This window comes from Campylobacter sp. US53 (genome assembly GCF_004378995.1).
Classification (GTDB): domain Bacteria; phylum Campylobacterota; class Campylobacteria; order Campylobacterales; family Campylobacteraceae; genus Campylobacter_D; species Campylobacter_D jejuni.
This window is the reverse complement of sequence record NZ_RYYH01000004.1, coordinates 56,524-146,127: the sequence shown is the minus strand read 5'-3', so window position 1 is coordinate 146,127 and position 89,604 is coordinate 56,524. Positions and strand designations below refer to the sequence as shown.

Here is an 89,604-nt window from a genome sequence, read left to right as displayed (position 1 = left end):
TAACCAATTAAACTTAAAAGGGGATTAAATAAAGGATTAAATAGTATAAATATTTGTGTAAGTATTTATATAAGTATAATGGGGGCTATATTTTAGAGCACTCGTAATTTTTATTTTTTATATTAACAAATTGACTTTTAAGTGTTTTAAAATCTGGAATATAAGCATAACCGCTAAGCGTATCTATAACGATACAAAGAGCATCCTTTTTTGATAACAAACGTATAATGCAATCTGAATTATTCTTTGCTAAAGTTTTTTCATATGCATAATTGGCATTTTTTAACGGAGAATACACTCTGCCCATTTCATCAAATACTAATCTAGTAAATCCTGAACAAGATCCTTTGAATTCAACCTTTTCTATTCCGAATCTTTTTGTAAGATTAAATCTTTGTGTAGTTTTTTCATCATCTTTACCAATAACTCCACTTTGACCTGAATTCATTAATTTGTTATGATTGATTACATCAACAGCAATTTCTCTATCTATATTAATTTCAGTTTTACCTAAATTAGCATTTCCATCGCCATTTTTATCCAAGAAAATAGTATATGTTTGATCATAACCTGTGGCAGCTGATTTTATAAAATAAATCTGCCATTTACTTTTAAACCACTCTCTTTTTGCGATAGCCAACTCATCAACTCTTATGCCTTCTTGCATCATGGCTAAACTTTGGGTATATTGGATATCATTAAGAATTTGTATTGCACCTTCTAGTAGATTGTCTTTTTTTAAGTAAAGACTGCCTAAATTAAAAACTATACCTAAAATGAGAATTATAAACACAAATTCCAACAAACTGAAAGCTTTAATCATAGTTTAAAATCTGATATACTTTTTCATATTTTCCAAGTTTTACTTTAACAATTTTTTTGTCCATATCATGCTTATCGGCTTGTTTTAAAGCTTTTAAATAAAACTTATTGCTATTTTTTATTCCATAAAATCGTAATCTTTTTTGCAAACTTGGGGCTGTTGCAAGCTCTAAAACATCTTGTTTTTTTAATTCTAGCGCCAATTCTTTAGCAAAATGATAATTATTGGCAAAATGACGATTTGGATTGTTTATAAAATAATACAATAATTGATTAGCGACGATTAAAAAGTAACAAAATATCAAAAAAATTATAGAACATTCTATAAAGATTTTATACCTTAATCGAAAAACTGGCAATCTCACTCTATAACTTTGCATTAAAGTTTTTATAAGCAAAGGAGTGCAAATAACACAAAAAGGCAAAAAATCATCTAAAAAAAGTTTTTGTCTTAAAGAAAGCAACAAACAAAATACAAATGTTACGCTCATTAAAAACCATAATAAATTTTTATATTTTTGAAAAGTCAAACGATAAATAGTATAAAAAAAATACACAAAAACCAAAGGAGAAAAACATGCAGCAAAAATTCCTAAGGTATCTAAAAAATAACCTCTTGGACGACCACCTGTATCAAAACCATAAAAACTGATACTCGCTCCAAACAAAACAAGAGATAAGGTAAATAAAATAGCATTTCTTTTATAAATCCCAAAAAAGAAAAAAGTTAAAAATAAAATATTAAAAGATTTATCAACAAATAATACTATAATCAATAATATATAAAAAAGCCATTTTTTTTCATATTCGTAAGCACATAATATAGCAAGGGTTAAAAAAATCACCAAAGATGCGGCATTAACCAGCAAAGCACTTGCAACAGTACCCGGCAATAAAACAAATAACAATAAAGAAAAAAAAGCATCAATTTTAGTTTTAGTATATTTTAAAGCTAGCAAATACAAAAGCAAGCAACTTAAAAAATGAAAAAATAAAAAAGGAAGCCTTAAACCAAAATCATTTTGCCCAAAAATAAAAGTTCCAAAATGAGATATATAATAAAGCAAACTATGGAAAAAAATAAGTGATTTACCCTGCTCACCAAAATAAATATCAGCTTCATCAGTACTAATACTCAGTGTTGAAATTCCATAAAGCAAAGCCAACAAATCAAGACTAAGTAAAATGGTGATAAGTTTATAATTTTTGATTTTTTCCATAACGAAAATTTTACAAAATTAAACTTAAAATATCAATGCAAATCATATAAATATCAAATATCTTAAAAATTAACATCAAATTGATTTTAGTTTTTATAAGTATAATTTTAAACAAAAAAAGGCAAAAATGCAAACTATTAATCAAATTTTTCAAACACAAATCGATATTAAAAAATCTATTTTCTTATCTTTTCTTTGCCCTTTTAAAGATTTTAAATTTTTAATAGAAACGCTAAAAAAAGAGCATCCAAAAGCTGTTCATTTTGTCTATGCTTATCGTGTTTTAAATGATTTTAATCAAATTGTAGAAGATAAAAGCGATGATGGAGAGCCTAAAGGAACTTCTGGAATGCCAACTTTAAATGTTCTAAGGGGCTATGATCTTATCAATGCGGCTTTAATCACTGTAAGATATTTTGGCGGTATAAAACTTGGTACAGGGGGACTTGTAAGAGCTTATAGCGATGCAGCAAATGCCGTGATTAATAACTCTTCTTTACTTTTATTCGAATTGAAAAAAAATATATCCATTGCTATTGATTTAAAAAATTTAAATCGTTTTGAACATTTTTTAAAAACTTATTCTTTTAATTTCACAAAAGATTTTAAGGATTGCAAAGCTATATTACATATCAAATTAAATGAAAAAGAGGAGCAAGAATTTGAAATTTTTTGTAAAAATTTTGCACCTTTTGAAATAGAGAAATTATAAATTCTTGCAAGTAAATACAAAAGCTCCAAAATGGAGCTTTTGATTAAATTGCGTTCAATAAATCATTTAACAAAGTATTATTCTTACTTTGTTCATTTGCACCTTGTTGCACAAGATCATTGTGAACGCTAGCACTTTGAGCTCTCATAGACAACTCGCCTTCATTTTGTCTAAAACGATAAGCGTAAACATTTGACATTTGAGCATAATTACTTAAATTTGAATTTGAGTTTTGCACATTGCTTTGAAAACTATTGCTAGAATTTAAAGCATCTCCGCTTGACTTCTCATCCGCCTTATTTAATATATCCATAAAATCAGAATTTCCAAATGAAGAATAATCTTCAACCTGTTTATCCACCTGTTTATACTGACCACTAATAGCATCGTATTCATACGAGCTGATCGTTCTATAATTTACCTGCATAGTTTTCTCCTTTCAAAATATGCAAAAACTATACAAGCAAAAAGTGTTCCTTTTTTATGCAAAAATTAATGTTTTTCAATCATGATGAGTAGGCAAATGCTCCACATCAAGCTCATTATTAGCTATAAATTCTTCCTTGGCTTTTTTACAGTTTTCATCACGCATTTTGCGGTATTCATTGCGAATCGTGATTTCTTTATCGCTTAGAGGTCTATCTTCTAAAAAACTAATATGAAAATAAGTATCATCGCTCTTTGAATAAGTTTTATAAAAATCTATATAATCAAAATAATCCTTGCCATTATCAAACTCTACGACCTCTTCTATATAAATCGTAGGTCCAAAACCCTTGTGATTTTGCGTATAGTGCCCAAAACCTGCGCTGTATTGAATTCTAAATTTAGCCATCATTTTCTCCTAAAAATTCTTGATAAGTTCCACGAAAATCCGTAAGCTTACCATTTTCTAAATGCCAAATTCTATTAGCAAAAGCAGAAACTAACTCCCTATCGTGGCTGATACAAAGCACTACACCTTTGAAATTATACAAAGCTTCACCTAGTGCAATAATACTTTCAAGATCTAAATGGTTATCAGGCTCATCTAAAAGCAAGAAATTTGGACGCTCTAGCATTAAACGAGAAAGCATTAAACGATGTTTTTCACCCCCACTTAAACTTGCTGCCATTTTTTCTTGATCGCTGCCACTAAAAAGCATTCTACCTAAACACTTACGGATTTCATCTAGATCTTTAAATTTTTCACTCATCAACCATTCATAAAGTTTCAAATTTTCACAAATTAAATTACTTGTATCTTGAGGAAAATATCCAAGCTCTATAGTTGCCCCAAGATGCATAGATCCACTATCTGGATTTATAGCATGGGCGATGATTTTTGCCAAAGTACTTTTGCCCATACCATTTGCCCCGATCAAAGCGATTTTATCATTTTTTTCTATTTTTAGCTCCAAATTTGAAAACAATTGTTTATCATAAGCCTTGCCTATACCTTTAAATTCTAAAACTTCATTACCTATTTCACGATTGGTTCTAAAAACTATGCTAGGATCTCTACGACTTGAAATTTTAATCTCTTCAAGCTCTAGTTTTTCAAGTGCTTTAGCACGGCTTGTGGCTTGTTTTGCCTTAGAAGCATTTGCACTAAAACGGCGAATGAAATTTTCTAATTCTTCTCTTTCTTTTAAGGTTTTATCACGTTTAAGCTCAGCTTGTTTTGCCAAAAGCGTTGAAGCCATATACCAATCATCGTAATTTCCCGCAAAATCACGAATTTGTTTAAAATCCACATCTAAAATTCTTGTGCAAATTTTATTTAAAAAATGCCTATCATGAGAGACGACAACCAAAGTTCCTTCATGTCTTAAAAGTTCATTTTCAAGCCAAGAAATCGCCTCTAAATCAAGGTTATTTGTAGGCTCATCTAAAAAAAGCACATCAGCGCCCAAAAATAAAACTTGAGCTAGTAAGACTTTAAATTTATCCGCACTTTGTAAGGTGCTCATCAAAGCATCAAAATCTTTAATCTTTAAAGAACTTAAAATTTTTTCACAACGCGTTTCACAATCATAATTTGGATCTTCTTCGGCCGTTATTATCTCAAGCTCACCTAAACGCTCATTGATCTCATCTGTAAATTCCTCGCTCATATAAAGCTTTTCTTTTTCTTTTAAGGCCTCATATAAACGCTTATTTGCACACATCACTGCATCTTTGATGGTGTAGTTTTCAAAGGCAAATTGATCCTGTCCTAAAACTGCGATTTTTAAACCTTCATCAAATACTATTTCACCACTACTTGACTCAATTTCTCCTGAAAGAATTTTTAAAAAAGTCGATTTTCCCGCACCATTAGCACCGATAAGTCCGTATCTTTGTCCTCGAACAAGCTTTAAATTCACATTTTCAAATAAAAGCTGATTTGCAAAACGCATAGTAAGATTTTTTACTTCAACCATGATTTTCCTTAAATTTTTTACTTATAAAAATTTTTAAGAAATTGTAGCGAAAAAGGCTTGAATTTTTAATTTTAAAATTAAATTTTTTGATAGTTAAAAATAAATTCTATAATTTTATTATAATTTTGTTTTTTAATTTTTTTATAGACTAAAAATAAATCTACTCCCCACCAAATAATGCCTAATAATAGAAAAATTCCAAACAACCCGAAAAAAATTTCAGAAATATCCAAGTTAGAATCATTTTCATAGCTAATTCCTAGTATCAAAAATAACACACAAGGAAATAAAGATAATATTATACGCAATATTCCTAATGCATAGTCTTTTATCATAAATCTAACGATTGCCAACCAACCTAAACTTAAAAAACCACATATCATACTCATAATTAAAGGTTTTATAGGATCTTGAAGTCTTAAAAATACCAAATTTGATAAAGCTTCTTTTTTATTTTGTAATTGTTCAAACTTAAGCTTTAAATTGAAAAAATCTTCTTGATTTATTTTATCTTGTATATTTAAAAGAAAAACATTATAGTCCATATCCAGTCTCCTCAAAATTAACTTTTTAAGGCATTTTTGCCTTAAAAAGTTATCTGGTAATTTCTACATATACCATACCATCATCAGTATATCTAGCAAAATACTCGATCCAAGCATCCCATTTGTAAGGGGAGAATCAATACTTCCATTTGCTTTTACTTGAGCTTTACAATACTGTGTTTTACTTTCCTTATCGGTTAAATCGCTCATAAAACCGCTATAAGTAAATTTCAACTTTTTACGATCAACCTCAGAAAATCTACCAAAATTGTGTTCTAAAATAATCTCAGTTAAAACATTTTGTACATCTTGATCACTACATTTTGGAATACCGCTACTACAAGCACTCAAAAATACTGCCAAAATTCCAACAAACATAAATTTCGCATTAAAACATTTCATTAATTTCCTCCTTTTTTGTTCACCTAAATAATATTTTAGTTTCTCTTCATCTGTACCAAGTCCACCATTTTACTTGTAATCTCTAAAAAAACCTGTGCAATATTTGAAGCAACAGACAAAATATTTAAAAGCAATTTTCTTTATTGCTTAAGAATTCTAAACCTCACTTGCCACAAAAACAAAATCTACTAAAAACTTGATAAAAATATTTTGCAAACTTATTTTTGATTGTTTTTCATAAAACTCGAAATTATTATATAATATTTGCAATCTTTTCAAAATTTTGTTTTCTTAATTTTTTACCCACTAAAAACATATCTACAATCCACCAAATCCAATTAACAAGCCACAACAAACCATATATTATCCCTAAAGCACTATATGTAATCATTAAAATACCGCAAAACATAGCTACAATTGTAATTCCCAAGCGTATAAGCCCTAAAACCCAATCTCCTATCATAAAACGACCCACTCCAAAAGCACCAAATAAAAAAGTCCCTACCCAAAATACTAGAGCGGGACTTTTTAGCTTTATCATTGGAAGCTGTGCTACTACTTCTTTTTGTTTATCCTCATTTAAGCGATCAAATTTCTCTTTTAGCATCATGCATCTTTTGGCAATTTATCGCCAATACTGAAAAGAACCGAATTGAAATCCATAACTACTCCTTGAAAATTAAAAAATATCTCGAATTATTCCATACTATAACTTAATTAATATTGAAATATTAAATATATTTTATATAAAAGATTGAATATTTCAAGTGTTTTTAATAAAGAAATTTTAATGTAAAATTTTTTAAAGGCTAAATTTTTAAGGTAAAAAATGACAAAAAAGAGCAAGCGTGATATGGCATATGAACTAGACATTGATGTTAGCACTTTATATAATTGGAGAAAATATAAACCCAATTTATATCGTATTGTTATGCTTGGCTTTAAATTTGATGAACTTTTAGAAAATAGTAAAAAAACTCATGAAGAATTACTTCATATAGAACAAACTATACAAGATGAGATTGCTAAATTTAAATAAAGTCCACTTTTAAGCTTTTTTCTATACAATTATCACTTTTATTAAAATCAAGGATTTGAAATGTTTTTATTAGATTTTTTAATATCATTGAGTTTTATTTTTGAAATTTCAGCACTTGTATTATCCTTTTACTTTAAAAATTCAAGAATTTTCTTTTTAACTTTAGTGCTATTAGGAGCTAAGTTGCCTTATTTTTATACAAGTTTTTTTCAAGCTAATTTATTTGTGGCTTTGTTTTTACCTATGATTTTTACTCTATTTTGCCTTGGAAAACACCATGCTTTAATTTTAAGTAAAAAAAATATCGCTTCAATTACAACCCTTATTTTTATAGGCGTTTTAAGCATCATTTTACCTAGAAATACTACTTTTAATAGCGCTGGTTTAGAATTTCATTTTATTGCATTAGATTTTTTTAAGCCTGTGAGTGAATTAGGATTTTTATTTTTTTTAGTCGGCTTAATACTCATTTTTATCAAAACTTTTAAAACTAAAGAATATTATCTTATTATCGCATTTTTTGCTGCATATTTTCAGTTTTTATTCCAAGAAGGAGCAGGAATAAGGTATTTTGAATTTGCAAGTTTAGTTTTTTGTTTTTATCTTTTAAATCACGCTTATAAATTGGCTTTTTTTGACATCTTAACAAAACTACCTAATGAAAAAAGCCTTACACGCTTTACAAAGGGAAAAAACAACTATATCATTGCCTTGCTTCATTTTAATGAACTAAAAGATACTAAAGAAAGCTATGCCAAACTCATCTTAAAACAAATTGCAAAAATTTTAAAACGCTTTAGAGCAAAAATTTTCATCGTAGACAATGATTTTATTTTAATTTTTAATGATAAAAATCAAGCTTTAAATCATCTTGCTTTTTTAGAATCCACCTTGAAAAACACGGAATTTAATTTAGAAAATGAAAATTTTAAACCAGATTTTAAATTAATTTGGCAAGAAAGTGAAGAAAATTTGGATAAAAATTTACAAAGTCTAAGAGCAAGACTCTTAGACTAAAAAATTATTTTTCGTTTGCTTCAACTTCGATATTTAAATTAATATCATCACTTAAAGTAATAGTTGAAGTACTTGTCGCAAATTTAAAATCAGAGCGTTTGATTTTTCCATTTAAAGAAAAGCCTATTTTTTCTTTTCCATCTTTGCCTTTAGCTACACCGCCGATTTCAGTATCCAAAACAATATCTTTAGAAACCCCAGCCATAGTTAAAGTTCCTGTCATCTTACCTTTTTCATTATCGATTTTTTCATATTTTTTCATTGTAAAAGTCATATCAGGATATTTTTTTGCTTTGAAAAAATCATCTTGTTGTAAGTGATTATCTCTTGTTTGATTTTCTGTATTTACAGATGCGATTTTTATAGTTGCATCAAGCTTTTTAAATTCAGCACTCACAGGATCAAAATCAATCACCGCAGAATAATCTTTGAAATTTCCTTTTACATTGCTAATTTGCAAATGTTTGATTTTAAAACCTACATCTGTATGTGCTTTATCTAAAGTATATTCTTTAGCAAACAAACCTGTGCTTAACAAAGACACCGCAACCAATGAACTTAATAAAACTTTTTTCATTTTTTTCCTTTTTTATAGTAATTTTCAATATAAAAATTTTATTAGATAAAACATAACAAATCATTAATAAAAATTAAAAAATTTTACTATTTAAAAATTTTACAAATTCTTCAAATTTAGGCAAATCAAGCTTTATTGCTTCTCTTTGCTGTTTTCCCCACATACACTCAGGAAAAAACGCATCTTCTTTAAATCTTGCCATAACATGAAAATGCACCCTTGGCACATAATTTGCAAAAGAGGCGATATTGATTTTTTCAGGTTTGTAAAATTCTATCATAGCCTTTTCACAAAGTAAAATTTTTTCAAAAAGTTCCTTTTGCAACTCTAAAGGACAATCGCTAAATTCTTTATAAATTTCTTTAGTAAAAATTTTAAGCCAAGGCACTTGAGCCTCCTCTTTCTCTATATAAATCAAATCATTTTCATAAATCATTACATTCCTTTGAAATTGTATTTATGATTATTTTACAAAATTTATCAAATTTTTAAGTCAAAATGCGTTAAAATTCCTAAAATTTAAAAAACAAAAAGGAGGATAAATGCAAATTAGTTCAAGTTATAACTCTTATGATTACTACTCTAGCAAACCTTCTTTTGATAAAACAAATCAATCCGATTCCACTCAAAAAGATGAAAAAAATCTTAGTGAAAATAAAGATGATAAAGAAAAAAATGGCGAACAAACCCAAATGGTTAATGGCGTAGAGCTAAGCCAAAAAGAAGTAGCTCAAGTTCGCGAACTTCAAAGTATCGATAGAAATGTAAAAGCTCATGAAGCTGCACATCAAGCAGCGGGCGGCGGCTTAGCAGGTGCTGCAAGTTTTACTTATACAAGAGGCCCTGATAATCAAATGTATGCTACAGCGGGCGAAGTTCCTATCAGCATGCAAAAAGGAAACACACCAGAAGAAACTATAGCCAATGCAAGACAAATCGCAGCAGCAGCTATGGCTCCTGCTGATCCTAGCCCGCAAGACTATAAAGTTGCAGCAAATGCTTCAAAAATGGAATTTGAAGCAAGAGCTGAAGCAATAAAACTTAAAGCCGAAGAAGCCAAAGAAAAAGAAGAAGAAAATAAAGAAAAAGATGACAAAAATTCAGAAAATAGCTTAGAAAAAACAGATAAAGATTCAAAAAACAACGATAAAAATTCAAATTTTGATAAAGATTTTAAAAATTTCATAGCCAAAACTTATCAACAAAACTCGCAAAATAACGACATTAAATTCAATATCGCATCTTAAAATTCTTAATTTAAATAAAAAAAATTATGCCAATCTTCCTTATAAATAAAGCTTTGTTTTAAAACTAAACGGACATGTCTAAAAATTTATCTTTTTTATTATCTGCTTTATCTGTATTTGTAGAATTACTTTGCTCTTCTTTTTTGACTTCTACTTTTTTTGTACCTTCTTGCTGTTCCATAAGCTTTAAAGTATCATATATTTGATGAACTTCCTTAGGCATACATTTATGGAAACGATGACTTGAATTTGCAATGTAAAATATTTAACATTTTTTATCCTTTTTATAATTTAAATTTTTGCATTTTCAATACTTTCATCTCTAATTTTAGTAAGTGTCTGCAGGGGATTATTTCCAAAATATCTATTAAAAGAACTTAAAGTAATCATCTTGCATACCACCCTCCAAGAGCAGACTACATTTGCCTTTTTGTATAATTGTAGTTTGAATAAGAATTTACACCATTAATCATTTTTGCCTTCCTTGATATTATATACTATATCGGAAGAAAATTAAAAATTTATAATCTTGAGAGTTTTCAAAAACTCTCAAGTTATTATCAAGCTAAGCTTTTTCCACTTTTATGATATTTTAAAATACCTTCAGCACAGCGATAAGCCAAAGCTCCCACAGTATCAGTTGGATTATATCCACTATTATGTTGGAAATTTCCTGCTCCTACAACAAAAAGATTATCCGCATCCCAGTGTTGTAAATAAGTATTAACCACACTAGTTTCTCTATCTGCGCCCATGGTTGTTCCACCTGTGTTATGAGTAGATTGATAAGGCACAACGCTATAATCCTTAAGATAAGCACCTTTTTTGATTGATTTTACTCCTTGCATTCTTTTTGCTACCTCAGCTGTTTTATCTGTGATAAATTTATGCAAAGCTCTATCTTGATCGGTGAAATTATAAGTTAAGCGTAAAAGTGGCATACCAAAAGCATCTTTATAAGTTGGATCAAGACTTAAATAATTATTCTTATGAGGCAAAGAAGCACCTTGTCCTCCTACTGTAATAGCTCTTGTGAAATTATAGTTTAATGCTTTCTTAAATTCGGCACCCCAAGTTGGAGCTCCTGCTGGAAGTGGGGCTGATTGTATAGGGCGAGTTCCAAGCTGAACGCTATAAATCATAGCTCCATGAAGGAATTTTTCCTTAGAATGATCAAAATTATCTCCGTTAAAATCATCACTCGTAGTTCCTAAAGCACCTGAACCCATGAAGGTGTTAAATTGCTCATCAAAGAAAGCTGTTGTACCCATGTTCATTTGATAACAATAATTTCTACCTAAAGTTCCTTTACCTGTTTTTGGATCGTATTGCTCACCTATGTTGCTTACCATTAAAAGCTTAGCATTGTTAAACATATAACTAGTAAGTACAACTATATCAGCAGGCTGGATATACTCTTTCATCGTTCTAGTATCGACAAATTTTATCCCCGTTACTTTTCCGTCTTTTTTAAGAATTTGCGTTACATTGCTATAAGTGCGTATGGTGTATTTACCTGTGCTCATAGCCTTTGGAATTACTGTGTTTAAAGGACTTGCTTTTGCACCATACTCACAACCAAAACGCTCACAATACGCACAGTATTGACAAGGAGCTAAATCTTGACCATCAGGGTTTGTATAGCCACCTTTAGAATTTGAGGCTGGCAAACGATAAGTGTGTAAATTTGAACTTTTTGCTGCACTTTCAAATCGTTTAAGCATTTTAGTATTTTCAAGAGGTTCTTGTGGATAAGGACTAGATCTAAAAGCCCCCATTTTTTCTGCTAAAGGATTTGGCTCACCTGATACCCCACAGGTTTTTTCAAATTTATCATAATAAGGCTCCATATCCTTATAAGTCACACCCCAATCTTGCAAGGTATAATCATTGCCTAATTTATTACCATATCTTTGTTTGCTTAGGGTTTGAATTTCAAAGTCATAAGGCATAAACCTAAAAGTCCAACCATTCCAATGCACCCCTGCACCACCAACATTATTACCTAATAAAAACGAACCCATTTTACGATAAGGCAAGGCTAAACTACTAGGGTCATGACGAAAAGTCACAGTGTCTTTTGAGCAATCTTGCATCAAACCATAATTAATCCCGTATCTCCACTCATCATGGATAAAATTAAAATTTTCAGTACTTTGCATATGTCCGCGTTCTAAACTAAGCACATTCAAACCTGCTTTGGTAAGCTCTGCAGCCACTATACCTCCAGTCCATCCTGCTCCAACTGTTACTACATCTACTTTTTTTAATACTTCAGACATTTTAACTCTCCATATCTGCTAAACCCATAGGTTCAATGTTAAAAAATTCATCACTTGCAATTTTATCCACATAGCTCATTTGTGCGCCTGGATATTGCATCATTCTCCAACCGTTTTTATTATCATTTCCGCCATAAATTGGATCAGCTAAAACTCCAGCTACTGTCATATCTCTTAAAAGTGTGAAAAAATAAGAAGATTTAAAACCTGTAGTTTGAATTTTTCCTTTTTCAAAATCGCTTAAAATTTTATCCTGATCTCCACCTTTAAGCAAAGAAAAAGATTTTTTATAACGCTTTTTAGCATTTTCTTCAAGAGCATACACGCCTTCTAAAAAAATATCTTTGCGTTGCATAGGGGTTTGATAACCTTGTTCAGCTTTACCCTCCATGAAAGGCCCCTGCATATATTCTCTATCATTATAACCATAAGCACTAGCTAACTGATTATCGATAAAATAAGGCACACCTAAACCTATAGCTCCTTCTCCTTGTTCATCTTTAGGATAAATTCTTTCACAGGCTGCACTTAAGGTATCAAATTCAGTTTGAGTTTGAAAAAACATTCTACCTCTAATTTTACTTGAATTTCCTTGTGAAGCTTGATGCGAATGCGTAAGTTCTGTTGCCTTTAAAACAGCACCGCCACCTATAGTACTAGCTGCTACTACAGAACCACCTAAAAGCCCTAGTTTAAAAAAGCTTCTGCGATCAATAATATTGTCTTGCATTACTTCTCCTTGATAATAACTTAAACAAGACTATATTATTCCTATTGATATAAATTTAACTTTAAAAAGCGATAAATTTTGTGTTATTCTTAATTTTATTTAAGAATATCTTTGAAAGTAATAAAAATAGAACTTTTAATAAAGCTCTATATCTTTAGAATTAAGTTCTTTATAAGCTGCGCAAGCTTCTTGATGTTTTTGATCACAAGCCATACCAAAATATCTTTTTGCCTTTATTAGATCTTGTTTTTCTAGTTGATTATAGCGTCCTAGCAAATAACAAGCCTCACCAAAACCTAAAGTGCAAGATTTAGAATAAAAAGCAAGAGCAGATTTTACACTTGCTTTAACAAGTTCTCCTTTATCATATAAAGATCCTAACTGATAACAAGCTCTTGCATTTTTTAAGTCACAAGATCTTTTATAAAAACTTGAGGCCATTTGTCCATCTTTTTCTTTTTCATAAAATAAAGCTATGTTATTACAACTTAACGATTCTCCTAAAGTGCAAGCTTTATTAAAAGCCAAAAGAGTTTCATTTTTATAACCTTGATTTTGCAAAAGCAAAGCCATATTAGAACACGCATTTGCTAAACCCAATTTACAAGCTTTATCATAAAATTTATAAGCTTGATTTAAATCCTTACTCACACCCTTAGCACTTTCATGCATAAAAGCTAAAGAAAAACAAGCTTTAGAAATATCTTTTTCACAAAGATTCTTAAAAATTTCATAAGCTTTATCAAATTTATTTGCCTCGTAAAGTTTTAAACCCTCTTCTAATTCACTTAATGCAAATAATGAATTAAAAAATAAAAATAAAGCTAAAAATATTCTCATTAATCTTCCTTTATATTTTCTCTAACATTTAAAATCTGTGCTCTTCTTTTTTGAAGTTCTGCTTTTTTAAGATCTAAAAATTTATTTTTTTCTTGGATTAAATTTTGACTTTGTTCTAAGAAATTTTTTGCAATTTTTGTCAAAATAGGCTTATTAATAAGCAAAGTTTCAAACTCATAAACATTTAATTCATTTAAAACTCTTTCATAAATTTCGCTTTTTTTAGGATAAAAAAGTACGAATTCAGAACTATCAAGCTCATAAAGAACACGACTTTCATTGATTTTACGACTAAAAAATGCAAGGCTTAGTTTCGTAGCATTTTCATAATTTGTAAAAGCCTTAAGATTTAATTTTTCAAAAAATAAATCAAGCTCTAAAATGCTTTTAAATAAAAGTTCTTTAAAATCTTTCAAAAAGTACTCATCGCTTGCATTACAAAAAGCTCTTAATTCGCTAAAATTTTTATCACTTTGGAAAATGTGATCTTTTTGTATGTTTGAAAATTCTGCTTTAAACAGCAAAATTTCTCTTTCAAGTATGTTTATAAAGTCTTTTAATTTCATCTTGATTTCTTCAAAAGATTTATAAAGTTCATTTTTGATTTTTTTAAACTCTTTACTCATCACATCACTATTATAAAACATCGCCAAAAAAGCATCGTCACTTGAAATATAAGGCGCTTTATAATCATATCTTGTATATAAATCTTTCTTTAAAAATCCTTTGTTTTCTTTGTAAAAATAAGCATCTTTTTCCTTAACACTTGCAAAAATTTCACTAGAAATTCTTTCGCTAATGCTTTTAAGCTGTTCTAAAATCTGATGATTTAAAATTTCAATCTCTTTTAAAAAATTTTCATACGCTAAAAGTAAATGCTTTTCATAATTTTGAAATTGATTTAATAAACGATCAAAAATACCTACAAAAAGTTGATTTTCATCTTCTAAAATTTCGCATAAATTTAAAATTTTTCTTTTAACAAATTTTTCTTTTAAAGCTGTTGTATCTAGCTGAGTTAAAAAATCAAGCAAAGATTGAAAATTAGATTTTTCATAGCTTTGCTCATCTTTAGCTTCTTTGCAAGAAATGGCAATAAGCTCATCAAAATATTTTAAAAATACACTTTTTGCATAATTTAAAACATTATCTAGTTCTTCTGTGCTTAATTTATCTTTTTGATTTAATACACAAATGCTATTTTCTCCTAAAAGTTCCAAATTTGCTTTTATGGCATCTTCTTCACTTTTTTTACCTGCATTATCAATCAAACTTAACCAAATCGCCCCATGAATATTTTTAAGCTCATCAAGAGTTGTTAAAGTATCATTTTCATTTGCATTTAAACCTGGAGTATCTACAAGAGTAATTTTTTCAAGTAAAGGAATAGGTGCAAAAATATGCAAACTTTTTGCTTGTTTTACTTCATTTCTTTGATCCGTATAAAAGGCTAATTTTTCTATATTTGTGATAATATCACTTCCATCTTCAAATTCTACTCTTAAAAAATATTCTTTTGCATAGCGTAAAAAAGTAGGTTTAAAAGTAACAGGAACAACACCCGTAGGCAAACAATCACACCCTAAGATCAAATTTAGCAAACTTGATTTACCACTTGAAAACTGCCCTATAATAGCGATATTAACATTCTTATCCAAAGAAAACACAAGTTCTTTTAATTCATTTTCTAAAGCATAACTTGCGTGCATAAAAGGCTCATTAAGTTCCTTACAAAGCTCTTGAATACACCCTTTAAAACTATCATCAAAACTCACACTATAAGTATTTTCATAGGCTTTTATAAAATCATTTAAAAGATTAATCTGCATTTAAAAGCCCCATTTCAAGTTGTTTTAATTTTTCAATTTTTTCTAAATTTTCTTCAAAAGAATTTAAAATATTAGCATCTTGATTTTTCAGACTCTGTAAAACTTTTTCAAGACTTTCTAATTTTGATTTTTGATTTTTTTCATAATGTTTTAATTTATCATTTAAAAACTCAAAAAATGCTCCATTGATATTTAAAGAGTTTAAAATTTCGCTCATTTTAAATTCTTTAAAAGTATCAAAAATAACCGTATCTAAATTCGTTTCAAGCTCATATAAATCTGATTTTAGATTGCTTAATTTTTCAATTTTCAATCTTAAAAGTGCAAATTTTTCGCTTTGAAAAATACTATCTATATTTTTTGAAATTCCATCTTTAAAACCTTCAAAACCATTGTCAAAATCATCTTTTAAAAAATTATATTTTAAAGATAAATTTGTTTTAAGCTCCTCGATTTTTTTAATATTTTCAAATTTAATTTCTCTTAAAATATCATTAATCCCATCTTTTGTGGTAATATCAACTATATTTAAAATACGAGAAAGATTAAGCTTTTGTGCATTATTTTTCAAATATTTAAACTCATCTATCAAGCGTTCTTTTAATTTTTTAGCCAAAAGTAAAACAAGATTATCTATGCCACTATCTATATTTTTAAGTTTTGCAATGGAATTTGAAATTTCATCTTGTGCTTCTTTTAATAAGGTGTTTTGCTTTTGAAGTTCAAGTAAAAGCTTTTGATTTTCTTCACTTACACCTTGTTTATTCTCCTTAATAAGACGATTTTGCATTTCATAGTCGCTTAGAATATTTTTAAGCTCTAAATGCAATTCTTTTTTGTAAGCTCTTAAGGCAATCTTACTTTTTTCTCCTGCATAAAGCTCGTTAAAAAGATAGTTTTCAACTTCTTGCATACCACTTTTTTGCAAGCTTTCATTAGATGCTAAACCTTTATAAAAATCACTTGCCATTTTAGCGCTCACACATAAAAAATCAATCTTTTCCACTAAATTTTCATCTAAATCCACAAGTCTTGATTTTAAGCTTTCCTTGGTGTAAACAATGACTTCTTCTAAATCCTTTTTGCTTAACAAATCCGCTTTAGTTAAAACAATTAAAAACTTACTCAGCCTTGAGTTTAAAAGACAATGCACCAAAAAGTCTGCATCTTTTTGAGTTAAGCTTTGAGAAGCATTCATTAAATGAATTAAAAAATCACTTTCTTTAAGATACTCATTTGTAACAATTTCTCTTTGAACTACAACATCATCAAGTCCTGGAGTATCAACTATGGAAATATTATTTTTTAAAAAATCTAAATGACTTTTAATTTCTATTTTTTTAATTAAAGCTGAAATTTTATTTTTAGCTGAACTGAAATTTTTAAGCTCACAAAGTGCGATATTTTGTATTAAAGGTTTATCTTTGATAAAATCCTCTATATTTACACCCTTATCCAGCTTGTCGATAAATTCTTTTAAATCTGCATTAAAGTGCGAACTTTCAAGTATATTTTGCCATTCTTTTTTATCCCAAAAATATATCTTTGCTTCTTCACTCTTGCCATAGCTTAATACTGTTAAATTAGCTGTTTCAGGTATGTTTGAAACCCCCAAAAAATCTTCTTTTAAAAGAGCATTTAAAAGACTTGATTTTCCTGCATTCATCACGCCAGTGATGGCTATATTAAACTCTAAATTTTGAAATTTTTCCAAAGTTTTTTGAAGTCTTGATTTTAAATTTTCATCAAAACTTAGCTTTTGAAGCTCTAAATTAATGGTGTTTAATTCTTTAAAATCATTTTGAAATAAAGCTTTTTGATCTATACTTTGAACTTTTTCTTGTGAAATAAAATCAAGCATTTCGGTATTTTTTGAAATTTTTTCTAAAATTTTTAGAGCCTTAAGCAAATCTTGCTTTGGAATAAAACCTGATTTAAAAAGATTTAAAATACAAATTTGAGCATTTTGTATACTAAAAATATCCACTCTTAAATCAATTTTTTTGCAAAGCTCTTGAAATTCTTTTAAGAGAAAATATCTTTCATAATTGTCTTTATTGACACTTAAAATAATCGCACACTCGGCTGTATCAAGTTTGCTTTTATCTTGAAATTTAGCATCAAAATTTAAAAATTGGAGTTCATTTTGCCAAATTTTTTGGAATAATTCTTTCATAATCTTCCCCTTAAAAAGGGGAAAGATTTATTTATTTCTTTGAGCGACAAGTTGTCTTCTCATATAAGCAATTTTACTTTGCAAAGGTAATTCTTTAGGGCAATTATCTTCACAAGCAAGCAACGACATACAACCAAAAACACCATCATCATCGCCTACTAATTCATAAAAATCTTCCACACTTCTATGGTCATGCGGATCTTGTAAATATCTAGCTGTTCTTAAAAGCCCTGTAGCAGCTATGAAATTTGGGCGCATAAGTTTAGTTGCACAAGAAGCTACACAAATTCCACACTCTATACAACGATCAAGTTCAAAAGTTTCATCCGCAACTTCTGGCTCAATACGTTCTTCAAGTTTAGAAATATCAGTTTCTTTTTCATTATGCACCCAGCTTTCAACACGTTTACACATGTCTTCAAACCACTCGCCTGTATTCACGCTTAAATCTTTAATGTGTCTAAATGCAGGCATAGGCATAAGCTCTATCACTCCATCAGGATAATCTTTAGTCAAAGTTTTACAAGCAAGTTTTGGCACTCCATTAATCATCATTGCACAAGATCCGCAAATCCCTGCACGACAAACAAAGTCAAAACTCAGATCCGCATCCATTTTTTCACGGATTAAAGTCAAACATACAAAAACCGTCATAAAAGGAGTTTCTTCAAGCTCATAAGTCACAAAATGTGGTTTAGAAATTTTGCTTAAAGGATTATATTTAAATGCCTTTATTGTCAATTTTCTACTCATAATCAACTCCTATTCTTTGGTTTGGTGTTTTATATTTAGCTTGTAATTCATAAGGCATTAAAGCGTTTTGAATTTCATAACGACCTTTGCCTTCAGCTTCCATTTTTTCACGTATTGCATCCACTTCAGCTTGGCGTTTTTCACTTAAAGGATTTTCTATAATATTTCCTTTAGCTCCATATCCACGGAATGCTGGTGGAATTTCCATTTTCATAATATCAAGCTCTTCATATTCTATGCGTGGCAAGGTTTCGCCTTCTACCCAAAAAGTATTGGTTCTTTTCATCCAATTTAAATCATCTCTTTTTGGATAATCTTCTCTATAATGCGCCCCACGACTTTCTGTTCTTAAAAGCGCTCCATAAGCTACGCAAAGTGCTATTTTTAACATTCTTGGCACTCTATACGCTTCTTCAAGCTCTGGATTTGCACAATCAAGTTCTTTACAATGTACTTTAACATCTTGAGAATCTTTATAAAGTTTTTCAAGTTCATCTACTGCTTCTTTCAAACCTTCACCTGTTCTAAAGATGGCCACCTTATCCCACATGATTTCTTTCATTCTGTTTTTGATTTCAAAAACATTATATTGACCTTCTTTATCTACTAAAGATTTTAAATATTGATACTCTTTAGTTAAGAAGTCTTTTACTACATTTGTATCAATTACTTCACCATTATTTTTACAATAATCTGCAAAATAATCTCCCACTATCATACCTGCTACAACAGTTTCAGCACATGAATTTCCACCCAAACGATTAAAGCCGTGCATATCCCAACAAGCTGCTTCCCCACAAGCAAAAAGTCCTTCTAGCCATTGACTTTCACCTGTTGGTTTAGTTCTAATTCCACCCATAGAATAATGCTGCATCGGAAGAACTGGAGCCCAACCTTTTGGACCTTCATCTGCTGGATCAATACCATTAAAAGTTTTACAAATATCTTGTACATCGCGGAGATTTTTTTCCACATGAGCTCTTCCAAGTATAGAAATATCAAGCCATAAATGATCCCCATAAGGGCTTTTTACACCTTTGCCTTTACGAATATGTTCCATCATTCTACGACTTACCACATCACGGCTTGCAAGTTCTTTTTTCTCTGGTTCATAATCAGGCATAAAACGATATCCATCCACATCGCGTAAAATTCCACCATCACCACGACAGCCCTCAGTAAGCAAAATACCGCTTGGCACAATAGGAGTTGGATGAAATTGCACTGCTTCCATATTTGAAAGTCTGCAAAGCCCTGTTTCAAGAGCGATGGCTGCACCTGTTCCTTCACAAATTACCGCATTTGTAGTTTGTTTATAAATTCTACCATAGCCCCCTGTTGCTATCATGGTTCCTCTTGCAATATAAGCAATGAGTTGTCCATTAGTTAAATCTCTAGCGATCACACCTAAGCATTTTTTACCATCATGGATAATTCTTACTGCTTCCATTCTATCAATAATTTTTACTTGATGTTTAATAGCTTCATTTGCTACACCATAAAGCATACAATGCCCTGTTGCATCTGCGATATAGCAAGTTCTCCATTTTTTAGTTCCACCAAAATCTCTAGCATTAATAAGCCCGTGCGCTTCTTCTTTTTCTTCAATCACAGTTTTTTGTGCATTGATTACAACAGTTCTTGGACCTTTAGTAACTCTAGTCCAAGGCACACCCCAAGCCGCAAGCTCACGCACTGCTTTTGGCGCAGTTTGAGCAAACATTCTTGCTACTTCTTGATCACAGCCCCAATCACTTCCTTTTACTGTATCTGCAAAGTGAAGATCTTCATTATCACCCTCACCTTTTGCCCCATTTGCTAAACTTGCCTGCATACCTCCTTGCACCGCTGCAGAGTGAGAACGCTTCACTGGACAAATACTTAAAAGTGTTACACTTTGGCCACTCTTTGCTACTTCAATAGCCGCTCTAAGACCTGCTAATCCTCCGCCTATTACTAAAGCATCACTATATTGTATATTCATAATTTGCTCCATTGTAGTTTTTTATCATCGCAGTAGTTTGGGTTTGATTTTGGTAGTTTTTATAACCTATTTTTATAAATGCTGCAAGACTTAACACACCTAAAACTAGGAAGAAAATACTGATTATCCATTTAGCAGTTTTAAGCTTTTTGCGACTTTCTTTTACATTTTTTCCTTCAAACCAACCCCATTTAACACAAAGTCTATAAAGCCCTATACTTCCATGAAGTTCAACACAGACTAAAAGAACAGCATAAAAAAGCCACATAAAATGACTTACAACCCTATCTCCTGACATATCACCACTAATTTTATCTGCATTGGTTACAATAAAAATAAGATGAGCAGAACCTAAGAAAAACATAATAAAACCTGTAAAAGCTTGAACCCACCATAACGAAGTATCGCTGTGATTCATTTTTTTACTGTGTGTTCTTAGTATTTGATACTGACGGTAATTAATAGGAAATTTTCTCATTGCAAGTAAAGCATGAACGAAAAAAACCACTAAAACACAGGCGGCTAAAAATGAAGTAAGATAACTCATAACAGGATTATCGTAAACAAATTTTAATTCTAAAAAATGTACCACAGAATTAAAAAAATCCTCACTGACTAAAATTGTAGAAACAAAAAGCATATGCACCCACATAAAAAGACCTAAAAAAAGCCCTGAGGCACTTTGGATAAAGTCTAATTTCGCAGGCATTTTACTTTTTTTGCCCTCAATGCTCTTACCCAAATAACCTTCGATAAGCTCACGCATCTTTACTCCTTTGTAAAAAGAAATTAAAAAAAATCCATTTCATTATATTACAAAAGTCTTTAAGATAGATTAAATATTTACTTTTTTAAACTTTATACAAATATAAACTAACAAAGCTGTTATAAACATTATAAAACTTAAAATTTGTCCCATACTCATACCCCATAAAACAAAACCTATACCAAAATCAGGCTCGCGATAAAATTCACATATAAATCTTGCCAATGAATAAGCACCAGCATACACAAGAATCAATTCCCCTTGAAAACTTTGCTTAAATCTTGCGAAATAAACTATAATAAAAACAACAATACCTTCTAAAAATGCTTCATAAAGTTGCGATGGATGGCGCAATACTCCATCAACATAAATTCCCCAAGGCACATTTGTAATGCGACCAAAAAGCTCTTGATTTAAAAAATTTCCTATACGACCAAAAACATAAGCCAATGGAACACTTAAAGCAACCAAATCAAGAAAAATCCAAGGATTTGTTTTATATTTTTTACAAAACAATAAAGTAGCTATCAAAAATCCTATAATTGCTCCATGATAACTCATACCTCGAATACCTACAAATTCACCATTAATATAAGGATTAAAAATTTGCCAAGGATGAGTAATATAATACATAGTATTTGCATCATAAATCAAAATATATCCAAGCCTTGCACCTAAAATAACCCCTATTTCAACCCATATAAAATAACTATCCAAATGTTTTTCATTAATGTCTAGTTGAAATTTTCTTACAAAAAATTTAGCCAAAAGCAAAGCCAAAAGCAAAGCTATAACATACATAATGCCATACCAATGCACCTTTAAACCAAAGATGCTAAAAGCTATAACATTAAAATTTGAATAAATATGCTGCCAAAATTCCATATATCTTTCCTAATTTTCTTTTATAAAAATATAACAAAAAAACTTTAACTTGCTATAATTAACACAAACACATTAAATAAAGGTAAAAAATGAAAAAATATATTTTACTTGCTAGTAGTATGTTAATTTTAGCAGCTTGTGGGGGTACAAGTAGTAATTTTGTCAATGTTTCTATGCCAAATTTTAAACCCCAAGTTCCAACAAAGGTTGAACCTATTGATTCTGGAGTAAGCATTGCTCTTGAGCCTATTAATATAGAACAAAATAACAATTATTCTGATTATTTTGAAAATTCAGTGCTTAAAATTCGCATAGAAAAAGAAATTGATCTTTTAAAACAAAATTTAGAAGAGCAGATCAAAACCATCGCTCAACTAAAAGGCTATAAAATAGTTACTACTAATCCAGACTACACTCTTAAAAGTTCAATCAGTATTTATACAGAAGAAAAAAATGCACAAAAAACAAGCAATTTTATGAGTGGAGATTATGTAAAATCCAATTTAGGTATAAATTTTAAAAGTAAAATAGATTTTATAGATGCACACAATCCACAAAATTCAACCAATCTTTCAAGCAGCACCAAACTGGATTCTTTAGTTGCGCTTAACTATCCTATTAAAAATGATGATGGGGTTAATATGTTTAAAACTACTATCTCCACTGTACCAACTCAACTCAATAAAGGTTTAGAGCAACCTGCTTTTGAAATTGATAAAAGTTTTTTAGCTTTTTATAAAAATACATTAAATACACTTTATAACAATCTACCAAAAGCAACAGACATAGGCAAAACTATACCTAATACAAACAGTGGTTTTAATAGTTTTGATGGCGATGCTACCTTTGAAGAAAGCTTACCTCAAGCAAATTCTAATCAAAATAATACAATTGAAAACACGCCTACACAAAATATTCCTACAAATCCATCTTCAACAAATCAAAATAATCAAAGTAAAAATCAAGATGGGGTAGAAATATTTGAATAATAAAACTTGTGAGAAAATTAAACTTTCTCACACAAAAAATAAGTTTTTCTTATGCAAAAAAATAACTATCATTCTACTTTAAAATCAATGCCTGTTGCATTGCATTTTTTATCATCTCTCTTTTATCTCGTATTTCAAAAAAAAGTTCAAAAGCAAAAACTCCTTGCCATAAAAGCATATCAAGTCCATCTTTAATTTTTAAATGATACTCTTTACACAATCTATAAAAAGGTGTTTCTCTGCCATAAATTACCTCAAAAGCAAATTTAGCTTTAAGTAAAATTCTATCTAAAAGCTCTCTATCACAAGGTAAATTTTCATCTTTTAATCCAGCAGAAGTTGAATTTACAACCAAATCAAAGTCAAAATCTTGCAAGTTTTTATAAAGATAAGTTGGATAAGCTAAAAAATCTTTAAATCTTTCTTTACTACGATTAGCTATATACACTTCTACGCCTTTTTGTTTTAATGCATAAGCAAGCGCCAAAGCTGTACCTCCAGCACCCAAAATCAAAGCTTTTTTTATATTATCAAAATCCTTAATAGCTTCTAAAAAACCTAAAGCATCAGTATTATAAGCGTAAATTTTATTTTCTTTTAAGCATAAAGTATTTGCAGAGCCAATATTTCTAGCAAAATCATCCTTCACATCAGCAATATCTAAAGCTTTTTCCTTAAAAGGCAAAGTAATATTAGCTCCACTAAGTCCTAATTTAAAAAAATCTTCTCTTAAACAGTTAGCATTTCTTAAATGATAGCGTGTATAAATGCTATCAAGCCCTAAGGCTTTAATAGCATTATTATGCATTCTAGGCGATTTAGAGTGAGAAATAGGATCGCCTATAACTGCTAAAAATTTCATTTTAAAGTAAAAGAAAAAGCATCTTTTGCAATATCCTTACGGATTTTAGCAAGTTCTGCTGCAATATCTGCCTTTTCAAATGGTCCTATTAAAACCTTGGTAATTTCTTTACCTCCAACTGTAGTTTTATAAAGTTTATAATCATAACCTTTTTGTTTTACAGAAGCAAGTTCTTTTGATTTTTGATCCAAATTACTTACTGAGAAAATTTGCACATAAATACCCGATGCTAAACCACTTGGATGTACAGGTTTAGCATCAACATTTTTAAATAAATCATTTGCATTTTGTTCTTTTTTAGGGGTTTGTTTTGCACTTTCTTTTTCTTTTTTGACAGCTGTTTGTTTTTTTGCTTCTTCTTTAGGTTTTGCAGTTTGTTTTACTTCTTGTTTGGGAGCACTTGCTTGCGGAGTAGTATTTTCTGAAGCAGTTGCTGTTGGTTCTGCTGGAACTTCTTGATCAGGCATAGCAAAATTTGCAGTATCATTGTTATTTGAACTAGAGGTTGTTGTATTTTGTTCATCTTGAAATTGTTTTCTTAATGCCTCAAATTGATCTTCTGCTGAAGTATTATCTGTAATTGGCATACTTTCAAAAGAAGTATCATTGTTATTGTCTTGAGTTGCTATAGGTTCACTTGGCAATACACTTTGATTTTGCGTATTTTCATCACCACTACCATTAATAAGCTTCATAACTATCATAATAGCTAAAAACAAAATAACTAAAGCAATAACTCGTAAAAGAATTTTTTTTACTTTTTCACTTTTATTACTTTTTTCTAAAATAATATCATCAAATTCATTTTTTTGATTTTCCATAATTTGTCCTTTCTTACATATGCTTAGACCAAGAACTTCCTCGTTCTTTTTGATAAACCTCATAAGGCAATATTAAAATATTAAATTCCCTAGGTACATCCATGCTAGGAAACGCCTTCCATTCTACTGGCATTTTACTTGCAAACATCATTGAAAGTTTAGACGCTAAAGAATAACCTTCGTTTAACGCCGTGTGTCCTTTATGAATATAAAGATGTAAATGTCCTGGAGTTTTAGTCTTATAGGCTGTGAAATTTATAAAACCTTCCTCTCTTAAAATAAGTTGTGCACGGTGATAAAATCTTTCAGCATTAAAACCATTATAATCAAAGACAATATTTTCTACTTTATTATCTTTTGTTATTAAATCATGAGCGACAACAATTTTTTTAGCAGCGTGTTCTCTCATGACATTTAAATTTAAAGGAGCATCAACTCTTTCAAATTTATCAAAAAATAAGCGACCTCTATGTGTAATTTTATTTACAATTTTATCGCGTCTTATATAATAATGATCGCCAATTATTTTAATTAGCGACATATCCATTGGTGAAATCAAAACATAGCCCTTTCATAAATAATAAAACTACTTGCAAGTTTTTTTAATTCTTGTTTAATATTCTCTTGTAATTTTTCATTATTAATATCATCTAAAATATCTGCAATATAATTTGACACAATTTCCATTTCTTTTTCTTTAAAACCTCTGGCAGTAAGGGCTGGAGTTCCAAGTCTTAATCCACTTGTGATAAAAGGACTTCTAATCTCTCCTGGAACGGTATTTTTATTTGCAGTAATACCTGCATTTCCAAGAGCTAAATCCGCATCTTTTCCACTAAATTCACGATCTAAAAAACTCATTAAAACAAGGTGATTATCCGTTCCATCGCTAACAAGTTTAAATTTTCTATCCATTAAAACATTAGCTAAAACTTGAGCATTGGTTCTTACTTGTTTTGCATAAACTTTCCACTCATCGCTAAGATTAAATTTAAATCCTACTGCTTTTGCAGCAATTACATGCATCAAAGGACCACCTTGAATACCTGGAAAAATGGCAGAATTAATTTTTTTAGCAAGCTCTTCATCATTTGTCATAATAATACCACCTCTTGGGCCACGCAAAGTTTTATGCGTAGTTGAGCTTACTACATGAGCGTGTGGAAAAGGACTTGGATGTTCGCCTGCTACAACAAGACCTGCAATATGTGCTATATCAGCAAAAAGATAGGCGCCTACTTCATCAGCGATTTCTCTAAATTTAGCAAAATCAATCACTCTTGCATAAGCACTAGCTCCACAAACTATTAATTTTGGCTTTTCTTTTTTAGCAATTTCTCTTACTTTTTCATAATCAATTCTTCCATCAAGTTCTACGCCGTAAAAACAACTTTCGTACATTTTACCTGAAGAACTTACTTTTGCACCATGAGTTAAATGTCCACCATGACTTAAATCCATTCCTAAAATTTTATCACCTGGATTAATCAAAGCCGCATAAACACCTTGATTAGCTTGAGAACCTGAATTAGGCTGAACATTAGCAAATTTACAATTAAAAAGTTTTTTACATCTTTCAATAGCTAGAGTTTCAATCTCATCAACAAATTCACAACCACCATAATATCTTTTACCCGGATAACCCTCTGCGTATTTGTTTGTCAAAATACTTCCCATAACTTCCATTACTTCAGGCAAAGTGAAATTTTCACTCGCTATCATTTCAAGACCTTCACATTGACGCTCCAACTCTTTGTTTGTCAAATCAAAAATTTCTTTATCAAACATTTCTAAACTCATTCTTTCTCCTTTAGTTCTGATTTTAATGGACGCATTGCAGGAAACAATATCACATCTCGAATAGATTTTTTATTTGTCAAAAGCATAACAAGTCTATCTATGCCTATACCCTGCCCTGCCGTTGGAGGCATTCCATAACCCAAAGCTTTTACAAAATCTTCATCCATTTCACAAGCCTCTTCATCGCCTGCATTTTTAGCTTCAATTTGTTTTAAAAATCTCTCATATTGATCAAGAGGATCATTAAGCTCATTAAAACCATTTGCCAATTCTCTTCCACAAATAAACAACTCAAATCTCTCAGCAATCTGAGAATCCTCATCGCTACGTCTTGATAAAGGACTTATGGAAATAGGAAAATCAATCACAAAAGTAGGATTGATCAATTTTTCTTCCGCATAATTATCAAAAAGTTCAGCTTGTAAATGTCCAAGTTCAAGCTTTTCATTCGCTTCAAAACCATCAGCTTTTAATTTAGTAAGAATTTTTTCTTTATCTTCGATTAAATCCCTATCTAAACCACCATATTTACAAAGTGCATCTTTATAGGTTATTCTTTCAAAAGGTTTAGAAAAATCTATCATTTTTCCATCAAATTCTATTGTTTTTCCCAAATTAAGTTTATCTAAAAGCAAAGCAAAAAGTTCTTCAGTTAAATCCATTAAATCTTTATAATTATGATAAGCCCAATAAAATTCTATAGTTGTAAATTCGGGATTATGAGTTAAATCCATACCTTCGTTTCTAAAACAACGATTGATTTCAAAAACTGCCTCAAAACCACCCACTACAAGTCTTTTAAGATAAAGTTCTGGAGCAATTCTTAAAAATCTTTCTACGCCTAAAGAATTGTGAAAAGTTACAAAAGGCTTAGCGTTTGCTCCACCTGCAATCGGATGCATCATAGGAGTTTCTACTTCTAAAAAGCCTTTATTTTCAAAAAAATGACGAATCAAACTCACCACTTTAGAACGCACTAAAAAATCTTTTCTAACTTCTGCATTCATTATCATATCAACATAACGTTTACGATATCTTTGTTCAATATCTGTTAATCCATGATATTTTTCAGGTAAAGGAACAATAGCTTTTGTAGCGAGTTTTACTTCACTTGCATGTAAACTAAACTCACCTGTTTTAGTTACAAAAGGAAAACCTTTAACCAAAACAATATCACCTACTTCTAAATTCTTTTTCAAAATCGCATAAAGTTCTTCACCTACGCTATCTTTACTAAAATAAATTTGTAAATTTGTATCCCCATCTTCAATGTTTGCAAAAATCGATTTCCCAGCTATACGCAAAAGTTTCAAACGTCCTGCAACAACAGCATTGACACTTTCATCTCTTTTTTCAACTTGCTCTAAAATATAAGAAAATTTATCCTTAAAAGTCTTTAAAGACATTTCTTTTTCTAAAAAATGAGGATAAGGATTGATCCCTAAATTTTTTAATTCCTTAGCTTTTTCTATTCTTTGCTGCTCTAAAATATTATCAAACATTTATATTTTTACCTTTGCTTTTTGATTATTACAATCACCACAAACACCATAAAGCTGCATCAAATGCCCTGTAAGTTTAAAACCATGTTCTTTTGCAATCAAGGCTTGCTGTCTTTCTATAATAGGATTTTCAAATTCTATAATTTTTCCGCAATTTTTACATATCATATGATCATGGTGAGGTTTATTGGCAAGCTCGTATTTTTTACCTGCTGAACCAAAAGAAATGGAAGTTACCATTTCTGCTTCTTCAAGCAAATTTAAAGTACGATAAACAGTTGCAATTCCTACATTTAAATCAGGTTCAGCTTGTTTGATTTCCATATATAAACTTTCGGGTGTGTAATGAGTATCACTGTGATAAAGAGTTTTTAAAAGCACTTCTCTTTGCTTAGTATATTTAAGTCCGCCTTGTCTTAATATTTTTTTAAATCTCTCAAGTAAAACATCATATTCCACATTTTCTATCAGCATATCACTCCCCTTTTTGAGTATTGTTTAAATCACTTACAATATCTTGCAACTTTTCACTAGCATGATCTAGACTATTTTCTGTTAAAGGTTGATTCATAATAAAAGATCCAGTTTCTTTAAGTAAATTTAAAGTATAGCTATTTTTAGCAAAATTATCTAATTTATCATTTAAAAAATCGATTCTTGCTACACAAAAAACCAAAATTGCAAAAATTAAAAAGATTTTTGCTCCGCCAAATATAAAGCCACCAATACGATCTAAAAAACCTAGGCCACTTAATTTGATCAACTTAGAAAGAAAATTACCCACCAATAAACAAACTATCCAAAAAATAATTAATATGGCCAAAAATCCAGCAAATCCAGCTAAGCTTTGATTTTCTATCTTATAAAAAGTACTTTGTATAAATTCAGCTGCTTGAGTTGCATATTTTGAAGCAATAAAAACACCACCAATAATACCCAAAAGCCCAAAAATTTCTTTTATCAAACCATTGATAATACCCTTAAGCCCTAAAAGCAAGGTAAATCCTAAAATAAAAGCATCAAACCAATAAAAATTCATTTCAATCACTCTCTGATTTTTTTGTTTTAAATTTATTCTACAAATAAGCACTAAATGCTAAGTTAATCATTCTATGATTTTAGGAACAACAAAAAAATATTCTTGTTTTTTTGGAGCACAATCCAAAACCTCATCAATAACATTGCTATTTCTTATCTCATCAATCCTCAAAGGAGCTCCACCTTTTATAGTACTCACAGTAATCTCTTGGGAATCTAGATCAAGTTCGTTTAATTTTTCAACAAAATTCACAATTTCACTTAACTGTGCAATGGTTTCATTTCTGTTTTTTGTTATTTGTAAAGCACTTAATTTTTCAAGCTTGCTTAATAATTTCTCATCTATTTGCATTTCTTAAACCTTAATAAAAAAGTTAAAATTTTGAAAATTATATCATAAAAAGCTTTAAATTGTTTAGGATATTTTGCAATTTATATGATACAATACCATAATTTTTCTATACAAAAATAAAAATATTTTTTCAAGGATAAATTTTGGGACTAAAAGATAATTTAAAAGCTGTTAAAAATGAACTTAACACAGAAGAACAATTTATAGAAAATTTTATCAAAGGAGAGAGATTTATACGCAAGTATAAATTTTATATATCTGCTGTTGTGATAATTTTAGTTGCTTGGTTTGCTGGAAATTTTATAATCTCAAAAATAAACGATTATAAAACAAAAGAAGCAAATGAAATTTATGCCAATCTAATACAAGATCCTAGCAATAAAAATCTTTTAGAACAACTTAAAAATAAAAATACCAATCTTTACGCTATCTTTTTACTAAAAGAAAATATTAATGATTTTAATAATACAGCTCTCCAAAATGAACTAAAACAAATTTATAGTAATACTCAAACAAACACTTTACTTAAAAATATTATCGCATTATCTTTAGGAGATAAATCGATATTTTTAAAAAATTATGATAAATTATTAGAAGCTTACAAACTTTTAGAGCAAAATAAAATCGAAGAAGCTAATGTTTTACTTTCTCAGATAAAAGAAAATTCAAGTTTAAATCAAATAGCTAAAAATCTCAAACATTATCAAGGCATTACACAATGAAAAAAATATTTTTAACACTATTTTGTTTAATATTTCTATGTGCTTGTGGCACCAAAAGACAATATTTTGAACCAAAACAAACCGATGGAGATTTAAGTCATAATGGCAATTTAAAAAGTAAAATCGTTGATTGGAATCTAGTTTCTGCAAAACTTAACAATAATACAGCTATCTTAAAAAATAATATCTCCATAGACAAGTTTAAACTTCCTAAAAATTATATGCTTCTAGCTTATCAAGATGGGGAATATTTTACTGCAGATAATAATGGAAATTTAAAAATTTTTGACAATTCTTATAATGAAATTTATAATTTTCAATTTGACGCTAGTGTTGTAGGAGTAGCTTCTAATGGAGATGATTTAGCCCTTGTACTTGCAAGCAATACTATAGTTCTTGCAAATCGTTCTTTGGGTATTAAATTCAGTCAAACCCTAACCTCAGCTCCAGCCCAAGACAGTCGTACCGCTAATCCTATATTTTTAGACAATATCATCGTTTATCCAACACTAGATGGTAAAATTTTAATTCTTTCAAGAAACAATCTTCAAATCATTAAAGATGTGGTTATTTCAGCAGAAAATTTTTTCAACAATGTAATCCATCTAAGTGTAATCGGAGATAAACTTATAGCAGCAACAGCTAAAAAAATCATTGTTGTAAGCCCTGCTAGAACTCTTTATCTTGACGCTGACATAAAAGATGTTGCACTTAGCGATGATGGTATTTTTATACTAGAAAAAGATGGCACTATTATTAAAACTGATTATAACTTAAGAAAAATTGCGGAAAAAAAATTTGAATTTGCTATTTTTGTAAAAAGCAATATATACAATAATTATTTATATATTTTTGAAAAAACAGGCTATCTTATCAAAATGAATCTAAATTTAGATAATGCACAAGTATTTAAACTTTCAGAAGCTGTTGATAAAATTTCTTTCATGGGAAATGGTAAATTTTACTACGGAGATAAAATTTTAGATTTGCTATGATAAAAATTTTAGAACAAACAATAAAGGCTTTAAAATTAAATTTAAAGCCCTATGACTTAAGTATGTTGACTAGAAAAAAAAGTTATATTTGTGCTAAAGATCAAAATAACATTCTTTTTATGTATACAGGAAAAACAAAATTTTTAATGAAAGATGCCTTATTTTTAGAAAATCTAGCACAGCAAATTAACATAAATAACAAATATTTTTTTAGCATGGCTTCTCTTTGCTCTAAAGCAAAAAATCATCTAGAAATGAAAGGATTTAATATCTATGCTACTCTGTGATATTGGGAATTCAAATGCTAATTTCCTAGATGATAACAAATATTTTACTCTTAGTATAGATCAGTTTTTAGAATTTAAAAATGAACAAAAAATTTTTTATATCAATGTCAATGAACATCTCAAAGAACATTTAAAAAATCAAAAAAATTTTATCAATCTTGAACCTTATTTTTTATTTGATACTATTTATCAAGGATTAGGAATCGATCGCATAGCAGCTTGTTATACTATTGAAGATGGAGTTGTTGTAGATGCAGGTAGTGCTATTACAATTGATATTATTTCTAATTCTATACATCTTGGTGGTTTTATCTTGCCAGGTATTGCAAATTATAAAAAAATTTATAGCCATATTTCACCACGATTAAAAAGTGAATTTAACACTCAAGTTAGTCTTGATGCATTCCCACAAAAAACCATGGATGCTTTAAGTTATGGTGTTTTTAAAGGAATTTACCTACTGATAAAAGATGCCACTCAAAATAAAAAGCTTTATTTCACTGGTGGAGATGGGCAATTTTTAGCAAATTATTTCGATCACGCAATTTATGATAAACTTTTAATCTTTCGAGGAATGAAAAAGATTATAAAAGAAAATCCCAATTTACTTTATTAAAAATGTTACAAAAATTCTCATTGATATCAAACCTTAATGAAATTTAACTTTTTGTAAAACAAATTCAATTAAACTTCTATTTAGAAAAAAGTTTATTAAAATAAAAAAAGGAAAAACAATGAGCCAACAAGAATTTGATGTGCTTGTCATCGGAGCTGGAATTTCAGGAGCAGCATTATTTTACGAGCTTGCAAGATATACAAATATTAAAAATATTGCTTTGATAGAAAAATATAATACAGCTGCAACATTAAATTCTAAGGGAACGAGTAATTCTCAAACCATTCATTGTGGAGATATTGAAACCAATTATACTTTAGAAAAAGCGCGAAAAGTAAAAAGAACAGCTGATATGATAGTTAAATATGGACTCATGCAAAATGCGCAAAATAATTTCATGTTTTCTCATCAAAAAATGGCTCTAGCTGTTGGAGATATAGAATGTGATTATATGAAAAAACGCTATGAAGAATTTAAAGAACTTTATCCTTATATAAAATTTTTCGATAAAGCAAAAATCAAACAAATTGAACCCAAGGTTGTTTTAGGAGAAGATTGCAATCAAGATAGACCTGAAAATATCTGCGCCATGGGTGTTGAAAGCGGCGAGGTTTTTACAACTGTAGATTTTGGGAAAATGAGTATAAATCTAATAGAACAAGCCCAAAAACAAAATAAAAATACTTTCGTTGCCTTTAATCAAGAAATTATTCACATAGAAAAAAAGGATGATATTTTTATATTAAAAACCTCAAATCATCAAGAATACCATGCCAAAAGCGTAGTTGTCAATGCTGGAGCGCACTCTTTATATTTAGCACATAAAATGAACTTAGGTATGGATAAGTCTTGTTGGCCTGTTGCAGGAAGTTTTTATTTAACCAAACAAAAACTTTTAAATGGTAAGGTTTATATGGTGCAAAATCCTAAACTTCCATTTGCAGCTCTTCATGGAGATCCTGATTTGCTTGCTGATATGAACACCCGCTTTGGACCTACCGCACTTGTTATTCCAAAACTAGAACGTTATCATGGTCTAAAATCAGTTCCAGAATTTTTTGAAGCACTAAAACTTGATAAAACTGTTTTAAAAGTAACTTTTAATATGTTTAAAGATGCAACAATTAGAAATTACATCTTTTATAATTATCTTTTTGAACTACCTTTTGTTGATAAAAGCTTATTTGTTAAAGATGCCAAAAAAATAGTCCCAAGTCTTAAAGCAAGCGATATTTATTATGCGAAAGGTTTTGGAGGCGTAAGACCGCAAGTTATTGATAAAACTAAAGGAGAATTAATGCTAGGTGAAGCAAGCATCACAGAAACCCCTGGTATTATTTTCAATATGACTCCAAGTCCTGGAGCAACAAGTTGTCTAGGAAATGCTGAAAGAGATGCAAAGCTTGTATGTAATTACCTAGGAATGGAATTTAACGAAGATAAATTTTCTTCAGAATTATTGTAATCATTTTGTTTCTATTTTTAGCTACAATAATTTCAAAAGGAGTTTACCATGCTTAAAAAAACAAAAATTGTAGCCACAGTAGGTCCAGCAAGTGAAAAGGAAGAAATTCTACGCCAAATGATTATCAATGGTGTAAATGTTTTCCGTTTAAACTTTTCTCATGGAACACATGAGTATCATAAAAAAAACTTAGATACCATAAGAAGAGTAGCTAAAGAATTGCATACTCGTATTGGAATTTTACAAGACATTAGTGGTCCTAAAATTCGTACAGGTGAACTTAAAGAACCATTTGAATTAAAAAAGGGTGATAGACTTGATTTTTATCGTGAAACAATTTTAGGGGAGAAGATTGCTCAAAATCATTATAAAATCAGTATCAATCAAAAATCCATTTTAGATATGTTAAAAATTGATGAATATATTTATCTGTATGATGGATCAATTCGTGCTAAAGTACTAAATATAGATAATCAAAAAATTGAAACCATTATAGAAAATGATGGTTTTTTAAACTCAAATAAAGGTATTAATTTTCCGAATACTAAAATCAATATTGATGTTATTACACAAAAAGATAAAAATGATTTACTTTGGGGTATAAAAAATGAAGTAGATTTTTTAGCAATATCTTTCGTACAAAATGCGCACGATATTGATGAAGTTCGTGAAATTTTAACACAAAATAACGCAAAAATATCTATTTTTGCAAAAATTGAAAAATTTGATGCAGTAGAAAATATTGATGAGATTATTAAATCTAGCGATGGTATAATGGTTGCAAGAGGAGACTTAGGTATTGAGGTACCTTATTATAAAGTTCCTAATATCCAAAAAGAAATTATACAAAAAGCAAACAATGCCTCTAAGCCTGTTATTACTGCGACTCAGATGCTTTTTTCATTAGCCAAAAGCAAAACCGCCACAAGAGCTGAAATTTCAGATGTTGCAAATGCTGTTTTAGATGGAACAGATGCAGTAATGCTAAGTGAAGAAAGCGCCGTTGGTATAGATCCTGCAAACGCTGTTGATATAATGTGCCAAACTATAATAGAAACAGAAAAACGCTATCCATATAACAAATTTAATGATTTTAATGATTTAGACAATACAGATAAAATCATGCGTTCTTCAGCTCATCTTGCAACAGATCTTAACTCTGATGCTATTTTTTCTTTAACAAGTAGCGGAAAATCTGCTATTAAGATTGCAAGATATCGCCCAAATATAGAAATCATAGCAGTAGGGCATTCTGAAAAAACCTTAAACTCTTTAAGTATAGTTTGGGGAGTTAATCCTGCAATCTTGGTTAACAAAAGTAATGAACTTACAGAATTATTAAAAGACTCTGTAAGATCAAGTGTTGAAAAAGGTTTTATGGATGAAGACAAATGCTATCTTCTAACTGCAGGCTTTCCAACAGGAGTAGAAGGTACTAGCAATCTTATCCGCATTCTCAATAAAGAGCAAATTGCTTATTATCTACAATAAAACATTAAATTCCTTTGAAAATAAGGAATTTAATGTCCTTATAAATTTTTTAAGTCAAAAGTCGATATAAATTAAAGCCTCACACAAAGGAGCAAATATGCAAGTGAATACTTTTTCAAATATCGCTAGCATGGCACAAACACAAGTTAGCAATAAGAAGGCAGATGATGCTAAGGAAAACACAAAAGACAAAAATGTTCAAAGTGCTAATTCTAGCAAGGATGTAGATAAAAATACCCTTGAAAAATTAAATGCACTTGGTGGAAAGGGCATTACACAAATTTACCTAGTTCAGTTTCAACAGCAAACAATGAATGCTGTAATAGGTTCGAGCAATGCCCAAACTGGACTAGATAGTCTTTTAAATGGTGCCAATTTAAATACTGCGAAATCTATACTTACAAATATTGATTTTGCATCCTTAGGCTACAGTGGCAAAAATCCACTTGATATGAATACAGATGAACTTCAACAACTTGTAAGTGAAGATGGTTTTTTTGGAGTGGAAAATACAGCCAATCGCATCGCGGATTTTGTTATTAAAGGCGGTGGCGACGATGTTGAAAAATTGAAAAAAGGTCTTGAAGGTATGAAAAAAGGATTTGAGCAAGCAGAAAAAATGTGGGGTAGAGAACTTCCTCAAATCAGTCAAAATACAATAGATGCGGCACTTAAAAAAGTTAGCGATCGCATTGATGAACTAGGCGGAAAAACTCTAGATCTTCAAGCTTAACTAAAAATGCTTAGAAATTTCTAAGCATTTTTAGTTGTTATTAATATCAAAAGTAAAAAATTCACTCTTAAAATTATTAGGTAAAGTTTTATACTGAGATATCGCAGCCTCATAGTTCTTTACTTCTTGATACAACATACCAAGAGCTGCTTTACTCTCTTTGTTATTTTTATCTGTAAGTTTAGAAAGCTGCAAAAGCGCTATAGCTGAATTTGGATTATTTGCACCTACGGCTGCTACGGCTGCTAAAAATAAAGTTTTAGTATCTTTAGCTCCATAATCATCAATCAAAGAATTATAAAGCGCATAAGCCTCCTCGTATTGCTGTGCAAAAATATCCAAATAAGCTAAAGTTTGTAAAATACCCTCATCTTTTGCTCCTGAAACATTAATCAATTCTTTAAATTTCTGTCTTTCTAAATTTAAAAGCCCTGCAATATGCATTAAATTAACATAAAATTCCCTAGCTATATTTGGCCCACCAAAAACACTACGATAATCAAGTTTTAAATTTTTAAAATGAATTTGAGCATTTTGAGCATATTCTTTAATATTTAAATTTGAATTTAAAGAATTAAAATACAAAATATTTGCCAAAATATCTTCAGGCAACTCTGAACGCAATTTAGCAATTTTCACATCTACTTGATTATTAAGGTTATTATTTTTAGCAACAATAGCTTCAAAAATCAAACTCAAAGGCGTATCTTTTTTTGCTTCATCTAAATAAGGAAGCATAGAAATATAATTATTATTAACTAAAAATAACATACTTTTTTGCATATTAGCTTTAAAATTAGAATCAGCAGCTATATTATCAAGAATTTCATTGTAAAGTTTAGTTGTATCAATATCAATTAATTTTGCACAAAACATAGCAAAAGCACCTGCTAAGTAATTTTTAGGATTAAGATGATATGAACTTGAAAAATGCTTATAAGCAAGTTCATAATTTTGCATTTGGGCATAAGTTAAAGCCAAATTATAATGTAAAATACTATGTTCTGGATAATCCTTGATAAGTTTTTGAAATTCTTGGTTAGCAAGGCGTAACTTCTGATTTAATGCATAGTTAATAATATTGGCAATTTTTACATTGGTAGATGAAAGAGCCTTGCTTGTATTAAGATAAACTCCCGCATCAGCACTATCATCAACAAAATCTGTAACATTAGCTTTTTTAATATATAAAGCAGCCTGCTTACTATCAAAAACTTGATAAGGCGCAAAATAAAAAAGCAAATCGAATTGATCTTTTTGTTTTTTTAACAAATCTTTTGAAAAAGAATTTTGAGCAACTGCTATATTAAAAAGATCCTTATTTAAACGAACTTGAATTTTATAAGCATCTAAAATCTTATATCTATCTTTATCATTATCATAAGAATTTTGCAAGCGCGCTAACATATCTTGATAATTTCCTGTTTTAATATCAACCAATGTTAAAGCCGCCAAACTTTGATTAAAATCTCTTTCAATTTTCATCGCTGTACTTAAAGCGACTTTAGCTTTAGCATATTCTCCTATTCTAGCGTATAAAAGACCTAAAGATAAACTAGATTCAAAATTGCCTTGAGAATTTAATTGCTGTATAGCCTTGGAATCAAAGTCCATTTTTGCATAAATTTTAGCAGACAAATACTTTGCAACATCAGAATACGGCTCCACATCTGTTCTTTGTAACATTTGTAAAGCCTCAGGGTAATATCCTTTGTAATAATTAATCAAGCTTAAATAATAATCATATAATTTTGATTTTCCTTCTTTTGGAAGATACACTTGAGCTAAATCAATATAATATCTAAATTTTTCCTTATCATTAAGCTTTAAAGCACAAACAGCAGCATTGATAGCAGCTACACTTTGATTTTCTCCATTGGCTATAGCTTTCTTGAAGCTTTCAAAAGCTTCTTGGAATTTATTCTCATTCATTTGAGAAACGCCTAAATTATAATTAGATAAAGATTCGTTATATACGGCAACTTGCTCATAAACTTTTAAAGCCTGTTCAACCTCACCCTTTAAATATAAAGCATTTGCTTTTTGGATCATACCATCAATTCTTTGCATATCATTGTATTTATATGATTCATCAGGCATAACAACAGGTTGTTCTAAAGGCTTAGAAGCTATAATATCTGGTTTAATTTTTCCTTCACTAAAAGTTAAATAAAAAAGTGTAAAAACTAAAATACAAATAATCCCCAAAGATAAACCCACAAGAGACATAAACTTACGATCTTTATACCAAGGCGTAGGCTCTTGACTTTCAACTTCTTCAAAAGTTAATACATCTTCAGGCGCACTTTCTCTTGTAAATTTAAAACCACTATCACTATTTTCTTGAGGTAATTCTTCTGGCAATGATGCAAATTCTTCATCTTCTGGAGCTTGCCCCTCTTGCCCTTTAAATCCCTCTAAACTCTCATCAAGTCTTGGTTGATTTAAGCCATCTTCGGGTTTTTCTAGTATTATATCTTCTTGTTCAGCCATCTATACTCTTTAAAAATATTTTTTCAAAGCATCAGGAATATGAATTTTTCCTTCTTTGTCTTGATAATTTTCCATAATCGCTACCAAGGTTCTTCCTACTGCCAAAGATGAGCCATTAAGAGTGTGAACAAGTTCATTTTTTCCTTGTTCATTTTTATAGCGAATTTTAGCACGTCTTGCTTGAAAATCACGACAATTTGAAACCGAGCTGATCTCACGATATTTATTTTGTCCTGGAAGCCACACTTCAAGATCCACAGTTTTTGCTGCACTAAAACCCAAATCTCCAGTGCAAAGCATCAAATGTCTATGCGCTAAACCTAAAGAACTCAGCAAATCACTTGCACACTCAAGCATTTCATTAAACACGCTATCACTTTGCTCAGGTTTAGTAATACTTACAAGCTCTACTTTTTCAAACTGGTGTTGTCTTATAATACCTCTTGTATCACGCCCTGCACTGCCTGCTTCTTTTCTAAAACAAGCACTATAACAAGTCATTTTTATCGGTAAAGTTTCACTCGCTAAAATTTCTCCACTATAAAGATTGGTTACTGGAATTTCAGAAGTTGAGATCAAATACAAATCCTCATCATCTACCTTATACATATCTTCTTTAAATTTTGGCAACTGACCTGTCCCAAACATAGTAGCACCATTTACCAAAAAAGGCACATTAACAAATTCAAATCCACGACTTCTATTAAAATCTATCATATAATTTACCAAAGCGCGGCTTAATAAAGCTCCTTCGTTTTTAAGCACACAAAAACGACTTTGTGAAATTTTTACCCCACGCACAAAATCAAGCCAATTTAAACTCTCACCTAATTCAAAATGTTCTTTTGGAGTAAAATCAAAGCTAGGTGGATTTAAAACTTTTTTAAGCTCCACATTTTCATTTTCGTCTTCACCCACAGGCACACATTCATCAGGGATATTTGGGATGGCATGAGCGATTTCTTCAAGCTCATTTTCTAAAGCATTTACTTTAGCGCTTTGCTCATTAATTTTACTTTTATTTTCGCTTAATTTTGCTTTTAAACTTTCTTTATCTTCGGTTGTAGCAAGTTCTTTGCTGAATTTATTTTGAAAAGCTTGAAATTCTTCTAAAGCTGTTTTTTCTTTTTTTAAACTTGCAAAAAGTTCAGCAAGTTTTTTTAAGATATTTTCATCAACTTTTTTATTTTTTAACTTTTTAGCCACTTCATCAAAATTATTTTGCAAATTTTTTAAATCTAGCATTTTCTACTCCTTAAAGTCCGATTTTTTCATAAATTTTTTGCATTTTTTCTTGGGCGATTTTTCTTGCTTTTGTCGCACCAAAATCCAAAATTTCTTTCAAATGCGAAGGCTTTTCTAAAAGCTCATTATATTTTTCTCTTGCTTCTTTAAAATAAGCATTTACAAGCTCGTTTAAATACATTTTAAAATGTCCATAACCCTCACCACCTTTTTCATAGCGTATTTGTAATTCTTTTTGCCCTGATTCATCTAAAAAAAGCTTTGCGATTTTAAAAATATTGCAGTTTTCATGATCTTTTGGATCTTCTAAAGCGGTGCTATCTGTAACTATGGAAGAAATTTGTTTTTTTAAGGTTTTTTCACTGCTAAAAATATCTATAGTATTTTGATAAGATTTACTCATTTTTACCCCATCGGTGCCTACAACTACAGCTACTTCTTCATTAACTTTAGCATCTGGAAGGGTAAAAATTTCACCCCATTCATTATTAACTTTTAAAGCAATATCACGTGCGATTTCAACATGTTGGATTTGATCTTTTCCCACAGGAACAATTTGTGTATCAAAAAGTAAAATATCAGCTGCCATTAAAACAGGATAAGAAAAAAGCCCATGTGAAGCACTAAGCCCCTTAGCAACTTTATCCTTGTAACTATGCGCACGCTCTAATAAACCCATAGGAGTAAATTGCGATAAAATCCAATAAAGCTCCATAACTTCCTTAACATCACTTTGCAACCAAAAAACGCTCTTTTGCGGATCTATACCAAGGCTTAAAAAAGCCGCAGCAGCTTTTAAGGAATTTTGTTTAAGTTTTTCTCCATCTTGAGAAGAAGTCATGGCATGATAATTAGCAATAAACATAAACATTTGGCTTTTTTCTTGTGCATCTACCATTTGCTTAATCGCACCAAAATAATTACCTATATGCAAATCGCCACTTGGCTGAAGGCCTGTTAATACTCTCATTTTATCACCTTTTTAATCTCGCTTAAAAGCTTGTCTATATTTTTATTTTCTATATTTAAAACAAAATTTGCCTTTTGTTCATACTTGCTTAAACGCTCATTATATAATTTTTTTGCTTTAATTTCATCATAAAACAAAGGTCTTTTAGAAATTTCATTTTCATCTAAACGCTTTTTTAAATATTCAAAATCTGCTTTTAAATAAATACAAAAACCTACTTTTTCTAAATTTGAAACATTAACAAAACCCCCGCCTGTAGCAATACAAGTTTTCTCACAAGAACTAAAAAAATCAGCCATTTTTTGCTCTTGTTCTCTAAAAAAAATCTCGCCTTTTTGTGCGAAAATTTCACTGATTTTTTGATTAAATTTTTGTTCTATTAAAAAATCACTATCTAAAAAAACAAGATCTAAATCCTTAGCCAAAGCTCTTGCTAAAGTACTTTTTCCAGAACCCATAAATCCTATAAAAACGATATTTTTAGCTTTCATCATTTTCTTTACTGCCCTTTTTACGCGAAGCAATCACTAAAGGCACACCTTCAAAATTAAATTCTTTTCTGATTTGATTTTGCAAATAACGCTTGTAACTAAAATGCAAAGCCTTAGGACGATTCATGATAAGCGCAATTTTTGGCGGTGCTAAGTCATATTGTACTGCATAATAAATTTTAACCAATTTCCCATAATCATGCGGCAAAGGATGTGCTCTTGTGGCATTTTCTATCAACGTATTAAGCTTAGAAGTTTGGATTTTTTGAGTGAAATTTTCAAAAATTTGCAAAATTTTATCGAGTAAAACATGCACCCTTTTTCCACTTAAAGCTGATACACTAATCACGGGTGCGTAAGCTAGAAATTTAAAACGATCAAGACGCAATTCTTTTACAGTCTTATCAAAATCCATCTCACTTTTATCCCATTTATTTAAAACAATAATCACACCCAAATAATGCTTAGCCACAAGCCCAGCAATGCGTTCATCAAGCTCGTTAAAGCCCTCATGCGCATCTAAAACCAAAAGTGCTATTTGAGAATGAGATAAAATTTTTTCCGTGCGATTTAGGGCAAAGCGTTCGAGTCCTTGAATTTTACCCCTTTTTCTAATACCTGCAGTATCAACAAATTCTATCACTTTATCTTTATGAACTACACTTTCATTAACAGGATCTATAGTAGTTCCTGCGATAGAACTTACAACACTACGTTCTTGTTTAACCAAAGCATTTAAAAGACTTGATTTTCCAACATTTACACGCCCTACAATACCCACTCTGATATGATTTTGATCGACTTCTTTAAATTGAAATTCTTTTCCTTCTTCATAATGCTCTAAAAAATCTTCTAAATTTTCTTCTTCATCGGGGATTAAAAACTCTTCATGTAAAAATTTTTCAAGCCATTCATAAAGTTCATCTAAGCCTACATTATGGGTTACTGAAAGATTAAAGATTTCCTTTACGCCAAAATTTGCAAACTCCCAAGCCCTTTCTTCATCTTTTTTATTATCTACTTTATTAATCACTAAGGCTATAGGTTTTCCAAGTTTTTTTAAAGAATAAAAAAACTGTCTATCCTCATCATCAGGCGCTAATTTTCCATCAACTAGATAAAGTATGATATCGCTTTCTTTGGCTACTTTTAAAGTGTTTTTTTTCACATTTTTAAAAAGTTCATCACTTTCATCAAGCCCTCCACTATCAATAAGCATGGCTTTTTTTGAATGAATATGAATTTGCGTTTTATTTGTATCTCTAGTTGTACCTGAAATATCACTTGTAATAGCTATTCTTTGTCTTGCCATTCTATTAAAAAGACTTGATTTACCAACATTTGGCTTGCCTATAAGTATGATGCTTTGCATTTTTTTCCTAGAAAATTATATTTTTAAAATTATATAAAATTTGGCTTAATATTAAGCAAAAAAAGACTAGAATTAACCCAGATTTTAGTCAAGGAAAAAAAATGCTAAAAGTAATCAAGCATAATTTAGGAATTTATTTCATGATTTTAGCATGTTTGGATTTTGCACTTATGGGAGCTTGTGCAAAAATTCTTAGCAAGGAAATGAGTTCTATAGAAATTATGTTTTTTAGAAATATCATAGGAATTTTTTTCATAGTCTATCTTTTAAAGCAATCTAAGGCACATAAAGAAGGGGGACATTTTTGGCTCTTGATATTTCGTGGAGTAGTAGGCACGCTTTCACTATATATGTTTTTCTATAATGTTTCAAATATTACACTAGGTGGAGCTTTTGCTTTTCAAAAAACTGCTCCTATTTTTATTACTTTAATAGCTTTTGTTGTTTTTAAAGAAAATATTGGCATCAAAGGCTGGATAGGAATTTTAATAGCATTTGGTGGAGTGCTTTTAATCGCTCAGCCTTGGGCTCATAATTTAAATCATTCAGGCTTTGATTTAAAAAATTCAGTTATAGGTATCACGAGTGGATTTTTAGCTGCTTTAGCTCTTACAAGTGTAAGAGAACTTAGAAAATCTTACACTACAGAACAAATTGCCTTTTCTTTTATCCTTTTAGGAACCTTAATGCCTTTAATTTCTATGATCAGTGCTGAATTTTTTGAACCACAGCATCTTGATTCTTTACATTTAGATTTCATTCTAGCACCTTTTGTGATGCCAAGTCTTACAGCTTGGCTTATCGTTGCCATTATGGGAACTTTAGGCACCATTTATCAAATTCATGTCACTAAAGCTTATGGTATCGCTAAACAAGCAGGAGTAGTTGCTGGAGTTAGTTATCTTGATGTAGTATTTAGTATGATAGTTGGGATAATTTTAGGAGATAATTTACCAAGCACTATGGTTTTTTTAGGTATAATAGGCATTATTTTTGGTGGATTAATTTTAGTTAAGAACAAAGGAAAAAAATGAAAAAAATGATACTCATTGCTGGTCCTTGCGTGATAGAAAGCAAAGATTTGATTTTTAAAGTTGCTGAACAGTTAAAAAACTTTAATGAAAATCCAAATATAGAATTTTATTTCAAATCAAGTTTTGATAAGGCCAATCGCACAAGTATTAATTCTTTTCGAGGTCCTGGTCTTGAAGAAGGATTAAAAATTTTACAAAGCGTAAAAGATGAATTTGGTATGAAAATCTTAACCGATATACACGAAAGCAATCAAGCAAACCCTGTAAGTGAAGTAGCTGATGTCTTGCAAATTCCTGCTTTTTTATGTCGTCAAACCGATTTACTTGTAGCCGCAGCAAAAACTAAGGCAAAAGTTAATATCAAAAAAGGACAATTTTTAAACCCAAGCGATATCAAATACAGCGTTAAAAAAGTTCTACAAACCCGTGGCATAGAAGATGAAGGCTATGAAGCTGCTCAAAAAAATGGTGTTTTTGTAGCTGAAAGAGGATCTAGCTTTGGCTATGGAAATCTAGTAGTAGATATGCGTTCTTTAGTTATTATGCGTGAATTTGCTCCAGTTATTTTTGATGCTACCCATAGTGTACAAATGCCAGGGGCTGCAGGTGGAAGTAGCGGAGGGAAAAGCGAATTTGTAGAACCTTTAGCAAGAGCGGCAGCAGCCGTAGGCATAGATGGCTTTTTCTTTGAAACACATATTAATCCTTGCGAGGCTTTATGCGATGGACCTAATATGCTTAATCTTACACGCCTTAAAAATTGCGTTAATACATTACTAGAAATACAAAATATCATAAAGGAAAACAAATGAACATTATTGAAGGAAAATTATATTTAGACTCAAATACAAAAATTGCTATCATTAATGCAAGATTTAATCATATCATCACAGATCGCCTTGTAGAAGGAGCAAAAGATGCTTTTTTAAGACACGGAGGCAAAGAGGAAAATCTAAGCCTTATACTTGTTCCTGGTGCTTTTGAACTTCCGTATGCGTTAAAAAAAGCTATAGAAAGCAAAAAATTTGATGCAATTTGTTGCGTAGGCGCAGTAATTCGTGGCTCAACTCCGCATTTTGACTATGTTTCAGCAGAAACCACCAAAGGCATAGCCAATGTGAGTTTAAATCATAATATCCCTGTAAGCTTTGGTGTTTTAACTACAGATACAATAGAACAAGCCATAGAAAGAGCTGGAAGCAAAGCAGGCAATAAAGGCTTTGAAGCTATGACAACTGTAATCGAGATGTTAAATTTAAGCAAGGAGCTTTAATGGCAACGCGTCATCAAGTTCGCCAAAGCGTCATCTCCTTGCTTTATGCTTTTGAATTAAATTCTCAAAACAACGTTTTTGTAGATGAAATTTTAGATGAAAAAAAAATACGCAATGAACAAAAAAATTTTACTTTAAATTTATATCATGGAATTTTAGACAATTTAAACAATATTGATGAAACCTTAAATTCATTTCTAAATGATAATCAAATTACAGCTTTAGGACATGTAGAAAGAGCTATACTAAGACTTGGAGCTTATGAGTTACTTTTTACCGATACTCCTAGCGCCATTGTTATCAATGAAGCTATAGAACTTGCCAAAGAACTTGCTAATGATAATTCTCCAAAATTTATAAATGGAGTTTTAGATGCCTTGATAAAGGCTAAAAAATGAAGCTTTGTGTCGCACTTGATCTTTCTACAAAAGAAGAATGCTTGCAACTTGCTAAAGAATTAAAAAATTTAGACATATGGTTAAAAGTAGGTTTAAGAGCATATTTAAGAGATGGTTTTAAATTCATAGAAGAACTTAAAAAAGTTGATGATTTTAAAATATTTCTTGATCTTAAAATTCATGATATTCCCAACACTATGGCAGATGCTTGCGAAGAAATATCAAAACTTGGTGTTGATATGATCAATATCCACGCAAGTGCTGGAAAAATAGCTATGCAAGAAGTTATGACACGGCTTAGCAAATTTTCAAAAAGACCTTTAGTTTTAGCAGTTTCTGCTCTTACGAGTTTTGATGAAGAAAATTTCTTTAGTATTTATAGACAAAAAATCGAAGAAGCTGTAATTAATTTTTCAAAAATATCCTATGAAAATGGACTTGATGGTATGGTATGCTCTGTTTTTGAAAGTAAAATCATCAAAGAACACACTCAAAGAAATTTCCTAACTCTCACTCCAGGAATTCGTCCATTTGGAGAGAAAAATGATGATCAAAAACGCGTCGCTAATTTAACAATGGCTAGAGAAAATTTAAGCGATTTTATAGTAGTTGGACGCCCTATTTATAAAGATAATAACCCTAGAAAAATTTGCGAAAAAATTCTACAAGAAATTTAATAATCATTATCCTTGTTATGTTTTAATAATAAAAATTTTTAACAAGGAAAAATTATGATTATAACCCCTGAGAATTTATATAAAAAAAGAAGAGATTTTTTAAAACTTGGAGCAGGTGCTTTAATAAGTTCAAGCGTGCTTGCTTCTAAATTATCTGCTTTAAATTTCACAAGCGATACTAATCCAAACAAACTTGAAATCAGCGATGAAGAACTTGCTACAAATTATGTCAATTTTTATGAATTTTCAACAGATAAAAAAAAGGCTGTATCATTGGCACAAAATTTCAATACTCAAAATTGGAAAATCGATATCAGTGGAGAAATAGAAAAACCTTTAACTTTAAGCATGGAAGATATTTTAAAATTCCCACTAGAAGAAAGAATTTATCGTTTTCGCTGTGTTGAAACTTGGTCTATGGTGGTACCTTGGGTAGGCTTTGAATTGCGTCGTTTGATTGAAATGGCAAAACCTACAAGCGAGGCAAAATTTGTTAAATTCACCACTCTTTTAGATAAGAGCCAATTTCCCGATCAAGACGCTTTATTTCCAACTATAGACTATCCTTATGTAGAAGGACTTCGCATGGATGAAGCTATGCATCCTCTTACCTTGCTTGCAGTAGGAATGTATAAAAAAGCCTTAAAGCCTCAAAATGGTGCTCCAATACGCCTTGTTGTTCCTTGGAAATATGGCTTTAAAAGTATTAAATCTATAGTTAAAATAGAATTTACCAAAGAACAGCCTAAATCCACTTGGGAAAGTTACGCTCCAAGTGAATATGGTTTTTATGCTAATGTCAATCCTAATGTTTCTCATCCTAGATGGTCTCAAGCTAACGAAAGGGCTTTAGGAGACTTCTTTACCAAGCCTACTTTAATGTTTAATGGTTATGAAAAAGAAGTGGCAAGTTTATATAAAAACATGGACTTAAAAGTGAATTTTTAATGCAGACAAAATACTTTAAATTTCTTGCTTATTTTAGCTTTATCATAAGTTTAATCTATGGCTTTTATCATATCATAAAAGCCTTTGATTTTGTAAAAGAAGCCTACATTTACACTGGAATATTTGCTTTAATCTTTTTAAATTTAAGTCTTTTATTTTCTTTACTTAAATTTAAAAAAACAAAAAATTATCCTAAAATTTTAGGTATTTTTGCAGCTTTTTGGGCGATTTTGCACTTTTTAAATTATTTTATTTTTGATAGAAATGCTCAAATTTCAAGGCTTTTCGATGATATTTCACATCGTTTATTAGAAGCAAGTGGATTTATCGCATTTTTAATCATATTTTTAATGCTTTTAAGTTCTTTTAAAATCTTTAAAAAACTTAGTAAAATCAGAAAACTAGGATATTTATGCTTAGTTTTGGCAAGTTATCATTATTTTTTAACCCCAAAAGTTCCTATGTTTTGGGAATGGAGTGCTTTAATTGTAGCTTTGTTTTATTTTATAGTTCGCTATACAAAAACATTAAAAAAGTTAAAATCCAACAATCTTACTTTTATCAAAACTTGAATTTAATTCTTTTTGTATGCTTTCTATAAAATCTTGCATTTTAAAAACCCCATCTTGTGATACAGCTACTTTCAAAGCTGTATTCTTTACTATCATTAAAATTTGTGCTCCACTTAATTCATAATTTGATAAAATATTTATATCAAAATCTTTTTCAAATAATGCTTTTTTAGGTAGAAATTTTTCCCAAATTTTAAGCCTATCTTTAAAATCAGGTTTTTTAAATTCTATCTTATAATCAAATCTTCTTGAAAATGCACTATCTAAGCTTTCTAAAAAATTTGTCGTAGCGATAATTACACCACTAAAACGCTCAATTTGCTCTAAGAATATATTTTGCATTTGATTATGCATTTTATCACTACCACTACTTCCATCTACACGCGTACTTAAAAACTGATCGGCTTCATTGAGAAGTAAAATAGGACTTTGTTTACAAGTTTGCACAATATTTTTATAAGTATCAAAAATTTTTCTTACATTTTGCTCACTCTCTCCAACCCATTTGCTCAAAATTTTAGAACAGTCAAAACTAAGAACAGATTTTTTCATTGATTTAGCCATAGCTAAAGCTGACATAGTTTTTCCAGTACCAGCAGGACCATAAAAAATAATTTTAGCTTCTATATTTTTATTACTCTTTATACCCCAAGAATGAAGTCTTTCTAGGACTTTTTTATCTTGTTGTTTTAAAATATTTTCTAAAAGCTCTTTTGTATTTTCAGGCATAATAATATCATTGATGTCAGTGCTTGGTTCTATAAGCTCGAAAATATCTTGATCTTTTAAAACACTTTCAATTTTGATTTTTTTACTTTGTTTTGGTTCAAAATTTATAATTCTTTGTAAAATTTCATCAATAATAAAAAAACTTTTAGAAATATCTCCAAAAGCATTTAAATATTCATCGTACTCGATTAAGTTTAAAAGAGGAGCATTTTCTTGTAATAGTTTTTTATTTTTGTGTCTTTCTAAATCATTTTCACTGATTAAAGAAAGTAAAGAATTCATTTCTCTAGAAATCGAACTTTCATTACTTAAGGCGTATTCTTCTTTTAAAAGTGCTAGAAAAATAATTTGTTCTTTATGTTCAAGATTGTATTCTTTAAAAATATCAGCCAATACATTATAAAATTTACTTTTTTTTAGTCTTTCTTTGATATGTTTTTCATAAAGTTTAATTTGATTTTTTATTTCACTATTATAAGCACTTTTTTGTATAAAACTTAATCTTTCGTATAATTGAATACGCACAAATTCATCTTTTAAATATTCTAAATAATCTGCATAAGCCTCTTGTTTCTCAAAGTTTAAACGAGGTTTTGCTTCTAAAAATTCTAAAAAATATTCACTTAAACTAAGCTCACTTTGCAATAAGGCAAGAGTTAATGTTTGAGTTTTATTATTTTCCAAACTTTTAAAAAAACTCGAATTTTGATTTACAAAACCTCTTTCGATAAGTTTTTTTAAATCCTCCAAAGCATCAAGATAAAGATACTTATCATTTCCAAAAATTGTCGATAATAAAGTAAAGGCATTGATAGAAGAAATAGAAACGACATAATTTCTACAAAGCTCTCTAAGAATCAAAGCTTCATTTTTAGCACACTTAAGCTCTTTATAAATTTGAGTATCTTCTATATTTTTCAAACTTAAAAAATTTTTTAATTTTTCCATTATTTTTTAAATTCCTTAAGCTCATCTTCATTAAATTCTACGCAAATATTTTCATCTAAAAAATGACCTTCAAAAGGTAGATAACAAATTTTTAGTTTTCCATTATTAAGTAAAAAATTATTATTAAATTGTAAATTTTGCAGATCTTCAAAACACTCATCACATGTATTTTTAAGCTTCTCATGTAAAAGATTTTGAAATTTTTGATTTTCAGTATTATACAAATCATTTAGTTTTACAAATGCGTGAGCATTAATATCATAAACAAAATTATTTAACTCTAAAATAGCACGACTCATACCATCTTCATAAAAATAATACCATTCTTCAAAACTAATTTTTCCATCTTGTAAAAAAATAGGTTTTTGGCAAATTTGCTCAAAGCTAAATACACCCTTATGAACAGGATGAAATTCTTTAAAATCATCATTAAAACCTATAAAATCAAGACTACGCTTTATACGAATGCCATCTTGCGTTTCGACAAGTTCTAAAGTAGTTGTTCCTAAATTTTCTCCTTGAAAATTTTTATTATCATATGTAAGCATTTTAGAAGAATTGATTTTATATTTTTTACGCTCATCCTGCCAAAAATCATTTGTCTTAACGAGCGGAATCTCTAAATTTCCATTTATATCATCAACAATTAAAAAACTAGAACTTGTTTGATTTTTATCCCTGTCAAAAAGTGGGGTCATAGGTGCATTATCATAAACTATGGCAAAAATTTCTTTATCCTGCAAATGATAAAAATACAATTCACCTTTATAAATTTGTGCTAAAGCTAGATTTACAAAGCAAAATACCAGTAAAAAAAATTTCAAACTCTATCCTTCAATTTTGAATATGCGTTAAGATAATTTTAGTATGTGAAATTTTATCAAAAAAACTTACTTTATTATCACAAACTTGATAAAAAATTTCATAATTTTTTGCTTTTAAATTTTGTTCAAAACCACAATCAGTTTTTTCTAAATTTTTACCCTGCCATAAAGCATTTGCCTTTAAAATATCACTTAAAATATCATCATAATATACATTTTTAAAAAATTTTTGATTAAACACTTTTTTATCATAACACACTGCATTGATACAAATTTTATCTTTGATTTTGAGTTCAAAAAAAGCTTGCCCTAGTTTATAAACTTCTAAATTTAAAGCATTATTTTCTTTTTTTAAAAAAGCTGCGTCATTGATTTTTATCATAGGAGAAGCAATCAAAACCATCAAGCTTTGACTCGAAAAATTTTGATTTTTCACACTACAAGCACAAAGAAAAAAAATAAAACACAGAGCTAAACAATGCTTCAAATTTGACCTTATTTAAGATTTTTAAAACTGATATTTAACTCTAAATCAAGCTCTTTTACAAGCTTCATCACAGCTTGTAAATCATCAATTTGTTTTGCTACAACACGAATTTCTTCACCACGAATCGAAGAATTAACTTTAAGTTTGCTATCTTTGATAGCTTTATTGATTTTTTTGGCATTTTCACTATCAATAGCATCGTTTGCTTTCAAATTTAAACGAAACATTGCTCCACTTTCACGAGAAAGCTCTTTAATAGCATTAGGATTAATTCCTCTTTTGATAAGTTTAGAAATCACTATATCTTTTAAAACATCAAGCTTTCCTTCACTAGAAGAACTGAGTTTAAAAATACTCTCTTTTTCGCTTAAATCAATCTCACACTTAATTCCTTTTAAGTCATAACGACTATCAAGTTCTTTTTTAGCTTGTTCAAAAGCATTTTTTAACTCTTGTTTATCTAAAGCTGCTGAAATATCAAAACTATGTTCACTTGCCATTTTCTATCCATTCTTTTAAATTATTATAAACTATATCCATTAAAGCATTTAAAGCCTCCTTGCTCGCCCACGCAACATGAGGAGTGATAATAAGATTTTCTTTATTTTTAATGCTTAAAAGTGGATGATTTTTCATCATAGGTTCAATTTCTAAAACATCAAGCCCTACACGAATATTTTTTTCATCTATGATTTTAGCTAAATCATTTTCATTGACAATCCCGCCTCTTCCTACATTAATCAAAATCGCATTATCTTTTAAATGCTTTAATTCTTCAAAGGCGAGTAAATTTTTGGTTTTTTCATTTAAAGGTGCGTGGATACTTATAATATCGCAAGTTTTTAATAAATCTTTTAATTCCAAATGTACAAAATCTGCGTTTTTATTAGCTCCACTCGTAGAATAATAATAAATTTCGGCTCCAAAAGCCTTTGAAATTTTTGCCACTTCTTTACCTATGGTTCCTAAACCTATAATACCATGTTTTTTACCACTTAAGGTGTTTAAAATTCTACTATAATCTGTAAAAATAGGACTTTCACACCATTTACCCTCTTTGCTCCATTTGTCATAATAAGGTATTTGATTTAAAAAAGCAAACATAAACGCAAAAGTATGTTGCACCACACTCATAGTAGAATACCCAGCAGCATTTTTTACAATAATACCTTTTTCTTTAGCATACTCAATATCGATATTATTAACCCCTGTTGCAGTTTCTAAAATGAGTTTTAAATTTTTACAAGCATCAATCACATCTTTATCAATTACAACCTTGTTTGTCATGGCGACATTAGCATCTTTTAAACGCTCTATGGTTTGCTCTTTATTTGTTATAGTATAAATTTGCAAAGAACCAAATTTTTCAAAAACACTTAAACCATAATCCCCTAAAGTTGCCGCATCTAAACAAACAATTTTCATTTCTAATCCTTTATAATATGTCCTACAAATTTAGAATAATTATCAAGCACAAGTCCTCCTTTTCTAAATCCTAAGCCACACCCTTCATAAGCAAAGAAAACACCTGCTTGATAGTATTCGTTTTCACATGAATTAAACTCTACATATTCTTGATAAATAACCTTATTATTCCCATAAGGACCTACATTCTCATGCAAAGTTTTTCCATCTTTAATTATACTGATATTTGCGCCTTCTCTACCAAAAACAGGTTTTTTAACATAGTCTTTACCTTCCAAAGGAGTATCTTTTGTTTCTAAAAGTAATGGATGATTTGGATAAAGTTCCCATAGAATTTTTAAAATTCCCTTAGATTGAAATAAAAGTGTATAAGCAGGATTTAAAATAATTGCTCTTTGATTACGCATAATTTGAGTTAAAAGCATGGCAAGTTCACCCTCTTCTATGGCTATATCTTCCCAAGGAATAAGCTTAAACCAATACTCATAATTTTCACCCTCTTTAAAAACACCCTCTTCACTAAATTCCACCTCATCTACAAAGGAAAAATTAGTTTGAAAACCTGCTTCATTGGCTATATGAGAAAGTAATTTTGTAGTGATTTCTTCTTCTTTACTTCCTGCAACACTTGAAAAAAGAATTTTCCATCCTTGATAATGCTCTTCAAACCCTTCAACACTTTCATCAAGGGTAATAAGTCTTTTAAAATTATCCATCAAACTTTCATAAATGCTGTTAAATTGTGCGCTTTCATCCATTCCATTTTGTTTTAAAAGCGCCCATTGTAAAATCGCACTTTCAAAAAGAGCAGTAGGGGTATCAGCATTAAATTCTATAAGTTTTATAGGCTTGCCATCAAGTCCACCCGCTAAATCAAAACGCCCATATAAATGCCAATGCACTTCATTTTCCCAACTCATCTTAATCGCATCAATAAGATTAAAAGGAATTCCAAGCTCATCAAAACGATCATTATCAATCACTTCTTGCGCTGCAGCAATAAACATATCATAAAGTTCATTTACTGCTTCATAATAAGCATTAGCTTCGCTTTCTTTAACACAAACTAACTTATTGCTAATATAATCACTTCCATCTTCATCTGTATGCCAAGAAAAACCTATATTTTCTAAATAATCTTTTTGAAGTTTATCTACTTGTAGTAATTGCATTATTTATCCTTAAGAGCCAAAAGAGGAACTAGAACTTGCAGCTTTAGAGCCTCCACCAAAAAAACCTGATTTTTTAGCACTTGAAGTAGAACTTGTTGTGCCTGCTTTATTAAAACTATTGACACTCCTTTGATAAGCACTTTGATTTGAAAAAGCACCGCGTTGTTGATTAGCAAAATTTTGATTATTGAAAAGTTTTGAACCTATCCAACTTCCCAAAATAGCACCTGCAGCACTTGCGAGTAAAGTTTCTCCTAAACTCAATCCCCCACTACTGATTTGCCCATTATCTTTAGTTAAATTTGAAGTTCCATTGTCAATTTTAGCTGCTTCTTCTTTAATCAAAGCATCCATTTCTTCTTTGGATAAAATTCTTTCTGTACCATTAAGATCTTTTAAAACTACCCTTGTTTCATCACTTGGATATTGATCTTTGATTTTATACTGCCCTGGAGCTGTTTCTTCGATAATTACAAAAGCTCCTTGAGCATTAGCTGCTTGATTTAAAGTATCTGCATTGTCATTATTACTTCCACAACCTGCTAAAGCACCTCCAGCAACAGCTGCTAAACCACCTATCATGCCAATTTGAATGATTTTTTTGATTTTTTTCATAGAGTTTATCCTAAAAACAGAAAATTTAAATTTAGAAATTTTAACAAAAAATAATAAATACTTTTTAATTTAATACCAAATGAAGTTCGTAGATATAAAAAAAGCCCTTTCGGGCTTTTGGGTTAGAGTCTTGACTCGTAGCGTCTAAGCATATAAAGTCTTTTAAGCATTTTTTTGCGTGCTGAAATTTTTTGTTTTTTGCGAATTTCAGTCATAGGCTCGAAAAATCTTCTTGCTCTTACTTCAGTTACAACTAGATTTCTATCTACTTGTTTTTTGAATTTACGATACGCTTCATCAAAAGACTCGTTAGGATGCACCTTGATTCCTGGCACAGTCCTCACCACCTTTCTGTGTAAATTTTTGTTGTGAAATATAATTATAAAACACTTCTTATTAATTCTAACTTAGAAAGCATTTAAAAATTGTTTTAGTTTTTATCGGTTATAATCCTTAATTACAAAGTGCTAAAAAATTATAATTAAGGTCTAAAAATGCAAGGACACATTACAAACTATACAAAAAAACGATATTTTGTATATTTAATTGCAAGTATTATCATATTTGCCCTACCTTTCATAAGAATTAATGAGAATCATTTTTTTCTTTTAAGTTTTGATCATTCTAAATTAAACCTATTTTTTATTTCTTTTTCAACACAAGAATTTTATCTCATGCCTTTTGTTCTTATATTTCTTTTTTTATTTATTTTTTTTATTACAACTTTAGGTGGAAGAATTTGGTGTGCTTGGAGTTGTCCACAAACGATTTTTAGAGTTATATATAGAGATATCATACAAACTAAATTTCTTAAAATTCGCAAAAATATCAATAACAAACAAAAAGAATATGGAGGGCAATATTTTAAAAAATTTCTTGGAGTAATAATTTTTTATTTTATATCTTTAGTTGCTGTTAGTAATTTACTTTGGTACTTTATTCCTCCTGAAGATTTTTTCAATTATATTCAAAATCCTGGCGAGCATCTACTTTTACTTGGAATTTTATTTTGTGCTAGCTTACTTTTTACTTTGGATATTACCTACTTACAAGAAAAATTTTGTGTTTATGTCTGTCCTTATGCAAGAATACAATCTGTAATGTTCGATCATGATACAATGCAAGTGATCTACGATGAAAAACGCGGGGGCTTGATCTATGATGGACACACCAAACTTCATAAAAAACCGCCTGAAGGAGAATGCATAGGTTGTGAAGCCTGTGTTAGCATCTGTCCAACTCATATTGACATACGCAAAGGAATGCAACTTGAATGTATTAATTGTCTTGAATGTGCCGATGCTTGCTCTAAGGTACAAAGCAAATTTAATCGTCCAAGTTTGATCAATTGGACAAGTGCAAAAGCTATTGAAACGCGTTCTAAGGTTCATTATTTAAGATTTAGAACGATAGCATATTTTATAGTTCTTTTAATTGCTTTATTGGCTTTAATCATCATGGGAAGCAAAAAAGAAAGCATGCTTTTAAACATCAATCGTAGTAGCGAATTATATAATATTTCAAATATTAAAGGTGAATTAGTCATTTCAAATGCTTATACCTTTTTGTTTCAAAATACAGATTCTAAACCTCATGAATATTATTTTACAGCAAATTTAGAAGGAATAAATGATGGAATTGAAATCATAAGACCAAACAAACCTTTTAAATTAAAAGCAGGAGAACAAATCAAAAAAATAGTTGTTATCAGGGCTACAAAAAATTTAGCAAATAATGATAAAAAAGATGTAATCTTTCCTTTACATATAAAAGCTTACGCAAAGGATAATGAAAAAATTTCGGTTTTTAGAAAAAGTATATTTGTATACCCTAAAAGCACTCTTATAAAGGATAAAAATGAACTCAAATAGAACACCGTCACAAAAAGTTTTAGCCAGACAAGAAAAAATCAAAGCAGTGGCCTTAGAGCTTTTTTTAACAAAAGGATACCAAGAAACAAGTTTGAGTGATATTATTAAATTATCCGGAGGATCTTATTCTAATATTTATGATGGTTTTAAAAGTAAAGAAGGGCTATTCTTTGAAATTTTAGATGACATATGTAAAAAACACTTTCATCTTATTTATTCCAAAACACAAGAAATTGAAAATGGCACTTTAAAAGAAATTTTAACTTCTTTTGGTTTAGCTTTTATAGAAATTTTCAATCAACCAGAAGCTGTAGCTTTTGGTAAAATTATCTATTCTCAAGTTTATGACAAAGATAGACATCTTGCCAATTGGATAGAAAATAATCAACAAAATTTTTCCTATAACATACTTATGGATTTTTTCAAGCAACAAAATAATTCTTATATGAAAAAAAATGCAGAAAAACTTGCTGTTCTTTTTTGTACTATGTTAAAAGAACCTTATCATCATCTTAATGTTTTAATTAATGCTCCTTTGAAAAATAAAAAAGAACAAAAAGAACATGTTGAATTTGTTGTAAACGTTTTTCTAAATGGGATCAATGGCTCCAAAGCTTAAAAATAATTTTATTAACCAAAATTAAGATATAATTAGCCAAAAATTTTTGTAATAAATATTACAATTTTTAATTTAATTTTTCAAGGCAAAACCATGAAATTATTTCAAAAAAATACTATTTTAGCTTTAGGTGTTGTGCTTTTACTCACTGCTTGTAGCAAAGAAGAAGCACCAAAAATACAAATGCCGCCTCAACCTGTAACAACCATGAGTGCTAAATCTGAAGATTTACCACTTAGTTTTACTTACCCTGCTAAACTTGTCAGCGATTATGATGTCATTATAAAACCTCAAGTTAGTGGCGTAATAGTAAATAAACTTTTTAAAGCTGGGGATAAGGTAAAAAAAGGACAAACATTATTTATTATAGAGCAAGATAAATTTAAAGCTAGTGTTGATTCGGCTTACGGACAAGCTTTAATGGCTAGAGCAACTTTTGAAAATGCAAGCAAGGATTTTAATCGTTCTAAAGCTCTTTTTAGTAAAAATGCAATCTCTCAAAAGGAATACGACTCTTCTCTTGCTACATTTAACAATTCAAAAGCTAGTCTAGCAAGTGCTAGAGCACAACTTGCAAATGCAAGAATTGATCTAGATCATACCGAAATAAAAGCTCCTTTTGATGGTACTGTAGGAGATGCTTTAGTTAATATAGGAGATTATGTAAGTGCCTCAACAACTGAACTAGTTAGAGTTACAAATTTAAATCCTATTTACGCAGATTTCTTTATTTCAGATACAGATAAGCTAAATTTAGTCCGCAATACTCAAAGTGGAAAATGGGACTTAGACAGCATTCATGCAAATTTAAATCTTAATGGAGAAACCGTTCAAGGCAAACTTTATTTTATTGATTCGGTTATAGATGCTAATAGTGGAACAGTAAAAGCCAAAGCCGTATTTGATAACAATAAATCAACACTTTTACCAGGTGCTTTTGCAACAATTACTTCAGAAGGTTTTATACAAAAAAATGGCTTTAAAGTACCTCAAATAGCTGTTAAACAAGATCAAAATGATGTTTATGTTCTTCTTGTTAAAAATGGAAAAGTAGAAAAATCTTCTGTACATATAAGCTACCAAAACAATGAATACGCTATTATTGACAAAGGGTTGCAAAATGGCGATAAAATTATTTTAGACAACTTTAAAAAAATTCAAGTTGGTAGCGAAGTTAAAGAAATTGGAGCACAATAATGTTTTCTAAATTTTTTATTGAAAGACCTGTTTTTGCTTCAGTTGTTGCAATTATAATTTCTTTGGCTGGAACCATAGGTCTTACAAATTTACCTATAGAACAATATCCTTCTTTAACTCCGCCTACAGTTAAAGTAAGCGCAACTTATACAGGAGCTGATGCACAAACCATTGCTTCAACAGTTGCCAGTCCTATCGAAGATGCAATCAATGGCGCGGATAATATGATTTACATGGATTCAACTTCAAGTTCTTCAGGAACTATGAGCTTGACTGTCTATTTTGATATCGGCACAGATCCTGATCAAGCCACCATAGATGTTAACAATAGAATTTCAGCTGCAACTGCAAAAATGCCAGATGCAGTTAAAAAACTTGGAGTAACTGTTAGAAAAACTTCCTCAGCAACACTTGCTGCAATTTCTATGTATTCAAATGATGGTTCAATGAGTGCGGTGGATGTATACAATTACATCGCTCTAAATGTTTTAGATGAGTTAAAAAGAGTTCCAGGGGTTGGAGATGCAAACGCCATAGGAAATCGTAATTATTCTTTAAGAATTTGGCTAAAACCTGATTTATTAAATAAATTTGGAATCACAGCTACTGATGTAATTTCTGCGGTTAATGACCAAAATGCCCAGTATGCAACTGGTAAAATTGGCGAAGAACCTGTAACCCAAAAATCCCCTTATGTTTATTCAATCACTATGCAAGGAAGACTACAAAATCCTGGCGAATTTGAAAATATTATTTTAAGAACAAATGATGATGGATCATTTTTAAGACTTAAAGATATAGCTGATGTAGAAATAGGGTCACAACAATACAGCTCACAAGGACGATTAAATGGCAATGATGCGGTTCCGATTATAATCAATCTTCAATCAGGGGCAAACGCATTGCATACAGCAGAACTTGTCCAGGCTAAAATGCAAGAACTTTCAAAAAATTTCCCGAAAGGTTTAACATATAAAATTCCTTACGACACAACAAAATTTGTGATAGAATCAATCAAAGAAGTAATTAAAACTTTTATTGAAGCTTTAGTTTTAGTTATTATTGTTATGTATATGTTCTTAAAGAATTTCCGTGCAACGCTTATTCCCATGATAGCCGTACCTGTTTCATTGTTAGGAACTTTTGCTGGACTTTATGTTTTAGGCTTTAGTATTAACTTGCTTACACTTTTTGCCTTAATTTTAGCTATAGGGATCGTTGTAGATGATGCGATTATAGTTGTAGAAAATATCGATAGGATTTTACACGAAAATGAACAAATAAGCGTAAAAGATGCTGCTATCCAAGCGATGCAAGAAGTTAGCTCTCCGGTTATTTCAATTGTTCTTGTACTTTGTGCTGTTTTTATACCAGTTTCTTTTATATCAGGTTTTGTTGGAGAAATTCAAAGACAATTTGCCCTTACCTTGGCTATATCTGTAGCCATATCAGGTTTTGTTGCTCTTACTTTAACACCTTCTTTATGCGCACTCTTTTTACGACGCAATGAAGGAGAGCCATTTAAATTTGTAAAGAAATTTAATGATTTTTTTGATTGGAGTACTTCTGTATTTAGTGCAGGAGTAGCATATATTTTAAAAAGAACCATTCGTTTTGTTTTAATTTTTTGTATTATGCTTGGGGCAATTTTTTATCTTTATAAAGCTGTACCAAGCTCTTTAGTTCCTGAAGAAGATCAAGGTTTGATGATTGGCATTGTTAATCTTCCTTCGGCTTCAGCACTTCATAGAACAATCTCAGAAGTTGATCATATAAGCCAAGAAGTTTTAAAAACCAATGGAATTAAAGATGCAATGGCTATGATAGGATTTGATCTTTTTACAAGCTCATTAAAAGAAAACGCTGCTGCAATGTTTATAGGCTTGCAAGATTGGAAAGATAGAAATGTGAGTGCTGATGAAATCGCCATGGAGCTTAATAAAAAATTTGCTTTTGATCGCAATGCTTCAAGTATATTTATAGGCCTACCTCCTATACCTGGATTAAGTATCACAGGTGGTTTTGAAATGTATGTTCAAAACAAAAGTGGAAAAAGCTATGATGAAATACAAAAAGATGTAAATAAGCTTGTTGCTGTAGCCAACCAAAGAAAAGAGCTATCAAGAGTAAGAACAACTCTTGATACAACTTTCCCTCAATACAAGCTTATAATTGATAGAGATAAATTAAAACACTACAATCTTAACATGCAAGATGTTTTTAACACAATGAATGCAACTATAGGTACTTATTATGTTAATGATTTTTCTATGTTAGGCAAAAACTTCCAAGTAAATATCCGTGCAAAAGGTGATTTTAGAAATACACAAGATGCATTAAAAAATATTTTTGTAAGATCAAACGATGGAAAAATGATACCACTTGATTCTTTTTTAACTTTACAAAGAAGTTCAGGGCCTGATGATGTAAAACGATTCAACCTTTTCCCAGCAGCACAAGTTCAAGGTCAACCCGCACCAGGTTATACTTCAGGTCAAGCTATAGAAGCGATTGCTCAAGTAGCAAAAGAAACTTTAGGGGATGATTATTCCATAGCTTGGAGTGGATCAGCTTATCAAGAAGTTTCTAGCAAAGGAACAGCAAGCTATGCTTTTGCTTTAGGAATGATATTTGTCTTTTTAATTCTAGCTGCCCAATATGAAAGATGGCTTATACCTTTAGCAGTTGTAACAGCCGTGCCTTTTGCGGTATTTGGATCATTTTTATTGGTATATTTAAGAGGATTTAGCAATGATATATATTTTCAAACAGGACTTTTGCTCTTAATTGGACTTTCAGCTAAAAATGCTATCTTGATTGTAGAATTTGCAATGGAAGAGCGCTTTAAAAAAGGCAAAGGAGTTTTTGAAGCAGCTGTTGCAGCGGCAAAACTTCGTTTTCGTCCTATCATAATGACTTCTTTAGCATTTACTTTTGGAGTCTTGCCAATGATTTTCGCAACAGGAGCAGGAAGTGCTTCAAGACACTCTTTAGGAACAGGGCTTATTGGTGGAATGATCGCAGCATCAACTTTAGCGATATTCTTTGTGCCTTTATTTTTCTATCTTTTAGAAAATTTTAATGAATGGCTAGATAAAAAAAGAGGTAAGGTTCATGAATAAAATAATTTCAATTAGCGCTATAGCAAGTTTTGCTCTTTTGATTTCAGCTTGCTCTTTAAGTCCAAATTTAAATATTCCCGAAGCAAACTATAGCATTGATAATAAGCTTAGAGCCTTATCCTGGGAAAAAGAAAACAATAGCTCTATCACAAAAAATTGGTGGAAAGATTTTGATGATGAAAATTTAAATAAAGTGGTTGATTTAGCACTTAAAAATAATAATGATTTAAAACTTGCCTTCATACACATGGAACAAGCTGCTGCTCAATTAGGTATAGATTTTAGCAGTTTGTTGCCAAAATTTGATGGTAGCGCAAGCGGTAGTCGTGCAAAAACAGCTATAAATGCTCCAAGCAATCGAACTGGGGAAGTAAGTTACGGTAATGACTTTAAAATGGGGCTTAATTTAAGCTATGAAATCGATCTTTGGGGAAAATATCGCGATACATATCGCGCCTCAAAATCAGGCTTTAAAGCAAGTGAGTATGATTATGAAGCTGCAAGACTTTCTGTTATTTCAAATACAGTTCAAACTTATTTTAATCTTGTAAATGCTTATGAAAATGAAAATGCTCTTAAAGAAGCCTATGAAGCTGCAAAAGAAATTTATAGGATTAATGATGAAAAATTTCAAGTTGGTGCTGTAGGTGAATATGAACTTGCTCAAGCAAGAGCCAACTTAGAAAGTATGGCTTTGCAATATAATGAAGCAAAATTAAATAAAGAAAATTACCTTAAAGCTTTAAAAATTTTAACTTCAAATGATTTAAATGACATACTTTACAAAAATCAAAGCTATCAAGTTTTTAATCTTAAAGAATTTGACATTCCAACTGGAATTTCAAGCACCATCTTGCTTCAACGTCCAGATATTGGCTCTTCTTTAGAAAAATTAACTCAGCAAAATTATCTTGTTGGAGTAGCTCGCACGGCTTTCTTACCTAGCCTTTCTTTAACAGGATTATTGGGATTTGAAAGTGGGGATTTAGATACCTTGGTTAAAGGAGGTTCTAAGACTTGGAATATAGGTGGAAACTTTACTCTGCCTATTTTTCATTGGGGTGAAATTTACCAAAATGTAAATTTAGCTAAGCTTAATAAAGATGAAGCTTTTGTAAATTATCAAAATACTTTGATTACTGCTTTTGGAGAAATTCGCTATGCTTTAGTAGCTAGAAAAACTATACGCTTACAATACGATAACGCACAAGCAAGCGAACAATCTTATAAAAGAATCTATGAAATTGCTAAAGAACGCTATGATATAGGAGAAATGTCTTTGCAAGATTATTTAGAGGCACGTCAAAATTGGCTTAATGCTGCGGTTGCTTTTAATAATACTAAATATTCTTATGCCAATTCCATAGTAGATGTAATCAAAGCATTTGGTGGAGGATTTGAGCAAAGTGAAGATACGAGTAAAAATATAAAAGAAGAATCAAAAAATTTAGATATGTCTTTTAGAGAATAGTTCATTCTATTCTCTAAATAAATTAAAAATCTTTGTCTAAATCTGCATCTGTAATTTCATAAGCCTTGTAAATAGCAGGCAATAATTTTCTTATAGCATAATCAAAATGATAAAATTGCTTATATACCTCTTCTGGATTTAAATTTTTAGCATTCTTAAAATCAAATACTTCAGTATTATTGATTTTGGCAATATTTTCATCAAAATAAGAGTAAAACTCTGCTCTTTGTTTAAACAAAGCATTTAAATTTTGAACAATTTTGGCTTTATCCATTTTTATATCCTTTTTAAATAATTTAAAAACTTAATCCCATTTTTTATTTAAGAAATAAAAAATTTACTCCTATTTTAGCTAAAAATTGATAAAGTTATGTCTTAAATATTTTAATATATAGGCCACTTATGAATTTATTTCAAAATTTAGCTTTAAAATACTCTCATGCTATGATGGAAAAATCCCTACAAAAAGGTTTCAATGTCGAACTTTTAAAACGACCCAAAGAAAAAATTCCAAAACAAGATAAAAGCTATATGCTTTATGCTCATGTACCTTTTTGTCATACTTTTTGTCCTTATTGTAGTTTTCATAAATACTATTATGATGAAAATTTAGCCAAAGTGTATTTTCAAAATCTTAGAGAAGAAATTAAAATTATGAAAGATAAAGGTTTTGATTTTACCTCCATGTATGTGGGTGGTGGTACAACACTGATTAATGAAGAGGAATTGTTAAAAACTTTAGAACTTTGTAAAAAGTTATTTAATATAAAAGAAATTTCATGTGAAAGCGATCCAAATCATATTGATCCAAACAAGCTTTCTATGTTTAAAGGTATAATTGATCGTTTAAGTTGCGGGATTCAAAGTTTTGATGATGAAACTTTAAAAAAAGTGGCAAGATATAATAAATTTGGTTCATCTAAAGAACTTCAAGAAAAAATTTCAAAAGCTTTAGGAATTTTACCTATTTTTAGTATAGATCTTATTTTCAATCTTCCAGGACAAAGTGAAAAACAACTTTTAAATGACTTAGAAATTGCTAAAAATTTAGCCCCACAACAAATCACAACCTATCCTTTAATGAAATCAAATCTCACCAAAGATAATATCGCCAAAAGTTTAGGAGTAAGTATTAAAGATAATGAATTTACTTATTATCAAATCATATGCGAATTTTTTAAAGACTATACCCAAAACAATGGTTGGAGTTTTTCTTTAGAAAAAAACAAGCTTAATGATGAATATGTCAGTTCTCATCATGAATACCTAGGAGTGGGCAGCGGGGCTTTTAGCTTTTTAGATGGGGAGCTTTTAATTAATGCATTTAATCTAAATGATTATGCTAAATTTATACAAGAAAAACAAAATGCTAATATAGCCAAAGCTTGTTTTGATAAAAAAGAAATTATCAAATATGTCTTTTTAACTGAAATTTTTTCAGGGAAAATAGAAATTGATAAATTCAACAAAACTCTAAATTGCAACCTCGAAAAAGAACTTTTCATAGAACTTTTAGGGCTTAAAACAAGTGGTGCCATCATAAAAGATCAAAATGCTTTAATCGCAACTGAATTTGGTCAATATCTTTTTGTGGTTTTAATGAAAGATTTTTACACAGGAATGGATCTTGTGCGTGCAGTATTTAGAGATGATAAGCGTCTTAAAAATAAAGATTATATCGATATCATGAAAGAAAATATTGATCCGCTTAACTCCGCTAGTATGGAATTTAAAGCGGAGACAAACTAAAAGGGACGAACAACCATCATTAAAGCGATAATAATAAACATTATAGTTGGAAATTCATTATAAATTCTAAAGTATTTCCCACTTTTAGTAGAAGTATCATTTGCTAAAGCTTTTAAACAATAATAATTATGTATATGAAAAATAATCAAAAGTGTAACACAGGTAAGTTTAACATGCATAAAACCCGCACCTACCATTAAAACTTCCTTATGAGCATGCAACATTAAACTTCCTGTGATTAAAGTCACAATCATTGCAGGAGTTTGTATATAAAAATAAAGTTTTCTTTCTTGAATTTTTACAATCTCGACAAAACCTTTATTGTCTTTATGTTCAGCATGATACACAAAAAGACGAGGTAAATAAAAAAGTCCAGCCATCCAAGAAACAAATGCCAAATAATGCACCCATTTAATCCAAAAATAATAATCATTAATCCATTCTGTCATCTTTTTTCCTTTTTTTAAATATTTCTTGTATTAAAATCAAAGCCACACTTATATTTATCATGACATCTGCAACATTAAAAATAGCAAAATTAAACCATTTATGCCAAAAAAACATATCCACTACACCTCCGTATATAAAACGATCCAATAAATTTGAAACGCCAGCACCAAGCATCATTCCAAAAGCTATGCTATGAGTTTTTAAAAGTGTTTTTTGCCAAAAAAGATAAATAAAAAGCACTCCAATTAAAGCAAGATGTAAATATTTTAAATTATGTTCTAAAAAACTCAACATTGAAAAAGCTACGCCTGTATTTAGAGCATAAGTTAAATCTAAGTATTCACTCTGCCATCTAAGTCCTGCTAAAGTTAAGGATTTCACCCATTGATCAAGGACAAAAACCAAAACAAAGGCACCCCAAAAATAAAAAATAAATTTAAAAGTTTTAGCCATTTAAAACTTTCTTAAAAAACTCCACAACATTTTTCATTTCTTTTTCTAAGAGCTTAATATCTTTGGCTTCTAGTAAAAGTCTTATCAAATTTTCAGTTCCAGAATAGCGAAATAAGGTATTGATATTTTTATTTTCTAAATCTTTTTTTAATTCTTTTAAACCTTTAATTTTATCCAAATCTTTTTTTTCTGCAATTTTAAGATTGGTTAAAAGCTGAGGATAAGGCTTAACTTGACCCAAAATAGAACTTGCAGATTTTTTCTTAGAAAGCATTAAAGCACTAAATTGCAAAGCAGCTATTAAGCCATCTCCAGTTTTTGCATAATCGCTAAAAATAATATGCCCACTTTGCTCTCCACCAAAATTTCCACCATTAGCTTTTAATTTTTCAAGCACATATTTATCGCCCACATTACAAGTATCAAGTTCTATACCATGTTTATTTAAAAATTCTTTTAAAGCACCATTACTCATTATAGTGGCTACAACACTTGATTGTAATTTACCTTGTTCTTTAAGATAAAGTGCTAATACACCCAATAAACTATCTCCATTAGCCACTTCGCCTTTTTCATCTACAACCACCAAACGATCCGCATCACCATCAAAAGCAAAGCCCACATCTGCACGCAAACGCTTTACTTCAGCAGCTAAGTTTGCAGGATGCAAAGCTCCACAATTTTCATTGATATTAAGTCCATTGGGTTTATCACTCATTACTATAACTTCAGCACCTAATTCCTTAAAAACAGTAGGTGCTACCTTATAAGCTGCTCCATGAGCCACATCTAAAACCACACGCAAAGACTTTAAAGTAAGATCTTTTGGAAAAGAATTTTTAATAGAAACAATATATCTTCCTATAACATCATCAATTCTTTTTGCTTGACCAATTTTTTCCATATCCACCTTAGAGGCTTGTATAAGCTTATCATCAAAATAAATTTCTTCTATTTTTTTCTCTATATCTTCACTAAGTTTGTTTCCATGAGAATCAAAAAATTTAATACCATTATCATAATAAGGATTATGAGAAGCTGAAATCATAATCCCTGCATCACAACGCATATCTTCAGTTAAGAATGCAATCGCAGGAGTTGGCATAGGACCAATTTGTATAACATTATATCCTATAGAAGTAAGTCCGGAAACAATAGCATTTTCTATCATATAACCACTTCTTCTTGTATCTTTTCCTACTAAGATATTATTAGTAATACTTTTATCTTTAAAATAAATACCCGCAGCCATTGCTAAACGCATAGCCAAAAAACTATCTAAAAATTCACCCGCTTTTCCACGAACTCCATCAGTTCCAAAAAGTTTCATTGCAAACCTTTCTAGCAAAATTTAAAGACAATTATAACAAAGCTAAGATAAAGAAATTTAAACAAGCCCTAAAAATAGAGCTTGTTTGGAAACCTTATAGTTCAGGTTTAGGAGTTTTTTCAGTAGAAATAGGAAGTTGTGGATAAACAATTGCTGGTTTTGTTCCTGTTAAAGATTTTAAGAAAGTTTCAATACTTTTTGCTTCTTTATCAGAAATTTTAATGCCAAGTTGCACACTACCCATTTCCTTAATAGCATCTTTTAAATTCCAAATCGCACCATTATGAAAATATGGAGCAGTTTCAGCAACATTTCTTAAAGTTGGAGTTTTTACCATGCCATTTGCATCACCTTTAAAATCACCTAAATTTGCAAATTTATATTTACCAGCAACTTCAAACGCTTGCATATTGCCACCTAAATTCACACCATTATGACAAGCTACACAACCTTTATCTATAAAAAGCTTTAAGCCTTTTTGTTCTTCTTTTGTTAAAGCTTTTTCATCGCCTTCTAAAAATTTATCAAAACGAGATGGAGTGATCAAAGTTCTTTCAAAATTTGCAATTGCATCAGCAATATTGTCAAAATTTACACCGCTTTTACCATAGATTTTTTTAAACTCACTCACATATTCAGGCAAAGATGAAATTTTTTCTACTGCAAGTTTAGCAGGAGTTGCCATTTCAGGATCAGCTTGGATTGGACCTTTAGCTTGATCGGCTAATGTTCCTGCACGACCATCCCAAAATTGAGTATTATTTAAAACTGCATTATAAACTGTTGGTGAATTTAAATGATGAGGATTTGCTGTCCATTTATGACCTATTGCAGTACTGATTCCATCTGTTCCACCAAGTCCTACATTATGACAGGTATTACAAGAAATGATACCACTTTTTGAAAGACGTGGTTCAAAATAGAGCTTTTTGCCAAGCTCTGCTTTTTCAAGAGTAAATTCACTAGCCTTTACTCCATTTTGTTTTAAAATTTCATCAACGCCTTTTTGATCTTTTGGTAAGGCAACAAGACCTGAATTTTTAGCTTCATCTATAAGACTTGCAGCATTTAAGCTTGAAAAAGCAACTAAGGATGCGATTAGCAATGATTTTACTTTCATTTACAAACTCCTATTAAAGATAAATTAAAATAAAATAATAATCATTTAGAGCTTAAATAAAAATAAATATTATTAAAAAATATTTATAATTAATTAATACTATTTTTATCTTAAAAATTATTTTTTGTTTATTTATTTTCATAAGATATAATTTTTAGTTATAAATCTTAAAATTTTAAGATGATTTGAAAAGGATATTATGGAAAATTTAATAATTTACGCTTTTATATATCTTTTAGGTTCAATCCCTTTTGGGCTAATCCTGGCTAAATTTTTTGCTAAAACTGATATCAAAAAAGAAGGTTCAAAAAGTATAGGGGCAACCAATGTTTTAAGAGTAGTAAAAGAAAAAAATCCCAAACTAGCAAAAAAACTTGCCATTGCTACAATAATTTTAGATTTTGCAAAAGCAGCTATTCCTTTACTAATCTTGAAATTTCTTCATTATGATCAAGCTTTGCTTTGGAGCGTCGCAGTTTTGGCTATTTTTGGACACTGTTTTTCAATTTACTTGTTATTTGAAGGAGGTAAAGGCATAGCAACAGGAGCAGGTGCTATGATAGTTTTACTTCCATTGGAAGTACTTACAGCATTTATTGTTTGGGCAATTATTGGAAAAATTTTTAAAATATCTTCGCTAGCTTCTTTAGCAGCATTACTTGCCTTTGTTGTAAGTTCTTTTATATTTAATTATGACTTAGAAATTCATACACATGCACCCGTTTTCATTATCGCTTTTATTATAGTATATAAACATCTACCTAATATTAAAAGATTGATTTTTAAAGAAGAATGCAAAGTCATATAAAAATAAAATTTCACTTTAAGTGTATCATTGGTATATTAGATTTCGAAAGAAGAAAAAAACAAAAAATTATTATCAAGCTTAAAGCTAAAGCAAATGAATTTTTAAATTATGCAGAGGTAATTACCAAAATTAAAAAATGGTATAAAAAAGAAGAATTTTACACCCTTGAAGAGTCTTTAGGCTTTGTAAGCTTAAATTTAAAAAAAGATTTTCCTAATTTAACCAATCTTAACATAAAAATTTTCAAACCCCATATAATAAAAAATGCTACAGTTGGGGTTAAATTGAAAAAAAAATATTAATTTTTTTTTAAAGATATCTAAACATTTACTTAAACTATGATATAATTTTTTAAATTTTTCTTAATAAGGATAGAACAAATGAGAATTTTAGTTATAGAAGATGAGATTAGCCTAAATAAAACAATTATAGACAATCTTAATGAATTTGGTTATCAAACCGATTCTTCTGAAAATTTTAAAGATGGAGAATACTTTATCGGCATTAGACATTATGATTTAGTTTTAGCAAACTGGACTTTACCCGATGGAGATGGAGCAGAACTTGTTAATACCATTAAACATAAATCTCCAAGAACTTCAGTTATGATTATGTCTTCAAAAACAGACAAAGAAACAGAAATCAAAGCTTTAAAAGCTGGAGCTGATGATTTTGTTAAAAAACCTTTAGATTTTGATATTCTACTCGCAAGAATTGAAGCAAGACTAAGACTTGGCGGAACCAATGTTATTAAAATTGAAGACTTAGTTATTGATCCAGATGAGGAAAAAATTACTTATAAAGGTCAAGATATAGAACTTAAAGGAAAACCTTTTGAAGTTTTAACGCACTTAGCAAGACATTCAGATCAAATTGTATCCAAAGAACAACTTTTAGATGCTATCTGGGAAGAACCTGAGCTAGTAACTCCAAATGTTATCGAAGTAGCTATCAATCAAATTCGTCAAAAAATGGATAAACCATTAAATATATCTACCATAGAAACAGTTCGTCGTAGAGGATACCGTTTCTGCTTCCCTAAAAAATCTTAACAATTTTGCACCTTCGGTGCAAAAAATTTATCTTTATTTCTATTTTTATATTTTATTTAAGTTTGGTTATTGTATAAACTAAAATTATTTTTTAAATTTTTGAAAGGTTATGATGTCTCTTTTAATTACAAAAGACTGCGTATGTTGTGATGCTTGCAGAGAAGAATGTCCTGATGAAGCTATTTATGAAAATAGTCCAATTTATGTAATAGACCCTGATCTTTGTTCAGAGTGCGTTAATGATTTTTCAGAGCCTGCCTGTATTGTTGCTTGCCCATATGAATGTATCATTCCTGATCCTGATAATGTAGAAACTATAGAAGAATTAAAACTCAAACATAGAGATAGAGAATTTTAATGGCAAAAAAAACAGCCGTTGTTGATCTTGGCTCAAACTCCATTAGAATGGTGATTTTTGAAAAAACTTCTAGATATGGTTTTTATACAACTTGCGAATACAAACGCAAAGTAAGACTTGGAGAAAATGCTTATAATAATGGTAAAATTCTCCAAGAAGAAGCCATGCAAAGAGCTGAAGATGCTTTAGCTTTTTTCAAACAATGCGCTTTAAAGCATAAGTGCAAAAAAATATTTATAGTAGGCACATCAGCCTTAAGAGATGCCCCAAATTCAAAAAATTTCATTAAGAGAATCAAAGATAATCTGTCTTTAAATATACGCTGTATAGATGGAAAAAGCGAAAGCTACTTAGGTGGTCTTGCGGCTTTAAATTTATTAAGTCCTTTTAAGGATGGAACCACTTTAGACATAGGTGGTGGTTCTAGTGAATTGTGTTTAATAAAAAATAATAGAATTATTTCTTGCATATCTCTTGATATTGGCACTGTTAGGCTAAAAGAATTATTCTATGATACTGGAAAAATGGATTCTTTAGAAGAATTTATAAAACCAATTTTAGAACAAATTCCTAAAGAATTTTGCAATCAAAACCTTATTGCAATAGGTGGAAGCTTAAGAGCAATATCTAATTCCATCATGCAAAAAAATTCCTATCCACTGAAAAATTTACATGATTTTCGCTATATGCTAGATGAAGAAAAAGGACATATTTTAAAAATTTTTAATTCAAACTTAGACTCTTTAATCAATTTTGGCATAAAAAAGGATCGTTTTGATACCATTAAAGAAGGTATATTTATTTTTTTAAAGATTGCGGAAAAAATAAAAGCCAAACAAGTTATCACGAGTGGAGTTGGAATCAGAGAAGGAGTTTATTTACAAGATTTGCTTCGTCCTAAAATCACATTTCCATCAAATTTCAATCCTAGTTTAAAATGTTTACAAGATAAATTTTTACAATCAAAACAAAAAAATAAAACTCCACATTTTGCTCTCCAAATTTTTACAGCCCTTAAAAATCTTCATAGACTTAACGATAACTACAAACATACTTTACTAAATGCTGCTAAATTATGCCATATTGGAGAATATTTAAATTTCTATTTTGCTAATGAACACTCTGCTCATTTTGTACTAGGTGGATTAAATTATGGATTTTCGCATAAAGAAAAAGCTTTAATTGCTAGCATTATTAAGCTTAATGGAAAAAAAGTTAATCCTTATAATCTTGAACCCTATAAACAACTTTTACCCAATATTCATACCATTTCATGGCTTAATTTTATTTTGTGCTTAGCTAAAACTTTAAGCACAAATGAAGATAAGATTGATTTTGCTTTTGCAAACAATACTCTTTATATATATCAAGAAAACAAAATTCTTAATTTACCCAAAGATGAGCTCAAAAAAATTGCAAAACCAGCTACCATAGCATTAGCAATCAATCAAAAAATTTAAGATTTTTTACCTTTTTGACGCTGCTCTATAAGATTTTGAATTCTTTTTTTATTCTCTTCAAAAAAAGAATCAAAATTTTTCTCTGTTTTTTCTGTATGTTTTATTATTTGTTCCTCTGGAATTTCAACACTTTCTAAAAGTACATTGGAACTACCTATTATCATTGTATAACGTTTGTTGGCGTGATCAAAAACAACAAGTTGATTATTTTTATCTAAAAATCTTTGGAAAATCATAGTAAAATCTCTAGAAACATTGTTATTTTTATAAACCATAGTCTTTTTAAACCACCAAAGCACTATTAACAAAATAACTAAAATCAACATTACTAAGATATAATTTGTATAATCATACCCTTCTAAACTTGTACTTTTTGGTTTAGGCATTAATTCTTGAGAATTATTCGCAGTAGTTATAGGTGATGCTACAGATTCGATATTTGCTTTCCCTTGCTCTATAGCTCGTATTCTTATTCCAAATTTATCATTGATAGAGCTAAGTTCTAAATTAATATTTTGTTTGTTTTGTAGCATAATATAGGTATTATTATTTTTAGAACTAATACTAATTTTATCTACAAGTTGAGAGTTAAGTTCTTTTAATTCATCTTTAGAATATGTTAAATCACTAAAAGTTAAAAGAGTTAAATTTTTTTCTTTTTTTTGAGAAATCTTGCCATTATAAGCATTATCAAAAGAAAGCATTAAATCTACTCGGTCATTTCTATCGTAGATATTATAACTAATCAACTCAACACTATATAAAGGTAAAATTAAAAAAAATAATACTAGCAATCTCATTTAAATTTCTTTTTTAAAATATTGAAGCACAGTCTTAGAATCCAAAATTTCATTAATTCTTATAGCGAGATTTTTTTCATAAACCATAACCTCGCCTTTGCCAAAAATTCTTTTATTGATATAAAGCTCAACGCTTTCTCCAGCAGGCTTTTCAAGATCAATAACCGAACCTACTTCAAGTTTTAAAAGCTCCGCTACACTCATATTTGTAGTTCCAAGCTCGCTTACAAAATCTACTGTAATATCTAAGATATCTTCATAAGATTGTAAAAGCCCATGATGAATGTTAAACTCTATATCATCGCTCATTATTTGCAATATCCTATTCTAAAATAACAATTTTCAAATTTATAAGTTAAAGCTTCATCTAGAACTATTTCAGAAAAATCAACTTTTCCTAAATATTCCGGAATTCCGAGTTTATACTCGTCATCACCCTTGGCATCATTTAACAAATTTTTAGCATAACCTATAATCTGATTGGCACATTCTTTAGTTAAATCGCACCAGTCATCTTCTTTAAATTTTTCATCATTAATTAAAATTTCTGCAATTTTTTTTAAAAATTCTTTTGGAAAAAATAAATAAAAATTACTTTCTCCTTCGCTTTTGCCCATGATAGAAATACTCGCTCCATAAAGTTCACCGCTTATATCTTGAGCTGCTTCAATGCGAAGTCTTAAGATATGCTCGCAAAAATGAGTGATGGAATACTCAAGAATCTTTAACATAGCTACCACCTTTATAAAAAACTTAATTTAAAATTATAGTAAATATAAAATAAAAATATGTTTTAAAATTTTATTTTTTGAAAATTTCTTCAATATCTTTCATTATTATATCCAAATTTCCTTGTTTAAAACACTTTACTATGCTAGTTCCCACAATCACTCCATCAGCAACTTTTCTCATTCTTTTTACATCTTGATTATTTTGAATGCCAAAACCTACAAAAATAGGCAAATTTGTAAAAGATCTGATTTCTTTTACTTTATCTTGTAAGATTGCTTCTTCGACACTTTTAGTACCTGTAATACCTATGCTTGCTAATAAATAAATAAAACCTTTAGCATGTTTTACTAACTTTTTAACCCTTTCTTTAGGGGTTGTAACACTTACAAGTGTAATTAAAGCTATATTATATTTTTCACACTCTTTAATTAAATCATCACTTTCTTCAAAACTTAATTCAGGTATAATCAAAGCACAAATCCCTAAAGATTTTGCTTTTTTCACAAATTTTTCCAAACCATAAGAAAAAATTAAATTATAATAAACCATAAAAACCAAAGCTTTTTTAGTTTTTACCCTAGCTAAAAGCTCAAAAACATTGTAAATATCTACACCTTGATCAAGAGCTATTTTTGCCGCATCTGCAATAATCTCACCATCGGCAATAGGATCACTATAAGCAACACCAAGTTCTAAAATATCAATAGGGCTTTGATCCAATCTTTGCAAAAAAGCTTCACTTGTTTGAAGATTTGGATAACCTAAAACCGTATAAGCCACATTTGCATTTTCTTTATAAAATTTTCTAAAATCAACCATAAATCACTCCTTTTTTATAATCTCTAATCATTTGCATATCCTTATCTCCCCTACCTGAAAGATTTACTACTATCACGCTTTTCTTTTTTAAAGTTGGACAAAGTTTTTCTAAAAACGCTAAAGCATGCGAACTTTCAATCGCTGCAATAATACCTTCCTCTTTGCAAAGTAATTTTAAAGCTTGCATACATTCTTCATCACTTATAGCATGATATTGCGCTCTTTTACTTTCAAATAAAAAAGCATGCAAAGGGCCAATTCCTGGATAATCAAGCCCTGCAGAAACACTATGCACAGGCAAGATATTGCCTAAATCATCTTGTAAAACCTTGGTTTTCATACCGTGAATAATGCCTGTTTTTCCCTTATTTAAAGTCGCTGCATGATAAGGTGTATCGATGCCAAGCCCCCCTGCTTCAATACCTATAAGTTTAACATTTTCATCTTTGATAAAATCACAAAAAATCCCAGCTGCATTGCTTCCACCCCCAACAGCTGCGATAATATAATCTACTTTTTTATTGAGTTTTTGAAGTTGCATTTTGCATTCTTTTCCTATAATGCTTTGAAAATGCGTTACCATTTTAGGATAAGGATAAGGACCTACCGCACTTCCAACCACATAAAAAATATTTTTAATATCTCCAGCCCAAGCTTGAATAGCCGCAGTAGTAGCTTCTTTTAGAGTTTTAAGCCCACTTTGTACTGCATGAATTTTAGCACCCAAAAGCTCCATTTTATAAACATTTAAAGCCTGTCTTTGTACATCAGTTGCCCCCATATAAATTTCACATTCAAGTCCTAAAAGTGCTGCTGCAGTGGCTGTTGCAAGTCCGTGTTGACCTGCTCCTGTTTCTGCTATGATTTTTTTCTTTCCCATTTTTTTTGCTAAAAGGGCTTGAGCGATGGCATTATTGATTTTATGTGCTCCAGTATGATTTAAATCCTCGCGTTTTAAATAAATTTCATGCTGATATTTTTTGCTTAAATTTCTAGCAAAATAAAGAGGAGTAGGACGCCCCACATAAGTTTTTAAAAGCTCGTTTAATTCTTTTTTAAAGAGTTTATCTTTAGAAAATTTCAAAAAAGCACTTTCTAGCTCATTTAAAGCAAACATTGCACTTTCAGGCAAAAACTGCCCACCAAAATCCCCATAATATGCTTTTTTCATTTTTTCAGCTCCTTTAAAATTTGTTTTATTTTGTTGATATCTTTTAAGCCTTTTTCATCTTCAAGCTTCGAATTAAGATCTAAAATTTTAGCTCCTGTTTTTACGGCCTTATGAATATTATCCAAACCTATGCCTCCAGCTAATACAAAATCTTTAGTATAAGAACTTAATAAAGTCCAATTAAAACTTATTCCATTACCGCCCTTTAAAATTCCCTTAGCATCAAAAAGCACTAAATCAGCAAAAATTTCACTTTTTAAATCTAAACTATCTTCCACACTTATCACCTGCCATACAAAAACATTTTGCACCTTTAAAATTTCAAATTCTTCTTTGGTAATAGTGCGATAAATTTGTACTCCATCAAGCTTAACTTCTTGAATACATCTTAAAATTTGTTCCAAATTTTCATCTACAAAAACACCGACAACTTTTTTATCTTTTTCATGAAAAATTGCACTTAAATTTCTTGCTTGTTCTAAACTCACTCTTCTTGGACTTTTAGCAAAAATAAGTCCAAAAAAATCAATATTTAAAAAAGCTAAATCTTTGGCATTTTTTTCATCTTTAATGCCACAAATTTTAAGCTTTAGCATAAGCTTGATACTCCTTAAAATACTCTATAACTTTACCTGAATAAATGGCTTCTAAAATCATATCTTTAGCCACTAAAGGCGAACTTGCTTTATTGGCTGTATAAAGTGCAAACATAGCATTTAAAACTACTAAATCAAATTTTGCCCCTTGCATTTTACCACTTAAAATATCTTTTAAATCCTTAGCGTTTTCATATGCACTAGATCCTATGATTTCACTATGAAAAGCTCTTTTAAAACCAAATTGTTCAGGACAGATAGAATACTCTAAAATTTCTCCTTCACAAAGCTCATAAATTTTACTTTCATCGCAAATACTAAGCTCATCCATACCATCATTTCCTCTTACCACTAAAGCTTTTTTGCGTCCTAAATTTTTTAAAACCTCTATCAAAAGCCTATGCACAGGTGCGTGATAATTTCCCATAAGTTGATATTTTAACTTTAAATTAGGGTGCAATAAAGGACCTAAAACATTAAAAACCGTTCTTACTCCAAGCCTTGATCTGATCTCTTTAAGTTCTCCTACTAAAGGATGGAAAAATGGAGCATGTAAAAAACTAAGCCCTTGATTGTTTAGTTGTTTTAAAGCTGATTCTAAAGTGTTTGGAGTAGTTATATTTAAAGCTTCTAACACATCTGTACTTCCGCTAGAACTTGAAATGGCACGATTTCCGTGTTTGGCTACTTTTACTCCTAAAGCTGCTAAAATAAAAGCACTAGTCGTAGAAACATTGATACTTTTAAAACCATCTCCACCTGTTCCACAAATATCAATCATCTCACTCTCATCACTAAAAGTTTGAGAATATCTTAAAATTTGTCTTACAAAAGCACTTAAAGATTTTTCGTTTAAAGACTTTTCAGTGATTAAAATCAACAAAGCCGCCACTTGCAAAATTTCATAATCTTTAGACATAATAATCTTACAAATTTGCTCAAAATCATCGCTTTGTAAAAAATGATTTTCACTCATTTTTTGCAAATAAAAACTTAAAGGATTTTCCTGTTTTTGTGATTTTTTTATATCTTGTTTTAAAAAATTAGAAAAAAGTTGTAAGCCATATTCACTAAAATAGCTTTCAGGATGAAATTGCACACCATAATAAGGTAAATTTTTATGTCCCAAAGCCATAATCACACCCTTTTCATCAAGGGCTAAAATTTCAAGCTCATCACTAAGCTGTTTAACCTCTAAAGAATGATAACGCATCACGCTAAAATTTAAAGGTAAATTAGAAAATAATTCATTTTCCCTGCACTGTTTTATCAAAGAATTTTTTGCATGCATAGGCTCTTGCATCTTAACCACTAAAGAATCAAAAGCTAAAGCTAAAGCTTGATGTCCTAAGCAAATGCCCAAAACAGGGATATTAAGCCTTGCTTTAAAAATTTCAAGACAAATCCCACTTTGACTTGGATGCTTTGGACCAGGACTTAAAATAATATGAGTAGGATTTAAATTTTTAATTTCACTCAGAGAAATTTCATCATTTCTTCTTACTAAAATTTCATCATTGCTGAGTTGCTCTAACATGCTTTTAACATTAAAAACAAAAGAATCATAATTATCAATTAAAAGTATCATTGATTTTCCTTTTTTAAATTTTCAAAAGCTACCAAAAGCGCCTTGCGTTTAGCACGAATTTCTGCATATTCTTTTTGACTCTCACTTTGCAAAACAATACCCGCCCCACTTGCCAAATAAGCCTTATCTTGAGTAAAAAAAGCGCAACGAATTAAAATCGCTAAAGTTATGTCTTCGTTAAAATTTAAAAATCCTACCGCACCACCATAAATTCCACGATCGCAATCTTCAAGCTCACTAATGATCTCTAAAGCTCTTATTTTAGGAGCTCCGCTTAAAGTTCCCGCTGGAAAAACTGCTTCAATCACATCAAAAATACTCGCATCTTCTTTCATATTGGCATACACTTCACTCACTATGTGTATTACAAATTTATTTTTAATAATAGAAAAAAGATTTTCCACTCTTGTTTGAGTGCCAAATTTAGAAGCATCATTTCTTGCTAAATCTACAAGCATCTTATGTTCACTAAGTTCTTTTTCATCACTTAAAAGATCTTTTTCTAAAGCTAAAAGATCACAGTTATTTTCCAAATTTCTAGTTCCAGCAATAGGGGCTAAATAAATCTCTCTTTTTTTAATTTTCAATAAAAACTCTGGAGAAGAACCCAAAACAACACCATATTTACTTGGAAAATAAAACATATAAGCGCTTGGATTTAAAGCACTTAAACTCTCATAGTAGTCAAAAGCATTTACTTGATGTTTGATACAAAGTTGCTTACTTAAGACCACTTGAAAAATATCTCCACTTAAAAGATATTCTTTGGCTTTTTCGCACATTTTTAAAAAATCATTTTTTTCATCTTCTAAAGAATTTAAAATTTCAAAATCATTTTTTTGTTTCTTTTTCATTGGTTCAATATCATCTTTTAAATATTCAAAATATTTTGAAGCACCAAATTTAAAAAACATCTTGCTATTTTTCTCATAAATCAAATAAGCTTTAGCATTGGCAAATAAAAATAAAGGAAAATCATAATTTTTCTTAGAAGAAAGTGGAATTTTTTCAAACAAAGATACAAAATTTGCACTAAAAACTCCAAAAAATCCAGCAAAGTCGCAAATTTTATTCTTGCTTAAAGCTTCATAATATTTTGCCTTAAACTCGCTAAAGGATAATTCATTAGCATCTAAATAATCACAATCAATCCCTATAATTACCTTAGTCAAATCCTCTGCAAAATAAGAATTTTCAAATTTTTCAAGGATTTGTCTGTAATAAAAATTTACATTTTTAACAAACATAATAAACCTTTTTTAAAAAATAAATTAAAATAATATTAAAGAAAAAATTTAGATAAAAAGAAGTTTAGAAACGCCAAGAGCGAAGAGTATGTGTAAGTTTTAAAATCAAAGAATTGCTAAAAAAACCATTTTGACTCATCTTTTACCTTTCTTATAAAATATTTCAAAAATTAAGACTTTTATGAAAATTTTTAAAGTCTAAATTAATTTTAATCAATAAATATAAATTTTGCTTTAAATTTAAAATAAATATTATAAAATCTTTATATTTTATAATATTTTGAAACATTTTTACGATGCTTAAAGTTACCAAAAAATATTCTATTGTTATAAAAAACTAAGATAATACTTAGCTTAATAAGATAAAATTATTCCGTATTTGAAATATTTAATATTTTTTAGGAAAAGCTATGGAAATCACAGATTTACCTTATCTAATCATAGGAATCATTTCAGGTATTGCTTCTGGACTTTTTGGCATTGGTGGAGGTATGATTATCGTTCCTTCTATGTTCGCACTTGGAGCAAGTGCTCACCATGCTATCGGAATTTCAGTATTGCAAATGATTTTTGCAGCAGTTTTTGGCTCTTATATTAATTATAAGAAAAAAAATCTAAATCTTAAAGATGGTATTATGATAGGTTTTGGAGGACTCATAGGGGCAAGCTTTAGCGGAATGCTTTTAAAAGCTTTAAGTGATGTAGCTCTTACTAGCGTATTTTTGGCGGTAAGTTGTATATTTTTTATCAAATATGCTTTTGGAATTAAAGAAAACATTGTGCAAAATCAAAGAAGCGTTTGGGTAAAGAATGTCATTTTATTTATTGCTGGAGCTTTTACTGGTATTTTTGCTATTTCTTTGGGAATTGGTGGTGGACTTTTAATTGCTCCGATTTTAGCTTATTTTTTAGGCTATGATAGTAAAAAAGTTGTTTCTTTATCCTTGTTTTTTGTTATTTTTGCTTCAGTCTCTGGTATTATATCTTTTTCAAATTCTAGAGTTATAGACTCTGAAGTTATTCATAAAGGAATACTAGTAGGTATAGCTTCTATGGTTGGAGTTTTTATAGGAATTAAAATCATAGAAAAAATGCATATTTCAGCTCATAGAAAAATTTTACTTTGCGTATATGCCTTATCAATACTTGGAACCACCCACTCTTTACTTAATAAGCTAAATCTTATAAATTTTTAACTTGGATTTATCCAAGTTCTTTTAATATTATTATGCTAAAATCTTAAATTTATTTAATGTTTAGGAAAGACTATGAACGATACCATAAAAATCATTGGTGCAAGAGAAAATAACCTAAAAAATATCCACCTTGAAATTCCCAAAAACAAACTCATTGTTTTTACAGGACTGAGTGGAAGTGGAAAATCAACCCTTGCTTTTGGAACTCTTTATGCTGAAGGACAACGCCGTTATATAGAAAGTTTAAGTGCTTATGCCAGACAATTTTTAGATAAGGTAGGCAAACCTGATGTCGATAAAATCGAAGGTTTAACTCCAGCCATTGCCATAGATCAAAAAACCACTTCTAAAAATCCACGCTCGACCGTGGGAACCATCACTGAAATTTATGATTATCTAAGACTTTTATATGCAAGAGTGGGTATTCAACATTGTCATCAATGCGGACAAAAAATCTCATCTATGAGTGCAAGTGATATAGTCAGTGAAATTTTAAAATTTCCAAAAGGTGCAAAAATCATCATCTACGCCCCACTCATACGAGAAAAAAAAGGAACTTATGCAGATTTGCTTGAAAATTTACGCAACAAAGGCTATGTAAGAGCTCAAATCGATGGAGTTTTGGTAAGACTTGATGAAGAAATTGAACTGGCCAAAACCAAAAAACACACCATTAAACTTGTCATAGATAGGCTTGAAATTCAAGAAGATTTACTCTCTCGTCTTGCAAGCGATATAGAAAAAGGCTTACAAGAAAGCTTTGGAGAAATAGAAATAGAAGTTTTAAATCATGAGGAAATAAACCTTAATAAACATTATCATTTTAGCGAACATTCAGCTTGTTTTGATTGTAAAATTTCTTTTGTTCCACTCGAGCCTTTAAGCTTTTCTTTTAATTCTCCAAAAGGAGCATGTGAAGCTTGTGATGGACTTGGAATTCGTTATACTTTAGATATGAAAAAAATCATCGATGAAAATTTAAGCCTCGAAAATGGTGCTGTTAAAATCATGTATGGTTTTAATAAAAGTTATTATTATAAATTCCTAATCGCCTTTTGCGAACAAAATGAAATTCCTATCAAAATACCTTTTATGCAATTAAGCGAAGAACAAAAACGCCTTGTATTGTATGGTAATGCCAAAACTATAGAATTTCTTTGGAAAAGAAATCGTCTAAAACGCACCTTTGAAGGCGTAGTTAAAATGGCTTATGAAATGCTAAAAGATGAAAAAGATTTAGCCGAATATATGAGTGAAAAAATTTGTAAAGACTGCGGTGGGCATCGTTTAAAACCCGAAAGTTTAGCCGTGAAAGTAGCCAAAAAAGGCTTGGGTGAAATTTTAGATATGAGCATAGAAGATAGTACGGCCTTTTTTGCAGATGAGAAAAATTTTTCTTATTTAAGCGAGCAACAAAAACTTATTTCTAAACCTATCCTAAAAGAAATCAACGAAAGATTGTTTTTCTTGTATGATGTGGGACTAGGTTATCTTTCCTTAGGGCGCGATGCAAGAACGATTAGTGGGGGTGAAGCACAAAGAATCCGCATAGCTTCACAAATTGGCAGTGGTTTAAGTGGAGTGATGTATGTCTTAGATGAGCCTAGCATAGGACTTCATGAAAGAGATACTGCAAAACTGATTAAAACTTTAAGAAATTTACAACAAAAGGGCAATACCCTAATTGTCGTAGAGCATGATAAAATGACTATAGAAGAAGCAGATTTTATTGTAGATATTGGCCCAAAAGCAGGAAAATTTGGAGGTGAGGTTGTATTTAGTGGAACTTATAAAGAACTTTTAAAAAGCAAAAGCGAAACTGCACTTTATATGAATGGTAAAAAACAAATTTCACAACTTCAAAACAGAGCACAAAAAGAATGGCTTGAACTTAAAAATGTAAATATTAACAATATCCAAGATTTAAGCGTAAAATTTCCTTTACAAAATTTAGTCGCTATAACAGGAGTTTCAGGTTCTGGAAAAAGTTCTTTGATACTTCAAACCCTACTTCCTTTTGCACAAGAGGAATTAAACCGCGCTAAAAAAGTTAAAAAACTTGGTGGGGTACAAATAGAAGGACTTGAAAAACTTGATAAAGTCATTTATCTTGATCAAAGCCCAATTGGGCGCACACCACGATCAAATCCTGCCACCTATACAGGCGCTATGGATGAAATCAGAAATCTTTTTGCCTCCACTAAAGAAGCCAAAATGCGTGGTTATAAAGCAGGACGCTTTTCTTTTAATGTCAAGGGTGGAAGATGTGAGAAATGTAGCGGAGATGGAGAAATCAAAATAGAGATGCATTTTTTACCTGATGTTATGGTAGTTTGTGATACTTGCGGGGGCAAACGCTACAATGATGCCACGCTAGAAATCAAATATAAAGGCAAAAATATCAGTGAAATTTTAAATATGAGTGTTTTAGAAGCGAGTGAATTTTTTACAGCTGTTCCCAAAATCAAACAAAAATTAGATACTCTAGTAAAAGTGGGTTTAGATTATCTAACTCTAGGACAAAATGCCACCACCTTAAGTGGAGGTGAAGCACAAAGAATCAAACTTGCTAAAGAACTAAGCCGTAGCGATACAGGAAAAACGCTTTATATACTTGATGAACCTACAACAGGACTGCATTTTGAAGATGTCAATAAACTCATCTTAGTTTTACAACATTTGGTTGATCTTAAAAATTCGGTTTTTGTAATAGAGCATAATTTAGATGTGATTAAAAATGCTGATTATATTATCGATATGGGGCCTGAAGGCGGAGTTAAAGGTGGAAAAGTTATAAGCACAGGAAGCGTGGAAAAAGTCGCTAAAGAACACAAAAAAACCCGTTCTTACACAGGATATTATCTAGACTTAGAGCTTAAAAATACACAAAAATCATAATTTTATGTTTGGTTTTTTATATAATGATATAAGTTATTTAGGACTTTTTATAGTGTGTTTTCTTTCAAGCACACTATTACCTTTGGCAAGCGAAGCCTTTGTTTTAGGCTTTATAAAACTTGATTTTAATCCAAATTTAGTGCTTATCGTAGCCACTTTGGGTAATACCTTAGGAAGTTTAAGTACTTATGGCTTGGCTTATCTTGGTAAGCAAAAAATTTTAGAAAAATACTTTAGCAAATCCTTGAAAAAATTAGAAAATTTCAATGCTAATTTTGCTAAATTTGGAAGTATATTTGCTTTTTTTACTTTTTTACCTTTGGTGGGAGATCTTTTTGCCTTGGGACTTGGTTTTGCGAAATATTCTTTTTTAAAAACTATATTTTTTATCTTACTTGGAAAATTAAGTCGTTATGCTTTCATAATTTTCATAGCAAACTCCTTTTAAAAGCCTCTCTTTTATAAGTTTTAAAAGCTTTGTATTATCTACATTTTTTAAAATTTTAACACAATTTTTAGTGCTTAAATCCACCCCCATACTCATTTTTGGTTCTTTAAAACAACGCCAACTCATACCTCTTGCCAAAGAACTATCACAAATAACATCAGCATAACACTCATCAAAATCTGCAATACTAGAATCTAATGCATAAGCTATTGTTAAAGCGTCATGTATCCAAGTTCCCTTTGTACCACGTGTTTTAGAAACATAATCAATCCAAACACCTAAAGTTTCAACGATAAAATCGCATAAAATATTCTTAGCTTGCAACTCTTTTAAATCCTCATGTGTTAGTAAAGTCTGCATGGTTACATTATAAGGTACGAGTGTAATTTTAGCTCTTGAATTTAACACTATACTAGCCGCCTCAGGATCGAAACCAAAATTTGTATCCTTAGTGTAATAAGGCATATCAAAACTACCGCCCATAATAAAAAGCTCTTTAAGATTTATATCAAAATCTTTAAAAATTTTCATAGCCATAGCAATATTTGTCAAAGGTCCTATCGCACAAATAGAAATTTCTTTAGGATTTTTACCCACCAACTCACCCATTTTAAAAATCGCATCAGGATTTATATTTTCTAAAATTTCAGGACTTTTTATATTTTCCCAAAGATATTCAAGCTTAAAATTTTTTACACTTTCATCAAGTCTTTGACGCCAAGCTTTACTTGGTTCTTTTAAGGCTTCATTCGCTCCTAAATAAACGGGGATATTTAAATTTAAACGTTTAAATAAATCCTTAGCCACGCTATAGGCAACAAGACTTGGAACATTACCGCAAATTGTGCTTAGCATTTCAAGTTTGATTTCTTTAGATGCCAAAATCAAAGCAAGCGCTAAACCATCATCGGTATTTGCTCCTGCAATAGCATTGCCTATATCCGTGTCTAAGATAAGTCTCATATCGCATCCTCTATTTTATTTAAATCCCTGCCTCTAGTTTCTGGCGCAAAAAATGTAGTCACAAAACCTATACCTGCAGTTAATACAAAATACGTTGCGATAGGCCACCAAGTGCCATAATACGCAAGCAAAGCAGAAGCCACCATAGGCGCTGTTCCTCCTGAAAGAATAGAACCTAGCTCCTTAGCAAAAGCCATTTTTGTATAACGGTTTTTTACCCCAAAAAGTTCTACACCCCAAGCCGCTTGTACACCAAAAATCCCTAAAGATGCTAAAGACATACCTACAATAATAGTTAAAATCACAATAATTTCATTTTTACTATCTAAAAGCATAAAAGCAGGAAAAGCATAAATCATCAAAAGCAAACAAAACATTCTATAAGTAATACGTCTTCCAAATCTATCACTTAAATAACCTGCCAAAGGAATAACCAAAAAACCCACCAATGAAGCTATCATTACCGCTGTAGTGGCAACTGATTTGTCTAAAAGTAAAATTTTAGTCACATAACCTACAATAAAACCTTGTGCAAGATAAGAAGGTCCGTTTTCGCCTATTCTTAAGCCCACCATAGTCCAAAAAGCACGACTTCTTTGCCAAAAACTTCTTTCATCTTTTTTCATATGCTTTTCGTTATTAAGACGCAATTTCATCATTTCATTTTTTTGCTTTTCAAAAACAGGGGTTTCTTTGACATGAAAACGAATATATACAGCAAAAAGAGCGATTAAAATACTTCCCATAAAAGGAACTCTCCAACCCCATTCTTTAAAACTTGCTTCATCCATTTGTACCATCAAAAGCCATACAAAAGACGCAAGCAAAGTTCCGCTATTTGATCCTAAGGCAATCACAGAAGAAACAAGCCCTCTTCTCTTGCTAGGAGCATATTCTCCTAGCATAACTGTTCCACCTGAAAGTTCAGCTCCTGCACCAAAACCCTGCATAAAACGTAATATAACCAAACAAATAGGCGCCCAAACACCAATCACTGCATAGCTTGGAATAAAACCTATAAGAGTAGTTGAAATTCCCATTAAAGCTATTGTAGCCATCATAACATTTTTTCTTCCGTGTTTATCGCCTAAATAACCAAAAAACAAAGCCCCAATAGGTCTTGCAATAAAACCTATGCCATAAGTTACAAAACTAAGCAAAAGTGCAATTACTGGAGTTTGCTCAGGAAAAAACACTTCTGAAAAAATTGTTGCAGCTGCTAAACCATAAAGTGCAAAATCTGCATATTCCATAGCAGTTCCCAACCAGCAAGAAAAAACTGCCTTTTTAAAAACTTTCCTACCTTCAGGTGTGTTAAAATTCTTATCCGCAATTCCATCAATTTGCTGATTTGTCATTACATTATCCTTATATTTTAATATATTTTTTTATAAATAATTTGTAATTATGGCTAAAAATTGCAGTGTTTTTGCTTAAAGATCTTAAATTGTAGACATTATTAAGCAAAATTTTGAAATAATACAGCTTAAAAATATATTTTATCAAAAGAAGAAATTATTATGAAAACTTTAACTATTATCGATACTTTTGGATTTTTTTTCAGACTTTACTACGCATTAAAAGGTTTTAAAAATTCACAAGGACAAGCTAGTGGAATGATTAGCGGTTTTGCAAATTTTATTTATAGCTTAAAAAATGAACATAAAAGTGATTATATTGTTTTTGCATTAGACTCCAAAGGAAAAACTTTTCGTAGCGAAATTGATCCAAACTATAAACAAAATCGCACTCCACCACCACCTGAACTTCTAGAACAAATTCCAATTTGCATAGAGATGATAGAAAAAATGGGTTTTATAAGCGTTTCTCAAGAAGGTTATGAAGCCGATGATATCATCGCTTCTTTTGTAAAAACTTGTGAAGATAGGGATATTTTTGTACGCATTATCACTCAAGATAAAGATCTTTATCAACTCATAAAAGATGGTAAAACAAGCATTTACAGTCCTATTTCTAAAAACGACTATGATGAAGCAGCGTGTTTAGAAAAATACGGAGTAAAACCTCATCAAATCAGAGATTTTTTAGCTCTTTGCGGAGATAGTTCTGATAATATTCCAGGCGTTAAAGGTATAGGTGCAAAAGGGGCTAAAACCTTACTTGATGAATTTGGCAGCATAGAAGGAATTTATGAAAATTTAACTCTAATACGCAACGAAAGAAGTCGTAACTTGCTTTTAGAGGGTAAGGAAAATGCATTTTTAAGCAAAAAATTAGCTTCTTTATACGAAAATTTAGAAGTGCAAGATCTTATAGAAAAAGCAACTTATCCTGATGAAGAACCTCTTTTAAAAATACTTGAAATTTTAGAACATTACGAACTTAATACTTTGCTTAAAAAGCTGCGTCAAAATCCTGATAATAAAGATAAAAATTTAGGTTTTAAAGCCACTTTAATACAAGATGAAAACAAACTTTTTGAAATTTTAAATACCCTTGATAAAGAAAGTATTATTGCTTTTGATACCGAAACCACAGGACTTGATACAAAAGAAGCAAAAATTGTTGGTTTTAGTTTTTGCATGAGTGAAAACGAAGCTTTTTACGTGCCTTTAACTCATAACTATCTTGGAGTAGGTGAGCAAATTTCATTGCAAAGTGCCAAAAAAGCTATAGAGCTAATCTTTAATCATTTTGTTATAGGACACAATCTCAAATATGATTTTAAAATCATTCAAAACAATTTTGGATTAAATTTACCTCAAAAATACGCAGATACAATGATTTTAGCATGGCTTAAAAATCCTTCTTTAAGAGTAAATATGGATGATTTAGCCTTAAGACTTTTTAATTATGAAACCTTACATTTTGAAAGCCTTGTTAAAAAAGGAGAAAATTTTGCAAGTGTAGAACTTGAAAAAGCTTGCAAATACGCCGCAGAAGATGCTTATATCACGTTAAGATTTTATCTTTATTTTTTAAAAAATCTTGAAACTCCTTTATTAGAACTTGCTAAAAACTGTGAATTTGATTTCATTAAAATCATTATGATGATGGAAGAAAATGGCATAAAGCTTGATACAAATGCACTTGAAGCCCTTATGAAAAAATTTGAAAATGAAATCAAAAATTTAAGTGAAGAAATTTATACTCTTTGTGAGGATAGATTTAACCTAAACTCACCTAAACAAGTAGGTGATATACTTTTTGAAAAACTTAAACTTCCAAGTGGAAAAAAAGGAAAAACAGGATATTCTACCGATGAAAAAGTTTTAAATGCACTTTTAGATAAACATCCTGTAATTGCCAAAATTTTAGATTATAGAGAACTTGCCAAACTTTATTCCACTTATTGCGAACCTTTGTTAAAACTAGCGTTAAAAGATAAAAATTCACGCATTTATTCAAGTTTTTTACAGACTGGAACTGCTACAGGACGCCTTTCATCTAAAGATCCGAATTTGCAAAATATTCCTGCACACGGACAATACGCAAAAGATTATAAATCTTGCTTTGTAGCTAAAGATGGATTTAGTTTTATCTCTCTTGATTATTCTCAAATCGAACTGAGAATGCTTGCGCATTTTAGCGAAGATGAAAAACTTTTAAATGCTTTTGCTAACGATGAAGATATACATGCAAGAACAGCTATAATGATTTTTGGAGAAAGCAATTATGAAACCAGAAGTGTTGCAAAAAGTATAAATTTTGGACTTATTTATGGCATGGGCTATAAAACTTTAAGTCAAAATTTAAAAATAGAAGCTCATTTAGCCAAATCTTACATAGAAAAATATTTTGAAAATTTTACTAGTATTAAGAAATATTTTGAAACAGTTAAAAACAAAGCTAAACAAAATGGTTTTATCACTACTTTAAGCGGTCGCAAGCGTTATTTTGATTTTGAAAACGCAAAACCTATGCAAATTGCCATGTATGAAAGAGAAAGCATTAATTCAATCTTACAAGGCTCAGCAGCTGATGTAATCAAACTTGCAATGCTAGAAATCAATAAAGAATTAAATGAAGACAAAAAGCTTATTTTGCAAATTCACGATGAATTAATTTTTGAAGTAAAAGATGATTTATGTGAAAATTTTGTAAAAAAAACTAGAGATATTATGGAAAATATAGTAAAATTAAAAGTAAAATTAAAAACAAGCTCAAGTATCGCTAAAAATTGGGGCGATTTAAAATAATCAAGGAGATATTTAATGGATCTTTCAACCATACTGGGAATGGTGCTCGCAGTTACTAGTATTTCAGTAGGAGATATATTAGAAGGAGGAAATCCTTTACATGTTATTCACCTTTCTTCCTTTCTTATAGTTATGCCAACGGCTGCATTTTGTGCAATGACTTCTACACATAAAAAAATTGTAAAAGCAGCTTATAAAGAACTCAAAGTTGTCTTTAAAGGTTCTGGAGTAAATCTACCTGAAAGGATAGCTCAGTTAATAGAATTTGCTATTATTGCAAGAAGAGATGGTCTTTTAGCATTAGAATCAAGAACCAATGAGATTGAAAATGAATTTTTAAAAAATGCTATGATGATGCTTGTAGATGGTAAAAGCTTTGAAGAAATTCACGAAAGCATGGAAATACAAACCGAACAACTTGAAGAGCATTATAAAGAATGCGCAGAATATTGGATAGTATTTGGAGAAACTTGCCCTACCATGGGACTTGTTGGAGCGGTTTTTGGTCTTATTCTAGCTCTTAAATTGCTAGATAATCCTCAAGCAATGGCAGCGGGTATTTCAGGTGCTTTTACAGCTACGGTTACTGGGATTTTTGGTGCTTATGCGCTTTTTGCACCTTGGGGAAGAAAAATGAAAGCTAATGGAATGGATCTTGTAAAAGAGCAAATTGTCATCACTGAAGCCATAAAAGGAATTGCAGAAGGTGCGAATCCTAGAGATTTGGAAGCTAAGCTTTTTAATTTCTTAAGTCACGATGATCCAAAAATTTCACAATTTGACAAAGGTTAAAAATGGCCAAGAAACATAAATGTCCAGAATGTCCTGCAGGTGAAAAATGGGCTGTACCTTATGCAGACTTTCTAAGTTTGCTTTTGGCACTTTTTATTGCTCTTTGGGCAATTTCTAAAACAAATCCTGCTAAAGTAGAGGCTTTAAAAACCGAATTTGTTAAAATCTTTGATTATACCTCTACTCAAACAGTCAAAGAAGAAAGTAAAACCCAAGAAAAATATAAGGGTGCAGCAAAAGAAGAAAGTGATGAACTCAAATCGTTAAAACAAATGACTATGACACAGCAAGAAACCATCAAACGTCTTCAAGCAGCTCTAGATCAAAGCGACAATCAGGTTGCTCTTAACCTTCCATCTAAAGTTGAATTTGAAAGAGGTAGTGCTCAAATCGTTTCAGCTGATATACAAGATTATTTAAAACGTATGGCTGAACTAACAACATATTTGCCACCTCAAGCAAAAATAGAAATTAGAGGCTATACAGACAATAGCGACTCTATTATAAGAAGTTATGAACTCGCCTATCAAAGAGCAGAAAATGTATTAAAATATTTTATAGAAGGTGGAGCAAATTTAAAAAACATTAGCATTAAAAGCTACGGGCTTAATAATCCCATCAATGGAAATCCACAAGCTCTAGAAAATAATAGAGTAGAAATATATTTTAAAGTCGATACAGCAGATACAAATACTCAAAAATCGGTTCTTGAGCTTATTAACAAAATAGGAACTAAAGCACCTTAAAAGTTTTAGTTTCCTTTTTTTACTTGACCAGCTAAACGACTCTTATTATTTGTATTATAAACAAATCCTAGTACCTCAGCTACAGCTTTAAACATTTCCCTAGGAATAAGATCATTAACATCACAAGCTTTATAAAGCTCTCTTGCTAAAGGAGGATTTTCATAAACTACAACATTATTTTCATAGGCTACTTGTTTTATGCGAAGAGCGAGAAAATCCACTCCTTTGGCAACAACCCTAGGGGCTTGTTCTTTACTTGTATCATAACGAATAGCTACGGCATAATGCGTTGGGTTTGTGATCACCACATCCGCACCTGCAACATCTTGAATCATACGACGACGCGCAGCTTCCATTTGAAGTCTACGAATTCTACCTTTAACCTGAGGATCTCCTTCCATTTGTTTATACTCATCTTTTATTTCTTGTTTGCTCATACGCAAACCTTTAAAATACTGAAAACGCACCAAAAAAACATCTAAAACAGCAATAATTAAAAAAGCAACTATAACAATAGCTGCTAAAACAATAGCTCTGTCTCTTAGCCAAGTAAGCTGTGCAACCATAGTATAAAGCTCAACTCTTGGAAGCTCTTGCATAAATTTAAGTAAAACTATAAAAGCTATAGTAAAAACAATACCCACTTTTAAAATAATTTTTATACTTTCAACAATTTTTTTCAACGAAAAAAGGTTTTTTAAACCTTTTAGAGGATTGATTTTTCCTAAATTTGGCATAATAGGTTTAGTTGTAAAAATAAAACCAAATTGCATAATATTTCCTAAAACCCCAGCAATCATAATACTTAAAA

Annotated in this window: 90 protein-coding genes and 5 pseudogenes (1 of these 95 only partly in view); 36 read left to right on the top strand and 59 right to left on the bottom strand. The window is 30.2% G+C overall.

Features of this window, described 5'->3' with window-relative positions:
- Positions 1-85 precede the first annotated feature (85 nt).
- Both ELQ05_RS04695 and ELQ05_RS04690 read right to left on the bottom strand, forming a co-directional pair.
- Positions 86-823, bottom strand: a complete 738-nt coding sequence (locus tag ELQ05_RS04695; protein WP_070316766.1) for an ATP-binding protein — start codon at positions 821-823, stop codon at positions 86-88.
- Positions 816-2,042 (bottom strand): hypothetical protein, encoded by a 1,227-nt coding sequence (locus ELQ05_RS04690; protein ID WP_070316765.1) that lies wholly within the window; start codon positions 2,040-2,042, stop codon positions 816-818. Before ELQ05_RS04690 ends, ELQ05_RS04695 begins: the two co-directional genes overlap by 8 nt.
- Positions 2,043-2,169: 127 nt before the next feature.
- On the opposite strand from ELQ05_RS04690, the gene ELQ05_RS04685 reads away from it, so the two are divergent.
- Positions 2,170-2,754: a YigZ family protein gene (locus tag ELQ05_RS04685; RefSeq protein ID WP_070316764.1), complete on the top strand. Its 585-nt coding sequence runs from the start codon at positions 2,170-2,172 to the stop codon at positions 2,752-2,754.
- A gap of 43 nt (positions 2,755-2,797) precedes the next feature.
- Here ELQ05_RS04685 and ELQ05_RS04680 read toward each other — a convergent pair whose 3' ends face one another.
- The 6 genes and pseudogenes from ELQ05_RS04680 to ELQ05_RS04655 all read right to left on the bottom strand — a co-directional run bounded on the left by ELQ05_RS04680 (position 2,798) and on the right by ELQ05_RS04655 (position 6,769).
- Positions 2,798-3,181, bottom strand: coding sequence for a hypothetical protein (locus ELQ05_RS04680; RefSeq protein WP_057034859.1), 384 nt, complete (start codon positions 3,179-3,181; stop codon positions 2,798-2,800).
- Positions 3,182-3,256: 75 nt separating this feature from the next.
- Positions 3,257-3,592, bottom strand: a complete 336-nt coding sequence (locus ELQ05_RS04675) for a hypothetical protein (protein WP_002859498.1) — start codon at positions 3,590-3,592, stop codon at positions 3,257-3,259.
- Entirely contained in the window at positions 3,582-5,159 is a 1,578-nt protein-coding gene (locus tag ELQ05_RS04670; RefSeq protein ID WP_070316763.1) for an ABC-F family ATP-binding cassette domain-containing protein, read from the bottom strand. Before ELQ05_RS04670 ends, ELQ05_RS04675 begins: the two co-directional genes overlap by 11 nt.
- A gap of 77 nt (positions 5,160-5,236) precedes the next feature.
- Positions 5,237-5,704 (bottom strand): hypothetical protein, encoded by a 468-nt coding sequence (locus ELQ05_RS04665; RefSeq protein ID WP_070316762.1) that lies wholly within the window; start codon positions 5,702-5,704, stop codon positions 5,237-5,239.
- Positions 5,705-5,753: 49 nt separating this feature from the next.
- Positions 5,754-6,106 (bottom strand): annotated as a pseudogene (locus ELQ05_RS04660) (hypothetical protein).
- A gap of 253 nt (positions 6,107-6,359) precedes the next feature.
- Positions 6,360-6,769: pseudogene (locus ELQ05_RS04655) on the bottom strand (hypothetical protein).
- A gap of 166 nt (positions 6,770-6,935) precedes the next feature.
- Here ELQ05_RS04655 and ELQ05_RS04650 point away from each other — a divergent pair.
- Complete coding sequence (locus tag ELQ05_RS04650; protein ID WP_002778401.1) at positions 6,936-7,145, top strand: transcriptional regulator; 210 nt, start codon at positions 6,936-6,938, stop codon at positions 7,143-7,145.
- A 60-nt stretch (positions 7,146-7,205) separates the two neighbouring features.
- Positions 7,206-8,162 (top strand): hypothetical protein, encoded by a 957-nt coding sequence (locus ELQ05_RS04645; RefSeq protein ID WP_070316760.1) that lies wholly within the window; start codon positions 7,206-7,208, stop codon positions 8,160-8,162.
- 4 nt (positions 8,163-8,166) lie between these two features.
- Here ELQ05_RS04645 and ELQ05_RS04640 read toward each other — a convergent pair whose 3' ends face one another.
- The gene (locus ELQ05_RS04640) at positions 8,167-8,739 is read right to left on the bottom strand and encodes a YceI family protein (RefSeq protein WP_096703063.1); all 573 of its coding nucleotides are present in this window, start codon (positions 8,737-8,739) and stop codon (positions 8,167-8,169) included.
- Positions 8,740-8,812: 73 nt separating this feature from the next.
- A complete protein-coding gene (locus tag ELQ05_RS04635) occupies positions 8,813-9,175 on the bottom strand; it encodes an HIT family protein (RefSeq protein WP_002857306.1) in 363 nt (120 codons plus the stop codon).
- A 106-nt stretch (positions 9,176-9,281) separates the two neighbouring features.
- Here ELQ05_RS04635 and ELQ05_RS04630 point away from each other — a divergent pair, with 106 nt between their 5' ends.
- Positions 9,282-9,986 (top strand): putative metalloprotease CJM1_0395 family protein, encoded by a 705-nt coding sequence (locus ELQ05_RS04630; protein ID WP_134224744.1) that lies wholly within the window; start codon positions 9,282-9,284, stop codon positions 9,984-9,986.
- Positions 9,987-10,050: 64 nt separating this feature from the next.
- On the opposite strand, the pseudogene ELQ05_RS08505 reads toward ELQ05_RS04630, so the two are convergent.
- The 11 genes and pseudogenes from ELQ05_RS08505 to lgt all read right to left on the bottom strand — a co-directional run bounded on the left by ELQ05_RS08505 (position 10,051) and on the right by lgt (position 22,231).
- A pseudogene (locus tag ELQ05_RS08505) lies at positions 10,051-10,258 on the bottom strand (hypothetical protein).
- Positions 10,259-10,289: 31 nt separating this feature from the next.
- A pseudogene (locus ELQ05_RS08390) lies at positions 10,290-10,376 on the bottom strand (hypothetical protein); the annotation flags it as partial.
- A gap of 170 nt (positions 10,377-10,546) precedes the next feature.
- A complete protein-coding gene (locus ELQ05_RS04615; RefSeq protein ID WP_070316757.1) occupies positions 10,547-12,268 on the bottom strand; it encodes a GMC family oxidoreductase in 1,722 nt (573 codons plus the stop codon).
- A 1-nt stretch (position 12,269) separates the two neighbouring features.
- Complete coding sequence (locus tag ELQ05_RS04610; RefSeq protein WP_070316756.1) at positions 12,270-12,998, bottom strand: gluconate 2-dehydrogenase subunit 3 family protein; 729 nt, start codon at positions 12,996-12,998, stop codon at positions 12,270-12,272.
- Between the two features lie 135 nt (positions 12,999-13,133).
- The gene (locus tag ELQ05_RS04605; protein WP_070316755.1) at positions 13,134-13,838 is read right to left on the bottom strand and encodes a tetratricopeptide repeat protein; all 705 of its coding nucleotides are present in this window, start codon (positions 13,836-13,838) and stop codon (positions 13,134-13,136) included.
- A complete protein-coding gene (locus tag ELQ05_RS04600) occupies positions 13,838-15,667 on the bottom strand; it encodes a dynamin family protein (RefSeq protein WP_070316754.1) in 1,830 nt (609 codons plus the stop codon). The genes ELQ05_RS04605 and ELQ05_RS04600 overlap by 1 nt, the downstream gene beginning before the upstream one ends.
- Complete coding sequence (locus ELQ05_RS04595) at positions 15,657-17,843, bottom strand: dynamin family protein (protein ID WP_096703061.1); 2,187 nt, start codon at positions 17,841-17,843, stop codon at positions 15,657-15,659. Before ELQ05_RS04595 ends, ELQ05_RS04600 begins: the two co-directional genes overlap by 11 nt.
- Positions 17,844-17,870: 27 nt before the next feature.
- On the bottom strand, positions 17,871-18,596 hold the full coding sequence (locus ELQ05_RS04590) for a fumarate reductase iron-sulfur subunit (protein ID WP_002854302.1): 726 nt from the start codon (positions 18,594-18,596) through the stop codon (positions 17,871-17,873).
- Positions 18,589-20,580, bottom strand: a complete 1,992-nt coding sequence (locus ELQ05_RS04585; protein WP_096703059.1) for a fumarate reductase flavoprotein subunit — start codon at positions 20,578-20,580, stop codon at positions 18,589-18,591. Before ELQ05_RS04585 ends, ELQ05_RS04590 begins: the two co-directional genes overlap by 8 nt.
- Complete coding sequence (locus tag ELQ05_RS04580; protein ID WP_070316750.1) at positions 20,564-21,346, bottom strand: fumarate reductase cytochrome b subunit; 783 nt, start codon at positions 21,344-21,346, stop codon at positions 20,564-20,566. Before ELQ05_RS04580 ends, ELQ05_RS04585 begins: the two co-directional genes overlap by 17 nt.
- A 69-nt stretch (positions 21,347-21,415) precedes the next feature.
- Positions 21,416-22,231 (bottom strand): prolipoprotein diacylglyceryl transferase, encoded by an 816-nt coding sequence (gene lgt / locus ELQ05_RS04575; RefSeq protein ID WP_070316749.1) that lies wholly within the window; start codon positions 22,229-22,231, stop codon positions 21,416-21,418.
- 89 nt (positions 22,232-22,320) lie between these two features.
- Between lgt and ELQ05_RS04570 the strand changes: the two genes are divergently transcribed.
- Positions 22,321-23,220, top strand: coding sequence for a membrane lipoprotein lipid attachment site-containing protein (locus ELQ05_RS04570; RefSeq protein ID WP_070316748.1), 900 nt, complete (start codon positions 22,321-22,323; stop codon positions 23,218-23,220).
- Between the two features lie 73 nt (positions 23,221-23,293).
- Here ELQ05_RS04570 and ELQ05_RS04565 read toward each other — a convergent pair whose 3' ends face one another.
- The 8 genes from ELQ05_RS04565 to gatC form a co-directional block, all read right to left on the bottom strand.
- Entirely contained in the window at positions 23,294-24,082 is a 789-nt protein-coding gene (locus ELQ05_RS04565; protein ID WP_070316747.1) for a shikimate dehydrogenase, read from the bottom strand.
- Entirely contained in the window at positions 24,079-24,903 is an 825-nt protein-coding gene (locus ELQ05_RS04560; protein ID WP_070316746.1) for an SPOR domain-containing protein, read from the bottom strand. Before ELQ05_RS04560 ends, ELQ05_RS04565 begins: the two co-directional genes overlap by 4 nt.
- A 13-nt stretch (positions 24,904-24,916) precedes the next feature.
- A complete protein-coding gene (locus tag ELQ05_RS04555) occupies positions 24,917-25,462 on the bottom strand; it encodes a DUF1882 domain-containing protein (RefSeq protein ID WP_134239967.1) in 546 nt (181 codons plus the stop codon).
- On the bottom strand, positions 25,459-26,703 hold the full coding sequence (locus ELQ05_RS04550) for a serine hydroxymethyltransferase (protein WP_002878878.1): 1,245 nt from the start codon (positions 26,701-26,703) through the stop codon (positions 25,459-25,461). Before ELQ05_RS04550 ends, ELQ05_RS04555 begins: the two co-directional genes overlap by 4 nt.
- Positions 26,700-28,205 (bottom strand): lysine--tRNA ligase, encoded by a 1,506-nt coding sequence (lysS, locus tag ELQ05_RS04545; protein ID WP_070316745.1) that lies wholly within the window; start codon positions 28,203-28,205, stop codon positions 26,700-26,702. Before lysS ends, ELQ05_RS04550 begins: the two co-directional genes overlap by 4 nt.
- The gene (locus ELQ05_RS04540) at positions 28,206-28,679 is read right to left on the bottom strand and encodes a Fur family transcriptional regulator (RefSeq protein WP_002854230.1); all 474 of its coding nucleotides are present in this window, start codon (positions 28,677-28,679) and stop codon (positions 28,206-28,208) included. It lies immediately after the preceding gene.
- A 1-nt stretch (position 28,680) separates the two neighbouring features.
- Positions 28,681-29,244 carry a CvpA family protein gene (locus ELQ05_RS04535; RefSeq protein WP_002882168.1) on the bottom strand — a complete coding sequence of 188 codons (564 nt, stop codon included), beginning with the start codon at positions 29,242-29,244 and terminating at the stop codon, positions 28,681-28,683.
- Positions 29,245-29,310: 66 nt separating this feature from the next.
- On the bottom strand, positions 29,311-29,595 hold the full coding sequence (gene gatC, locus ELQ05_RS04530; protein WP_070316744.1) for an Asp-tRNA(Asn)/Glu-tRNA(Gln) amidotransferase subunit GatC: 285 nt from the start codon (positions 29,593-29,595) through the stop codon (positions 29,311-29,313).
- A 143-nt stretch (positions 29,596-29,738) separates the two neighbouring features.
- On the opposite strand from gatC, the gene ELQ05_RS04525 reads away from it, so the two are divergent.
- The 7 genes from ELQ05_RS04525 to ELQ05_RS04495 all read left to right on the top strand — a co-directional run bounded on the left by ELQ05_RS04525 (position 29,739) and on the right by ELQ05_RS04495 (position 35,904).
- Entirely contained in the window at positions 29,739-30,317 is a 579-nt protein-coding gene (locus tag ELQ05_RS04525; protein WP_002860270.1) for a hypothetical protein, read from the top strand.
- Positions 30,314-31,312, top strand: a complete 999-nt coding sequence (locus ELQ05_RS04520) for a hypothetical protein (protein ID WP_070316743.1) — start codon at positions 30,314-30,316, stop codon at positions 31,310-31,312. Before ELQ05_RS04525 ends, ELQ05_RS04520 begins: the two co-directional genes overlap by 4 nt.
- A complete protein-coding gene (locus ELQ05_RS04515; RefSeq protein ID WP_002938172.1) occupies positions 31,309-31,599 on the top strand; it encodes a hypothetical protein in 291 nt (96 codons plus the stop codon). Before ELQ05_RS04520 ends, ELQ05_RS04515 begins: the two co-directional genes overlap by 4 nt.
- Positions 31,586-32,215, top strand: a complete 630-nt coding sequence (locus ELQ05_RS04510; protein ID WP_070316742.1) for a type III pantothenate kinase — start codon at positions 31,586-31,588, stop codon at positions 32,213-32,215. The genes ELQ05_RS04515 and ELQ05_RS04510 overlap by 14 nt, the downstream gene beginning before the upstream one ends.
- 118 nt (positions 32,216-32,333) lie before the next feature.
- Positions 32,334-33,680 carry an FAD-dependent oxidoreductase gene (locus ELQ05_RS04505; RefSeq protein WP_002854402.1) on the top strand — a complete coding sequence of 449 codons (1,347 nt, stop codon included), beginning with the start codon at positions 32,334-32,336 and terminating at the stop codon, positions 33,678-33,680.
- 48 nt (positions 33,681-33,728) lie between these two features.
- Positions 33,729-35,171 carry a pyruvate kinase gene (gene pyk / locus ELQ05_RS04500; protein WP_070316741.1) on the top strand — a complete coding sequence of 481 codons (1,443 nt, stop codon included), beginning with the start codon at positions 33,729-33,731 and terminating at the stop codon, positions 35,169-35,171.
- A gap of 97 nt (positions 35,172-35,268) precedes the next feature.
- A complete protein-coding gene (locus ELQ05_RS04495) occupies positions 35,269-35,904 on the top strand; it encodes a hypothetical protein (protein WP_070316740.1) in 636 nt (211 codons plus the stop codon).
- A 30-nt stretch (positions 35,905-35,934) separates the two neighbouring features.
- Here ELQ05_RS04495 and pflB read toward each other — a convergent pair whose 3' ends face one another.
- The 5 genes from pflB to der are packed head-to-tail and all read right to left on the bottom strand — an operon-like array spanning position 35,935 to position 42,475.
- On the bottom strand, positions 35,935-38,397 hold the full coding sequence (gene pflB / locus ELQ05_RS04490) for a motility protein PflB (protein ID WP_070316739.1): 2,463 nt from the start codon (positions 38,395-38,397) through the stop codon (positions 35,935-35,937).
- Positions 38,398-38,406: 9 nt separating this feature from the next.
- Positions 38,407-39,642, bottom strand: a complete 1,236-nt coding sequence (serS, locus tag ELQ05_RS04485) for a serine--tRNA ligase (protein ID WP_070316738.1) — start codon at positions 39,640-39,642, stop codon at positions 38,407-38,409.
- A gap of 10 nt (positions 39,643-39,652) precedes the next feature.
- Positions 39,653-40,612, bottom strand: coding sequence for a tryptophan--tRNA ligase (trpS, locus tag ELQ05_RS04480; RefSeq protein WP_070316737.1), 960 nt, complete (start codon positions 40,610-40,612; stop codon positions 39,653-39,655).
- Entirely contained in the window at positions 40,609-41,106 is a 498-nt protein-coding gene (locus ELQ05_RS04475; protein ID WP_072225852.1) for a shikimate kinase, read from the bottom strand. Before ELQ05_RS04475 ends, trpS begins: the two co-directional genes overlap by 4 nt.
- Entirely contained in the window at positions 41,093-42,475 is a 1,383-nt protein-coding gene (der, locus tag ELQ05_RS04470) for a ribosome biogenesis GTPase Der (protein ID WP_038816916.1), read from the bottom strand. The genes ELQ05_RS04475 and der overlap by 14 nt, the downstream gene beginning before the upstream one ends.
- 101 nt (positions 42,476-42,576) lie before the next feature.
- On the opposite strand from der, the gene ELQ05_RS04465 reads away from it, so the two are divergent.
- From ELQ05_RS04465 to ELQ05_RS04435, 7 genes and pseudogenes are all read left to right on the top strand, one after another.
- Positions 42,577-43,509: a DMT family transporter gene (locus ELQ05_RS04465; RefSeq protein WP_134239966.1), complete on the top strand. Its 933-nt coding sequence runs from the start codon at positions 42,577-42,579 to the stop codon at positions 43,507-43,509.
- Entirely contained in the window at positions 43,506-44,321 is an 816-nt protein-coding gene (kdsA, locus tag ELQ05_RS04460) for a 3-deoxy-8-phosphooctulonate synthase (RefSeq protein WP_002933960.1), read from the top strand. Before ELQ05_RS04465 ends, kdsA begins: the two co-directional genes overlap by 4 nt.
- The gene (gene ribE, locus ELQ05_RS04455; RefSeq protein WP_002933962.1) at positions 44,318-44,782 is read left to right on the top strand and encodes a 6,7-dimethyl-8-ribityllumazine synthase; all 465 of its coding nucleotides are present in this window, start codon (positions 44,318-44,320) and stop codon (positions 44,780-44,782) included. Before kdsA ends, ribE begins: the two co-directional genes overlap by 4 nt.
- Positions 44,782-45,180 (top strand): transcription antitermination factor NusB, encoded by a 399-nt coding sequence (gene nusB, locus ELQ05_RS04450; RefSeq protein WP_002854405.1) that lies wholly within the window; start codon positions 44,782-44,784, stop codon positions 45,178-45,180. The genes ribE and nusB overlap by 1 nt, the downstream gene beginning before the upstream one ends.
- Positions 45,177-45,854 (top strand): annotated as a pseudogene (gene pyrF, locus ELQ05_RS04445) (orotidine-5'-phosphate decarboxylase); the annotation flags it as partial. The gene nusB and the pseudogene pyrF, both read left to right, overlap by 4 nt.
- 57 nt (positions 45,855-45,911) lie before the next feature.
- A complete protein-coding gene (gene msrP / locus ELQ05_RS04440) occupies positions 45,912-46,805 on the top strand; it encodes a protein-methionine-sulfoxide reductase catalytic subunit MsrP (RefSeq protein WP_002857634.1) in 894 nt (297 codons plus the stop codon).
- Positions 46,805-47,377, top strand: a complete 573-nt coding sequence (locus tag ELQ05_RS04435) for a sulfite oxidase heme-binding subunit YedZ (RefSeq protein ID WP_052776093.1) — start codon at positions 46,805-46,807, stop codon at positions 47,375-47,377. The genes msrP and ELQ05_RS04435 overlap by 1 nt, the downstream gene beginning before the upstream one ends.
- On the opposite strand, the gene ELQ05_RS04430 is transcribed toward ELQ05_RS04435, so the two are convergent.
- The 8 genes from ELQ05_RS04430 to rpsU all read right to left on the bottom strand — a co-directional run bounded on the left by ELQ05_RS04430 (position 47,342) and on the right by rpsU (position 53,912).
- On the bottom strand, positions 47,342-49,054 hold the full coding sequence (locus ELQ05_RS04430; RefSeq protein WP_070295332.1) for an ATP-binding protein: 1,713 nt from the start codon (positions 49,052-49,054) through the stop codon (positions 47,342-47,344). The genes ELQ05_RS04435 and ELQ05_RS04430 overlap by 36 nt on opposite strands.
- Positions 49,054-49,878: a hypothetical protein gene (locus ELQ05_RS04425; RefSeq protein ID WP_070295330.1), complete on the bottom strand. Its 825-nt coding sequence runs from the start codon at positions 49,876-49,878 to the stop codon at positions 49,054-49,056. The genes ELQ05_RS04430 and ELQ05_RS04425 overlap by 1 nt, the downstream gene beginning before the upstream one ends.
- Positions 49,879-49,888: 10 nt before the next feature.
- Positions 49,889-50,365 carry a hypothetical protein gene (locus tag ELQ05_RS04420; RefSeq protein ID WP_002854442.1) on the bottom strand — a complete coding sequence of 159 codons (477 nt, stop codon included), beginning with the start codon at positions 50,363-50,365 and terminating at the stop codon, positions 49,889-49,891.
- 8 nt (positions 50,366-50,373) lie between these two features.
- A complete protein-coding gene (locus ELQ05_RS04415; RefSeq protein ID WP_002854188.1) occupies positions 50,374-50,865 on the bottom strand; it encodes a YajQ family cyclic di-GMP-binding protein in 492 nt (163 codons plus the stop codon).
- A complete protein-coding gene (locus tag ELQ05_RS04410; protein WP_057042686.1) occupies positions 50,855-51,790 on the bottom strand; it encodes a D-2-hydroxyacid dehydrogenase in 936 nt (311 codons plus the stop codon). Before ELQ05_RS04410 ends, ELQ05_RS04415 begins: the two co-directional genes overlap by 11 nt.
- A 2-nt stretch (positions 51,791-51,792) precedes the next feature.
- Positions 51,793-52,962, bottom strand: a complete 1,170-nt coding sequence (locus ELQ05_RS04405; RefSeq protein ID WP_057042685.1) for a glutathionylspermidine synthase family protein — start codon at positions 52,960-52,962, stop codon at positions 51,793-51,795.
- A 9-nt stretch (positions 52,963-52,971) separates the two neighbouring features.
- Positions 52,972-53,577: a UPF0323 family lipoprotein gene (locus ELQ05_RS04400; RefSeq protein WP_002866630.1), complete on the bottom strand. Its 606-nt coding sequence runs from the start codon at positions 53,575-53,577 to the stop codon at positions 52,972-52,974.
- Positions 53,578-53,699: 122 nt separating this feature from the next.
- Entirely contained in the window at positions 53,700-53,912 is a 213-nt protein-coding gene (gene rpsU / locus ELQ05_RS04390) for a 30S ribosomal protein S21 (protein WP_002780697.1), read from the bottom strand.
- 159 nt (positions 53,913-54,071) lie between these two features.
- Here rpsU and ccoG point away from each other — a divergent pair, with 159 nt between their 5' ends.
- The 5 genes from ccoG to cmeC all read left to right on the top strand — a co-directional run bounded on the left by ccoG (position 54,072) and on the right by cmeC (position 61,857).
- The gene (ccoG, locus tag ELQ05_RS04385; RefSeq protein WP_057042684.1) at positions 54,072-55,448 is read left to right on the top strand and encodes a cytochrome c oxidase accessory protein CcoG; all 1,377 of its coding nucleotides are present in this window, start codon (positions 54,072-54,074) and stop codon (positions 55,446-55,448) included.
- Entirely contained in the window at positions 55,435-56,067 is a 633-nt protein-coding gene (gene cmeR / locus ELQ05_RS04380) for a multidrug efflux system transcriptional regulator CmeR (RefSeq protein WP_002866632.1), read from the top strand. Before ccoG ends, cmeR begins: the two co-directional genes overlap by 14 nt.
- 93 nt (positions 56,068-56,160) lie before the next feature.
- Complete coding sequence (gene cmeA / locus ELQ05_RS04375; protein WP_057042683.1) at positions 56,161-57,264, top strand: multidrug efflux RND transporter periplasmic adaptor subunit CmeA; 1,104 nt, start codon at positions 56,161-56,163, stop codon at positions 57,262-57,264.
- Positions 57,264-60,386, top strand: a complete 3,123-nt coding sequence (cmeB, locus tag ELQ05_RS04370) for a multidrug efflux RND transporter permease subunit CmeB (protein ID WP_057042682.1) — start codon at positions 57,264-57,266, stop codon at positions 60,384-60,386. The genes cmeA and cmeB overlap by 1 nt, the downstream gene beginning before the upstream one ends.
- Positions 60,379-61,857: a multidrug efflux transporter outer membrane subunit CmeC gene (gene cmeC, locus ELQ05_RS04365; protein WP_057042681.1), complete on the top strand. Its 1,479-nt coding sequence runs from the start codon at positions 60,379-60,381 to the stop codon at positions 61,855-61,857. Before cmeB ends, cmeC begins: the two co-directional genes overlap by 8 nt.
- A gap of 22 nt (positions 61,858-61,879) precedes the next feature.
- Here the strand turns inward: cmeC and cmeU are convergent, their stop codons facing one another.
- The gene (gene cmeU / locus ELQ05_RS04360) at positions 61,880-62,131 is read right to left on the bottom strand and encodes a CmeU family protein (RefSeq protein ID WP_002857293.1); all 252 of its coding nucleotides are present in this window, start codon (positions 62,129-62,131) and stop codon (positions 61,880-61,882) included.
- A gap of 128 nt (positions 62,132-62,259) precedes the next feature.
- Here cmeU and ELQ05_RS04355 point away from each other — a divergent pair, with 128 nt between their 5' ends.
- The gene (locus ELQ05_RS04355) at positions 62,260-63,606 is read left to right on the top strand and encodes a coproporphyrinogen III oxidase family protein (protein ID WP_134239965.1); all 1,347 of its coding nucleotides are present in this window, start codon (positions 62,260-62,262) and stop codon (positions 63,604-63,606) included.
- Here ELQ05_RS04355 and hemJ read toward each other — a convergent pair.
- From hemJ to ELQ05_RS04335, 4 genes are all read right to left on the bottom strand, one after another.
- On the bottom strand, positions 63,603-64,055 hold the full coding sequence (hemJ, locus tag ELQ05_RS04350) for a protoporphyrinogen oxidase HemJ (RefSeq protein ID WP_002857597.1): 453 nt from the start codon (positions 64,053-64,055) through the stop codon (positions 63,603-63,605). The two genes, ELQ05_RS04355 and hemJ, sit on opposite strands and share 4 nt — an antisense overlap.
- The gene (gene lspA / locus ELQ05_RS04345; protein ID WP_002934000.1) at positions 64,039-64,509 is read right to left on the bottom strand and encodes a signal peptidase II; all 471 of its coding nucleotides are present in this window, start codon (positions 64,507-64,509) and stop codon (positions 64,039-64,041) included. Before lspA ends, hemJ begins: the two co-directional genes overlap by 17 nt.
- On the bottom strand, positions 64,502-65,839 hold the full coding sequence (gene glmM / locus ELQ05_RS04340; RefSeq protein WP_096703041.1) for a phosphoglucosamine mutase: 1,338 nt from the start codon (positions 65,837-65,839) through the stop codon (positions 64,502-64,504). Before glmM ends, lspA begins: the two co-directional genes overlap by 8 nt.
- Before the next feature lie 94 nt (positions 65,840-65,933).
- Positions 65,934-66,959 carry a cytochrome-c peroxidase gene (locus ELQ05_RS04335; protein WP_002857587.1) on the bottom strand — a complete coding sequence of 342 codons (1,026 nt, stop codon included), beginning with the start codon at positions 66,957-66,959 and terminating at the stop codon, positions 65,934-65,936.
- A gap of 199 nt (positions 66,960-67,158) precedes the next feature.
- Here ELQ05_RS04335 and plsY point away from each other — a divergent pair, with 199 nt between their 5' ends.
- From plsY to ELQ05_RS04310, 5 genes are all read left to right on the top strand, one after another.
- The gene (plsY, locus tag ELQ05_RS04330; RefSeq protein WP_070316729.1) at positions 67,159-67,767 is read left to right on the top strand and encodes a glycerol-3-phosphate 1-O-acyltransferase PlsY; all 609 of its coding nucleotides are present in this window, start codon (positions 67,159-67,161) and stop codon (positions 67,765-67,767) included.
- Complete coding sequence (locus ELQ05_RS04325) at positions 67,752-68,069, top strand: dihydroneopterin aldolase (RefSeq protein ID WP_070316728.1); 318 nt, start codon at positions 67,752-67,754, stop codon at positions 68,067-68,069. Before plsY ends, ELQ05_RS04325 begins: the two co-directional genes overlap by 16 nt.
- Before the next feature lie 78 nt (positions 68,070-68,147).
- Entirely contained in the window at positions 68,148-68,819 is a 672-nt protein-coding gene (hsrA, locus tag ELQ05_RS04320; RefSeq protein ID WP_002857553.1) for a homeostatic response regulator transcription factor HsrA, read from the top strand.
- A 112-nt stretch (positions 68,820-68,931) separates the two neighbouring features.
- On the top strand, positions 68,932-69,177 hold the full coding sequence (locus ELQ05_RS04315; RefSeq protein WP_002854647.1) for a YfhL family 4Fe-4S dicluster ferredoxin: 246 nt from the start codon (positions 68,932-68,934) through the stop codon (positions 69,175-69,177).
- Positions 69,177-70,637 carry a Ppx/GppA phosphatase family protein gene (locus ELQ05_RS04310; RefSeq protein ID WP_052858526.1) on the top strand — a complete coding sequence of 487 codons (1,461 nt, stop codon included), beginning with the start codon at positions 69,177-69,179 and terminating at the stop codon, positions 70,635-70,637. The genes ELQ05_RS04315 and ELQ05_RS04310 overlap by 1 nt, the downstream gene beginning before the upstream one ends.
- Here ELQ05_RS04310 and ELQ05_RS04305 read toward each other — a convergent pair.
- The 9 genes from ELQ05_RS04305 to ELQ05_RS04265 all read right to left on the bottom strand — a co-directional run bounded on the left by ELQ05_RS04305 (position 70,634) and on the right by ELQ05_RS04265 (position 77,879).
- Entirely contained in the window at positions 70,634-71,437 is an 804-nt protein-coding gene (locus ELQ05_RS04305) for a hypothetical protein (RefSeq protein WP_096703039.1), read from the bottom strand. The two genes, ELQ05_RS04310 and ELQ05_RS04305, sit on opposite strands and share 4 nt — an antisense overlap.
- Positions 71,438-71,746, bottom strand: coding sequence for a flagellar motor switch protein FliN (gene fliN / locus ELQ05_RS04300; RefSeq protein ID WP_002824739.1), 309 nt, complete (start codon positions 71,744-71,746; stop codon positions 71,438-71,440).
- Positions 71,746-72,168 (bottom strand): chemotaxis protein CheX, encoded by a 423-nt coding sequence (locus tag ELQ05_RS04295; protein WP_044780438.1) that lies wholly within the window; start codon positions 72,166-72,168, stop codon positions 71,746-71,748. Before ELQ05_RS04295 ends, fliN begins: the two co-directional genes overlap by 1 nt.
- Before the next feature lie 70 nt (positions 72,169-72,238).
- On the bottom strand, positions 72,239-72,988 hold the full coding sequence (trpA, locus tag ELQ05_RS04290) for a tryptophan synthase subunit alpha (protein ID WP_096703038.1): 750 nt from the start codon (positions 72,986-72,988) through the stop codon (positions 72,239-72,241).
- Entirely contained in the window at positions 72,981-74,159 is a 1,179-nt protein-coding gene (gene trpB / locus ELQ05_RS04285; protein WP_134239964.1) for a tryptophan synthase subunit beta, read from the bottom strand. Before trpB ends, trpA begins: the two co-directional genes overlap by 8 nt.
- Complete coding sequence (locus ELQ05_RS04280; RefSeq protein ID WP_002854429.1) at positions 74,156-74,755, bottom strand: phosphoribosylanthranilate isomerase; 600 nt, start codon at positions 74,753-74,755, stop codon at positions 74,156-74,158. Before ELQ05_RS04280 ends, trpB begins: the two co-directional genes overlap by 4 nt.
- Positions 74,742-76,343 carry an anthranilate phosphoribosyltransferase gene (trpD, locus tag ELQ05_RS04275; protein WP_074469059.1) on the bottom strand — a complete coding sequence of 534 codons (1,602 nt, stop codon included), beginning with the start codon at positions 76,341-76,343 and terminating at the stop codon, positions 74,742-74,744. Before trpD ends, ELQ05_RS04280 begins: the two co-directional genes overlap by 14 nt.
- Complete coding sequence (locus tag ELQ05_RS04270; protein ID WP_070316723.1) at positions 76,340-77,590, bottom strand: anthranilate synthase component I family protein; 1,251 nt, start codon at positions 77,588-77,590, stop codon at positions 76,340-76,342. The genes trpD and ELQ05_RS04270 overlap by 4 nt, the downstream gene beginning before the upstream one ends.
- A 163-nt stretch (positions 77,591-77,753) precedes the next feature.
- The gene (locus tag ELQ05_RS04265) at positions 77,754-77,879 is read right to left on the bottom strand and encodes a hypothetical protein (RefSeq protein WP_002854718.1); all 126 of its coding nucleotides are present in this window, start codon (positions 77,877-77,879) and stop codon (positions 77,754-77,756) included.
- 121 nt (positions 77,880-78,000) lie between these two features.
- Here ELQ05_RS04265 and ELQ05_RS04260 point away from each other — a divergent pair, with 121 nt between their 5' ends.
- The 3 genes from ELQ05_RS04260 to ELQ05_RS04250 all read left to right on the top strand — a co-directional run bounded on the left by ELQ05_RS04260 (position 78,001) and on the right by ELQ05_RS04250 (position 82,132).
- Positions 78,001-78,786, top strand: coding sequence for a sulfite exporter TauE/SafE family protein (locus ELQ05_RS04260; RefSeq protein ID WP_070316722.1), 786 nt, complete (start codon positions 78,001-78,003; stop codon positions 78,784-78,786).
- Between the two features lie 72 nt (positions 78,787-78,858).
- Positions 78,859-81,684, top strand: a complete 2,826-nt coding sequence (uvrA, locus tag ELQ05_RS04255) for an excinuclease ABC subunit UvrA (RefSeq protein ID WP_070316721.1) — start codon at positions 78,859-78,861, stop codon at positions 81,682-81,684.
- A 4-nt stretch (positions 81,685-81,688) separates the two neighbouring features.
- A complete protein-coding gene (locus ELQ05_RS04250; protein ID WP_070316720.1) occupies positions 81,689-82,132 on the top strand; it encodes a YqaA family protein in 444 nt (147 codons plus the stop codon).
- On the opposite strand, the gene ELQ05_RS04245 is transcribed toward ELQ05_RS04250, so the two are convergent.
- A complete protein-coding gene (locus tag ELQ05_RS04245) occupies positions 82,088-83,095 on the bottom strand; it encodes a nucleoside hydrolase (RefSeq protein WP_070316719.1) in 1,008 nt (335 codons plus the stop codon). The genes ELQ05_RS04250 and ELQ05_RS04245 overlap by 45 nt on opposite strands.
- Positions 83,092-84,453 carry an MFS transporter gene (locus tag ELQ05_RS04240; protein ID WP_059110892.1) on the bottom strand — a complete coding sequence of 454 codons (1,362 nt, stop codon included), beginning with the start codon at positions 84,451-84,453 and terminating at the stop codon, positions 83,092-83,094. The genes ELQ05_RS04245 and ELQ05_RS04240 overlap by 4 nt, the downstream gene beginning before the upstream one ends.
- A gap of 162 nt (positions 84,454-84,615) precedes the next feature.
- On the opposite strand from ELQ05_RS04240, the gene polA reads away from it, so the two are divergent.
- Genes polA through motB form a run of 3 tightly spaced genes read left to right on the top strand, consistent with a single transcriptional unit; the run spans position 84,616 to position 88,793 of the window.
- Positions 84,616-87,255, top strand: coding sequence for a DNA polymerase I (polA, locus tag ELQ05_RS04235; protein WP_070316718.1), 2,640 nt, complete (start codon positions 84,616-84,618; stop codon positions 87,253-87,255).
- 15 nt (positions 87,256-87,270) lie between these two features.
- Entirely contained in the window at positions 87,271-88,047 is a 777-nt protein-coding gene (motA, locus tag ELQ05_RS04230) for a flagellar motor stator protein MotA (protein ID WP_002880492.1), read from the top strand.
- 2 nt (positions 88,048-88,049) lie between these two features.
- Positions 88,050-88,793: a flagellar motor protein MotB gene (gene motB / locus ELQ05_RS04225; RefSeq protein ID WP_070316717.1), complete on the top strand. Its 744-nt coding sequence runs from the start codon at positions 88,050-88,052 to the stop codon at positions 88,791-88,793.
- A gap of 5 nt (positions 88,794-88,798) precedes the next feature.
- Here motB and flhB read toward each other — a convergent pair whose 3' ends face one another.
- Positions 88,799-89,604: the 3' portion of a flagellar biosynthesis protein FlhB gene (gene flhB / locus ELQ05_RS04220; protein WP_070316716.1), read on the bottom strand. Its footprint extends 283 nt past the window's final position; 806 of the gene's 1,089 nt are visible here — the last part of the coding sequence; its start codon lies beyond the right edge, outside the window — the gene reads right to left on this strand; its stop codon occupies positions 88,799-88,801.

Bases quoted from the DNA above. Each gene is read 5' to 3' on its own strand.
- ELQ05_RS04680 (WP_057034859.1), bottom strand. From the start codon at position 3,181: ATGCAGGTAAATTATAGAACGATCAGCTCGTATGAATACGATGCTATT.
- ELQ05_RS04260 (WP_070316722.1), top strand. From the start codon at position 78,001: ATGGAAATCACAGATTTACCTTATCTAATCATAGGAATCATTTCAGGT.
- trpB (WP_134239964.1), bottom strand. From the start codon at position 74,159: ATGAAAAAAGCATATTATGGGGATTTTGGTGGGCAGTTTTTGCCTGAA.
- ELQ05_RS04595 (WP_096703061.1), bottom strand. From the start codon at position 17,843: ATGAAAGAATTATTCCAAAAAATTTGGCAAAATGAACTCCAATTTTTA.
- ELQ05_RS04465 (WP_134239966.1), top strand. From the start codon at position 42,577: ATGCTAAAAGTAATCAAGCATAATTTAGGAATTTATTTCATGATTTTA.
- pflB (WP_070316739.1), bottom strand. From the start codon at position 38,397: ATGGCTGAACAAGAAGATATAATACTAGAAAAACCCGAAGATGGCTTA.
- ELQ05_RS04550 (WP_002878878.1), bottom strand. From the start codon at position 26,703: ATGAGTTTAGAAATGTTTGATAAAGAAATTTTTGATTTGACAAACAAA.
- pyk (WP_070316741.1), top strand. From the start codon at position 33,729: ATGCTTAAAAAAACAAAAATTGTAGCCACAGTAGGTCCAGCAAGTGAA.
- ELQ05_RS04585 (WP_096703059.1), bottom strand. From the start codon at position 20,580: ATGAATATACAATATAGTGATGCTTTAGTAATAGGCGGAGGATTAGCA.
- ELQ05_RS04540 (WP_002854230.1), bottom strand. From the start codon at position 28,679: ATGCTGATAGAAAATGTGGAATATGATGTTTTACTTGAGAGATTTAAA.
- trpS (WP_070316737.1), bottom strand. From the start codon at position 40,612: ATGAGAGTATTAACAGGCCTTCAGCCAAGTGGCGATTTGCATATAGGT.
- cmeR (WP_002866632.1), top strand. From the start codon at position 55,435: ATGAACTCAAATAGAACACCGTCACAAAAAGTTTTAGCCAGACAAGAA.
- ccoG (WP_057042684.1), top strand. From the start codon at position 54,072: ATGCAAGGACACATTACAAACTATACAAAAAAACGATATTTTGTATAT.
- ELQ05_RS04245 (WP_070316719.1), bottom strand. From the start codon at position 83,095: ATGAGACTTATCTTAGACACGGATATAGGCAATGCTATTGCAGGAGCA.
- ELQ05_RS04295 (WP_044780438.1), bottom strand. From the start codon at position 72,168: ATGTTAAAGATTCTTGAGTATTCCATCACTCATTTTTGCGAGCATATC.
- lgt (WP_070316749.1), bottom strand. From the start codon at position 22,231: ATGGAATTTTGGCAGCATATTTATTCAAATTTTAATGTTATAGCTTTT.
- ELQ05_RS04270 (WP_070316723.1), bottom strand. From the start codon at position 77,590: ATGTTTGTTAAAAATGTAAATTTTTATTACAGACAAATCCTTGAAAAA.
- ELQ05_RS04315 (WP_002854647.1), top strand. From the start codon at position 68,932: ATGTCTCTTTTAATTACAAAAGACTGCGTATGTTGTGATGCTTGCAGA.
- ELQ05_RS04685 (WP_070316764.1), top strand. From the start codon at position 2,170: ATGCAAACTATTAATCAAATTTTTCAAACACAAATCGATATTAAAAAA.
- trpA (WP_096703038.1), bottom strand. From the start codon at position 72,988: ATGGTTGATTTTAGAAAATTTTATAAAGAAAATGCAAATGTGGCTTAT.
- nusB (WP_002854405.1), top strand. From the start codon at position 44,782: ATGGCAACGCGTCATCAAGTTCGCCAAAGCGTCATCTCCTTGCTTTAT.
- cmeU (WP_002857293.1), bottom strand. From the start codon at position 62,131: ATGGATAAAGCCAAAATTGTTCAAAATTTAAATGCTTTGTTTAAACAA.
- ELQ05_RS04415 (WP_002854188.1), bottom strand. From the start codon at position 50,865: ATGGCAAGTGAACATAGTTTTGATATTTCAGCAGCTTTAGATAAACAA.
- trpD (WP_074469059.1), bottom strand. From the start codon at position 76,343: ATGATACTTTTAATTGATAATTATGATTCTTTTGTTTTTAATGTTAAA.
- kdsA (WP_002933960.1), top strand. From the start codon at position 43,506: ATGAAAAAAATGATACTCATTGCTGGTCCTTGCGTGATAGAAAGCAAA.
- plsY (WP_070316729.1), top strand. From the start codon at position 67,159: ATGGAAAATTTAATAATTTACGCTTTTATATATCTTTTAGGTTCAATC.
- cmeC (WP_057042681.1), top strand. From the start codon at position 60,379: ATGAATAAAATAATTTCAATTAGCGCTATAGCAAGTTTTGCTCTTTTG.
- hsrA (WP_002857553.1), top strand. From the start codon at position 68,148: ATGAGAATTTTAGTTATAGAAGATGAGATTAGCCTAAATAAAACAATT.
- cmeB (WP_057042682.1), top strand. From the start codon at position 57,264: ATGTTTTCTAAATTTTTTATTGAAAGACCTGTTTTTGCTTCAGTTGTT.
- ELQ05_RS04675 (WP_002859498.1), bottom strand. From the start codon at position 3,592: ATGATGGCTAAATTTAGAATTCAATACAGCGCAGGTTTTGGGCACTAT.
- ELQ05_RS04645 (WP_070316760.1), top strand. From the start codon at position 7,206: ATGTTTTTATTAGATTTTTTAATATCATTGAGTTTTATTTTTGAAATT.
- lspA (WP_002934000.1), bottom strand. From the start codon at position 64,509: ATGGCTAAAACTTTTAAATTTATTTTTTATTTTTGGGGTGCCTTTGTT.
- ELQ05_RS04560 (WP_070316746.1), bottom strand. From the start codon at position 24,903: ATGGAAAATCAAAAAAATGAATTTGATGATATTATTTTAGAAAAAAGT.
- ELQ05_RS04670 (WP_070316763.1), bottom strand. From the start codon at position 5,159: ATGGTTGAAGTAAAAAATCTTACTATGCGTTTTGCAAATCAGCTTTTA.
- gatC (WP_070316744.1), bottom strand. From the start codon at position 29,595: ATGCAAATAGATGAGAAATTATTAAGCAAGCTTGAAAAATTAAGTGCT.
- cmeA (WP_057042683.1), top strand. From the start codon at position 56,161: ATGAAATTATTTCAAAAAAATACTATTTTAGCTTTAGGTGTTGTGCTT.
- ELQ05_RS04565 (WP_070316747.1), bottom strand. From the start codon at position 24,082: ATGAAATTTTTAGCAGTTATAGGCGATCCTATTTCTCACTCTAAATCG.
- ELQ05_RS04650 (WP_002778401.1), top strand. From the start codon at position 6,936: ATGACAAAAAAGAGCAAGCGTGATATGGCATATGAACTAGACATTGAT.
- ELQ05_RS04690 (WP_070316765.1), bottom strand. From the start codon at position 2,042: ATGGAAAAAATCAAAAATTATAAACTTATCACCATTTTACTTAGTCTT.
- ELQ05_RS04250 (WP_070316720.1), top strand. From the start codon at position 81,689: ATGTTTGGTTTTTTATATAATGATATAAGTTATTTAGGACTTTTTATA.
- ELQ05_RS04665 (WP_070316762.1), bottom strand. From the start codon at position 5,704: ATGGACTATAATGTTTTTCTTTTAAATATACAAGATAAAATAAATCAA.
- lysS (WP_070316745.1), bottom strand. From the start codon at position 28,205: ATGTTTGATAATATTTTAGAGCAGCAAAGAATAGAAAAAGCTAAGGAA.
- ELQ05_RS04400 (WP_002866630.1), bottom strand. From the start codon at position 53,577: ATGAAAAAAATCAAAAAAATCATTCAAATTGGCATGATAGGTGGTTTA.
- ELQ05_RS04515 (WP_002938172.1), top strand. From the start codon at position 31,309: ATGATAAAAATTTTAGAACAAACAATAAAGGCTTTAAAATTAAATTTA.
- ELQ05_RS04495 (WP_070316740.1), top strand. From the start codon at position 35,269: ATGCAAGTGAATACTTTTTCAAATATCGCTAGCATGGCACAAACACAA.
- ELQ05_RS04410 (WP_057042686.1), bottom strand. From the start codon at position 51,790: ATGAAAATTGTTTGTTTAGATGCGGCAACTTTAGGGGATTATGGTTTA.
- ELQ05_RS04520 (WP_070316743.1), top strand. From the start codon at position 30,314: ATGAAAAAAATATTTTTAACACTATTTTGTTTAATATTTCTATGTGCT.
- ELQ05_RS04535 (WP_002882168.1), bottom strand. From the start codon at position 29,244: ATGAATTTTTATTGGTTTGATGCTTTTATTTTAGGATTTACCTTGCTT.
- polA (WP_070316718.1), top strand. From the start codon at position 84,616: ATGAAAACTTTAACTATTATCGATACTTTTGGATTTTTTTTCAGACTT.
- ELQ05_RS04405 (WP_057042685.1), bottom strand. From the start codon at position 52,962: ATGCAATTACTACAAGTAGATAAACTTCAAAAAGATTATTTAGAAAAT.
- msrP (WP_002857634.1), top strand. From the start codon at position 45,912: ATGATTATAACCCCTGAGAATTTATATAAAAAAAGAAGAGATTTTTTA.
- ELQ05_RS04600 (WP_070316754.1), bottom strand. From the start codon at position 15,667: ATGCAGATTAATCTTTTAAATGATTTTATAAAAGCCTATGAAAATACT.
- ELQ05_RS04640 (WP_096703063.1), bottom strand. From the start codon at position 8,739: ATGAAAAAAGTTTTATTAAGTTCATTGGTTGCGGTGTCTTTGTTAAGC.
- ELQ05_RS04580 (WP_070316750.1), bottom strand. From the start codon at position 21,346: ATGCGTGAGCTTATCGAAGGTTATTTGGGTAAGAGCATTGAGGGCAAA.
- ELQ05_RS04475 (WP_072225852.1), bottom strand. From the start codon at position 41,106: ATGATGAAAGCTAAAAATATCGTTTTTATAGGATTTATGGGTTCTGGA.
- ELQ05_RS04435 (WP_052776093.1), top strand. From the start codon at position 46,805: ATGCAGACAAAATACTTTAAATTTCTTGCTTATTTTAGCTTTATCATA.
- ELQ05_RS04610 (WP_070316756.1), bottom strand. From the start codon at position 12,998: ATGCAAGACAATATTATTGATCGCAGAAGCTTTTTTAAACTAGGGCTT.
- ELQ05_RS04605 (WP_070316755.1), bottom strand. From the start codon at position 13,838: ATGAGAATATTTTTAGCTTTATTTTTATTTTTTAATTCATTATTTGCA.
- ELQ05_RS04335 (WP_002857587.1), bottom strand. From the start codon at position 66,959: ATGAAAGTAAAATCATTGCTAATCGCATCCTTAGTTGCTTTTTCAAGC.
- ELQ05_RS04510 (WP_070316742.1), top strand. From the start codon at position 31,586: ATGCTACTCTGTGATATTGGGAATTCAAATGCTAATTTCCTAGATGAT.
- ELQ05_RS04635 (WP_002857306.1), bottom strand. From the start codon at position 9,175: ATGATTTATGAAAATGATTTGATTTATATAGAGAAAGAGGAGGCTCAA.
- ELQ05_RS04280 (WP_002854429.1), bottom strand. From the start codon at position 74,755: ATGCTAAAGCTTAAAATTTGTGGCATTAAAGATGAAAAAAATGCCAAA.
- ELQ05_RS04305 (WP_096703039.1), bottom strand. From the start codon at position 71,437: ATGAGATTGCTAGTATTATTTTTTTTAATTTTACCTTTATATAGTGTT.
- motB (WP_070316717.1), top strand. From the start codon at position 88,050: ATGGCCAAGAAACATAAATGTCCAGAATGTCCTGCAGGTGAAAAATGG.
- uvrA (WP_070316721.1), top strand. From the start codon at position 78,859: ATGAACGATACCATAAAAATCATTGGTGCAAGAGAAAATAACCTAAAA.
- hemJ (WP_002857597.1), bottom strand. From the start codon at position 64,055: ATGACAGAATGGATTAATGATTATTATTTTTGGATTAAATGGGTGCAT.
- ELQ05_RS04630 (WP_134224744.1), top strand. From the start codon at position 9,282: ATGCAAATTAGTTCAAGTTATAACTCTTATGATTACTACTCTAGCAAA.
- der (WP_038816916.1), bottom strand. From the start codon at position 42,475: ATGCAAAGCATCATACTTATAGGCAAGCCAAATGTTGGTAAATCAAGT.
- ELQ05_RS04590 (WP_002854302.1), bottom strand. From the start codon at position 18,596: ATGAGTAGAAAATTGACAATAAAGGCATTTAAATATAATCCTTTAAGC.
- ELQ05_RS04505 (WP_002854402.1), top strand. From the start codon at position 32,334: ATGAGCCAACAAGAATTTGATGTGCTTGTCATCGGAGCTGGAATTTCA.
- ELQ05_RS04355 (WP_134239965.1), top strand. From the start codon at position 62,260: ATGAATTTATTTCAAAATTTAGCTTTAAAATACTCTCATGCTATGATG.
- ELQ05_RS04310 (WP_052858526.1), top strand. From the start codon at position 69,177: ATGGCAAAAAAAACAGCCGTTGTTGATCTTGGCTCAAACTCCATTAGA.
- ELQ05_RS04265 (WP_002854718.1), bottom strand. From the start codon at position 77,879: ATGTTTCAAAATATTATAAAATATAAAGATTTTATAATATTTATTTTA.
- motA (WP_002880492.1), top strand. From the start codon at position 87,271: ATGGATCTTTCAACCATACTGGGAATGGTGCTCGCAGTTACTAGTATT.
- ELQ05_RS04615 (WP_070316757.1), bottom strand. From the start codon at position 12,268: ATGTCTGAAGTATTAAAAAAAGTAGATGTAGTAACAGTTGGAGCAGGA.
- ELQ05_RS04430 (WP_070295332.1), bottom strand. From the start codon at position 49,054: ATGGAAAAATTAAAAAATTTTTTAAGTTTGAAAAATATAGAAGATACT.
- serS (WP_070316738.1), bottom strand. From the start codon at position 39,642: ATGCTAGATTTAAAAAATTTGCAAAATAATTTTGATGAAGTGGCTAAA.
- ELQ05_RS04325 (WP_070316728.1), top strand. From the start codon at position 67,752: ATGCAAAGTCATATAAAAATAAAATTTCACTTTAAGTGTATCATTGGT.
- ELQ05_RS04695 (WP_070316766.1), bottom strand. From the start codon at position 823: ATGATTAAAGCTTTCAGTTTGTTGGAATTTGTGTTTATAATTCTCATT.
- ribE (WP_002933962.1), top strand. From the start codon at position 44,318: ATGAACATTATTGAAGGAAAATTATATTTAGACTCAAATACAAAAATT.
- ELQ05_RS04570 (WP_070316748.1), top strand. From the start codon at position 22,321: ATGAAAAAATATATTTTACTTGCTAGTAGTATGTTAATTTTAGCAGCT.
- glmM (WP_096703041.1), bottom strand. From the start codon at position 65,839: ATGAAACTTTTTGGAACTGATGGAGTTCGTGGAAAAGCGGGTGAATTT.
- fliN (WP_002824739.1), bottom strand. From the start codon at position 71,746: ATGAGCGATGATATAGAGTTTAACATTCATCATGGGCTTTTACAATCT.
- ELQ05_RS04240 (WP_059110892.1), bottom strand. From the start codon at position 84,453: ATGACAAATCAGCAAATTGATGGAATTGCGGATAAGAATTTTAACACA.